We start from the raw sequence: 109616 nt of genomic DNA, 5'->3' as shown, positions 1-109616 counted from the left end.
CAGCAACTCCATCCAGCTCAGCTCAAAGATATGGTCGCCTCACCTGGCGGTACGACCATGGCGGCTCTGCGCAAACTGGAGAACGCTGGTGTTCGGACAGCCCTGATCGAAGCGGTGATTGCTGCAGCCGAACATGGACGGGCTCTGCGTTAAGCCGCCAGCGGAGCTCGACGCATCAGGTCGCCATACAACTGCTCGAGGGCGTCGATATTGCGGCTGATGGTGTAGCGCTCCAGCACTCTTGCGCGGGCCTGTCGTCCGAGTTCGCGCGTCAAAACGGGTTGATCACGCAGAACCGGCAGCAAGGTGCGCAGCTGGCTGGTCACGCCCAGGGTGCTCATCACGATCCCTGCCCCGCCGGCGAGCACTTCTCCGTCGGCTCCAGCATCAGTGGCCACACAGGCACAGCCACTGGCCATGGCTTCAAGCAAGGCGAGCGAGAGTCCCTCCACCAGTGAGGGAAGCACAAACACCTCGGCGCATTGCAGCAAGGCAACGCGCGTGGCGAGATCGGCTTCATAGCCCCACCAGAGCACATTGCCGTCGTCGTAACTGTTCTGCAGCGTGCTGCGCAAAGGCCCTTCGCCAACGATCACCAGACGACAGCCCTGCATGGTGACCAGACGCCAGGCCTGCAGCAGAGCCTCCAGGTTTTTCTCGGTGGCAACGCGTCCCATGTAGAGGAAAACGCGCTCCTGACCAAAACGGGAGCGCACCTGATGCATCGCGCTGTCAATGGGTCTGGTGATGCCCGGCTCTGGTTGTGGGTCTGAGGGACTCCACTGGTTGGTGTCAACCCCGTTGGGGATCACGGCCAAACGGTCTTCGCGTACGCCAAGACGCGCCAGGAATTCAGCTTGGAGATCGGAGAACACGATCACCCGGTCGTATTTGGAGAGTGCCGGTGCGTACAGCTGATAGGTGAGTTGCTGTGTCCCTGCCGTCAGGTTGCGGAGGCTGGCGTCGAAGGGAGGGTGGAAGGTCGCCACCAGGGGGACTCCCAACTGCTGACACAGTTCCGGCAGTCGGAAGTCCAGCGGAGACAGCGTGAGGCTTGCATGCACCAGATCGGGCTGCAGACGTTCCAGCGATTCCCTCAACTCACGCTGGGCACCCGGCGAGGGGATCGTGTAAACCTGCGATTTGACCAGATACGGAAGGCTGACATCGGGATCATTGGCGAGAAGCGATGTGCTGCTGCCAGGTGCCTTCGGATTATCGAAGTGAATGAAACTGGTCTGATGACCCCTTGCCCTCAGGGCCTGCGTTGTGCTGAGCCCATAGGTGACATTGCCGCAGAACGGAGTTTTTTTGCCCAGCCAGGCAATATGCGTCACCGCCACCATTCACAGGCCTTGGCCGACGCTAGCAGCGCTGCCAGGGTCGTTCCAGCAAGGCGGCAACAAGAGCCAGCAGGGCGAGCAACCACAACACCGGACTGAGTCCGATGCTGCTGACCAGAGTGCCTGCCAGCACTAGCGGCAGACTGAGGGCGATATTGATCAGGTTGTTCTGAAGACCGAAAACTCTGCCTCTCTGGGAGACCGGGGTTTCTTCCTGAATGGTGGTCTGTGCCGGAATGGCGACCAGTGCGGCTCCGATTCCAAGGATTCCGCAGAACGCCAGAGTGCTGTTGAGTGAGCCTTTGAACTGGCTGAGCAGCACCAGTGAAAAGGTGATCAGGCCGAGTCCAGCTGCGGTGAGTCGACGGCGACTGAAGTGATGGCCCAGCTGGGCCATCAACACAGCGCCGAGGGCCATGCCCAGTCCGCTCATCGCTAGCAGCATGCCGAAACCAGAGGGACCAAGACTGCGAATCAGGCCTGCCAGCTGAAGGGCCAGAACATAGAGAGCCGCGAGCAGGCTGTAGAGCAGCACCAGATGGACCATGGCGTTGCGAACCGTGGGGATGCGCTTCAGCACCTGCAGCCCTTCTCCAATTTCGTGCCAGACCGATCGACCATCGTTGTGGATCTCCCTCTCCCGGTGGCGGACCGCCAGCAGGCTCAGGGCCGCCATGCCGTAGCAGAACGGCAGCAGAATGAACTCACCACCGCGAACACCGACCGTGCTGAACAAGTGATTCAGTGCTCGCAGGATCGGCTCACCCAGAGCGAAGCCAACGATCGTGGCTCCCATGCTGGTGGTTTGGTAGAGCGAGTTCGCTGCCAGAAGGTGTTCGCCAGGCACGAGCAGAGTGATGGCTGCCTGTTCGGCCGGTGCGAAGAACTGCGTGAGGATCGATTCGACAAACGTCATGCCGATCAGACCCCAGTAGCCCCAGGGCAGTCCAAGGATCAGGGGGCCTGGAATCAGGAACAGAGGCGTCAGCATCACCATCAGTGCCCGCAATCCGTTCGAGGCCACCATCACCCGTCGTTTCGGCCAGCGGTCAACCCACACCCCCGCCACACTGCCCAGGACCATCGCCGGCAGCGTGTTCGCCACGAAGATTCCTGTGGCCAGAAGGGTGATGACTTTGGTGCGGGTACTGATATCGAGGCCGTAATCGGAGGCCACCTCCGCAAGAACGCCGTTCTGTTGAGTGGTCAGCAGCAAGTGCTGATCAATCAGAAAGACCATCAACACGATGTAGAACTTGTCCGCAAGCTGGGAGAAGATCTGGCCGATCCAGAGTTTGCGGAAGTCGCTCAGGCGCAGCACGGCCTGGAGCCCGCGGCCTCCCTCCGGATTGTTGCCGGTGGGTAGAACCGGCTCAGGGCTGTTCAGGGGGGATCCGCTCAAGGTTCCAGCAATGACGGGGTCATGATCGCTCACTGCGACGGCATGCAGTTGCCGACCATCTCCAGTGAGCGCACCGGGCGGGGCAAATGGGTGCGGCACCAGCATTCCAGGACAGCCAGGAGCTTCAGCCAGACCGGACGTGGACCCATCAGTTGGCCATCGCGTCTTCTGGGCAGTTCCGCCCTGGGTAACCGTTGCAACAGAGCCAGTTCGGATGGGTTGAACTGAAGCGTGGCGCCCGGTAGGGATCCGATCGCCAGTCCTTCCTCAGGCAGAAGGCTGCAGCGCCATTCCCACTGGCCGATCGGCGGAGCAAGTTCTGCTCCAGAGCGGCAGCAGATCTGCAGTGGAATTCCGTAGCCGCCGAGCGCCAGCAGATGCACTCCTGCCTGCACGAGCATGGCCAGGCAGAGATCCGCGTCTGGTTGGTCGGAGCGGCTCAGGGCTTCGAAGCTCTCGAGATGAATCAGCACCGCGTCCAGCATTCCGGGAACAGGGTCGCAGTCGCTCACAAGGGCAATGGCCAGTTCCGCCAGGGCTTGGGCGGCAGCCAGTGTTTCCAGTTGCTTGCCAACACCGCTGTAGTTATGAACGACCTGCAGTTGACGCACCCTCTTCAAACTGCGACGACCCACCACCTGCAGATCCAGCAGAGTGAGCGGTACTGCAGCGGCAAGGCTGCTGCGTGGTTTTCGTGCTCCGGGCACTGCCAGTCGCACTACGCCGGCTTCATCACTGAGCAGGGTGAGCAGGCGGTCATGTTCCCCCAGGGGGCCCACCTTGAGGGCCAGTCCTGACAGGCGCTTGTCTCCACTCATCGTGGATGCCGCAGGGCCTTCGCCAACGCTGGGCCGTGACCGGTGCCCAGAGCGATGGCTCCTGCCTCCACGAGATCAAGCGCCTGGTCAAGCTCGCGGATCCCCCCGGCGGCCTTGATGGCGCAACGGCCTCGGGTGAGCTGTCTGAGGTCTCTGATCTGATTGGCGGAGACCGCTGCTCCAAATCCATTGCCGGCCTGAAGGGATGCAGCACCTGCATCGATGGCGGCCTCCGCTGCCAGGGCGAGCTGCGCCTCATTCAGCTGGTTCACATCCATCACCACGGTCATTGGTAGATCCAGTGCTGCGATCGCTGCCAGCTCCTCGGCGAAGCTGTTGGCACGGCCGTTCACGAGAGCCGACCAGTCCGGTGTGACTTCGAGAGCTTCGGCTCCATGGGCAGCAGCCCATTCGGCCTGGGCCTGTTTCAGCTCGGTGGGCAGCGCTCCGAATGGGAAAGCAATGGTGGCGATCAACGTCACCGGTCCATGCCCCCCCAGGCGCCTGCGCACGGCTTCGAGGTGAATGAGGCTGACGCACACGCCGCCGAAACCCAGTTGCTTGGCGGCGTCGCAGAGCGTGAGCAGCTCCTCCTCTTGCAGGAGTGGATTGAGCAGGGCCTGGTGAATCAGAGGGGGGATGTCCGGCAGGTCCTGCCGGCGCGGTGACTTGGTCATCGCTGAGCAAACGACGGATCAAGCCGCCACGAAAGGTTCAGTTGCGTGCCTGGATCACTCCATAGCCGCCGTGGTTTCGCCGATAAATCACCTGCAGCTCGCCGCTTTCACTGTCACGGAACAGATAGAAGTCATGGTCGATGAGATCCAGCTGGGTGCGAGCGTTATCCAGCGTCATCGGCGGCATGGCGAAGTACTTGCGCCGTACACCGGGGCTGGGCAGCTGAGCCTCCTTCCCCTCGAGCAGTGAGCCGTCCACGGGGCTGTCATCGAGCACCGCTTCAGTGGTTGGGGTCTCGGTGGCCCGGTGGCCAGGGCTGTGGTGGTGGTCGCTGTGGCGTTCTTTGAAGCGTCGCAGCTGCCGTGCCAGCTTGCTTGCCACCAGGTCAATGCTGGCGTAGAGATTCTCACTGCGTTCCTGGGCACGGATCACTGTGCCGTTGGCGAAGACCGTCACCTCGGCCGTTTGCTGCGGCACTCGGGGATTGCGAGCCACCGACAGATGGACATCGGCTTCCTGAACCAGGTCATTGAAGTGATGGATCGCCCGATCAAGCTTCGTCTCGGTGTAATCCCGTAATGCGGGAGTCACATCCAGATTGCGACCATGGATCAAAAGCTTCATGCATCCCTCCGGTGCCTGCGCCTAACGGAAAGCTAGTGACGCCGTCGGATTCCGGAACCGGGTCTTCGGCATTTCTTTTTCAGCCTGAACAGCTGGTGCCGTTTCAGCAGGCCTGGGATCTGCAGCGCTGCTGGCAGGAACGGTTGCTCCTGGAGTCAGAAACCGCTTCTGAGGCTGAAGCGGTCTGGCTGCTGCAGCACCCCGGCTGTTACACCCTCGGCCGCGGCGCCAGTGAAGACCATCTGCTGTTTGATCCGGAGCATCCGCCGGCCCCACTGCACCGCATTGATCGTGGTGGGGAAGTGACGCATCACGCACCCGGTCAACTGGTGGCTTACCCGGTGCTGGATCTGCGCCGTCGTCGCACAGATTTGCACTGGTATCTCCGTCAGCTGGAACAGGTGGTGATTGATGTGTTGCAGCGTCTCGGCCTGCAGGGGGAACGGATCGAAGGACTCACCGGGGTCTGGCTCGATCAGCAGAAGGTGGCGGCCATCGGTGTCGGTTGCCGTCGCTGGATCACACAGCACGGTCTTGCTTTGAACGTGAGCTGCGATCTGGAGGGTTTCGAATCCGTGGTGCCCTGTGGACTCAAAGGACGAGCGGTCGGTCGACTTTGTGACTGGATCCCTGGTCTGGAGATCGAGAGCGTGCAACCCCTGCTGCGCGATGCCCTGGCGGCCCGTTTTGATCTGGTTTGGGAGCAGAGCGCTGGGGAGCAGCTGCGATTGCCGAAGCGGCGTTGAGGTGATAGGCCTGGGCGACTACAGACCGTTTCCGTGACAGCCGCCGCTCAATCCACCTGGCAACCAACGTCCCGCGAGCAGGCAGCATTGGCTCGCCAGGCTCATGTTCAAAGTCTCGGCAGGGTGGATCAGGTCTGGCCCTGGCTGAAATCGCATCACGCTGACGTGATGGCGGTTGATGCGCCCCATGCCGCTCACCCGGAACGGCTCAGCTATCGAGCGCTGGCTGAACGGATTGATCAGGCCGCTGCCGCATTCCGCAGTTTGCAGATCGGCAGCGGCGATGTGGTGGGTCTCTTCGCTGAGAACAGTCCCCGCTGGTTGGTGGCCGATCAGGGTCTGATGCGTGCCGGTGCCATCGATGCGGTGCGTGGGGCAGCAGCACCTGTGGAGGAGCTGCGCTACATCCTCGAGGATTGCTCGGCCGTCGCGCTGGTGGTGCAAACCGCTGATCTGCTGCAGCGTTTACAGCTGCCGGGGGAGCTGCAGGAGCGTTTGCGCTTTGTGCTCGTGCTCGAGGGGTCTGCGCCTGCGGGCGCGCTCGATTTCGACGCTTTTCTCGCCCTCGCTGATGGACAGGAGACACCGGATGCAATCACCGGGCGGGACCGCGCCTCTGCGCCAGCCACCACGGCCACGATCCTCTACACGAGTGGGACCACCGGCCGGCCCAAGGGCGTGCCGCTGACGCACGCCAACCTCCTGCATCAGATGCGCAGCCTTGCCTGCGTGACCCGCCCGGAACCCGGATCACCGGTGCTGAGCGTTCTGCCGATCTGGCATTCCTATGAACGCAGCGCTGAGTACTACTTCTTCTCCTGTGCCTGTTCGCAGAGTTACACCACGATCAAACAGCTCAAGAAGGATCTGCCTCGGGTCAAGCCGGTGATCATGGCCACGGTCCCCAGGTTGTGGGAAGCGGTTCAGGCTGGTTTCGAGGATGCTGTCAAGACGTTCCCCGCATCGCGTCAACGCCTGTTGAGGTCGGCCCTGGCCAACAGCACGGCCTATACCCTCGCCCGTCGCCGTAGCCGTGACCTGATGATTCAGCCGCTGCGCAAGCGTGAGCGTCTGAGGGCTGCTGCTGAGGCGAGCCGTCGCTGGCCAGCCCATGCGCTGGCCTCCAAGCTGATCTGGCCCAAGCTGAGGCAGCAGCTCAGTGGCGGAGCACTGCGCTATCCGATCAATGGAGGAGGTGCCATCGCTCCCCATGTGGATGCCTTCTTTGAAGCGGTGGGAATCGAGCTCCTGGTCGGATACGGCCTTACGGAAACCAGTCCGGTGGTGAGTTGCCGGCGGCCCTGGCGCAACATTCGCGGCAGCTCCGGTCTGCCCCTCCCGGACACCGAGTTCCGCATTGTTGATGCCGAGAGCAGGAAGCCGCTTGGGTTCCGTGAACGTGGGGTGGTGCTGGTGCGCGGCCCCCAGGTGATGGGTGGCTATCTCGGCAAACCCGAGGCCACCGCCAAGGTGCTGGATGCCGATGGCTGGTTTGATACCGGCGATCTGGGCATGCTTCTCCCGGATGGTTCTGTGGTTCTGACCGGACGTGCCAAGGACACGATCGTGCTCAGCAGCGGTGAGAACATCGAGCCGGGGCCGCTTGAGGAGGCTCTGGTCTCCAGCCCGCTGATTGAGCAGGTGATGCTGGTGGGGCAGGACGAACGTCAACTGGGGGCCCTGGTGGTTCCGCGCGCGGATGCGGTCAAGGCCTGGGCCAGCTCTCAGGGCTGCGATCCAGGTGAAGACCTGGGCGGTCATCCCGGTGATCAGCGCTTGCTCAAACTGCTGCGCGGGGAGTTGAACCGACTGTTGGCGGATCGTGCGGGGTCCAGGGCTGATGAGCGTCTTGCCGGTGTGGCTCTCGTCGAACCATTCTCGATCGAGAACGGCCTGCTCACCCAGACACTCAAGCAACGCCGAGACCGGATCTCAGAACGGGATCGCTCATTCATCGAGAGCGTGTATGGCCGTTGATCGCCCTCCTGTCAGGGTCGGGTTGACCATCCGCCGTGGGGCTGAGACGCTTGGCGCTGCATCCCCGCCCCAATGTCCGACGGCACCACTCTGTCGATCAAGCGTTCCATCACCATCCGTGCCGTCGTCACCCCGGCCTGGAAGGAAGAGGCCGAGCGTGAGTTGAGCGCTGGCATCTCAACAACCGATCAGCAAATGGCTCAGCTTGAGCAGGAGGGTCAGCAGGTTGTCGATGACGTTCGTCGTCAGAGCGCCAATCCTCTTGATCCGCGCGTGCAGGAGCAGGTTGCTCAGGTGCAGCAGCAGGTTGCTGCCAAGCGGGCTGAGCTTGAGGAGCAGAAGCGCAATTTGCTTCAGCAGCAGGCTCAGGTTCGCGAGCTTGAGATGGAACAGATCGTGGATCAGGGCCAGCTTGAGAGCTTCTGCGACATTCAGGTGGGCGACAACCTGGTGAGCAAGATGCAGGTTGCTGTAGTGGTGCGTGACGGTGTGATCGAGTCGATCGAGCAGGGCTGAGTGCTGATGAGGGCCGGTCTGCCGGCCCGTCGGATTTTCAAGTGAGCTCCCCTGGAGACGGTTTTGGCAACCAAAGACATTCCCTGACTTCAGTCATTGGAGGAGCTTTGCTGGTTGGACAAGAGTTGGACAAGGCAAAGTGCAGCTCCTAATCTCAGAGCTGACGGTGTTTGTCTTCATGTGGCTGGACAAGACGTTGGGCACTTCGCAGCGATCTGGAGATGGTGAGTTCGCTGGTGCTTCTGGTCCTTAGTGCCGCTATCCCTTCCTCGGTGCCGCAAGAGCATGTCCTTCCGGTCTTTGGGTGTGGAACAGGGTGCCGGGTGGAGACCGAGCAGTTGTCCCGTCCTCAGCGGATGTCTGATGGGTGGTGGAGGGTCCAAGTCAGGCAGCGGCGCTGGGTTCAGAACTGCAACTGGAAATCCACGCCAGTGACATGCGTTGATGAACCGGCATCGGGCCGAGCAGGTCCGCCGGTTCAAGACCTCTGGTTGTTTGCTGATTGCAAGGGAGAACGATTCGCCACCAGCAAGAACCCTGATCGGAGTGATGCCTGGGAACAGGACGTGTTCTATCGGGACGGAGCATCGGCAGGAGAACCCAAGGTCCAAACAGTTGTCGGTAATCCGTTTATGCGTTGGGCGAAGTTGTGTCCTTCTGAGGCGGAAGAGGGAAACCAAAAAATCCATGAGCGATTTCAACGCTGATGCCGAAAATCCAGTTCAAGGAAGAAACCCTGAATGGACGGGCATTCATCATCGGGTATGCAGACCGTGAATATTTAACGCTTCGTATTCCAAGAGGCGATAAAAAGTATTCCAACATTTCTCTTGGGACGACCGACATCAAGATTGCTCACGACAAGGCGCTTGATGTATATGCTGCTTCAATTAATCAGCCTCTGAGGTCAAGGAACAGAAAGTTTCTGTTTTCCACCGCTTGCAAGCATTTTTTAGCATGGAAAGAAGAGCAAGCACGTCTTGGAACAATCAAAGAGAGTGCAGTCAAGACATATGCCCAGCGAATTCATCAACGCATTATTCCGTTCGCAAAGTTAACTGGCATCAATAATATTGGAGATATTCGAAAGGAGAGTTTTGAGAGTTATGGTGTTCACTACAGGAATGTAGAGACCAAGGGAAGGTGGAAGACAGCGACGCCTGGGCTTTCAGTTGCGACAATTAATTCTGACCTGACAACACTCAACGATCTGATGATTTGGATGGTTGAGAGAGACGTACTTGATGCAAAGTCTGTCCCTAAAGTTGATAAACTGAGAAGTAGCAAAGAGCATAAGGACGATGCTAATCCGGCGTTCATGCCGGATGAATGGGATGCAGTTGAATCCCAGCTTATGGAATGGGTGCAGAAGAGGGACGATGACGATGAATTAGATTTATGGCGCAGGAGATGGATGTTTAATTGGATATTTTTTATGTACCACTTTGGAGGCAGATATCACGAAGCAATGCTACTGCATGTTGGAGATGTTAATACAAAGAGAATGCCGGATGGAAGCCTGCAAGGCATTGTTGAAGTCAGTTCAGCAACGAAAACGGGACGCCGAACCAGCGTGATGAATGGATATTGGATTGACTCCGTGAAATCACATCTTGAGAAAGGCGTGAAACTGCGTAATCAAATAATCGAAGAGCATAATCAATTAGTGGAAAGTGGCGAGATCAAGAAATATCGGTGGAGGTTTCAGGGGAGAATTCCCTTTTTGCCTGAACCAGAAAAAGATACTTTGCTTTTTTTGAATCCGATTTTTCATAGAATTAACAAAGAAGATAAGAGGAATATGAGGAGGTTTGAGGCGGAAGATAAATTAGATCAGGTCCGTTGGACGACGTCTCCGTATTCGTCAGAGCAAATACGTAAGAAGTATCAATCATTGGTTGAATCGGCAATGGTCTTCAAATTCCCCCGTCATGGCAGAACGCCGACTGACTTCAGGAGATTCACCTTGCACTCCTTGCGTTCAACTCACATCACGCATCAGCTCCTGAGCGGTGTTCGTATCCGGTTGATTGCTGACAATGTTGGAAGCTCTGAAGCAGACATTGAAAGGATTTACTGCAAGTTGAATCACTTGCTCAATGTTGAGGAGCTTGGCATGCACCGGAAAGTGGTTAAGCCTGAAGATCACTTGAATATGTTTTGAGGGTTTAATCCTTTGATTTCCCCATCCTGTATTGGACTGCCTTTTCCAGGTGTCCAACCCTCTTCTCAAGGTCTTTGCAGGTGACCTGATTTTCCAGTGATTCCACCCGATGGATCAACATCTCAAAAGCACTGACGAACTCCTGGTCGTTGGACTCAATATTCGTCAACCGATCCAGGACTTCCTCAATCGTGCTGCGTCTGGAGTTGATGCTGCTTGAGGCAGGTAACTCGTTGGTTCGATTTTCTGGGGAGGGAACAGGGCTATCCAGCACTGCGCCTCCTGTTTCCAGATAAACCTCTGCTAGTCGTTCCAGCACCTTCGTGTATTGCTTTCCCTGCTGCTTGCAGAGGTCTCTGAAGCGATTCAGAGTGCCTGGAGTGAAATTGGCAGCAAAGGCACCTGGTCTTGCCACAGGAGAACATCGGTATTGATACGACTATACCTGTGTTGTAGGCATCTGGAAATTGCGCGCCATCAACAAGACCTGGATGAGTCGAAAAGCGATCCTTCAGCGCCTTCGCAGGGTGGATGCGGAAGTTCCAGGTCTGGACCTGCTTGGGAAGGGGGTTCGGAGCGTTCCTGCGAAGTGGGGGCTTGACGCAGAACCATGAGGTTTCCTTTTGCGTCGATTCTTTGATTTGTATTGCTCAGAGGATTTGTCTCGGTTGGGTTCGTTTAGAAATCACTCAGACCCGAGGAACACCTGCCCTTCTGGAGAGGACAGAGTTCTCATGGGTAGGAGGGGGCAGAAATGCCCCTTTCTTTATGGGTGCAGATGGCAGAACCCTGAGGACATCCGCACCATTCCTGTCGGTTCTCCTGCTCCCTGCTCCGGCCATTCAGGAAGAGGGTGGTGCTGCCGAGTCATGAAAAGAGGTTTTCGGCCCCTGTGGAGTGGGAACTTCGGGGGTTTTTCTCTGTTCAGGGGCCAGGTACAGAACCCTGGGTTTTGTGACCTGCAGAACTGCTTTTCAGAACTGTTTTTCACAACGGTGTCTTTGACGACGTTGTGTCTCTCTGCGAAACACAACACTCCGTGAGTTCAGGTGAGGAGGGTGCTGACGGAAACGGGAACACACCGATCAGGGGGTGACGGGATGGAGCGAGAAACCATCCCGTTTTTTTGTGCTTCAGGACACCGACATTCAGGGGTGGAAATGCTGGTAGGTGCTGAATTACGGTTAAAGAGCAGTTGAACAACCGTTGGACATTCGGTTGGACAGCATCCTTAAAACCGTTGCGATTAGGACTAGATGGCGACTCACGACATCTTCATGCCTGCCCTCAGCTCCACGATGACGGAGGGGAAAATCGTCGAGTGGCTCAAAAACCCTGGTGACAAGGTGGGCCGCGGCGAGTCTGTGCTCGTGGTTGAGTCCGACAAGGCCGACATGGATGTCGAATCCTTCAATGAGGGTTACCTCGCAGCTGTGCTGATGCCCGCGGGCAGCACGGCTCCTGTGGGCGAGACCATTGGTTTGATCGTGGAGACCGAGGCTGAGCTTGCCGAGGCACAGGCCAAGGCACCGTCGGCTGGTGGGTCGGCTCCAGCAGCCACAGCGCCTGCAGCATCACCGCCAGCAGCCACAGCACCCGCGCCAGCACAGGCTGCTCCAACGGCACCTGCTCCAACGGCACCCGCTCCAACAGCCCCATCCCCAGCTGCAGCTCAACCTGCACCTGTCACACCTCCTGCTCCGGTGGCTGCGCCACCAAGCAATGGTCGATTGATCGCCAGTCCCAGGGCCAAGAAGCTGGCCTCTCAGATGGGCGTCGACCTCGCCGGGATTCGCGGCACTGGTCCTAACGGGCGAATTCAGGCTGAAGACGTGGAGCGCGCCGCGGGGCGTCCCATCAGTGTGCCCCTGGTCGGGGAAGGAACCGCCGCTGCCGTGAGCGCCGGAGCTGAGAGTGCCGCCAAGGCTCCGAGCTCCCCGGCCGGCAACAGCTTTGGTCGCCCTGGCGACACCGTGCCCTTCAACACGCTTCAGGGAGCGGTGAACCGCAATATGGAAGCCAGCCTCGCTGTCCCCTGTTTCCGGGTGGGTTACACGATCACCACTGATCGACTCGATGCCTTCTACAAACAGGTGAAGCCCAAGGGCGTCACGATGACGGCCCTGTTGGCGAAGGCCGTGGCCGTCATCCTGGCCCGGCATCCGCAGGTGAATGCTGCAACCACCGCTGCTGGGATGACCTATCCCGCTGATGTGAATGTGGCTGTTGCCGTGGCGATGGAAGACGGTGGTTTGATCACACCCGTGCTGCGTCAGGCCGATCGAACCGATCTGTATGAGCTCTCTCGTCAGTGGGGGGATCTGGTGAAGCGCTCGCGCAGCAAACAGCTGCAGCCCGAGGAGTACAGCACCGGAACCTTCACCCTCTCCAATCTCGGCATGTTCGGGGTGGATCGCTTCGATGCCATCCTTCCTCCCGGCACCGGTGCGATCCTCGCCGTGGCGGCTTCAAGACCTGCCGTTGTGGCTGGAAAGGATGGGTCCATCGCTGTGAAGCGGCAGATGCAGGTGAATCTCACGGCGGACCACCGTGTGATTTATGGCGCCGATGGTGCCGCCTTCCTCAAGGATCTGGCCGAATTGATTGAAACCCGTCCCGAGAGTTTGGCGATCTGAAATCAGGTCAGGGGAAGACACTCAGCTGCCGAGCTCAGGGAACCTTGCCACTCTTGACGTGGTGGTGGTCGCCCTGTGTCAGTTCCGTCCTTCTCACGACTGCTGGGTCGTCCCCTGCCGCGTTCCAGTGCCAAGGATGAGCGACTCCCCAATCTCCAGGCGCTGCCCATCCTCTCCTCGGATGCTCTGTCATCCGTGGCCTATGCCACGGAAGCGGCGCTTGGAATTCTGATTCTGGGAGGCAGCGCCGCTCTGCGGCTGTCGCTGCCCATCACCGTGGCGATCATCGCCTTGATCACGATCGTGGTGCTGTCGTACCGGCAGGCGATCTCGGCCTATCCCAAGGGTGGCGGTTCCTACGTCGTGGCTCGCGACAATCTCGGACGCAACGTGGGATTGGTGGCAGCCGCTGCGTTGCTGATCGACTACACCCTCACGGCAGCGGTCAGCCTGATGGCGGGCACCCAGGCGCTGTCGTCACTGGATCCATCGTTGTTGGCCTACGAGGTTCCGATCGCTCTGTTGATGCTCGTGCTCGTGGGCTGGGCCAACCTGCGCGGGGTGAAGGAAGCGGGGCGTGTGTTCTCGGTTCCCACCTATGCCTTCGTGGTGATGATTGTTCTGCTCACGGTTGCTGGGCTCAAGGACCTCACCTTCCATCACGGCTGGACTCCCGATGCCCCTCCGCTCACGGCTGCGCTGCAGCCGATCGGTTTGTTTCTGATGCTCCGGGCATTCAGCTCCGGCTGTTCAGCGATGACTGGAATCGAAGCCATCGCCAACGGTGTTCAGGTGTTCCAGGAGCCTGCTCCCGTGAATGCTCGCAAAACCCTTCTGGTGATGGGTGTTTTGCTGTCGGCGATGTTCCTTGCGGTCAGCACCATGGGCTTCATGTATGGAGTCGCACCCAATCCCGAGATCACCGTGTTGGCTCAGATCGGTCAGCGCGTGTTTGGCGATGGCAGCGTTCTGTACTGGACTCTGCAAATCTCAACACTGCTGATTCTGGTGTTGGCAGCGAACACGGCCTTCTCCGGATTCCCCCGTCTGGCGGCAATGCTGGCGGAAGACCAATGCTTGCCCGTGCAGATGAAGCTGCTGGGTGATCGGCTTGTTTACCAGAACGGGATCGGTGTGCTGGTCGTGATCACGGCGCTGATCATCGTGATTTGCCGGGGTGACACCACCGTGGCGGTCAATCTGTACGCCCTTGGGGTGTTCACAGCCTTCACGTTGTCGCAGCTGGGTCTGGTGTGTCGCTGGTGGAAGCGGCGTGGAGAGGGCTGGCGCGGGCGGATGGCCATGAATGCGCTCGGATCGCTCACCACCTTCGTGGTGCTGGTGGTGATCGTGGTGAGCAAATTTGATGAGGGGGCCTGGACTGTGGTGATCGCCATTCCTCTGCTGGTGTGGGGACTGGCCTTGATCCGTCGCCGCTACCGCGAGATCTTCGCTGCCCTCGCTCTCGACCCTGAAGGATCGTCACTGAAGCTGATTCCCCGTGATCCACCCACCGGGCACCATGCGATTGTCTGGGTTGCGAGCGTGATGCAACCGTCGTTTGAGGCGCTGCGCTACGCCTGTTCGTTCGCCGATTCGGTCACGGCGGTGATGGTGGTGCAGAAGGAAGAAGACGCCGGTCAGCTCAGCCAACTGTGGGATCGCTACGCGGGTACCGACACCGGCGCTCTTGAGCTGGTGCTGCTTGACAGCCCATACAGTTCATTGCTGGATCCCTTCTGTGACTTCGTGATGGAGCAGGAGCAACGGCATCCTGAGCGCACCACCACGGTGGTCATGCCTGTGGCCATTCCCAGGGACCGACTGGATGTGGCACTACTCAACCAGAGGGCTCGCAGCCTGTTCGAGGCGCTCTCCACCGACCAGAGCCGAGTGTTCTCGATTGTGCGCTATTTCATCCCCCGCTTGGCAACCAAAGGAAGGACGTTGCCCTCAGGCAGCATGGATTAATCACGTTCAAGCGTTGTGGTGGATCCAAGGGATCTTCAGCTCAGCTCCTACGACTACCGCCTGCCCGAAGAGCGCATCGCGCAGGCACCTGTGGAGCCACGCCATGCAGCACGACTGCTGATGGCCCCCCCCATGAAGCGACCCGTGACGGAACTCATGCATCGCCAGGTGTGGGATTGGCAGGATCAGCTCCGTTCTGGCGACCTGCTGGTGGTCAACGACACCCGGGTTCTGCGGGCGCGCCTGAGGGTTCGGCGTTCAGGTGGTGGACTTGCCGAGCTTCTGGTGTTGGAGCCTCGCGGCGAAGGCCGCTGGCTCTGTCTGGCAAGACCCGCCAAGAAATTGAAGCCTGGCGATCAGGTCTGGCTTGAAGCCCTTGAGCAGGAGCCCATTCCTCTGCAGGTGTTGACCGCTGATGGTGCCAGTGGCGGTCGCATCATCCAGTTCCCTGCCGCTTTCTTCGATGCTGCAGCGATCGAAACGCTGCTCGAGCGCTACGGCGAAGTGCCGTTACCGCCCTACATCACGCGTCACGACGAATCGGATCAGGAGCGTTATCAAACTCGCTACGCCTCCAGGCCAGGAGCGGTTGCTGCACCAACCGCGGGCTTGCACCTCAGTGATGAGCTCCTCAAGGCGATCCTCGGCCGCGGCGTTCAACTGGCCACGGTGACGTTGCACGTGGGGTTAGGCACATTCCGGCCTGTGGAGACTGAAGATCTCACGGATCTGAGTTTGCACAGCGAATGGGTGGAGGTCACTCCAGAGCTGGTGGCTGCTGTCGTTGCGTGCCGGCAGCGCGGAGGACGTGTGATTGCCGTGGGCACCACGAGTGTGCGGGCTCTGGAGGGAGCTGCGGCGGCAGGGGGCGGCAGCCTGCAACCTCTGCGGGGACCCGTTGATCTGGTGATCCAGCCCGGCTTTTGTTTCCAAGTGGTGCAAGGTCTGCTGACCAACTTTCATCTGCCCAAGAGCTCGCTGCTGCTTCTGGTCAGCGCTCTGATCGGACGCAGCAGGTTGCTTGCGCTTTATGGGATCGCCATTCAGGAGGCCTATCGCTTCTATTCCTACGGTGATGCGATGTGGATCGCTCCGGATGCTGTGATTCCTGGTGTGACGCCGCCAGTGGATGGCTGAGCGGCTCGGCATCAAAAAAGCCCCGGAGTTCCGGGGCTGAAGGCGATGTCAACGCTTTGGGTCAGGCTGTCACGGGTTGCTCGATGATCCCTGTGGGAACGTCGGCGAACATCACTGAAGACAGGTAGCGCTCAGCCAGATCGGGAAGAACCACCACGATGGTCTTGCCGGCGTAAGCATCTTGCTTGGCCAGACGAATGGCGGCGGCAGCTGCGGCCCCGCAGGAGATGCCCACCAGCAGGCCCTCTTCCTTGGCCAGACGAAGAGCCATCTCAACGGACTCGTCGTTGGTGACCTGTTCCACCTTGTCGACCACGGAGAGGTCGAGGTTCTTGGGAATGAAGCCGGCGCCGATGCCTTGGATCTTGTGGGGGCCTGGCTTGACTTCCTCGCCGTTCATGGTCTGGGTGATCACCGGGCTGTGGCTGGGCTCCACGGCAACCGACTCAATCGCCTTGCCTTTGCCGTTCTTGATGTAACGGGACACGCCAGTGATGGTGCCGCCGGTACCCACGCCGGCCACCAGAACGTCGATGGCGCCTTCGCAGTCGTTCCAGATCTCAGGACCAGTGGTCTTCTCGTGAATCTCCGGGTTGGCGGGATTTTCAAACTGCCCGGGCATGAAGTATTTGCCGGGGTCGCTGGCGGCGATCTCCTTGGCTTTGGCGATGGCGCCAGGCATGCCTTTGGCGGCTTCGGTGAGCACGATTTCAGCGCCGAGAACGGCCATCACGCGGCGACGTTCGATCGACATCGACTCGGGCATCGTGAGCACGAGCTTGTAACCGCGAGCGGCGGCTGTGAAGGCGAGAGCAACGCCGGTATTGCCTGATGTGGGCTCAACGATCACCTTGCCTTCGGTGAGTTCACCACGCTTTTCAGCGTCCCAGATCATGTTGGCGCCGATGCGGCACTTCACGCTGTAGGCGGGGTTGCGTCCTTCGATCTTGGCGAGAACGGTGGCTTTGCAGTCTTTGGTGACATGGTTCAGACGCACCAGGGGTGTATTACCGATGGCCTGGCTGTTATCGGCGTAAACGCGAGACATGAGTGAGTCGAAAAAATGGCCAATTTTTGCAATTTAGGGAGACTCTCACTCAGGTGCCTGGCTCTTAAGAGCTTGTTCAAACTCTGTCAATCCAGCAGGCAGCAACTTCGCCTTCATCAAGCCAGTTTTCCGCTCATGCCGAGTCCAGAGCCAGCAGGAATCGCTTCCAAAGATCCTGTTGCTCCTCAAGTCCCACGGAGACGCGCAGCAGATGGGATGGCACATCGCAGCCTTCCGCCCAGACCAGCTCGTCGTAATGAGCAAGAAGCACGTAGGGGCAGACCAGGGTGAAGGCGGTACCGAGACTTGGGCCCTTGCAGACCGCCAGTGCGTCGTAGACCTTCTGCGCCGAGCGAGTTCCTCCTTTCAGTTCAAAGGACAGCAGACAGCCATGGCCTGCACCCGGCCGCTGCAAAGCCTTGAAGTTCTCGCATTCACCCGGATGGAACACCTTCTCCACGGCGGGGTGGTCGCGGAGATGTTCAGCCAGGAACAGCGTGTTGCGATTGAGCCGATGCACCCGTTCGACCACGTCTTCACTGCCTTGGTCGAGGGCGATGACATCGCTGTCGGCAAGCTCCGCCAGTGGTTGCCGGCAGCGAGCTGATGCAGCGAGCTGATCTCTCCACGAGGAGTGGGGACTCAGCACCAGGCTTCCGGCCAGAACATCGCCACGGCCGGCGAAACTTTTGGTGAGTGAGCTGAAGACCAGATCGGCGTGGCGCAACGCGTCGATATTGACCCCAGATCCAATGGTGTCGTCGGCGATCACGGGGATGCCCTGCCGGTGGGCAAGACTGGCAATCGTTGGCAGATCAATGCAGCGCAGCAGGGGATTGCTAGGCAGCTCCACCACCACTGCCGACGGTTGCAGGCGCTCGAGAGCTGCGCCCACACTGGCTGCACTGTCCTCCAGCAGGAGTTCGGCTCCGTTGAACACCACCTGGGGCAGCTTGAGCACATCGACATAGGGGAAACCGATCTGCAACACGGGCCTGTTGGGCCGAATGGTCGAGATCAGTTGGAGTGCTCTGTGCAGAGCCGACATCCCTGAGGGGTGGAGGCTGATCGCATCTCGCTCGCAGCGATAAATCCGAGCCAGCCTCCCAATCACATTGCTGCGGGCATTCTCTGCTGCGGAACCGCAGTCGCTCTGCTCCTGACCAAGGGCGATGGCCGCCAGCCTGGAGGATGCTCCAAGGCCGGTGTGCTGCCAGAAAGCCTTCGCGGCAGGAGTGCTGGCTGGTTCGGCAATCAGGCAGGTCAGTTCACCGATTGCGCTGAGTTGCGTTTCTGCCGCAGGCCTTGTTCTGCGGCAGTGGGCGAGAGCGGCTTCTGCCGCCGAGCGGTTCGGATACGGCCAGCTGCTGGTTCCTTTGGAGAGGGTGAGGCCGGAGACCTGCAGCGAAAGCTTTGCCAACTGCGCCACAAGCGGATGTTGACCGAATCGCGGATAAACCGCCCGCAACGCTTCTCGGCAAGCGGGATCCTGCTCCTCATAAGCGATGACATCGCTCCATCGCGGCAGGGCGACCGAGACGGCATGGGTGGCATCAGGAAGAGGATGGCCGAGATCGCTGCCTTGCCAGCAGGGATCGTGCAGCAGGTCACGTGAACTCATCGGAGCAAGCAAAGTGCCTGTTCGAGATCCGCGAGCAGATCCGCGGCGTCTTCACAGCCCACGGACAGACGGATCAGGCCATCGCTGATGCCCAGTTTCTGCTTGACCTCTGTGGACACCGAAGCGTGCGTCATCGTGGCCGGGTGGCAGATCAGGCTTTCCACGCCTCCGAGGCTTTCGGCCATGGTGAACCACTGCAGCGCCTTGCACATGGCATAAGCCCGCTCGCGACTGGCTTCGACTCCAATCGTGACGATGGCGCCACCGCCACTCATCTGCTGCATCGCCAGCGAGTGTTGGGGGTGATCCGGGCGATGGGGATAGCGCACCCAATTCACCTGGGCATGGTGAGCGAGCTGATCAGCCAACGCGGCTGCGTTGGCCATCTGTTGTCTGAGCCGCAGAGGCAGGGTCTTGATGCCGCGTGTGATCAGCCAGCAATCAAACGGGGAAGGCTGCAGGCCCAAAGCTTTCTGGGCAAACACCATCTTTTGGTGCCAGGCCGGATCGTCGGTGCAGACCGCACCGCCGAGGGCATCGGAGTGTCCGTTGATGTATTTGGTCGTGCTGGTCAGTGAAAGGGTGGCCCCAAGCTGCAAGGGCCGTTGCACAAGGGCGGTGGCGAAGGTGTTATCCACCACCACGGGAACATCGACGGCCGCGGCTGCCGCGCAGACCTGTTTCAGGTTGATCACCTTGAGCAGCGGGTTGGTGGGACTCTCCAGCCAGACCATCGCGGGCTTTCGAGCCGCGATGCTGGAGACGGCCTCAGGTGATGTGAAATCCACCCACTCGGTGCGGACACCGAATTTGGCGAACACCTGTTCAAACAGCCGCACCGTGCAGCCGTAGAGGTTTTCCTCACAGAGCACCAGATCCCCTTGGCTGAGACCGGATGCAATCGCTGTGATCGCGCTCACTCCTGAGCCAAACACCGTGGCGTGGTTGCAGTGCTCAACCGAAGCGAGCACGCTCTCAAGGATGCGGAAGTTGGGATTGCCAGAGCGTGTGTAATCGAAACCACCGGAGTTGCCATGAGCAAACGTCGATGTGGAGTAAATCGGCGGCATCACCGTGCCCGTCCCATCCGCAAAGCTCTCACCGTGGTGAATCACCCGGGTGGCATCGGCTGGTGTTGGTGCTCGGCGCTGCAAGTGATGGCTGCGATCAGCTTTCAAAGCTAGGAAACTGGCTGTCCGTCGCCGCTAGCGTCGAGCCTGAAGTTGAGATCCGCAGCCTTGGCTGATACCTCAGTGCCACAGAGCCATAAGGATGAGTGGCGGGATCATGTGCTCAGCGAAATCGTTACCTTTCTGGGCGAAAATAAGCAGCAGATTCATGCTCGCTACCTGGAGCAGCGACAAGGGCAATTGTCCTGCGATGTGATCGAGCAGGAGGGACTGATGGATTTTGAGCTTGCCCTCACTTATCTGGAGGACAAACCGAAAGGTTTCGGATTGGGGCTTGGCTTTTTCAAGGCAAACCTGATCCGTTGAGATGGAATAGCAACCAATCTAGGTTGTTACGACTCAGTCGTGGAAAATCTTTTTTTCAATGCCACGTACAACGTGGGCACAATGAAGAGACTCGTTAACGATGCCATGAAATAACCACCAAACAGAACTGTTCCGATCGATCGTTGTGCCAATCCACCCGCACCAGTCGCCGACATCAAAGGCAAGAAGCCTGCCAGCGCGGCAATCGATGTCATCAAGATTGGGCGTAGACGTCTGGAGGCCGCCTGTTGAATGGCGTCGGCGAGCTGGAATCCTCTGTTTTTGTATTGATTAGCCAGGGCAATAATCAATATGCCATTTTTTGCGGCCAGGCTGATCAAAGCGATGAAGGCGAATTCCGCGAAAACATTTAGGTCTATTCTGTTTACGGCTAAAAACAGGAACGAGCTGGTGAAAGCAATTGGAATTGAAGAAATTAAAATAATTGGATCAATAAAACTGTTGAATTGTGTGCACAGGATGAGGTAGGCCATCACCAGTCCTGCAACTAAAGCATTCACAAGCAGTGATTTGGCTTGTACTTCTGTACGTGCCAATCCTGCCCAGTTTTGACTGATTTTTGCGAAGTCCAAACCTCTAAAGTTTGACCGCAATTGATTAATTGCCTGGCCGTTGCTGGTGAAGGGAGACGGTTGAGCCTGAATGGGGATAGCCCTTTTAAGATTAAAATGGTTAATCACATTGGGAGAATCAACTCTTTTGATCGCGATGACTTCTGATAAAGGAACGAAGTTACCTTCTCTAGAAGGAATATAAATTTCGTTCAGAGAGCTTTGGAGTTCTGTTTGATTACTTTGTGCCTGCACATAAATCTGACGATATTGGCCTCTCTCATATGTACTGTTAACAAAGTTACCTCCATAGAGAGCGCTGACTTCATTCATAGCAACTTTATAATCAACGCCAAGGGATGCCATTTTTCGTCTATCGGGCTCAAGGCGTAGAGCATTCGAATGGAGATCTGAAGGAGTGTCCACGGAGCTGAATTGACGATCCTCTTGACTTCGCTTGATGAATGAGTGTGCGATGGTTGATAAATCATTGAAGCTGTAGCCACGGTTGCTTTCATCAACGAGATAACTATGGATACCTCCTTCTACACTGAATCCAGGGACTGCCGGAGGCGGCACTGCCATAACCTCAGCATTCGGAATGGCCTTAAATTCTTGATTTAGATTTTTAAGAATCGTCGAGGCATTGTCTGAACTCTTTGTGCGTTCATTGAAAGGTTTCAGACCGAAGAAGAACACGCCTTGGTTGGGAGAAGAGCCATGGAAGCCTGTACCACCCACCAATGCTCCATCAACAATTTCAGGTTCACTCGCTAGTATTTTTTGAGCTTGATCTGCAACGTTCATCGTTGCCTGAAGGGAAGCATCACCTGATAATCGAATAGTTCCTAGTCCATACCCCTGATCTTGGTCGGGAATAAAACTTTTTGGGTAATATCCTACGAATATCATCATCACGATCAAGCTCAATGAAATGATCGCAAAAGTCAGGCGACTTTTCACCATAAACTTTCTAAGGGCTATGTTATAGGCGTGAGAGACTTTGGCAACGAAGCGATTAATTAAATCAAAGATTGACTGCTGGTACCATCCAATCAGAATGCCAATCGTCGTGTAGATCAAAACCGGAGCCAGTTGATACGAAAATAACCCTGCTATTAGGCCGATGACTCCACAAATCTGCGCAGCGCGCTGCCTTGAAAAAGTACTTTTTTCTTTTTTAAGTAGAATTGAACATTGCAAAGGTTTTCCCGTAATCGCATTGAATGTGCTTACAACAATGCAAAAAATAACTGTTATTGAAATCCCTCTGAAGATGACTCCTGTTGGCCCTGAAATCAAGATGGCGGGCAAAAATACAGCGATTAATGCAAAGGCCGTTGCAATAATAGGAGACTCTAATTCTGTCATTGCCTCCTTTGCAGCATTTTTAGGATCAGCTCCAGCATCAATTTTTGCTGAAATTGCTTCGACAACGATGATTGCGTCGTCAACGACCAATCCGGTTGCAAGGCTGAATCCGATTAACGTTAAGCTATCAATGGCAAACGAAAAAAGGTTCGTAAGTGCTACAGCACCTAGGAGTGATACTGGTAAGGCAATTAACGGTATCAGTGTAGATCGCCAGTCTTGCAGAAATATAAAAATGACAAGAATAACCAAAATGGCTGCATCTCTCAGATTTTTTTGCGCACCCTCGAGTGAGCTTTTTACAAAATCAGCCTGATCAAATATCTTTTGAATGACAATCCCTGGAGGAGGGGATGAGCTCACCTTGCTGATATATTCGTTGATTCTTTTTGAAGTATTGACTGTGTTGTAGCCGGGTTGCTTGATAATTCCAAATGATAATGATGGCGTGCCGTTGCTGCTGTCAATTGACTGCTCGCTAATGCTCTCAAGCGAATACTCAACATAGCCAACATCGCTTAAATAGACCATTTCGTCACCACTTGATGTGCTTTGCTGGTCAAATGACTGGTCACCGGCCTTCACAATGAGCTGATTTAATTCTTCAACTCCTTCAAGATTGCCATCAATTAATAATGGCATTGTCGTGTCGACTTCACTCGTAAATGGAGGCCCTCCGATCAATCCCCCTTTCAGAATTTGATTCTGATTTTCGAGTGATTGAATAACATCGGCGACCGCTAAGTCGTATCGTTTGAGTTTCTGCGGATCAAGCCAAAGCCTATAGGCTGGCTTTGAGCCGCCAAGTAAAATGACCTGACCAACACCCTTCAAGTTGGTCAAACTATCTGAGATTTCTAAATCATAAAATCCATTTAAGTAGTTTGTGTCATATGATTTATCTCTCATCTCAATGTTATAGACTTGCAAATAGCTCAATTCTGACTCTTTAACTGTGGCACCTTGAGCTGATACTTCTTCTGGTAGCTCTGCCATTGCAGTTTGCACACTATTTAAAACATTGACCTGATTTTTGGCGACATCAGTGTTGGACTCAAATACTGCGCGGATTGTGCTGACGCCGTTGCTGCTGCTGTTTGACAACAGGTAGTCCAACCCTGGAACGCTATTAATTTGCCTTTCCAAAGGAGTCGTTACTGATTTTTCAACAATCTCCGCCCTGGCACCTGGATAGACGGCTATCACCTCAATCGTTGGTGGTGCGATATTGGGGATGCTCTCGATCGGTAGATTTGAGACTGAAAATAACCCCGATAAAATTATAAACAGACTCAGTACTGCGCTTAGTACAGGGCGATCAATAAAGTAATTTGCAATTTTCATCGTACTAGTTAATGGGCGTTCCGTTGCCTAGTAAGTGCTGATTTTTTGCCACTATTTTGTCTCCAGCTTTGAGACCAGATAGAACTTCTGATTCACCTTTCCCGTGAGAAACAACTTTAATGGGTGTTTGTATGGCGATTAACCCTTTGAACCCTTGTCTCGTTTTGATTTGACGGTTCAAGAGTTTTTGAGCTTCTTCAACGCCCACTGCTTTGAACACAAAGGATTGTCCAGCACTGCGAAAGATAGAATAGGTTGGTATTAATAGGCCATTTCGAGATATACTCTCTATCTTGACTGTGACTTTTTCATGATGCTTCAATTTGCGTTCGTTGTTAGCAAACAATGCTTTGACAAGAAACGTTTGGGTGCCCTTGTTGATGGAGGGGCTGATGAAGCTAATGCGCCCTTCTCCAATTTTAAGACCTTTCTGGCTTGAGTAAAGATCAACGGACTTATTGATTTGTATGATGTTTGATAATGAAACTGGAATACTCACTCTCGCTTCCAATACTGAGTTGTCGATAATGTTAAAGATGGGTTCTCCAATGCTTGTGATGCTTCCTTGTTTGATATCTATTGATGTCACAGTTCCCTTGATTGGAGCGTTGATGATCTTGTACCCCTGCATTGCGTTGAATGATTCTTCCAATGCCTGACTGCTTTCAGCTCTAGTGATATATTCGTCTCTCATCTTTTCCGAAACAGCACCCTGTTGATTGAGGAATTCATATCTTCTGGCATTTTTAGCATCAAGCCTGGCTTTTGCTATTTGAGCTTCCTTTAATTTCTTCTCATTCATCTGCTCAAGTGTATAAAGGAGTTGTCCTTTTTGAACTAGAGCACCTTCTTTGACATCGATAGATCGTATTCTGCCAACAACTTGTGCGGCTAATCTGACGTTGTCTTTTGCTTCTAGTGTGCTTTGGAAGGAGTAGGTCTTGTTCGTCGGCTTCGTGAGGACTGTCGTGAGCCCAACATTGTTTATAACGGCTTCAGGGTTTCCAGGTGCGCATCCTGCGACAAGCGAGATCGATGTAATTACTAGAAAAGGCTTGCGAATTAAAGACCTCATTCGTGTGGCCTGATTGTTTAACTTTAACTTAGCAATATCATTTGGTTTGTCAATGTTGATTCGTCTTCGTGACGATGTCCTTCGGATTTTGATGGTTGTGTCTTGCACCTCATAGATTAATCGACCTTTAGTGGCATATGATCTGGTGATTTCTTGAGTAACTGATCAGTTACTGGCAATTCCATTCCGAGAGAATGCCCCAAACATCTTGCCCTTTTGCTGCCAGATATTGGTTGTAGGAGTACCCGGCCCTTGGGCTAAAAGGGGATAAAAGTTTTCCCTGAATATATTGTATTTGGCCCAATGTCTGCTCTTTGTTTTTCACGAGCTGCCATGCTGTGCCAATGCTGTTGCCAGGCCCCCAGCCCTTGGCAGGAGGACTGGTTGGGGACGGCTTCGCCAGGACTTTCGTGGAGCCATTATTGGGTGAGCAGATGACAGGCTTGCTGTGCGCCGGATGCAATGCGATGAATGTGGGCGAGAGTGCTAGCCACAGCACAAGCTGATTGATCGTTTTGTGCATGATATTCGGAGATTGAAGCATATTCTAATCGCTGCTTTGTTGGCTGCCAAAGTGACTGAAAACATCTGCTTAAACATCCTTTTTGCGGTCAATCATTGGCTTGTGTTTTTGCACCGTCACGACATTTTTGTCACAATGCCATCCGATCTCACTCATCGAGTGTTTTCTCGCTTGATTCAACGCATTGTTGGTCGCTTGGCCTCTCTGTGCTGCCTGAATCACAGCTTCAAGCTCTTCGTTCGTATGCCGTGACTACTGTCGATCAGGATATTCCGTTCCTCGGCTCAGCGTTTTTCATTGGCTTTGTTATCAAACATCCATTCCATCATTCCTTTGCTGTCGTTTTTCAGGGAGACAATCCCGAAGCTCACTAGAAATAACAGCGAGACAGCGATGAGAACAGCGGCGCTAATTTCGCTGATTTCGAGATTGCCGAGCGACAGAGTCAGCAGTACTGGGCAAGTCATTCAGTTGTTTCGCTTCTTCCTTCTCTCGGCACTGGACCAAGAACTAAGAGCATTTTTTCGTCTGGAAAAATCTGATCACCAGCTAGCAGCGACATCAACCAACTCAGCATTTTATTCGACCATGTTTTGCAAGGCTAGCTCTAGCTGTTGAGTCGGAGTTTGTCTGTTTTGACCGCTTATCAACACTCAATATCGTTGTATCCGATTTACTGATTCTCAGACACTTTTGCGATCCGCTGTTCTCGATTGCCACGGTTCGATCTTCGACTCTGATGCTTGGAGCGCACAGAGGGGATCTCTTGGATGAACCTCGATCCACAGCAAAAGGGGCCGGATAAATCCGACCCCAACCACCTGCATCGTTCTGATAATGGCAATGACCATGCTCTTCGCAGGCAGCTCTTAACGTCTTGAGACCAATTCGGTCATGAGCGTCAGGACTGAGTTTCGGCGTCCTGCTTCTGCTCTGTGATCAGGGCATCCGCCGAGCTCTGGCTGCGCTGGCAGCCGCCCGAGCCTGCGAATGCAGGAGCTGTGATCAGAAGTGTTGCGTAGAGAAGGGTTGAGAGACGAAGCATCGCCGAGACAGCATTTCCGGGATCCTGGCGAAGGCCCGATGCGATCGTGAGCCAACTTCAATGGCATCACGACGTCAATTCAACATTGAGGCACAAGAATTGTGTTCAATTCATCGCCAAGCTCTGGGTGATCCCAAAGCTCGTCTGTTGCTTACTGGCTTAAAAATGCTGGCTGACGCACAGTGCATTCATCACAGGGTGCGACCGTGTTTTGTATTCAACGGCTTTCTGACAAAGGCTGGGCCTGCATTGCAGAAAACCTCAATTTGTTGGAAGCCAGGGCGAAAGCAACACTTTGGTCTCAAGAGCATGGCGCTGCGTTTCGGGTGCTGAGTGATGATCAATCCGACATGCAGTTCCTCTGCCGCGATGGAGTGATTCTGGTTGATCTGTCTGAACCGGCGGATCTGGCTGCCGCCCTTGAGGGTCAGCCTTCTGTCTTGATGGAGGACATCTCCTGGAAAATTCTCGCGGAGGCCAACTGAAGCCTCACGTTGTGCCTGCCCTTCTGGGCTGGCCGCGTGAACGCATCGCCGACCCGTTGGTTTCGACATGAAAAACCCCGCTCCGGAAAGACCGTGCGGGGACTGCACAACTGCAATGCGGTGAGATTAGAGGCAGGCCTCAGACCTTGCGGGAGTAGTACTCCACCACCAGTAGTTCATTGATCTCCAGAGCGACCCATTCGCGTTCGCACTTGTTGATCACTTTGGCGCTGAGTTTTGCTTTGTCGAGCTCCAGGTGAGGCGGCACGTTGGCGAGGCCCGGGAATTCCAGGTTGCCTTCAGCCAGTTTCTTGCTGCCCTTGCGCTCGCGCACGGCGATCACATCACCGGCCTTGCACTGGTAGCTGGCGATGTCGGTGACGCGGCCGTTCACAGTGACATGGCCATGGTTCACCAGCTGGCGGGCGCCAGGCACTGTGGGGCCAAATCCGAGACGGAAGCAGACGTTGTCGAGACGGTTCTCGAGAAGTTTGAGCAGGTTGGTTCCTGTGGAACCGTCCTGAGCGCGCGCTTTTTTCACGTAGCGCACGAGTTGACGTTCTGAGACGCCGTAGTTGAAGCGAAGCTTTTGCTTCTCCTCAAGGCGGATCGCGTATTCAGAGCGCTTGCGACGGGCTTGGCCGTGCTGACCGGGTGGATAGGACCGCTTTGCGGCCTTCCGGGTGAGACCAGGGAGGTCTCCCAAGCGCCGCGTGATCCTCAGGCGAGGGCCGCGGTAACGAGACATAGATGTAGAAGGTGTTGGACCATTCACGCGTGCGAAACGCCATGCTGGACTTGAAGTCAGCCTTGCGTTGTTGCATGCGCGAACCACGCATCCTATCTGTCGGCTTCCTGGCCAGTGTTGGGGAGGCTTTCAGTCGGGCCGTGGCTCAGCTGATGATCGCGGTGATCGGTTTTTATCGAAGCTGGTTTTCGCCCTTCCTCGGCCCTCGTTGTCGCTTCATCCCCAGCTGCAGTGCCTATGGCCTGGAAGCGATTCAGCGCCATGGACCCTGGCGCGGTGGCTGGCTCACTCTGCGCCGGATCTGTCGCTGTCATCCCTTTACCCCCTGTGGCTGTGATCCAGTCCCCGATTGAGCCCCTGCGGCTGACCTTGTTCAGTCGACAGGGCTGCTGTCTTTGCGAAGGGTTGGAGCAACGTCTGCACGATCTTGATCTCAGTCGTTTGGAGCCACCGCTGAGCTTGGAGGTCATTGATATCGATGCTGCGGGGATTGAGCCAGAGCTTCGGACTCGGTACGACCTTGAAGTGCCTGTTTTGGCGCTGCAGGGGAAACCCCTGCCACGGGTGTCTCCTCGCCTGAGCGGAGAGGGACTGTTCAATTGGTTGCAACGGCTCTGCTCCACCATCGCCGTATCGGACTAGAACGGCCTCAGCTTTAGGGGCTGGTGATGACGCAGATGCTCCATTCGCTGCTGAACGCAGTGCTGCTGCCTGTGCCGGCTGAACTGCCCAACCCGGCGGTCACGTCCATCACTTGTGATTCCCGCAGTGTCGGCCAGGGTTGCGTCTTCATCGGTCTCCCCGGTGAGCGGGTGGATGGGGGCTGTTTTTGGCCGCAGGCTCTGAAGGACGGCGCCGTGGCCGCGCTGATCGGGGAGCAAGCAGCGCAGTCGCATCCGCCCTCCGCCCAGGATCCCGTTCTGGTGATTCCTGAGCCCGTGTCTCATTGGGCGGGTGAGCTGGCTGCCGCGTTCTGGCAACAGCCCTCTTTGCGCATGCAGTTGATCGGTGTGACTGGCACCAATGGCAAAACCACCACAACCCATTTGATCGAACATCTCAGCCTGGAGTGCGGTCGCCAGTCCGCACTGTTCGGAACACTGGTCAACCGTTGGCCCGGACACAGCCTCACGTCCACCCACACCACGGCGGTTGCGGATCGGCTGCAGGCCCAGCTCGCAGAAGCGTTGAATCAGGGCACCCAGGTGGCGGCCATGGAGGTCAGTTCCCATGCTCTGGATCAACAACGGGTCGCCGGTTGTCGTTTTTCCTCCGCTGTGTTCACCAACCTCACGCAGGATCATCTCGACTACCACGCATCAATGGAGGCCTATTTCGAAGCGAAAGCGCGCCTGTTTGCCAATCCCTTCCTGACTGGTGAAGGCCCTCGAGCGGTGGTGAATGTTGACGATGCTTGGGGACGTCGACTGGCTGATCGTCTTGGTGATCGTTGCTGGCGCTGCAGTCTCGACGAGGCGGCCGATCTCAGCATGCGTGATCTTGTGATGACATCGAACGGTGTGCAGGGAATGCTGCTCACTCCCCGTGGCGAAGGACGTTTCCATTCGCCTCTGGTGGGTCGCTTCAATCTGATGAATGTGATGCAGGCCGTCGGCTCCCTGCTCCAGCAGGACTTACCACTGCCTCCGTTGTTGGAGGCCCTTCCGAAGTTCCGTGGAGTGCCTGGTCGCATGGAGCGAGTTCTGCCCTCCAGCTCTCCCACGGATCAGCTCCCCGCCGTCGTTGTGGATTACGCCCATACCCCGGATGGCCTGCGAAGCGCACTCCAGGCCAGCCGCCCCTTTGTGAATGGACGCCTGGTGTGCGTGTTTGGCTGCGGTGGAGACCGCGACCGGGGCAAGCGTCCTCAGATGGCCTCGATCGCTGCAGAACTGGCTGATCGCGTTGTGGTCACATCCGACAATCCTCGGACTGAGGATCCACAGCGCATTCTCGACGATGTGGTGGCTGGCCTTTCTTCAGGCATCGACTACCAGGTGGAAGCCGACCGAGCGCTCGCGATCGCTCAGGCCGTTGCTCAGGCAGGTCCCGGCGATCTTGTCTTGATCGCCGGCAAAGGGCATGAGGATTACCAGATTGTCGGCACTGAAAAGCTGCACTTCGATGACCGAGAAGAAGCAGAGCGAGCGCTCAATCAACGCTTCGATGCCTGAAAAGGGTTGTCGTTCAGGATCATCTTTTGATCAGAAATCTGTTCGATGATGACCAGTCAAAATATGACGATGATGATTGGTTTTGATGCTTGGTCTTTCTCAAAATCTATCGATCTTCTTTTGATCACTGTGATGCTATTTTCACGAGCTTGTCCACTTGATTGCAGATGAGTTTGGGATGCTCAATCTGTATGAAGTGACCGCCATCAGCTTTGACTATGGCGCTGTTGGGATTCTGGTTTAGCCATTGCTTTTGCAGGCTGTGCCAATCCCCCTTGATTGGAGCACTGGTGTTCATTTCAGCCGATGAAATGATGGTGACTGGAAATGTGCTACTCATCGGAGGCAGCTCTGCCACTTGCTTCATGGTCTTCTGAAATCCTTTCTGTTGGTAAAACCCATCGGCTGTTATTCCATTGTTTTGGCTTTGTATTGAAACGCCGTATAGCTTGTAGGCTGCTCTGCTTGGCATTTCTCCAATGGTTGTGAGGGCGACGTTGAATTGTTTTTGAATCCTGTCTGAATACAGGAAATTGCTCGGCACCGGATCAATCATCAGCATGCCAGCGACTAAGTCAGGATATTTGCGTGCAAAATATCCTGCATAGAGTCCGCCGTAGGAGTGTGAAACAAGAATGTAGGGTGATTTGATCCGATTCCTTTCGAGAAGTTGGGTGAGTTTCGAGTTAACGAGCTCCGCTGTGATCGGATTCGCGGTAGAGACGCTGAAATCTGGTGAGCTTTTGCCAAGCCCACTTCTGTCATACATGAACAGATTGCCCAGTTGTTTGATGCAATCAAAGAGCGTTTGATTCGCAGACCATGCTTCCAATGATGACCCTGTTCCATTCTGAAAGATAATGGTCCCTTTGAATTTTGAACGGGGATTTGGGTAGTGCTGAAAATGTAAAAGACTGCCGTCAATTTCTGTGAAATTGACCTGCGCAGAAGCCTGAAAGGCCCAGAAATAAAACGTTAGAACGATGAGAGCTTGGAGTGTCTTTTTCATGCCTTTTCAGGGCTCGTTTTCGGGCGCTTTTGCTTAGCTGCCCATCGCTGACAGCATCCGAATCTGATTGGTGAGTTGTGCGATGTCGGTCTGACTGGTGCAGACATGGGTGCAGGCGCGCAGGCAGATCGGATCTGCCAAATCACGGATCCAAAGTTGTTGTCCGCCGAGGGCCTTCACCAGCTCGGCTGGTGTGGCACTCGTTGCCTCAGGGTGCATCTGAAAACTCACGAGACCGGCCGGTGGTGGGCCGGCGAGCAGCGGTGAAACTCCAGGGATCGACTGCAGATCTCTCCAGAGCTGTTCGCTCAGAGATCGGATGCGTTTGATTCGTTCTTCGCTGGAACCTTCCTGCTCCAGCAGGTCAAGAGAGCAGCGCAGGCCAGCCATCAGTGGCACGCAGCTGGTGGCCACCTCGAAGCGACGGCTGTCGTGATGGAAGGGGTCTGGATCATCAGCCACAGCTCGCGTTTCATCCTGAAGGCTGCGCCAGCCGATCACGGTGGGATGGGCCTCCGAGAGCACACGCTCTGAGATCGCGACCCCGCCCAGCCCTTCCGGACCGCAGGCCCATTTGTGCCCAGTAAAGGCATAGATATCGGCTGCTGCTGCCGCCTCTGCAACAGGGATCTGGCCGACGCTCTGTGCAGCATCCACAAGCAGGAACGGCTGTGCCGGGTGCTGCTGCAGTTGTGCCGCCACTGCTGCAATCGGCATCTGCTGACCGGTGTTCCAGAGCAGATGCGACAGCACCACGATGCGGGTCCTGCTGGTGAGATGCTCTGCCAGAGCTGCCAGCACCTCGTAATCGGTGCTGGCCTGATCCTCGCGGCCGAGTCTGCATTGCTTCACCGGCAGCGTGTGGACCTGAAGCTGGCGGCGACGAGCCAGCTCGTGACAGGCCGCGACGACGCCGGGGTGCTCGCAGTCGCTGATCAGAATGTGGTCGCCATCGTCGAGGGGCAGGCCCCAGAGTGGCAACACACACCCCGTGGTCACGTTCTCGCTGAGAGCGAGCCGATGCGCTGGCACATTGCACAACCGGGCCAGGCGGCCTCGGGTGTTGTTCACTTCGGCGCTGATGTAGGGCCAGATGTCCGTGGTGAAGGGGCCGAGCTCCTGGATGCGTTTCCAGCTGGTGGTGATGGCATCCAGCGAGGGTGTTGGCAGCGGCCCCTGCCCGCCGTAGTTGAAGTAGGTCTTATTGGCCAGTGCGGGGCAGAGTTCTCTCAGCATTGGGGATCGCAACCTGATCTCATGATCGCCCCTCAGTTCGTGCATTGCTGCGTTCCCAGGCGGCTTCTGGTGAGGTTGCACTGAGTGCTCCACCAGGCAGCTTCGAACGGGTTCGTGTCGAAGTTCAAGACATGGCTCTGCTGAGGAGTGTTCAGCCAAGCCATGGCTACGTTGCGTTTGCTCGTTGGGTTGGTATCACCGATGGCGCTGGTGGACTGGCTCTGGATCCTCCACCCGGTGTTGGCGGTGGTGTTGATCTATCCCCTCACCGGGATCGTGGTGCGACTGGCGATGCAGACACGATCTCGGCGATTGAAGACCGCAAAACCGCCTCCGACGGTGGGGCGCGACCACAGTGATCTCGGTCGCTGGCTGGCCGCAGCTGTCGTCGGTCTCGTGATCGTTGCACTCACCGTGGTTATCGCAACGCATGGGCCGCTGAATCAGTTCCAAGGAGGCTTCGCTCGTGCCGGCACGCTGCTGCTGGTTCTGATCGGAACCCTGCTCAGCCTGGGCGCGCTGTGGATTGCGAAGGCAGCTCGCCTGCGGCTGGCGTTTGCTCTGATCACCTGGGCTGGTGTTCTTGGTCTGGGTGCTCAGCCGGAGATTTTGCGCGATCTGCGCCTGCGCCGACTGCATGTCACCGCCAATCTGCTTGCGGCAGTGTTGTTCGTGGCGCAGGGCATCACCGGCACCCGCGATCTGTTGGAGATTCCACTGAGCTGGCAGAAGTCAACCATCTATGCCTGCAATTTCGAGCTCCGCACCTGTCCGCCGCCGGCACAGTGACAGCGAGAAGTGAAGAGATTGGCTGTGAATTGAGCTTGTCGACGGCTCAGTCGAAATCAGAGCACCTGAACCACTTCACTCACTTCAGGAATGCATTCGCGCATCTTGCGCTCGATTCCCATTTTCAGCGTCATGGTGCTGCTGGGGCAGCTGCCGCAAGCACCCTGCAACCGCACTTTGACCACCGGGCCGTCGATTTCCACCACTTCCACGTTGCCGCCATCGGCCATCAGGAATGGGCGCAGCTCATCGAGCACTTTTTCCACGTTTTCAGTGGTGAGCGGCATCGTTTCGGTGCTCATGGCCGGATGGGGGTGAGTGCTTCCGCTCAGCGTAGGCAGGCATGTGTCCAGATTGGTTCATACCCTTGAGAAGCAGGATCACCCGACGCGATGGATCGTTACGACGCCGTGCTGGTGGGTGCGGGAATGATGAGTTCCACCCTGGCTGCGTTGCTGCATGCTCTCGATCCGGAGATGCGCCTGCTGCTGGTAGAGCGTCTCGAGGCGCCGGCTCTGGAGAGCAGTGCTGCGGTCAACAACGCCGGCACAGGCCATGCCGCCAATTGTGAGCTCAATTACACCCCTCAGCAGGCTGATGGAACGGTGTCGACCGCGAAGGCCGTGGCCATCAATGCCGGGTTCGAAACCAGCTTGGAGTTCTGGGCCTCCCTCACAGCACAGGGGATTCTTGATCCAGGCAGCTTTCTTCACCAGGTGCCCCACCTCAGTTTTGTCTGGGGACAGGAGGATGTGGCGTTTCTTCAGCAGCGGCATCGTCAGTTGAGTGCCCTGCCGGCCTTCGCCGCCATGCAGTGGAGCACGGATGCCGGGCAGATCGGCGACTGGATGCCTCTGGTGATGGGAGGGCGTCGCCCTGATCAACTGATTGCAGCCACCCGCATCGAGCGTGGACTCGATCTTGACTTCGGCGCTCTGACCAGAGCACTGCTGCTGCCGTTGCAGACAGCGGGTGCTCTTGAGGTGATGTACGGCACGTCGGTGCAGGGACTCAAGCGTCTGCTGACGGAGTCGATGAGCTGCTGCGACTGGCAGCTTGAGCTGCGCGGGCCGTCGGGCCGTCGCAAGGTGCAGGCGCCGTTCGTGTTTCTCGGCGCTGGTGGTGGTGCCCTGCCACTGCTGCAGAGCAGTGGCATTCCTGAGGCCGCCGACTATGCCGGCTTCCCTGTGAGTGGTCAGTGGCTGGTGTGCGGTGAGCCCGCTTTGGTGGAACGACACCACGCCAAGGTGTACGGCAAGGCGAAGGTGGGCGCGCCGCCGATGTCGGTGCCCCATCTCGACACCCGCTGGATCGACGGCAAGCGTTCTCTGCTGTTCGGTCCTTATGCAGGATTCAGCAGCAAATTTCTCAAGACCGGTTCGTTGTTGGATCTGCCGCTGTCGGTACGTCCCACCAACCTGCTGCCGATGCTGCAGGTGGGAGTTCACAATCTGCCTCTCGTGAAATATCTGATCAATCAGCTGCGCCAGAGCGAAGCCGATCGGATGGAGGCTTTGCGCGCTTTCCTACCAGAGGCTGATGCAGATCACTGGCGCCTGTCGGTGGCCGGGCAGCGGGTCCAGATCATCAAACGCACGTCTGATGGCGGTCGCCTGCAGATGGGAACGGAAGTGGTGAGTGCAGCGGATGGATCCCTGGCCGCGCTGCTTGGAGCGTCTCCTGGGGCCAGCACCTCCGTGCAGATCATGGTGGAGGTGCTGGAGCGTTGCTTTGCCTCAAAACTGGCCACGCAGGCCTGGCAAGAGCGCCTGCAGCAACTGATTCCCAGCTATGGCCGGGATCTCAACAGCGATGCAGAGCTCTTGACGCGGACCAGGGAACGCAGTGACGCGTTGCTGGGCTTAGCTGCCTGAGCCTGCCTGCTGGCGCGTGCGTTTCTTGACCCAGCCTGCGATGACAGCCAGGCCAAACACTCCAAAGACAGCCGCGCCGATCAGCAGTTTGCTGTTGTTGTCGCTGAAGATTCCGGCGCCAAGAGCCACGATTGGAGCGTCACTCAGAATCACGCTGAACAGCAACGGCAGGATGAAGGCTCGCCAGCGAGTCCCTCCCAGCCCGACTGCGTAGCAGACGAAATCAAACAGCCCTGTCATCAGCAGCCCACTGAGAAGAAAGGGATTGCCTTCCAGTTGATTGCGATTGAATCCTTCGATGATGCCCATTGCCCGATCTCCCACAAGCTTCCGGACAGGGTCTCGCCCGTAGTTACGCGCCAGGAGAAAGGCTGCCTGGCAGAAGATCAGATCGGCCACCACGATTGTGATGAAGCCTGTGCGAAAGCCAAGAACGGCTCCGGCGACCAGTGAAAAAACCGTACTGGGCAGAGCTGGCAGCACGATGCTGACGCCACGCAGCGCAAACAGCGCCAGGGGCCCCCAGATCCCGAGGGTCTTCACCTGAAGTTCGATTTCCTCCCGGGTTGGCCAGAGGCCATTCGCCCGGATGATCTGAAACAGCACGGCAAGCCCTGCAATCACAGCTGCAATCAGCAGGAATCGGCGAAAGCGAGGCACAGGCAGGGAGGTTCAGCGTGCTGACGACCTTCCCATATCGATGTGATCTCCTGCGACTACTGGTATCAGTTGATATGGGCAGGCTGTTGTAGATCAGAGGCCCGGATGGCATCCGCCACCGCTGCGCCGGTGGATGCGAAGGGTTGGTTGTGGCTGGTCTTGCTTGAGCTAACGCTGGAGTTTCGAGCTCAGCTAGGCGTGCCCGGCGCTACCGCTGAGATTCACGGTGATGACACCGGCTGTAATCAGGGCCATGCCAACAAGCTGCCCATGGGTGGGCACTTGTCGGTAAAGCAGCAGGCCGATCAGCACGATGGCCACGATGCCGATTCCACTCCAGAGGGCATAGGTGAGGCCCATCGGCAGCACCTGCACCACCCGTGACATCAACGTCATCGAAATGGCATAAGCCGACAGCACAATCAACGTGGGGACAGGTCTGCTGAAGCCCTGCGACAGCTTGAGGCAGGAGGTGCCGATCACTTCAGCGGCGATCGCCAGCAACAGCAGGACCCAGGGCGAATTCATCGGTGTACAAACCAGAGGGTTGATCCATTCAACAAAACGTTGGTTTCTGCAGCCTCTGATTGACAGAAATCAGTCCATGTCTACGGTTTAGTCGTCGATTCGGCATCATTACATCCTCTGTGTTGTGGTCATCTCTCAGCAATGATCAGCGCCGAGTTGCTCGCTTGATCGGCTTCGAAGAGGAGTCGTTCGGTGCCGATCAGCTGCAGCTTGTGCAGGATCTCCTGAGTGGTGCCAAGGATCTGGGTATTCGGCGGCTCGACAAGCTTGCCGAAGTGGCAGAGATCCTCGACGTTCTGACTCCACAGACTTCGCAAGACGATGTGCTGGGTTTGAAACCCAGCAACCGCGAACGGAATGTCGCTGAGTTGGCCGGATTCAGTCTTGATCAGCTGAGTGATCAGCAGCTGATGCTGACCAGGGATTACCTGAGCGTTGCTGATCAGAGCGGATTGGAGGGAATAAAGAACTCAGAGCAACTGGATCAGGTGCGCAAGAGCATCAGTGATTCCGATGCCTCCACGGAACGACCACCGAATCTGGTTGTGTTCATCCGGGATCAGGTCAAGCCAGAGGATCTGTGGCTGCCCCGCGACTGGGCGAAGGAGAATCTGCCGACGCGTCAGTGGCTGCTCGATAACGGACTTTCATTCGAGAACTCCTTCACGAACACGGCGATGTGCTCCTCTGCACGTGCCACGTTCTTCACAGGTAAGTTCCCGGCTCAGCATGAGCTCGACCTGCTCCTCAGCGACATTGAGAATCCAATCCTCGATTCTCAGGTGCAGCTCAATCCCGATCTGCCCACGCTTGGCAATGTTCTGCTGGATCAGGGATATGACGTGTCGTTTTTCGGTAAGACCCACCTGAGCAAGACCATCACCCTTGAAGACGGCGAGGAGGTTTACCAGGACATGCTGCCCTATGAGTTCAGCGACTGGCAGGGGCCGGATGCCGGACAGGATATGAACCCTGCCAATGCGGGTGGTGGCTATGCCGATAACGACTCCCGTTTTGTGGCTGAGGCCACCAGTTGGCTCAATCGGCGCGTTCTGTCGGGGAATGATCGACCGTTCGCCATGGTCGTGTCCCTGGTGAACCCCCACGATGTGTTGTCGTATCCCCAGTCCTGGGGGAAGGGCGATTCTCAGACGAAGTTCGGCTACAGCCGGGACATGATCAAAGGCGACATCGACATTCTGCCGAAGACGGTGAATGAACCGATCGCATCACCCACGGCGATTCAGAAAGGGTTTGATTTAGCCGGTAATTACAAACCTCAGATTCAGCGCGAGTGGCTGGTTGCGCAGGCCAGCGCTCAACCGCTGCCGACCGATGAGATGAAGCTCAACTATCTCAATTTCTACGGCAATCTCATGGAGATCGCCGATACCCAGATGGGTCAAGTGATCCTGGCGTTGCGTCGTCATGGGATGGTCGACGACACCATGTTTGTGAGCACCGCTGATCATGGAGAGATGGGCATGACCCATGGCGGCATGGTTCAGAAGATGTTCAACGCCTATGAAGGGTCGATCCAGGTGCCGATGATCTGGTCGAATCCTCGTTATTTCAAGGGCGGCCAGACGTCTGATGCCCTGGTCTCGCTTGTCGACTTTCTGCCCACAGTGGCTGGGCTTTATGGCTCCAGTCGACAGCAACTGGAGAGTTACGACCTGCGCGGCGTTGACTATTCCTCGATCATTCGCAGAGCTGCGAAGGGTTCGCCGTTCTCGATTGATGATCTCGATGTGCAGTCGTCGTTGCTGTACACCTATGACGACATCTATGCAGGGATGGATCCTGCGAATTCAATCCCAGAGGGTGCCTGGGATCATGGAATACTCCCAGGCCCCAATCGTCTTCAGGCAGTACGCACGAAGGATTACAAATACGTTCGCTACTTCTCGGGTGATGAGGCGTACGACCCGGCGAATTGGCAGGGTGAGTTCTATGACCTCCGACCCGGAGGCGGCGACTATTACCCCAATGTTGATCCCATCACCGGCCAGTTGAATCCGTTCAAGGCTGCTCCTCTGGAACTGCGCAATCTGGATCCCAAGGCGGAGGCTCTGAGAGTGATGCACGGAGACGAGTCGTTGGCCACCGATCAGCAACGGCTGGCCTACGCGCAGATGTCGCAGTTGCTGGATGATCAGATCGACAGTCGACTGACGTCTCTGTTGCCTTTCCCGTCGCGCCAACCCACGGTGACCATCTATCGAGGCGGTTCCGCTGGAGACGCATCCGCTTATGACTACGGCGATCCGATCGTCAGGCTGATGCCGACCGACAACGGCAGCAATGCTCTTGAGGTGGCCTTCAACACCCGGGCTGGGCAGAGCTACAACATCGTGACGCTTCAAAGTCAGATCGAAGAAGGGGAGCTGGTGATCAGCAGGGACGATGTTCTGGTCTCGAACATCATTGGGACCAATGGCCCCACCTATCAGTACATCACCGGCCTCTCGGCTGGTCTGGAACTCTCGGATCTGGCGGTGGAATGGATCGGTGGATTTGTGCCGCTTGGCTTGTGGGGATGAGCGGAGCCGAGCAGCTCACGGCCTTTCTCACGAGGGTGCGCTCGGATGCCGAGCTGCAAGAGAAGCTGGCGGCATTTCATGTGGAGCTTTGGGGCGATGCCCATCTGCCCCTGGATATTGATCTCGAGGCCGTGATCGCCCTGGCTTCAGACATCGGCTTTCACTTCGATCGTGCTGACGTGGTGGCCAGTCAGTGCAGCCACCTGGAGCGATTTGCCTCTTTTGAGATGGAAAACGCGGTCGTGGCTCGCCGCTACCTGGCCAGGATCCAGTTGCAGGTTGATCGGGGCGGCAAACCTGAGCAGCCGCTGAACTATTACAGAATTTAGGTTTTCTGCCTTCGAAGATTGCTAAAAATGCATGTGATCAGAATATTCGCTTCAAAATTGGTAATAACTGAGCATTACTTAGTTGACGAGCTCAGCACATATGCTTTGTCAATATGCAGGTAGTCTCCTGTTGTTTTCCCTGCAAGCGATTGCATCCATTTGGATTGAAGACCAAGCGCAATCGTATTGACTTTGAGTGCAATTTCTCTGTTGTTGTTCAGTCCTGCATAATGACCAGAAGTTGATACGTGATCGGCTTTCGTCCATCGCCCGCGATTGCGATCATAATTAGGCTCGCCGTCTGAAAGGAAGTAAAGCGTATCGGTGTTGTTATCGGCGAATGCTTCATTAAGCCCCTGCCATGGATCTGTTCCACCCCAGCGGTAGGGGTAACCATCATCCAGAGTATTCACGAATGCAATGGCTGAATCACGTGCACCTTCATGCCCAATCTTGACCAGTGACTTCGCAGAAGTCTGCCAAATTCTATGATTTTGATAGCCTGGAGAACTGAAAGAGCGAAGACTGATATGTGAGTCGTTCGGAAGCTCTTGGAGAAGCGAAATTAATTCATGCTGGAGTGACTCCATTCGCGTAAGTGCACAACTTCTTCGGCTCCAGAAGTAATAACGGCCACTCCAGAATATCTTTCTGTTGCCAAACCCACTGCCCCACAAAATGCATGCACTCATTGAGCCAGAGCCGTCCACCAGAAACCGCAAACGTTTGCTGCTGACATTTCGAAAGAAGAGACCGTCCAGCATTTCACTGTCGTCCGGTCCTTTCTCAATGCGTTTGTCAGCGCGGGAGTAGGCAACGAAATAGAAGGGGTGTGTTGTGATCTCTTTATTGACCGATTCAATTTTCAGGAAGCTTGTTTGGATATTGTCTTTATCTGTGGTGGGGTCAATAAAGCGAATCAGCTTTCTGTTTTCGTCTGTCATCAGTCGAATGGCTGGCTCTCGCGAAGAGCGTTCGGGAGTTTTGTCTTCGTTGAAGACGAAATCTGTAGCAGCGGCTAGCTCACTCAGGGGTGCTGTTTCCTTGGTTGGATCAATGATGCATTCGGGCTGATCTGAGGAGCATCGAATCACGCCAATATCATCAATCACCATGGCGAGCGATTGTTTATCTTTTTCGTTGTATCTGCCATCGAGTTGCATCGAGTTTCCACAGCGCTGTAATGCATAGCCCTTGCCAACGCTGCTGACTGATAAGCCGTAATACACAGGATTATTGAGTTCAGCCATCTTGATGCCGAACACTGGATTGAATACCTGTTTGGATTGTTTCGCCAATGATTGACATTGGCTAAGAGAAGCTTGGTAATCAGTGTGAGTGATATCCGTATGAGCAAGCTGATCTGCAGGTTTTTGTTTGGTCTTGACCAGCAAGTGCAAACCCCTCTCGATTTCTGAACGCATCATGCGTTTTCCGCTGATGGTGTTTTGTTGTAAGCCTGCTTTAAGATCCATTTTGTCGATCAGGCTCCCAGTGGTTCGTAGGGCCAAGGTCGATGCTCCAATCAGTGCAACTCCTGCACTTGCCGCAATCAATGTTTCCGTGAGACCAAAGCCACGTTGATCATGAGAGCCTATCCGTTGTTTGATCTGGATCATGGTCTTATTGGTTGGGGGATTCATCGATGAAAAGAGCGGCTGATTAGAGAGGGAAAGAGGGTGAATAAATTCTCATTGATTTCATCGGCGTCGACATCTCAGGTTGTCCCATGTTCCGCTGTGGAGGTGACCGGAAGTTGATAACTTGATGCAGCGAATGGGTAGAGGTCGTTGTGGATCTCGATTCCAGTTGATCGAGCGTACTAAAAAGACCAATGCATTCCCGTCAGTGCTCGTTCCCGGCGGGGAGAGAGAGTATGTCGTTTGGGAAGCCTTGATTTCTACATTTTTGGAGATTGCTGTTTGTTCCATGCTAATCAAGCGATACGGGGGGTCCCACTCACATTGAGTTGTGTCGCAGCACTGAAGTCTGTGAGCACGATCTTCCTTGGAGAGGTGGCCTAATTCGATAACATTTTCAACTGTTCCAAAGCCGCCGGTGATGTTGTCGGTGCCAACATAACTGGTAGCAAAATTCATTTCGCAACTTGTTCCCTCTGCTGATTGGCGAGCGCGCAGGCTGAACAATCCAGATTCAATTTTTTGTGTGTATTGATCCAGACGGTTTAGTGCCATTTGACGCTGATACTGAGGGAGCGCCCATGATGCACTGATCATTACGATCACTGACGCAATGAGTATTTCCAGAAGACTGAATCCTGCAGTTGATGAGAGTTGAATTGGCTTCATTATTCTAGAATGCATCGCGTTTGGAAATTTGGATTGAGTTCGACGGTTCTTCGTTCATTTGTGATCGAATGCTCTGGCGCTGAAAATTGATAGGTGACAACGGCGATGCCCGGATGTTGTCCGACTGTGATGGATCGTTTGATCAGGTTGTTATTGCTCATACCTGATATGACTGGTGCAGGAACGGCGATTGATCCACCTTGCTGGGACAGCTGATTTTTCAGGTAAGCGGCTGGATTAAGGCAGGCTGCTCTTTGGTCTTTGTTGGGCATAGATTCCAGAGTAAGCTTTGAATCAGCCTGTTGAATTAATTGAATATTGTTATGAATTGCAGCTTCGATTCTGTCTCGCTCGATTCGATGTCGACCACTTGTTATGGATTGGATTGAAACTCTCGCCGTTCCCACCATCACAATCAACATAATGACTCCCGCGATGAGCACCTCCACCATTGTGAAGCCCTCATTGCTCTGGCAAAGGGGAGATAACGGTTTCATTAGCGGGTTCTTGGACATGTTTAGAAACGCTGGAATTGATCGAGACCGGTTCCCCTAATGCCTCGGGTGATCCGGCGTCCATATCCAGAGAATCCCTTAGTATTCCAGTCCCAAAGAGTGGATGCCTGTTTCATCAGCGATGAGGATCCGACTCCGCTTGTTTGCGCATTCAGACTAAGGCGGTGACCATTGGAGCAGTAGCTGTGGGTCCAGATCACGCCTTGAAGCTGTACATCTTCTTGTAGTGAGACTGTTCCTTTGCGCATCAGAATCCATGCCGCTGGCAGGCTTCTGCCTGCCAGATTGATTCTGTTGTTTTCCTCTCCACATTGTTCAGGCTCCCGTGTGGCATCAGTCACGATCACCAGTCGTTCGGGGCGCTGATTGCAGGTATTGGAGTTGGTATCGACTCCACAGATCAGGGCCTGACGACCAAGATTGATCGCAGCTTTGTCGCCGTTTTTGCCAATGGATTGGCCTTGCATAGGTCCAAGCAGGTGAAGCACAACTGGTCTGTTGCTGTTTTCAATCAGTAGTCGTGAACGGCTAAGGTTGATGCGGTCAAAGTAGACATGACAATCACCACTCCTTCCAGTGCAGATATCTTTTTCACGTAATCGAATGGTTGCTGTGGTCTGCCATTGCCCGTTCCTACGACGCCATCGCCGTCTACTGTCGATATTGACTGGCTTGCTGTAAGAGTTCGACTGATTTCTTCGCTGGCAAAGCACACGCCACCAGCAGTTGCCTGAAGGGTTGTACTGATCATCATCAACCCTCCAGACACGGATCGTGGAGGGCTCTCCCGGGAAGTTATCCCTGGATCCACTTATTTTGAAAATGCCCGCAGCGGGTTGCTTTTGATTGATAACCGGCCAGATCCGAGAAGCCAAATTTGCTGTGTAGTTACCGATTCCTTTCATCTGTTTGACTATCTCTGATTGATTGCATTGGCTTGCAATTGCTCCGGCGTTATTCTCCGATCTATGCCAGAGAATTTGGCCAGGGCTATCTAGTTGAATTGGGCCTAGATCCATGTGATGGGCAGCCAAAATGGCCCAATCATTTGATCGATTCACATCAACCCAGGATTGAATGTAGAGCGATCGTTCCAGCCGACTTCGTGCGAGATAGGAGTCAGGAGATGCATCTTTGCGACGTACAATGCCTTCAATAATAAATTTCGCTTCACCGTTATCTGTGCTTCCCGATGTTCCCGGACTGCTATATCCTCTCAGTCGATAAAACGTTTTTATTTTGGAAATTCCGTCTTCACGCAGTGATAGATCATTTGCGCCTTCGAGCGCAACTTCCTTCGTGGGCCAGAATTCACCAGGTTGACTTTGACCCTGTTTTGGCAAGCCGATTGATGTATCGATGCACATCTCTGAAAATTGTGGTGATTGATTGCTGTTCAATCGTTCCCAATGGAATCCGTTATTGATTTCGTTGAGGTTTTCGCGGTTATCAAGTGTGAACAGAAATCCTCTGTTTTGACCAGGATTGGGATTATTGAGTTCACCAAGAATGCGATTTAATCCATTGTTAGCAGCTGCTTCAGCCAGTTGCTGGTAGCTTTCTTTCGCACTCAGTCGTCGCGACATCAACTGCCTTGCCAGCAGCCCGCTGACTCCAGCCGTAATGATCAGCCCTAGCATTAATGTTGAGATTAACGCGAGTCCGTCTTCGTGGCATCCTCTCCTGATTGTTGATTGATTACAGTGCCTTTTTCTGATACTGGTAAATATTCGCGTCATTGTCCATTCCTCACGCATTGTAAATCTGCGATGGAGGCAGCTGCGTTGTGAGTTCCTTTCCTTAGATCACTGGATCCATTGCGCAGATCAAGACAGGCCACAACGTTGTAGTTGCTTGCATTTGGATTCTTTGATCGTGTTTTTAAGGTGAAAATTTGATCATCTTCTTTGATGAAAGCCTCATAACAATTACTCTCGTCTTTTGTGCTTGCATCACTTGTTTTTTTCTCGGACCCGTTTGCCCTGCTGTTGGATTTGCTTGTTACTGTTTTGCCACAGGTGGCGCTTGCCAACGTGATCCATTGAAAGTCCTGTTGAAGAGCTGGCCCGCTAGTTGTCATCAGTGGGGTGATTTTGTTTAAATCAGCCCAACTTTTAGGGAGTATGCCCATCTCATCGACAAATGCTGCAATCGTGACTTGTAGTTGCAATAAACTTGCTGCGGTTTCGTTTTGCCTCGTCTTCTGGACCTGATAAAAATATTGGGGTAAGGCAACGGCCCCTAAAATGCCAATGATGGCAACAGTGACCAGCATTTCAGCTAATGAAAAGCCATCCAAGTTTTTATTGCTGAAAGACATGATCGTTACGGCTCGGAAGAACTACTAGTGGTTGCCACTGGCCTACGCCGCTATAAGGACAGGCTCTTCGAATGTTGCCTCGGGGAGACCTATGGTCTTTATTATTTTGGCTCTGTCGATGTTGATGCTTTTTGGCTTGCCGTTATAGATCACAAAAAAGCCATCACTTGTATTAACGAGTTCATTTGTGATGTTTGTGTTGATGGTCCCGAATGGTTCAATGTATTCTTGCAAGCCTGAGTGGTCATGATTGCTTGATTTTATGTCATCATTCAAGTTGTAAACGCTGGCTTTCCTTATAGCCTCTGATGCTTTTCGTTTTGTTTCCCTCGTCTCTGCTTTTGTGGTTTGATTGATGAATTGGGGTAGCGAAACGCCGCTGAAAATTTCAGTTATAACCATCTCTATTAGGAGCTTAAGCAGGTTGAAGTCAACGTTTGTTGTGGGCTTCAGCCTGCTTGAGCAGGCACCCGGTACGCGCAGCAGCTGGTTTTTGATCGTTGTCATGGCTTTCGGAATGCGAGTGAAATGCCTTGATGGCGATGATTGGCAGCAGCGACAGCCAAAAATGAGTTATTTCGTTGATTTTTGATCGACTATCACAGATTTTAATTTCTGCAGATCATTTGGCTGAAAATTGCATGAGTTCTTCTTGAGCGGTGTGTGACCAGTTGTGACTGAATTTGTGTTTTCAGCAAGCATTGGGTTCGCTGCTCAGCCCCGGTGTTGGCTTGAGCACCTTGTGATTCAGCTCTGGCAACCCGATTTCTTCCGTCCTTCAACTCACGGATTTTGTGCCTGCTTTTTGTGAGGCTGGTTTGTGGGTTCAGCCCTGCCCTCTGCAGCCGCAACAAGAAGCCTCATGCTCTTGGCCGGTCAGTCCGTTGCGACACCGCCTTGACTCACCGGGGAGATCCAGTTGTCGATTGGATGCTGTTGTTGGCGCCTCACCTGGCACTGAGCTGTTGACCATTGTTTGATCGTGACCAGCCAGTGCACCGATGACTTCGCGAGATTGTTTGTGAACTGAAGAGAGACGACCAGGCTTCAAGCTTCAAATCGCCATTCAGGCTCTTGGGGCTGATGGCTGCTCCCTAGGATTAAAAAACGCCTCGACCAGCCCTAGACGGGAGCCCGCCAACCGCATGACCGACGCCCCCGTCTCACGGATCCGCAATTTCTGCATCATTGCCCACATCGACCATGGCAAGTCGACGCTGGCCGACCGTTTGCTGCAGGACACGGGCACGGTGGCGAACCGGGACATGCAGGAGCAGTTCCTGGACAACATGGACCTGGAGCGTGAGCGTGGCATCACGATCAAGCTGCAGGCGGCGCGGATGAACTACACCGCTGCTGATGGTGAGATCTACACCCTCAATCTGATCGACACACCAGGCCATGTGGACTTCTCCTATGAGGTGAGCCGCAGCCTGCAGGCCTGTGAGGGAGCTCTGTTGGTGGTGGATGCCAGCCAGGGCGTGGAAGCTCAGACCCTGGCCAACGTGTATCTGGCCCTGGAAAACGATCTGGAGATCATTCCAGTGCTCAATAAGATCGATCTGCCGGGTGCGGATCCGGATCGGATTAAGGAGGAGATCGAAGCGATCATCGGGTTGGATTGCAGCAATGCCATTCCCTGTTCCGCCAAGACAGGCCTTGGTGTCCCTGAGATTCTTCAGGAAGTGGTGGACAAGGTGCCGCCGCCAGCGGATGCGCTGGATGAACCCACCAAGGCTCTGATCTTTGACTCCTACTACGACCCCTACCGGGGTGTGATTGTGTATTTCCGGGTGATGAGCGGCCGCATCAACTGCAAGGACAAGGTCTTGCTGATGGAAAGCAAAAAGATCTATGAGCTCGATGAAGTGGGTGTGATGGCGCCCGACCAGCGCAAGGTGGATGAGCTGCATGCCGGCGAAGTTGGTTATCTGGCTGCATCGATCAAGGCCGTAGCCGATGCCCGTGTGGGTGACACGATCACGCTGCTGAATGCACCGGCGGATGAGCCACTGCCCGGTTACACCGAGGCCAAGCCGATGGTGTTCTGCGGACTGTTCCCAACAGAAGCCGATCAATACCCCGATCTGCGTGAAGCGCTCGACAAGTTGCAGCTCTCTGATGCGGCATTGAAGTTCGAGCCTGAAACCAGCAGCGCCATGGGTTTTGGGTTCCGTTGCGGTTTCCTTGGTTTGCTGCACATGGAAATCGTGCAGGAGCGTCTGGAGCGCGAATACGACCTTGATCTGATCGTCACTGCACCGTCGGTGATCTATCAGGTGAACATGATTGATGGCAGCGAGGAGATGGTGGACAACCCCGCAACGCTTCCGGATCCGCAGAAACGTGAATCGATCGAAGAGCCCTATGTGCGCATGGAGATCTATGCGCCCAACGACTACAACGGTGCGTTGATGGGGCTCTGCCAGGAGCGCCGTGGTGAGTACATCGATATGAAGTACATCACCACCGACAGGGTGACGTTGATCTATGAATTACCACTGGCTGAAGTGGTGACCGACTTCTTCGATCAGATGAAAACGCGCACCCAGGGCTATGCCTCGATGGAATATCACCTGATTGGTTACCGCAAAAATGAACTGGTGCGCCTGGATGTGCTGATCAACGGTGAACGGGCTGACCCCCTCACCACGATTGTGCATCGCGACAAGGCATACAACGTGGGCAAGGGCCTGGTGGAAAAACTCAAGGAGCTGATTCCCCGCCAGCAGTTCAAGATCCCTCTGCAGGCTTCGATTGGAAGTCGAATCATCGCTTCGACAAGCATCAGTGCCATGCGCAAAGATGTGCTTGCTAAGTGCTACGGCGGTGATATTTCGCGCAAGAAAAAGCTGCTGAAGAAACAGGCCAAAGGCAAGAAACGCATGAAGGCGATGGGCAAGGTGGATGTGCCGCAGGAAGCTTTCATGGCGGTTCTGAAACTGAATCAGGCCAATTAATCAGTCAGCTGCACCAATTCATCGCCTGAGGGATGATTGAGGCACTTGTGCTGAAGGTTTTACCTCTGGCTTGCCCGCTGTAGGTAATATCCAGCTGTTTCATATTCAGCTCAACATTTCGGGTGAGTTGAATTTTGTTGTTCCCACTACTCAGGACTTCCGTTTGTACTGGAAATTCAGTCAGTGGGATGTTGCTTGTGCAATGAGTGTTGCGGTAGCGAGCCTCATTGTCTTTGTCCTCATATCGTCCGCTGCATGCGGTGCCCAGCTCACATTGCCATTTGAGTGCTTCTTCACGAATGTGTGCAAGATCAACGCGAACCATATTTTGGATTTGATTGAAATCGCCTGTTTGTTCAACACGCCGAGTACTGGCAAAGCGTGACTCAAAGACGGTCGCTAACACGATGGCCAGTATTGAAAACGCAACCAGCACTTCTACAAGGCTGAAACCTGTTTTGACATCGATACGAAGTTTCAATGACATTAAGCTACGACTTTTCATGGCTCTAGATTCTCTACCTGATCGTTGTAAATCACCATCTCGACGTTGGTGAGGTACAGCGTTCCTGCAGCGCTTGATCGTATATTACAGCTGCTTATTGTGCATGTATTGAGTGAATAGGACGATTTTCTGCCGTTCAAATACACGCGATCGTAACCTTCGCCGCCGTCAATATCGACGTCATCATTTTGTGTTGATGTCGATGGCCATGGTACAAAATTATCATTACCGTTGCCACCAAAAAGAAAATCTCGGCCACCTCTTCCGATTAATCCGTCGTTGGACTCCCCTCCCTTCAATGTATCATCGTTGGATGTGCCAAGCAGGATATTTCTGCCGGTGATTCCGCCTTCGAGGACCACCCCAGAGTTGCCGCTTCGATTGGGGGTCGGCTCGCCATCCATAACATAGTTTCTATTGCCTCCCCGCATCCCATCGCCTAAACGTACGGATCGATTGGTGCAAATTGTTGTGGTTCCAAAAACCGATCCTCCGTAATGGTCTACGTAAAAGCGTTCACTGGTATTGAGCAGAGTGATCGTTCCATGTCCGCAATTGATATCTTTGGTCGTGCAAATCGTTTGGCATACAGAAGTTTCTGATGGGATATGTTGAATGTCATTGATCTTTGAGACTGCGCTACTGCCAAATGTTTTTGTTCGGATCGATTGAGATGAGCTCTCTCTCATTTCTTCATTCATGCTGAGGGTGAATTGCACAAGTTTTTGACCTTCTTGCGCTTGAATGATTTCAAGTCCATCTCCAGACGAAAGATTTAAGTTGTCTAAGATAACTGATTCCTGATAGGTACCATTTCTGTATTGGGCTTTGCCATCGGGTCCAATCTCTCTTTCAGGGCCGCAGCGAATGAGGATTCCGTCATTAGGGCTACCCATCCACTTGTTTCTGTGATTGTCTGGAAGGCTTCCGATGGTGCGTGTTCCATAGATGATTTTTGGCAGCGCGCCAACCAAGTGCATTTGTAATTTCAATCTTGAATTGGAGTCTTTCAGAAGCTCACATTTTCCTTCGGGAATGTCGCTGTTAGACACATTCGTTGAATTAATCCAGTCGCTCATTGCAATTTCAGACTGTAATAACGATGTTGCTTGGTTCCAGTCTTGATGGAGGCGACGTCTGAATTCTGAACGCATATTTCCCTTGGTGTTCTCAATCAGAATTGACCAAGTGACCGCCGCTAAGAGAGCTGCTATGGCTGATGCAACAAGTAACTCCGCTAGTGTGAAGCCTGTCTTTCGCTCTTTTAATCTCATGAACGTTATCTTGGTTTGATTAGTTGGTTTTGTCATATCGGCAATCTGATTGGCTTTGATCTTTGCGTCCGTCACGAATCATTCCAATGGGTGAAATGATTCTGATGCACCGCACAGTCTGCAAATCTGGGTGGACCAGCCTCAATTCAAGTTCTCCATCAGATTCTCCCTGTGAGACCAGTTGATGATTCTGGCTTAAGCCTTGGAGCGAGAAAAGGATTCCTCCTTGATTGTGAGAGGGATCGATCGGTGGTTCCATTTCCAGTCTCAGTTTCTGACCATCTTGGCCAAACTCTTCGGAGATGTCGAACGCATTAATTGTTGATCCTTTTGACGAAGGAATACATGGCTCCATCGTGCCACTTGCATACTTTGTGCTTGATACTTGCCTGTTGATTGGATCGATGCTGATGAAGCATGTGAGATTATGAGTTTTTGCATAACTACGTTGTTGATTCAGCCAATTCTCGAATTTTCGAGTAGTTGATAATAATCTGGAGTTCGCCCACGATGATGAGAGGTTGACCAAAGCTATGGAACTTAGTATGCCCAGCACTGAAATGGTGATGGTGAGCTCAATCAAGCTAAAGCCTGTTTGATGATGTAATTTCTGCGTTACCTTGAGCATTTCAATTCATTTGAATTGGAGACCAGCGTTTTGTTCCCAGCGCAGCAAATTCGTCGCTGCTTCCGGATCTGCAGATCCCATAGGTGTTGCAAACCGTTGCCCCTGCTTTGTCTGGAACGACTAGTCGTGCATAATCTCCTGTCGAATTCCACTGCTCAGAGATCACAGCTCCAACGATTTTGATCGGATTGGTTTGATTGCCTCCGCTTAGGTTTATATTAAAGCAAGGCATATGAATGAAAGCATGGATCTCGCTACCACCAGAAATATTTAATTGCTTGCTGCCACATTGATAGAGGTTGTAGGGATATCTTGTTGCTTCCCCGCCAAAAATAGAGAATTGTCCAAACTTGCCTGTATTGGCCAATGTTCTGCCTGCGAGGTTGATTTGTTGACCTTCGATATAAAAGCGAATATCACCTTCAATACCATGTTCATCATTTGGCCTCAGATCAATTTCATTGTCGCCTGAAAGATTAATTGAACCAATACGGCAATGTGTTATTTTCTTCCCTTTGATTGATTCCGTATTGATTGATTCAGTAAAACATCCTTTGACTGGGTGCTTGGATTCGTTATCTCTTTGATGGCGAAAGACTGGATTATTTGCAGTAGTGATGTTGATTGGATCTGGGTCTCCCCATCCCGCGATGTCCCAAGTTGGCGCTTCTGGAAGATCGAGGGGGCCACTGGAACGTTCTCCGCTTATGAGTCCGCTCCCGATCTCTGAGCAAGTTGCGCTGATGATCTGCCCCGCACTGGTCCAGGGATTGCACTGATTCTCAGGAGGTGGATCACAGGTGACGCAGTGCACATTGGCATTACTGGATAATGCCATTGCATTCTCGTCGATGACATCTCCCAGTTGCAGCTGCACCCTGTTGGTGGCTAGACCGTATTTCCAGCATCCCGGATAAGGTGCCACGTTGCAGCATTTGGGTACAACAGTGATTTCCTGTTCAATAATGGCTGAGGCAGCAATGTCAGACGACTCGTTCGTGCCTCTGAAACGCTGGCCTTGAACCTGAATGATCGCAGTGCCCCCCTGGATCTGGTCGCCGAGAAACTCGTAATTCCTCAGGCGATAGGATCCGTTTTTGCTGTCAACAGCTTGATATAACAGGTCCATGATCTCCGATGGATTGGATGATCTGCCTGGACACGCTTTTTTCGGCCCTCCGTACAGACCGAATTTAAAATTTTTCCAGCCCGTGCATTGTGGATCCTGAAGTTGTTCGGTGCTCGAATTGTTATTGACCTGGCAATTGACTGTAAGCAGATATGGAAATTGAGTATTTAATTCGTTGATTAAAATTGATGCACCTGCTTCTGCAATCTCCGTTGCTTCGTCACCTTGCTTTTGCCTTGTTAACCGCATTAATCCACTGAAACTGCGCTCTGAAACGAGGAGTGCTCCGGCCACCAGAATCATCCCCGTGATGATAACCAGTGGCAAGACGTAGCCATCTTGATAATTTGTTTTGATCTTTCTTGTCGGCATTGGAGGATCTTTGCCTATTCCCGACCTTCAGTCGAGTGATGCATGATCAGGTTGTATCTTTATATCTTTTATTGTTAGCAGCGATTGTGGTGCTTGTCAATGATTCTCCAGGCTGGCAGTTGCTGCCTTTTCCACACTGATAGGCTCTGATATCTGCAGAGATTTGTTGATTGTTTCCTGCTCAAGCGAGTCGTCTTCGGATTGTTGATCATGTGGATTTCTAAATAATACTTGCTTCAATCTTTTCTGGGTTTTTTGTTCGTGGCGATCGTCATGGAATGATTGCCTTTCGCTAGGTTTTCATCTCGTTTTACCGACTTCATCGGCACCTAAAAGCTGAAGATGATTGATTGCATAGCTGCACTGGTGATCGTGCTTAATAACTATTTTGTTCTTCAGCCGTATGAATCCATTGAAACTCCGATTGTGGACCTTGGCGTGTTGATCGATGTGATTTTGCAGATCATCCCAGCAGACCTTGTGACGCGATCTGGGAGTCAATCCGGGTTAAGGTAAGGTTGAGAATCCCTAGCTGATAAATCTCCTTCTGTATTTCAGGATCGTCTGGAGGTCTTGATTGACAGTCGCATGACGGCTGCTATCAGCATCAGGTCAATGGATAATGAGGTGCCTGCTAAGGGCTCTGGCAGCAACCTTCTCTTCAAGCAAACTCTTTCACAATCAGGCTATGGGAGCGGCCTATGCCGTAGCTGGCTCTCCTGGTGCTGTAGATATTGAATCAGTGTCGTTCAAGCTCAAGCGCACCAGCTTGCTGCTTGAGGAATGATCGATGTTGTGGTGTCGAGCTCTCTCGTAGACCCGGAGGTTGTGTACCTCACCTCAACCCCGTTTCCGTTTGCTTTGATCTCACGGGTGACTTGAACCTTTTGTGCTTCTGAGGGGGCATCACTTTGCCAAGTCAAGACTGAGACCGCTGGAAACAGGGCCGGTTTGTCGGAGATCATCGCACCACCCATGGTTTGAGCACTGCAGGCAGCTTTCAGTGCTGCATGGGTTGTGTTGTAGCGCATTGGGATGTCTTCAAACTGCACCTTGCCAGTGCAGGATGTTCCGTTTGTGCACTGCCAACGAAATGCTTCTCGCTTCAGTGCATCAAGATCTTCTGAAATTCGTGCTTGGACGGCGTTTTGTTCGCCTGCGTCAACGGTGTGGATCACAGAGTTGAGTTGGCTTTGTGCAGTGCCAGCAACTACCAGCATCAGGATTGATGATGAAACCAGGACCTCTGGCATGCTGAAGCCATTTTTCCTGGCTTTTTGCTGAACTCGTTTGATGCCTGCCTGTCTGTTGTGGTTAAGGCTGAGTTCGGTGTTGGCCATGGATGGAGCAGCAGTGGAGAGTCAGTCCCTCCGATGCGCTTACCATCTCTGGTTTGGGCTGTTGACATGATGATCTGCCTCAACCGCAGCTGTGATGTTGCTCACAGCGATCAGTAAAGGCCGACTTCCCAATTCAGGCCTATGCTTGAATACTTCAAATTGAGCCGCATTTTGGCGAGTAATTAGTTCCTTATCCTGAATTCTGCTTTATCAGAGTTAAGTCCTGGGCGAGCTATTATGGTTTCTGGCCTACTCCGAGTTGGATTGATTTTGGCGCGCTGTATTATTTGATTGCTTTTGATTCGGCGTAATCTTTCAATTCAAGCGCACCAGCTTGCTGCTTGAGGAATGATCGATGTTGTGGTGTCGAGCTCTCTCGTAGACCCGGAGGTTGTGTACCTCACCTCAACCTCGTTTCCGTTTGCTTTGATCTCACGGGTGACTTGAACCTTTTGTGCTTCTGAGGGGGCATCACTTTGCCAAGTCAAGACTGAGACTGCTGGAAACAGGGCCGGTTTGTCGGAGATCATCGCACCACCCATGGTTTGAGCACTGCAGGCAGCTTTCAGTGCTGCATGGGTTGTGTTGTAGCGCATTGGGATGTCTTCAAACTGCACCTTGCCAGTGCAGGATGTTCCGTTTGTGCACTGCCAACGAAATGCTTCTCGCTTCAGTGCATCAAGATCTTCTGAAATTCGTGCTTGGACGGCGTTTTGTTCGCCTGCGTCAACGGTGTGGATCACAGAGTTGAGTTGGCTTTGTGCAGTGCCAGCAACTACCAGCATCAGGATTGATGATGAAACCAGGACCTCTGGCATGCTGAAGCCATTTTTCCTGGCTTTTTGCTGAACTCGTTTGATGCCTGCCTGTCTGATGTGGTTAAGGCTGAGTTCGGTGTTGGCCATGGATGGAGCAGCAGTGGAGAGTCAGTCCCTCCGATGCGCTTACCATCTCTGGTTTGGGCTGTTGACATGATGATCTGCCTCAACCGCAGCTGTGATGTTGCTCACAGCGATCAGTAAAGGCTGACTTCCCAATTCAGGCCTATGCTTGAATACTTCAAATTGAGCCGCATTTTGGCGAGTAATTAGTTCCTTATCCTGAATTCTGCTTTATCAGAGTTAAGCTCTGGGCGAGCTATTATGGCTTGTGGCCTACTCCGGGTTGGACAGATTTTGGCGCGCTGTGTTATTTGATTGCTTTTGACTGGGTGTAATCTTTTAATTCAAGCGTTTAGTTGTGTCTTCGAAGATTAGTAGTTCGATGTTTTTTAATACAGCTTTTCCTCCCTGGTGAATGCTTTTTATCGTGCATTGGGAGCTTTGGCATGCACTCAATCCGGCGAACGACCCGGCGACTCCGTTGAAGTAGACACGATCTAATCCAAGTCCGCCATCGACCCTGATATTTGAAGAGGAATCCGATATGTCTTGCATTGAGCCCCATGGGAGGAAGCTGTCATCACCGTCATTTCCGCTGAACGTATCGTTTCCGCCTCTGCCCACTAAGACATCGTCATAGGGGCCACCATTGATGAAATCGGCCAATTTCGTGCCAAACAGAAAATTCCGGCCATCATTTCCTCCAATAATTTTGACTCCGCCGGAGACAACCTGTGTTGGTGTTGGGCTGGCATCGATCACGTAGTTAGCGTCTTTGCCTACAATTGCATTCCCGATGGATACCGCACGATTCGTGCAAATAGTGGTTGTTTTTGCACCTAATGTTGTGCTTGATGGAACGATATATGTTTTTGGAGAAGTAGGTAGAAGTGTAATGACGCTGCTGTTTTTCACTGTGTCGCAAGGCTGGCCAGGGTTTTTGCAGATAATGCTGCAGACGCTTTGCATTTGAGGGACGATGGGCAGCTCATTGACACGCGAAAAAGCGCCACTACCTAATTGGTATCGATTTTTATTGGTTGATTTCAAATTCACATTATCGCCTTTCATGATAATTTCAAAGTTCAGTAATTTGCCGTCTCCAGATGCCTCTAATCCCGTGTCTGTTGCAACGTTCAGGTCGTCGAGAATAATGGACTGTTGGTAAGGAGTTGTCTCCAGATAATCCCCGCTGCCTGTAGCTGTAATCGTGAGTTGCGGGCCACATCGGATTAAGACTCCCCCTTCCTGTCCTCCAATCCATTGATCAACTTGGTCAGGTGGCAAATTTTTGATTGCTTCAACACCATAAAGAATATTAGGGATGTTGCCTGGTAGTCGCACGCGAATTCTTAATTGCCCGCTACTTGTTAAAAATGGGCAGTCAAGCTTTTCTTGCTTGCTAAGTGTGAGATTTGTAGATTCAGTCGACCGACTTAGTGCAATCTCAGACTCAATTAATGCTGTTGCTCTTTTCCAGTCTTCTCTGAGCCTCTGACTAGCCTCAGCACGAGCGTTTGATTTGGCATTTTCTAAAATTACTATTCCTGTTGTTGCTGCGATCACAATTCCGATAACGGAGGCAACAATCAATTCAGTAAGAGTAAATCCTGCATCTTTTTGCCTCGATGGTGTGATCAGTAAGGATTTTTTCAATTTAAGATGCTCCATCAAATTTACAGTTTGAAGTTGCATTGACTGCATAGCCGTCACGGATCAGGCCAATTGGAGATACCACTTTGATACATCTCTGTGCCGTGACCCCCGTGTAGTTCAGTCGCAGAATAAGTTCTTCATTGGATGCGAGATTTAAATTTTCGCTGAATCCTCGATATGAAAAAGTCACGCCACTCTTCGCGCTTGCCAGAGACGGAGATGGCGTGACTGTGACCGTTAGTTTGTTAAAATCGGCACCATATATTTCCTCAAAATCAAATGTCGATGGCATCTGAGTTAGGGAAGCGCACCCTGTTGGAGATGACGAAAAGGCCCTCTGGCTTGTAATTTCTGTTGTGCTTGGATTAATTAAAACACTGCAGCTATGACCGGTTTGCATGGCGATGTTGCGTTGATCATTAATCCAGTTTTCAAGTGATCTTGTTGTTGTCTTCAGTTTTTCACTCTTGGTCGTACGATTCAGATTGACAAGGCTTAATGAACCTAAGATTCCTATGATTAAAATGGAAACAAGGACTTCAATCAGGCTAAAACCCAGTTGCTTGTGAAACTCCTTGGTATCCATGGCTTAATCCTTCAGCTGAATGAGATTCCATTTGTTTGTTCCAATGGCAGCAAACTCTCGAATGGAAGCCTGTTTCTCTTTTTCACAGCTCTCACGATCGGAGTCTTTATTGGTACCAGACTGCTTGTCGCCATCTGAGTCCTTTTCACTGTCGCGGCCACGATTACTACTGTCGGAGTACTTTTCATTGTCAGTTTCTTGATTACTGTTGTCAGAGTATGTTTGATTGCCGGGCCCTGAATAACTTCCGCCCGAGTATGTTTGATTGCCGGGTCCTGAATAACTTCCGCCCGAGTACGTTTGACTGTCGGAACCTTGATAACTGCCGCCCGAGTACGTTTGACTGTCTGGCCCTGGATAACTGCCACCTGAGTAAGTTTGATTGTCTGGACCTTGATAATCAATGTCGGGGTACTTCTGGCTATCTGGGCCTTGATCGCTACTCCCGGATTTCTTTTCACGCTCCGATTGCCCTTTTCTGCCGGAGCGCTCACTATCGGAGTACTTATCACACTCAGTGGTGGAACCTTTACGACTCGCACCGCATCGTTCCAAATTTGCATAGGGTGCATCATCGCAGCACTTTGGTGCAATAGTGACCTCCTTCTCAATCATTGCGGAAGCTGTGATTGTTGGAGTACCTCCATCTTTCGATATTCTTTGACCCTGAACTTTGATTGTTGCTACGCCACCTTGATAAGAATCGCCAATAAATTGATAATCTATCAGCCTGTATTTTCCTATCACGTCTGACGTAGCTGTGTATCCTGAATCAAGTGCATACAAACTACTCATAATTGAGGACGCAGGTAGCTTCACTCCAGAGCAGACAGATCCGCGTTGTTCGAACGTTCCTTTAACAGCAACTCCGCTTCCAGCTTCTTGCCAACCGCTGCATTCTGGAGAATCCAAAAGCTGTGATGGGGAATTGTTGACCACTTCGCAATTCTCAATCAGTAGGTATGAATAGTTCTTGTTGAGATTGTCGAGGATTTTGGCCATGCCGCTCTCGGCGATTTTACGTGCCTCTCTGCTTTGTCCAAGTCTGATCGATCCCGCCAGATTCTTGAAACTTCTTGCAGAAAGAACCATGGCACCGATTGTGAGAACTAACCCTGCCGCTACAACCAATGCCAAGGTGATCCCCGCTTCATTTGCGGAAAGGTTTGACCTGAGATTGGTCATTCCGAGTCTAAGTTTTTTTGATTCTTTCGTCATTTCGCTTGACTGAGATTGTTTGATATAGGTTTTATAAGTGTTTGGATTTTCTGCTCTTTAAAGAGTTTTGATACTTTAATTCCGAGAAATGCGTATCTTATTTTAACTCATGCGGAGCTTACGATTGCGATGTTATTGCCTGCTTTGTGAAAAGTTTATTGTTTATTGTCTGAATGAATGGCGGCCATTTAAGGCCGCCATGCAATGATTCGATGCTCGATTATGCGCAGGTTGGTGCTGTGGGTGGAGTGCCAGTATTCGTGGTCGCTTGGCCTTTTTTGCCTGTTTTGTAATCTACACAAAAAGCACCGTCGTATTCACCCTCCAGATCACTTCCTGTTTTTCCTTCTACGGTTAATTTATAAACATCTCCAACAAGTCCGCCAGAAGTGAAGGTACAAAGATCTGAATTCGTATTCTCTTGAGTCACAAGAGCAGTGAGGGTGGCAGTCCCTTTTGCAGTGCTATCCAAAGCATCTGCGGCAACCAAGCCCATGATGGTTCCGCCTTTCGAGGTGCATTCTGTGGCTTTCGCTTTCGACGTTTGATTCAGAAAGTTGGGCAGCGCAACAGCCGACAGGATGCCAACGATCACGATCACGATCATCAGCTCCACAAGGGTGAAGCCTTTTTCAAGGGCGTTGCGTCCTTTCTTGCGGTTGAGCATGGCCAGCTGCAGCCGGCTGTTGAGAGTGGTCATGGCTGGTCTGATGGTGGATGGTTGTGTCGCACCGGTGGCGCTTACCATCTCACCATCACTCTTTTTGCCCGGTATGGGGGAAAGAAAGGCTTAAGTTTTGGTCCCAATTCTCAATGTACCGCGGAGTGAGGGTGCCTCTGTGAAGTTATCTGTTGGATATCTGTCGCCACTTCTGTCCTGATATTTTAATATCTTGATACGTTGCAGGCTTTTGTCCGGAAGGCATGGCGAATATAAATGTGGAACCTCTCCCGTTTTGATCTGTTGAGATTGGATGGCTGCCGATCTTCTGGTAATTAGCAATTTACCGCTGATGCTTTTGTTGGGTTTTGTACTTGTTGTTTGTTACTGTAATTTCCTTTTGCGAACCTTTTTGTTGCTGTAGTTTTGAAGATTTAATTTTTGCTGATGGTCTTTTTATGTTCGCTTTTCTTGCATGAATTTCTATTTCAATGAAAAGCCTGGCTGTTAGGCCAGGCTTTTGAGTGTCAGTAGTTGGGGTGGTCCCCCCAGCCATTATGATTGTTGATGTCATAAAGCCAGCTGTCAGGGTTGCTGGCTAAGTATGCAGTTCTACTCCTTATTTCGGGAGGTACACAGCTTTTGCCGACCCAGGTTTGCGTGCTTTGATTATAAGCATTTGTTCCAGTTCCCCATTCTTGCCAGGTATGGCATTCATGGCCACTGAAATTAATAGGAGATGGGAATTGATAATTCCTTCCTCCACTTCCACCGTCGTCAATCTCAGGAAGAATGCGGAAAGCGCGAGTGGCTTTCATGTCGTATTCACCATTGCCAGTAAGGCAAGAGATTTTATAGACGCTGTTCTCTGGTTCAGAGACAGAGCAGCTATAATTATCAGGTATGTTGGGTAGAGACTGATTGGCTTCTGCCTCTGCTGCGTAGGTAACCACGACAGCTTCGACTTCAGCAAAGTTTTGAGCTCTTTTTTGTGCTTGTAAAGGTGCAAGCGACATCTGCATCACAGAGGGAGCAGCAGCTCCCATGATTGTGATGCCTACTACTGTAGATATGATATTCATCTCATCCTCACAGTACTGGGCCTGGTGTTGAGCCTGTCAACTTAACTGAAAATGTATTACCAGTTGTAGATGTTCCAGTGAGAGTTTCATTTAAGGCACAATCTCCAGACACTCCTTCTGTAGCCCATCCTGACCCCGCCTTCGCTCCGGCTGCTGCTACTGAATTGTAATCAGTATCGTCGCCATTGAGTATCAATGACAAGCTGCACTCTTTTGCTGCGCTTGAGAGGGAGGCTTTAGCTGCAGCGTCTTTTGCTTCGTCTTGGGCTTTTGTTAGCTGGGGTAGGCCGACAGCTGTCAGTATCCCAACAATGGCCACAACAACCATTAGCTCAATCAGTGTGAAACCGTTTTGCTTTTTACCCTTCTTATTGAGAAGCTTTCGAGCAAGCATGGAGTTGAGAGAAGTCATCGTTGTTTAAAGGTGAATGTTGAATCGGCACCTGTGGTGCTCACTCATTCACCATCTCTTGTTTTGATGGTCAGCGACGGTGAGATCCGCTAGAGCTCTCTAAGAACGTTCTTAGGGTTTCTCTCACTCGTTGAAACGCCAGTCGCTGCCTTCTCTGCAGGTGTGGTTGCAGACCACATCCGTATTCAGCGTGATTGCCGGCTACATCGTGTTGCTGGTGATTCATGCTGATTTCGCGGATCTGCAGCGCAAGCAGGGTCACCGGCAGCTGGTTACAGCTTTGACGCAGCGTGTTGCGACAGCGAAACCACAGCTTTTTTCAGCTCCCTGGCAAGGCCGGGGTCTGCAGGTTTCACTCATGGCTTCCGGTCCGCAGCAGGAACCCCAGCTCCAGGCTGGCCCAGCAGGGCAGCAATGGCTGGTGAGCCGGTCACCGCTGGTGTTATCGACAGGCGAACGTCGATTGCTGCTGGTTCGTCAGAACGTTGCGCAATCGCTCGCCAAGCAGCGCTCCAGCCAGCGGCTTCTGATCGCAGCAGCCTTGGTGTCGATCCTGTTCACCTCACTGCTGCTGCGGTTGGTGTTGCGGCGGGGCCTGGTGCAGCCCCTGCAGGATCTCGATCGTCAGCTGCAGGGTCTTAACACCAGCAACCTTGGCGCCGACCTTGTGGATCCGGGGTCGCAGCCCAGGGAGTTGCGTTCGATCGCACAGGCCTTCAACAGCCTTCAGCTGCGCCTGGCAGAGGCCTGGGAGCATGAACGCGCTTTTGCCAATGCTGTGTCGCATGAATTGCGCACCCCAATCACGGTGATCTTTGGCCATTCACAGCGGCTTCGGCGCCAGAGCCTTCCGCCAGCGGCTGAGCGTTCAGCCGCCTCGATCCGTCTGGAGGCCAAGCGCATGGATCAGCTGCTGAAGGTGCTGCGTGATCTGGCCCGCAGTGATTCCGCGCGGCTGGATCTACAGCTGATGCCTGTGGATCCCGATCAGCAGTTGCTGTTGGCCTATGAACGGCTACTGCCGATAGCAACGGATCGCCTGCTCATACCTCAACCCCCCAGTCAGCCCCACCCAAAGATCACTGCCGACCGTGTGCGACTGCAGGAGTGCCTGGATGTGCTGCTGGAGAACGCTCTGCTCTACAGCCAGGGCTCTGTGCGGATGACCTCAGAGCAGGTCGGCGACCAGATGGTGTTGCATGTGATCGACCAGGGGGCAGGGATCCCCGTTGATGAACGGGATCTTGTGTTGCGACGCTTCCAGCGGGGTTCCACAGCCGTTGGCAGCCAGGGATCCGGCATTGGCCTGGCGCTTGCTGATCAGCTGATGCATGCCATGCAGGGAGATCTGGTGATTGCTGATGCCGATGGAGGCGGCGCCGACCTTCAGCTCCGTTTCAGGATTGCCCCTGATCAGGACCTTCGGTCGCAAGCCGAGCCATGAAGCCCACGCCGCGAACGGTGTGTAACAGAGCTGGCTGGTCGGGGCTCTCAATTTTGCGGCGTATGTAGCCCATGTAGACATCCAGCGTGTTCGGGTCGCCCACGAATGGCTGCCCCCAAATGGCTTCCAGAATCTGCTGCCGGGGCTGCACTTCCCCTTGGTGCTTGATCAGGTAGACGAGCAGATCGAATTCCCGCTGCGAGAGAGACACCGCACGATCGCCTCGTCGGACTTGGTGTTGGACCAGGTCAATGTGCAGATCTCCAAGACTGAGGCTGTCCTGGATGCGTTCAGAGTTTGCGAACTGGCTTCGGCGCAAGCGAGCCCGCACGTGGGCGTGTAGTTCCTTCAGCTCGAAGGGTTTGGTGAGGTAATCGTCGACACCCAGATCCAGCGCTTGCACTCGATCGTCCACGTCGTCGTGGGCTGTGAGCATCAGCACCGGTGTGGTGTCGTTGCTGCTGCGTAAACGCCGGCAGATCTCGGTGCCATCGAAATCCGGCAGGTTCCAATCGAGCAGGACCAGATCAAAGCTCTCCTGCCTCAGCATCAGCAGAGCATCACTGCCGCAATTGGCACTGCTGCAGTTCAGCCCCTGCTCGGTGAGCTCGTCCTTCAGCAGCAAGAGCAGTTCAGGATCGTCATCAACAACCAGCAAGCGGCTGCTGCTGGTCTTCACGCTTGAGCTGCGCATATCTGCTGCTCCCTCTCTTCTGTATCTGCATCATTTCCGAATCATCTGGACTCCACATCACCCATCCGGGGGAATGCTCGCTGCAGTCGTGAAACACCGCTGTGTTATTCCCGGGATCTCGACAGCGTCTCCCAGCAACACGGAGGCTGCGCGCGACAGGGTTTGTTCTTCCCTTGGCTTTGTCTGCATCTGCGCTGTTGTTGCTCAGCAGTGCTTCGATTCACACCCTCAGCCTGCAGGGACGCCTGCGCTTGCAGGCTGCCATTCAGCGTGAAAAGGTGGCCGATCAGTTGCGCTCAGCGGCCCAGGCGTTCACGACCGCGGCCCGCGGCGCAGAGGCCTGTTTGCTGCTGTGGCCGTCTGTTGACTGGGCCTCGCGACAGAACAGCTGCTCCGGCGCTGAGCCCAGCTTTCTGTTCGAGGGAATGGTGGCTGATCAGCCCTGGCGGCTGCTGTCTTGGCAACCCGCTCCCGGGTTGGGGGATTTGCGCTTGCAGCTGGCGGATGGTCGTCGCGCCAGGTTCAGGGTTGAGCTTGCTGCCGATGGGGTTCAGATCCTGGGAATCAGTGAGGTTCAGCTGATCGGACGTGATGCAGCGGAGCCCCTCTCATGAGCCTGGCGGAGGTGCTGATCTCATCACTCCTTTTGGTCAGCAGCAGCAGTGCTGCCGTTGGAGCCTGGAATCGGGCGACGGTGATCTGGCAACAGAGCAATCAGCTGGAGGAGCAGGCTGATGAGCTGGCGCTCGTGCAGCTGGCCAGCCATCGCTGGCTGAAGCTGCAGGGCTCCAAGCTCAGTCTGTTGAAGTCTGGTTTGCATCCATGCCTGCTGGATGTTCGGGCTCTCGCTGCTGCGTCGGATCAGGCTTTGCCATTGCCTCAGGGCATCAAGCGGCGATGGGTCGTGGATTCTGATCAGCTCGGCATCTGGCAGGAGCTGTCTGTTCTGGATGGGGATGCGGAGGTGCTGTTGCAGCGCCGACAGCTGTTCAGTCCAGCGGCCTATGGGCTCTGCAACTCATGAGGCGTTTGAGTGCGGGGTTCAGCCTGGTGGAGCTGATGGTCACGGTTGCTGTGGTGGGGATCATCGCCTCATTGACCTTGCCGAACAGTGCATCTCATCGTGATCAGCTGCAGCTGGATGCGGCGGCCCGGCGCTTGCAGTTCGGTCTGGAACGGGCCCGTCTGGCCGCGAGACGGACCCAGCAGGCCTGCGGGATCAGCCTTGGCAGCGAGGCCTGGATGGAACCAGAACAACAGGCTTTGCCGGGTGAGCTGGCTCCTTGCTCAGGGGTTGGCCTGGCCTTGCAGGAAGCTTTTCATCAGGGGCTGATTCGTGTGCAGACCAATCTGCCGGATGTGATTCGCGTGTCGGCCAATGGCTTGCTGCTGGATGGAGGCACCACCGTGCTCAGCCATGAGCGCGTGGGCCGAAGTCTCTGCCTGGTGGTGAGTTTGCCATTGGGTGTGAGCAGGGTTGGCACCTACCGGGCAGGTCCTCCCCCTCTGGGTGAGGCCCCCCGCAGCACTCTCTGCCGTCCGAGGATTCAGGAGGGGTGAGATGAAGCGAGGGCGATGTCAAGCAAGAAACGCTCCTGGATTCACGCTGTTGGAGCTCCTGCTGGCTCTGAGCCTGGGCACGCTGTTTTGTGCGCTGGTGCTGCGCTTGGTCGGCGCTGATCTTCGGCTGGGTCGGGCAATGGCCGTGCGTCTCAGTGAAACGTCTCGTCAGCGCCGCAGTCTGAAGTTGATTCGCGAGGAACTGGGACTGGCCTTTGGCTGGATGGTGAATCCATCCATCTCCAATCGTTGGCCCTGCCGGATGAGCGGCCGCCGCCCGATTCTGGCCATTGCAACGCAGCCAGATGACTCACAGGCGCGCGGTGAGGGCGCGATCGTCTATTCGGTGGGTTCTGCTCCGGATGCGATCTGGCGCGGGCAGGTGTTGATGCGTTGTGGTCCGGCCTACAGCCTGGATGGCGTGCCGAATGTTCGGGGCGCTTTCCAGAATCGTGTCCTGCTGGATGCGCTCCCCCTTGGTAGGGGATCTGGATTTACGGCAAGCCCGCACCCGCAGTTGCCTGTTCTGCAGTTGGAGATCGAACAGCAATTGCCGTCAGGGTCCGGTGAACCACGAACACTGCGTAGTCGACTGGCGGCTTGACGTCTTGAGGACGTTGTCGATCTCTTCAGGTTGTGGCGTGAATGAATAGCGAGTGCTGGTTAAAACCTGATTGGCTTTGGCATCAGGTGTGGTTCAGATGTTTGCCGGCCGTCGTGAAGATGTTGTTGTTCAGGAGGTGCGCGTCTCCTGTTCAGGGAGCTCATCTTCCGTATCACTAAGCAGATAGAAGGCCAGCACGGCCAGGCAGGCGATCGCCAGAAACAGGTGATCAATCCAGCCGAAGCGAACACCCATGCCGACGGCGGCGATGTGGGTGTTGACCACGATCAGCACCAGGGAAAAGCTGGCCAGCAGCAGGGCGGGTAGCCGTTGAATCTGCCGGCGTTGACGCCACATGCTGAACAGGGGAGGCAGCAACACCACGGTTGAAACGCCGTGCAACAAGCGCATGCTCAGATCGCTGTGTAGATGCGGTGTGATCGACGCCCAGAGATTGGCCGGCACCAGCAGTGAGATCAGGATCAGGTAGGGAATCAAGGGGCTCGCCTCAATTGAATGCGAAAGCAGCTGCCCATGCCGGGTTCACTCCTCACCCTGATGCTGCCACCCATCGCCTCCAGCAGCAGTTTCACCACCGACAGCCCAACTCCGCTGCCGCTTTGTCCGGTGGTGTTGGCACCTCGGTGGAAGCGATCGAACACGTAGGCCTGGTCTTGCAGGGGAATGCCGATGCCTCGATCTTCCACCTCAAGCATCAGGTCGTTGAGGCCCGATTGCAGGCGCAGCTGGATCGGCTGCTCAGTGGGTGAGTACTTGTGAGCGTTCTCGATCAGGTTGAGCACCACCTGGCGGAGTCTTGCGGCATCGCCGAGCGCTGTGGTGGAGCTGCCTTCTGCTGGCAGCTCCAGGCTGAGTTCACGCTCCAGGGCTGTTCCCTGGGCGCGAACCACTTCTTCAAGTAGGGGCCGTAGATCCACGGGCTCCTGTTTCACCTGCAATCGCCCGGAATCGCTGCGTGAGAGGTCGAGCAGGTCATTGAGCAGTTGCTGCATGCCGATCGTCTCCTCTTCGGCGTCATGGAGGCGCTGAACCAGTGGTGCCTCCAGCTCCGGTGCCTTACGGATTACGCGTTTGAGAGAGCCCGTCACCACGGTCAGCGGCGCTTGCAATTCATGACTCACCGCGCTCACGAACTGACGCTGCTGGCTCCAGGACTGGGCCAGTCGCTCTGTGAGGTCGTTGTAGGTGCGGGTGAGCTGGCTGAGTTCCTGCGGTCCCTTGGGCACTGGCAAGGCGGCAGTCTGCAGGCCTTCGGCAGTGAGCTCGGCGCTGCGACTGCTGAGTTCCTGCAACGGTTTGGTGATCCGCTTGACCAGCAAGCTGACAAGCAGCAATGAGGCGCTGAGAGAGCTGCCCCAGATCAAGATCATCCAGGCCAGAAACTCGCTCTGAGCGGGGCCCAGGCCTGAGATTTCCGTGCTGCTCCAGAGCAGATCACCGGATGCCAGCTGGCGGTCCAGCAGGGTGAGGTATTCCCGCTCCTGCAGCACGATCAGATGCGATTGGCCTTGCTTCCGCAGTGGGTTCGCTTCAACCGCGGCCTGCAGCAGTGCCGCCGGGATCGGGCGATAGGCCCGACCGGGTGTGATCACCTGCCCATCGGGCTGTTCCAGCCAGAGGTTGGTGCGCACGCTGGAGTGATCCTGAAGTTCCTGCAGGATCAACGTTTCGCTTTGATCGCCCTCAACGGCTTGGCTCTCCAGGCGATCAGCGAGTGACGCCGATGCGGCGAGCAGCTCTGCTTCTCCTCCGCGCAGCCTGCTGCGTTCGCTCAGCAACAGACCAGTGCTGGTGGCACCGGTGAAGCCGAGCAGCACCGCGGCATAGGTGGCCAGTTGCAGCTGGCCGAGCATGGTGCCCGTCAGGCGCGAGCGCCAGTGGCCGGAACGGTTCATGCTCCAATCCTGCTCTCGGTCGGGGAGTCGGGCAAGAATGCGCTTGATCAGCATTGCGCTCCTCTGTGAGTTTTGCCGCCTCCCCTCTGGGCACTCCCCGTCCCAGCCTTTCGGCTCGCATGGCCCGCTGGGGCCTGGTGATCGTGGCGATCTATGGCCTCGTGGCGCTGCTTACACCTGTGTTGTTGGCGGCTGGCCTGCTGCCGGATCCCAATGCTGGCTTGGACAATCCCATCTACGCGCCTCCCTCGATGGCGCATTGGTGCGGCACCGATCGTCTGGGACGTGACGTTTGCGTGCGCACCTTGCAGGGCAGCGGTGTGGCCCTGCAGGTTGTGCTCCTGGCCGTGACCTTCGCGCTGGTGATCGGTGTGCCCCTGGGCATGGTGAGCGGCTATCTGGGGGGAGCCGTGGATCGCGTGCTCGTGCTGCTGATGGACACGCTCTACACCTTGCCGGTGTTGTTGTTGTCGGTGGTGTTGGCGTTTCTGTTGGGGCGTGGGGTTCCCAACGCCGCTGCGGCGTTGTGCGTGGTGTACATCCCCCAGTACTTCAGGGTGGTGCGCAACCAGACAGCCCAGGTGAAAGCCGAGTTGTTTGTGGAGGCAGCGCGCACGCTCGGTGCCGGCCCGGTCTGGATCCTGCGCCGTTACCTGCTGCGCAACGTGATCACCTCGGTGCCGGTGCTGCTCACGCTCAACGCGGCCGATGCGGTGCTGGTGCTGGGTGGCCTTGGCTTTCTCGGCTTGGGTCTGCCGGAAACGGTGCCGGAATGGGGCAGTGATCTCAATCTCGCGCTTGCGGCTGTGCCCACCGGTGTGTGGTGGACGGCCCTCTATCCAGGTCTGGCGATGTTCGTGCTGGTGCTGGGTCTGTCGTTTCTGGGTGAGGGTCTTGAAGCCTGGGTGAGCAGCACGGGGCGGGACGCGGCAAAATAAACCAACGGAACCGATCAGACCATGCCGTTCTGGGCCACGCTCGCTCTGCTGACGCTGATGGTGACGCTGTGGGTATCGGGCCGCAGTAACCCCGATGATGTGATCGGTCTGCTGGAACAGATGTTGGCGATCGCCCTTGGGCTTGTGGTTCTGTTCATCGGCCGCAGCCTGCCGCTGGAGCTGCTGGCTCTGGTGTTTGCCCTGAGACTGCCTGCAGCGCGTCGCAACCATCCCGTGATGGAGCGCAGGCAAGGCAGCAAGGATGTGTTGATGCCGTTCTGAATCAGGTCTTAGAGACCTGGATTCGGTTCAGCAGCGCAGCTTGGCTGTGCGCGGCATCTCCTCGAGGATTTCACCGTCGTCTGAGAGGGCCGGATAGCTGCGGCCTTGCTCTCGGCACCAGCTCGCCACCTCCGGGTAGCACCACTCAAACAGCAGGGCGGCGTATTGATGTGCAGGAATTCCTTCACCTTCAAGGGGGGCGAGCCCAGCTGCCTGGCGTTGTCTGAGCGCCTCAAACAGAAGTGTGGCCGTGGCCACTGACACATTCAGCGACTGCACCATGCCACGCATTGGAATGAAGACCGCCTGATCCATCAATGCCGTGGCGTCTTCGGTCAGCCCCCATTTCTCCGCTCCGAGAACGAAGGCGCTGGGGCCTGTGAAGTCGCAGTCGCGGTAGTCGCGCGCATTCACGCCCAGGTTGGTTCCATACAGCCGGAAACCTTGCTCTTTGAGCTGGCGTACGGCGCTGCCGATGTCCGCATGGTCATGCAGCGGCACCCAGCGCTGGCTGCCCTGGGCAGTGCTGTTGAAGGTGCGGGGCCGTCCGCTGAAACTGACGGCATGGGCTTCCAGAACCCCCACGGCATCACAGCTGCGCAGGATGGCCGAGAGGTTGTGGGGCTTTTCCACGTGCTCCACCAGAACGGTGAGATCCGCCATCCGGCAGTTCAGAACCTGCTTCAGACGCTGAAATCTGCGGGGAAGGATCGGCATCACTGAGAGAGCTGCAGGCGCGGAGGCTTGCTGGCAGCCACGGGGGCATTGCTCAGATTTGCATGCAAGCCGCATTGGCATCCTGCTGACACCTCGTTGCATTTGCTACAAAAGCCCATGTCATGGCCGGCGGCTGAAGGCGGCTTCAGCTGGTAGCACTAATCAGAGTGAGGGATCTGGGATGGGCACGATCTTGACGTCGAATGCGGCTCTGGAGCTCATGCGTCAATCCGCTGTTGCCGGCAGCCCCGGTGAAATGCACGCCGAAGTGGTGTCTGGAGGCTGTTCGGATTACGCGATTGTGTTCAAGGCAGGCCGCCATTCAGGCGAGCCAATCTCCAGGGAATCTGGAGTGACGCTCTACTCCAAGGCGGAGCAAGTCCGGTTGTTTTCTGAAATGGTGATCGACTATCAGGAGTCACTGTCTGGAGGAGGATTTTTTCTGGCTGGGAAGACGATTGATGTGTCGTCTTGTGGAAATTGCTTCTCGTTCAAGGCCGAATAAAATCGTTGCCAATGGTTGAACTCTTGTTGAAAGAGCTCAACCCTGAACCGCCTGATTGGGTCGGTTGAGATGATGGATTTATCCGCAGCAACTGCTTTGTTGGAGTGGAGTGACGGTGACGCCGCTCACCACTTGCGGATCCATCAAGATGCGTACTTTGATCCCGCCTTCTGGGTCATCAGAGAGTTCAACGCCAAGACCCAAAAGTTCCTTTCCAGCGTCGTTTTTGTAGTTAATCAACTCGACACGTTGGATATTGCTTGGTTCTGGCATTGTTGAGACCGGTGTTGTCATCCACCATTATGCCGATGTGATGCTGAAACGATCTCGACTGATCCGATCAGAGCTGTTCATCAATACTCTGATTTGCACTGCAAAGGCGCTTGGCTGCGCAGGCGTAGCGCTGCCTGAAGCTGTCACTCATGGCCTGCTCTCCTGATCGCCATGCTTTGTTCTGAACCTCTCGCCAGACAGGCCTGTCGTTGAGATACGACTCCAGGTGCTGACTTGCTTCCGAGTCGCTGCCGAGAGGTGGCAGTCGCTCGCCCAGGGCGACTCGGCCCACCAGATTCCACTCCTGAGTGATGCCGTGGGTGTTCACAACCGGTACAGCTTCAAGCTTGCAGGATTCCTGGCTGCGCCCCCTGTGTTCAGTGCCATGGCGTCCTGCACGCAGCCAGAGCTCGCTCTCCTGATTGCGGACTTGCAGGTAACGCAGCTCAGCGGCTCGGAGGCCGTAGGTGGCCATCAACTGGAAGGCGAAGCCATAGCGGCGCCCCATCGTTGATTGAGGCAAGCCAGCAAGCAGCTCCAGAATTTCCGAATCCTGCAACGCATAGGTGCTGGGTTGGTGTTGGCTGCTTTTGGGTTGGTTGCTCAATTCCCCTGTTGTCGTTGCCTGGCGCAAGCTGTTGGCCTTGATTGGAGCGCTGTTTGGAGCAGCTGGCTGAGCCCAGTCATATCTGGATGCAGGGTCGCCGATGGTCAGTCACCTCTTCAGAGGTGGGCCTCAACAGGATGGCTATGCCCATGCATGAAGTCACCATGAATCAGCCTGTTCCGGTGAGACTGTCGGCGATGCTGACGCTGGCTGCCCTGTTGCCGATCACGGCAACTCCTTTATTGGCGCATGAGTATCGCGGTGATCACGCTCGAGGCTTCTATAGCCGCGACGACTACGGCCGCTACAACGGCCGCTACAACGGCCGCTACGACCATGGCCATCGCGCTTACAACAGCCAGCGTGTCTACAACGACGGCCGTGTCTACGACAACAGCCGTGAGTATCTGTATCGACCGAATGGCCTGGCTCGGCGCGCTGCATGGCAGGAACCCAACGCAGACACCAACAGTTGCGTTGAGGGCAGCGTGATCGGTGGTCTGCTCGGAGCTGGTCTCGGAGCTGCCCTGTCGCGTGGCAACGGGCGTTGGTTCGGTGTGCCTGTCGGGGGTGCCGCTGGTGCTCTGATTGGTTGTCAGGTCGACGGCGGGTGATGACGTCTCCACAGCGACGCGCGTTTGATCAGCGGGTGAGCGTTGTGGTTGCCTTCATCCCTGAGGGCCGCCTGTCCACGTATGGCCAGGTTGCGGACTGGATTGGTGCCTATGGCTGTGCCCGCCAGGTGGGTTGGGCTCTGCGCCGTTTGAGTCTGCCGTCGTGCATTCCCTGGCAGCGTGTGGTCAATGCCCAAGGCCGTATCTCGATGAGCCTGAGTCGCGAGGGATCCGACTGGATACAGCGGGAGCTTCTGATCGCTGAGGGGATTCCTGTGGATCAAGAAGGCCGTTTGCCCCTCAAAAGGTTTCTGTGGTCACCTGATGAAGGGCAGCTCGCCGAGATGGGTCAGTTGCTCAGGGCGCTGTAGGCCACGGTGACCACCAAACGCGTGACTTCGATCACGCCTGCGATCACGAACACCGTTGCGACGCGGGTGGCCCAGCGTGGTGGCTGATTGCCTCTCCAGCTGCTGGAGATCCGCATCAACTGGAGCCTGGCGGAGGCAGGAAACGCGATTCTGCTGGCGCGCCCAGTCGCCAGTTGATTGCCAAGCCTGGAGCCTGTTCCCATGGCTTTATCGCTGAAGGCGTAACCCAGAGAGACTGCGGCAGTGCGGTTGAAGGCCGACTGGGCTGATCCAGGTTGGTTTTGCCAGGAGCGCACGAAGGGCACGCCATGCGCTCCGAAGGATTGGCTGTATTCCTCGGAGTCAATCAGAGAGTCCACAAGCGCATCGTGTCCTTTTGCAGCCTGAATCTGAATGGATTCGGACACTTCGCTTTGATCATGAGGTGGCCTGCCCAGCAGATGTTTGAAATCCAGTTCGATGGTTCTCTGGGGAGAGCAGGAGTCGTAAAAGTTTTTGCGATAGAAGTCAGATTTGGCGAGGCCCCGGATGAACTCCTGCACGGTGATCCGTCCATCGCGCAATTCAGCTTCAAGGGAGATTGAGCGCTCACAATCCATGACATGTGCATTGCCATACACATGCTTGTAGGCCTCTTGAATCGCCATGTCGACATCGGCTGCTTCTGCTGAGCCTGCATATCCGGACCGCAGTTTCACGGGTTGCTTGGTTGCACGTTCACCGCCGAATTGTGTCGCGACAGAGGTGGACGAAAGCATGGCAATTTTTGGACGTGACCTTGGTATCAAAGAGAGTCTTGAGCCGAACTAAGATTGAAATGTGTGATTCTTATGCTTTCGCAAATAAACAAGATCTTTTTTCAAATTGATCGACGTTTTTAGTGAAGTTGGGTTTCTTTTTTGAAGCGATTTTCAATATTTCTGCTATTCGCGCTGATTTTTATTGAAGGGTTGGGGGGTTGTCTTTGAAGCCTGTTGTCTCAGGCTGAATCCTGTCCTGCTGCTGGCGCCTTGGCCCTGCCTCTGCAGGTTGCTGGCAGATGATTGAAGCCAGCGATGCCCATCTATGGCTCAACCTGCTGAATCGTCTTCCCGAGATGCTCTGCTCTCCCGTCGTGTTGCCTGGGACGTTCTTGAGGCGGTTGCGGCAGGGGCTTACGCGGATGTGGCTCTGGAGCGGGCTCTGCGTCGCCGGCCTCTGACGACTCTCGATCGTGGATTTGTCACGGAGCTGTCCTACGGGGCGATTCGCTGGCGTCAGTGGCTTGATGGCTGGCTGGATCGCTTGGGCAAAGTGCCTGCCCGCAAGCAGCCGCCGCGTTTGCGCTGGCTGCTGCACATCGGCCTCTACCAGTTGCTGCGGATGGAGCGCGTTCCTGCCTCCGCTGCCGTGAACACCACGGTGGAGCTGGCCAAGCAGGGCAAGTTGGCGCGTCTGGCACCGGTGGTGAATGGACTGTTGCGTTCAGCATTGCGAGCCCGCGAGGCTGGCGAAGTGTTGGCTCTGCCTGCGGAGCCGGCGGCTGCTCTGGCCCAGGAGCAGTCGCTGCCGTTATGGCTCAGCCGTGGGCTGTTCCAGTGGTGTGGCCCAGAACAGGCTGAGCGCGTTGCCAGAGCCTTCAATCAGGTTCCGCCCCTCGATCTGCGCGTGAACCGCCTGCGTTCAACGCCCGATCGTGCAGCAGCACTCTTTGCCGAACGCGGCATTGCAACAGCTCCGATCGCAGGCTGCCCGGATGGGCTTCAGGTGCTGGAGCCATCCGGTGATCTGCGCAGGTGGCCCGGTTTCAGCGAAGGCTATTGGTGCGTCCAGGATCGTGCGGCTCAGTGGGTGACTCCGTTGCTCGATCCCTGCCCTGGTCAGCGCGTTCTGGACGCCTGTGCTGCTCCGGGTGGCAAAGCCACCCATCTGGCTGAGTTGATGGGTGATGGGGGAGAGATCTGGGCTGTGGATCGTTCGCCCGGTCGCTTGCAGCGCGTGGCCGCGAATGCGGCGCGGCTGGGCTGCAGCAGTATTCAGGCACTGGCCTGCGATGCGTCGCGGCTGGCGCAGGAGCGACCGGAGTGGAGGGGCCGATTTGACCGGATTCTTGTGGATGCACCCTGTTCAGGCCTGGGCACGTTGGCGCGCCATCCCGATGCTCGCTGGAGAGTCACCGAAGAGTCGGTGGCTGAATTGCTGAAGCTGCAGATCGAGCTTCTGGATGGACTTCGATCTTTGCTGACACCGGGTGGACGTCTGGTTTATGCAACCTGCACCATCCACCCTTCAGAGAACACCGAACAGATCCACGGCTGGCTGCAGGCCCATCCTGATCTCGTGCTCAACTCAGAACAGCAGCGCTGGCCTGATCCCAGTGGAGGCGATGGCTTTTATGCCGCTGTGATCACTGCACCGGCAGCGGCCTGAAGTTTTCATCCACAGGCGGGCCACCCGCCGGAGCGATGTAGCGCCTTCGCGGTGTGGCTGGTTTGTCGGTTGTCGGTGCTTCGCCGCTGCTGAATGGCTGGTCCCCATTGTCATCGGTGGCTGTGGCTCCCGTTGTGGTGCGGTTCTGCTTTTTCGGCCCTGTGAAGGGGCGGTTGAGCACCGGTTTGGGAGGGAAGTTCTGCACGTTGTAGCTGCCTTTCACTTGGGTCATGAATTGTTTCCAGGCCCACGCGGCCTCGCCGCTGCTGCTGTTGGTTTCGGCGTTGTTGTCGTAGCCGAACCAGACCGCGGTGGTGAGCTGTGGGATTGAACCGATGAACCACAGGTCCCGGGCTCCTTCCGAGGTGCCGGTTTTGCCAGCCACAGGGCGATCATCGAGCCGGGCTGCAGCACCCGTTCCCCCCGTCACCACCCGTTGCAGCATCCAGTTCATGGCATCGGCCACTTCGCTGTCGAGGGCCCGACGCCCTTTCTCACCATCGATGCGTCTGCTCCAGAGCACGTTGCCCTCAGGCCCGCGGATTTCTTCGAAGGCCATCGGTTTCACGTAAACCCCGCGATTGGCCACGGCGGCATAGGCGGCAGTCATGTCGAGCACGGTCTGCTCATAGGCACCGATGGCCATCGGGTAGTACTTGCCCAGAGGGCGCTCATTGCCAATGCCCAGCTTGTTTGCGGTGCCGATGATCGAGTCGAAGCCGACTTTGTCCTGAAGCTGCACGGCCACCGTGTTCAGCGAATTCTTGAGGGCGTCGGCCAGTGAGATGTTGCCGAAGTATTTGTTTTTGAAATTCTTGGGGCAGTAGCCCGACCAGCAGCGAGGAGCATCCACAAAGATGTCTTCCGGTTTCACTCCCGAACTCAGGGCGGCGGCATAAGGAAAGAGCTTGAAGGTGGATCCCGGCGAGCGCAGGCCCTGGGTTGCTCTGTTGAATTGACTGCTGCTGAAGTTCTTGCCACCCACCATCACGCGCACCAGGCCTGTGCCTGGTTCCATCGACACGATCACCCCCTCGGTGTTGAACGGGGCAAACTTCCTCACCACTTGCTGGGCTTTCTTCTGCCAGTTGAGATTGAGGCTGGTGCGGATCTTCAGACCTCCAACCTCAATTTGCTCAGGGGTCAGCAGCTCAGGCAATTGCTGGGCCACCCAGCTGGTGAAGTAAGGCGCTGAGCTGTTGAAATATTTGGGAATGGCTGGTTCGAGATCGAGTGGGCTGGTGCGTGCCCGCTCGGCTTCGCCTGCGGTGATGAAGCCAGCCTGTTGCATCCTGTTCAGCACGATGCTTCGCCGCTCCAGGGCCAGATCAGGATTCACCAGCGGTGAATACACCGATGGAGCTGGGGGCAGGCCGGCAATCAGTGCCGCTTCCTGCAGGTTGAGTTGATTGGGTGTCTTGGAGAAATACACCCAGGCGGCATCGGACAGCCCGTAGGCGCTGGCGCCGAGATACACATAGTTCAGGTATTGCTCAAGGATCTGCTCCTTGCTGAGCTGGCGTTCGAGCTTGTAGGCCAGGGCAGCTTCCTTGATCTTGCGCGTGATCGTGCGGTCCTGGCTGAGGAACACTGTTCGTGCCAGTTGCTGGGTGATCGTGCTGGCGCCTTCACGCACGGCTCCCTGGCGCACGTTGCGCACCAGAGCCCGGCCGATTCCCCAGATATCAACGCCGTTGTGCTCGTAGAAGCGTCGATCTTCGGCGGCGATGAACGCCTGCTTCACCAGCAGGGGCATCTCCCCGGGTTTGATTTTTTCTCTGGTTGCAGGCCCCAGCTTCTGGATCACCGCCCCATCACTGGCCAGCAGGGTAATCGTGCCGGGCCTGTTGAAACGGCTGATGCCACGCGCATCGGGGAGCGTGGCGTCGAATGCACTCACAACGGCAGATTGCGCCAGAGCCACACCACTGCCGATCACAATGGCTGAACCGCCGATCAGAATCCAATGACGACGGGTGCGGATCACATGCCTTGGGTCAGAGGGCTGTGACCAATCGCTAAAGCGGTGACCAGCATTCCGAGCACCAGAAAAGGCTGCGCGCTCGCCTGATACTTCACGTCGTAGGCCACGGGATCGCGCAGCAGCCAGATGTCCTGGAAGGTGATCTGGGGCACGATCAGCAGCACAAGCAGAACAGCAGCGAAATGCTGCCCGATCGCGATCAGCACCGCAACCATCAGCAGCTGAAACAGATCAATCATTCCAGCGCTGATCCAGCTTGCGGGGCCAATTCCGAATGCAACCGGAAGTGACTGAAGCCCGAGGGCACGATCTCCTTCCACGCTTTTGAAGTCGTTCACAACGGCGATTCCCAACCCAGCGAGGCTGTAAGCCAGGGTGAGCAGAGCGGTCGCCCAGGTGAGCTGACCGAAGAGTGCCTGGCCTGCCCACCAGGGAAGCGCGATGTAACTCGCACCGAGGGCGTAGTTGCCGAGCCAGCCGTTCTGCTTGAGCTTGAGGGGAGGAGCGGAATAGATGTAGCTGACCAAAGATCCGCCCACAGCCAGCAGAAAGAGCACTGGGATTTCATGATTCGCCCATTGGTCGAGACCCCAGGCCACAGCTATTCCGCTCAGCAGCAACACCCAGATCTGCAGCCTGACCTGTCCCAGTGAGATCGCGCCGGATGGGATCGGCCGGTAAGGCTCATTGATCGCGTCGATTTCGCGGTCGTAGTAGTCGTTGATGGTCTGGGTGTAACCCGCCAACAGGGGGCCACTCATCACCATGCAGGCGATTGCGGCGAGCACGTGATCAAGACGCCATTCGTAGTTCCCACTCGCAGCAGCGCCGCAGACAACCCCCCAGATCAAGGGAATCCAGGTGACCGGCTTCATCAGCTGCAGACGCAGCTTCCAGATGTTGGTGGTGCCACTGGCACCTTTCATGCCGAGCAGCTGTCGGGCGTCACTCACGGATTCAGGCCTCAGGCAGCAACGATCTCGTCTTCAAAGAACCAGGAGCTGGACCCATCACTCAGCTCCACGACCACTCCAATGCCTTTGCCATCGACCGTGCGGAATTCGGTGACGGTGCCGAAGGCATCACTTTTCAACAGGTCAACCATGTCCTGGGGAATGCGATCACGAACCCGGGTGACGCGAACTTTGCTTCCAACCTCAATCGACTCGAGTTTCGGAGTTGGAAGAGGTTCTGAGCCGGTTAATCGCTTGATCAGATTGAGAACATTTCCCAGCATGACCTGCAAGGCTTGGAAAGACGTTGCACCTTAACAGCCGTGTATCGAATGCCATGGTCGCCCTGCGCCTGATTCCCTGCCTTGATGTCGCCAAGGGGCGCGTGGTGAAGGGGGTGAATTTCGTCGGACTACGCGATGCGGGAGATCCGGTTGAGCTGGCCTGCCGTTACAGCCAGGCCGGTGCTGATGAACTGGTGTTTCTCGATATCGCGGCCAGTCATGAGGGCCGAGCCACCCTGGTGGAGATGGTCCGCAGAACATCAGAAGAGGTCACCATTCCGTTCACGGTTGGTGGTGGCATCACTTCCGTGGAGGGCATCACCGAGCTGTTGCGGGCGGGAGCTGACAAGGTCAGTCTCAATTCCTCAGCAGTGCGAAGGCCGGAGCTCGTGAAGGAAGGAGCGGATCGCTTCGGTTGTCAGTGCATCGTTGTGGCGATTGATGCTCGTCGCCGGGAGGCAGGTGGCTGGGATGTCTATGTGAAGGGTGGTCGTGAGAACACCGGCCTGGATGTGATCGCCTGGGCGCGCCGAGTGGCTGAACTCGGAGCCGGTGAAATCCTGCTCACATCCATGGATGGTGATGGCACCCAGGCGGGGTATGACCTCGAGCTCACGCGGGCGGTCGCTCAGGCTGTGCCTGTGCCTGTGATCGCTTCCGGAGGCGCTGGTTGTCTTGATCACATCGCTGCAGCGCTCGACGATGGACCGGATGGCGGCCAGGCATCCGCTGCACTGTTGGCATCCCTCCTTCATGACGGAATCCTCACCGTTGAGGCGATCAAGGCCGATTTGCTCAGCCGAGGCCTGATGATCCGGCCTCTTGAGGCCTGACTTCTTTTAATGTGTAAAGAACTGTTCTGCGCGGCTGGATTTCCTTAGTGCATCTCCTGCTTTCCACGTTTGAGGCACTGACGGTTTTTTCTGTTCAGCCCTTGATCCCAACGAGTTGGGTGCTGCCACTTGGCATCTTGCTGGTGTTTGTGGTGGTCGCTCTTGTCGGCTGGGCGCTTCAGTTGATGCAAGCCGCCATGGATCAGGGCGAGTTCTCGCTCATGCTGGCCGGCTGCATGGTGTGTTCAGCCGCCGTCGGACTCGCCACGGTGATGGTCATGACGCTCAGTGGCCTGACGCTTTGAAGCCCGGCGATGCTGAAGCCGTTGAACAGTTGTTCAATGATGCTGCGCCCAGCTACGACAAGCTGAACGACTGGCTCAGTCTCGGGCTGCATCGGCTGTGGAAGCGAGAGATGCTGCTGCAGCTCTCACCACAGCCTGGAGAGCAATGGTTGGATCTTTGTTGCGGAACGGGTGACTTAGCCCTCTCTTTGGCACGCCGTTTGCGACCTGGAGGCAGCGTGGTTGGTGTGGATGCGGCTGCTGCACCTCTGGCGATTGCGGCCCAACGATCAGCGCGCGAACCCTGGCTGCCGGTGCATTGGCAACAGGGTGATGCTCTGAATCTGGAGATGTCGGATGCCTGCGCCGATGGGGTTTTGATGGCCTATGGATTACGAAATCTTGCCGACCCAGCCGCGGGCCTGCGGGAGCTTCGGCGCGTGCTGCGTGATGGAGGCCGGGCCGGTCTGCTGGATTTCAACCGACTGCCATCTGGCACCGCTGCGGCTGTGTTCCAACGCACTTACCTGCGCAGAGTGGTGGTTCCTGTTGCATCTCGGGCTGGTCTTGCCGAGCACTACGCCTATCTGGAGGAGAGCCTGAAGCGTTTCCCCGATGGTGCTGTTCAGCAACAGCTGGCTCTCGATGCCGGTTTCCGCGAAGCCTGCCATCGCCCAGTGGCAGGAGGCCTGATGGGCCTTCTCACCGTTTGGGCCTGAACCCTTCATCCCCCGACGCACCTCGCTTGCGACAGGTGAGACCGATGAACTATGAAGGAATGATTAAGAAGCGGGGGAGAAACGCATGGCCTTTCCATTGCCGTCTCTGCTGTCCTCCATTGAGGATTTGCTGGATGAAGTCCAGTGGCTGGACGGGATGATCCTGGTCACCGACTCACAGAAGGCCACCTTCGTTTCGTTCTCTCAGGTGGATCCGGTTCTGCGCCGTCTGCGCTCTCGCCCCAGGGGGGCAGAGGTGGCCGAAAAGCTGTGCATGTCGCTGCTGGAAACCCACGGCAAAGGAGCCAGCAAACCCGTTCTGGTCTTTCAGGGTGATGGCAGTTTCTGGCTGGGCACCATGGGCCCGGGGCGCAGTCATCCCCATCGCCATCACGCGATCGCCCATCTGCGTCGCTGCCTTTCCCTGAGCTGAGCTGCCCAGGCGGCTCTGACGCGAGAATGCATCGGATTGGCTCCAGCGCACGGATGCATTTTCAGGACATCATCAGCACTCTCAACCGGTTCTGGTCCGAGCAGGGGTGTCTGCTGTTGCAGCCCTACGACACGGAAAAGGGCGCAGGAACCATGAGTCCGCACACGGTGTTGCGAGCGATCGGACCGGAGCCATGGGCCGTGGCTTATCCCGAGCCTTGTCGTCGCCCCACCGATGGTCGCTATGGCGACAATCCCAATCGAGCACAGCATTATTTCCAGTACCAGGTTCTGATCAAGCCTTCTCCGGATGGCATTCAGGAGACCTACCTCGCCTCGTTGGAAGCGATGGGGATCCGTGCTGCTGATCACGACATCCGCTTCGTGGAAGACAACTGGGAGTCGCCAACACTGGGTGCCTGGGGGGTGGGCTGGGAGGTGTGGCTCGATGGCATGGAGGTGACTCAGTTCACCTATTTCCAGCAGTGCGGCGGCATCGATTGCAAGCCGGTGTCGATTGAGATCACCTATGGGCTTGAGCGTTTGGCCATGTACCTGCAGGACGTGGAAAGCATCTGGGATCTGAGCTGGAATGCCGAGCGCAGTTACGGCGACATCTGGCTTCCTTTTGAGAAAGGACAGTGTCATTTCAACTTTGAGGCCTCCAACCCTGAGCGCCTCAAGCAGTTGTTCGCGATCTATGAGGCGGAAGCGGCGGACCTGATCGACAACAACCTGCCTGCTCCTGCACTGGATTTCGTTCTCAAGTGCAGCCACACTTTCAATCTGCTCGAGGCTCGAGGCGTGATCTCGGTGACGGAGCGCACGGCCACCATCGGCCGCATCCGCAACCTGGCGCGCAAGGTTGCCGAGGCCTGGCTGGCTGAGCGGGAGGCGCTGGGATTCCCGTTGCTGAAGCAACCCGCTGCCGCTGCCACTCCCGCCGCCGCAGCAGCAGTCTGATCGCGGGGGAGTGGGGGAACTCTCGCAACAACTTCGATCGGGCTGAATGAAGCCGGTGCTCAGTGCCGGGTTGTTGCTGTTCATGGCCTGCATGGGGGCGGCCTGTGTTCGCTCCTCAGCGCAGTGGCTGAGCCTGGTGGCGCTGCTGGTCGGCGGACTGGTCGCCTGGGGGCGAGCCAGTCATCGGCCGAAAAAGGCCATGGCGGCTCTCGCTTTGATGCTCTGTCTGGTGAGTACTCGCTGCGGAACTGGGGCCGTGCCTCAGCCTCAGCCAGGCGATCCCAGCCTCTTCATTGCTCGTGATGGCACCCCACTTGCGGTGCGCCTGGTGGGCCGTATCCACGCTGACGGGGCTGTGACCAACGGTCGCTGCCGTTCTCTTCTGGAGGTCAGCAGCCTCAATGGCCAGTTCAGTCGAGGCCGAACGGAGCTCACCCTCGATCCGTGCAGCACTCCCTTGCTGACTGGGACTTGGCTCAAGGTTGAGGGAGAGCTGCGCCGCCCTCAACCTGGCTCACACCCGCTGTTGGCCCGTGGTGATGAGCGACTGGCTCTGCAACGAACGTGGAGTCGTCTACGCACCCATGAACTCCACGTGTTGCGGCAGGAGTGGACCCCCCTGGCCGATGCACGCCGCACCATTGCTCAGCGTTTCACTGAGGCTGCCGGCGAACAGCAGGGTGGATTGCTCGCCGCTCTGGTGCTCGGAGGTGCTCAGGTGTCCTTGCCGCAAAGTCTGCGTGATGGCTTCAGGGTGGCCGGCCTGTCGCATGCCTTGGCCGCTTCCGGATTTCATCTCTCTGTATTGCTGGGAACCACACTCGCTTGCACCAGGACCTTGCTCCCTGCCTTGAGGATTGCTGCGGGGAGCGGCGCCATGGCGCTGTTTCTTGCCCTTGCGGGCGCGCAGCCATCCGTGGTGCGCGCGGTGTTGATGGGTGCTGCGGCACTGCTGATTCGTGAGAGTGGACATCGCAGTCGCCAGCTGGGTGTGCTGTTGCTCACGCTGGTGTTGATGCTGCTGGTGCACCCCAGCTGGGGGCGCTCCATCGGCTTTCAGCTCAGTGCAGCGGCGACGGCTGGCCTGGTGATTTCGGCCGGTCCCCTGGAGCAGTGGATCGTGCAGCGTTGCCCCCAGCCATTGCAGCGACTGGCTCCGGCGCTTTCGATTCCCCTTGCAGCGCTTTTCTGGACCCTGCCGCTGCAATTGCATCATTTCGGAGCAGCGCCGCTCTATGCATTACTCAGCAACCTGCTTGTTGCTCCGTTGCTGGCTCCGCTCACCCTGGCCGCCATGGCTCTGGCTGTGATGGTGCTGCTGCTGCCAACTGCTCTGACCGCTGCTCTGTTGCCCTGGTTGATCTGGCCTGCGCAGCAGTTGAGTGGGTTGCTGATCAGCCTGGTGCAGTGGATCAGTGAGTGGCCAGGGGCTCAGCTGCTCACTGGGCCGGTGCATCCTTTGCTGGTGCTGCTGTTGTTGCTGGGTCTGCTGCCTTGGCTGTTGCCTGCTCAGCAGCGCTGGCGCGGCCTGTCGCTGTTGTGGCTTCTCTTGGCGGTGTGCCTGCAGGTTCGGGTGCAGCTTCGAGATGACTTGATTCGCGTGGAGCAGTGGGGACGTCAGTGGTTGGTGCTGCGCCATCGAGGTCGGGCGGCCATGTTGAGCAGCCATGGCGATGACTTCAGTTGCCGAATCGCAACACGTCTGGGTCATGGGCTCGGTCATCAGCGACTGGACTGGATAGCGGTTCTTGATCCAGTGAGAACCGATCAAGAACCGTGTTGGAAGGCATTGGCGCACACCCTTCAAGCGGAACAGAGAGGAGGCTTCCCTCTCGCGCCAGGACAGCGTCTGCAGAGTGATGGACTGAGTGTTGGCGTCGCTGATCAGAGTGGCCGCACCTTGAACGTCCGCTTGGGAACTCGAGTTCAGCGACTGCGTCGCAGCAATTTTCGCCCCTCATCGGGCTGAGTGCGCAGGGTGTATGAAGGCCGCCTACTAAAGTGATATTGCGCTCTAAGCGCTTGGAGAGGTGGCAGAGCCCGGTTGAATGCGCACGACTCGAAATCGTGTAGGGGTAACACCCTCGTGGGTTCGAATCCCACCCTCTCCGTTCTTACAGCATCCTGACTTGTTCAGGGTTGTCCAGAATCCGTTGCAGCACAATCGGTTTGGGCATTTTTATTGTCTGGCGTTGTTCTGCGTTGTGCGTGAGTGTTTTCAGCGGTGGTATGTAAAGTGGTAGGTACTGACAGAGGAGTGGTAGGTAGAATTTTGCGTGGTAGGTATTCCTTCAGATGCCTTTCACTGACAGCGATTTAAGGGCATTAAAACCGCAAGCGAAGCAATTTCGCGTTGCGGTAGGAGATGGTCTGTTTGTAGTTGTATACCCGGACGGCGGCAAGTATTTCGTTTGGAAGTACCGCTTCCCACCTGGTCGTAGTGGTCAGCAGAGGTGGCACCACATCGGTGCGTATGGACGTGGTTCAGCGCAATGGACTCTCAAGGCAGCACGGGATGAGAAGGATCGTCTGGACCTGCAGAGGAAGGAAGGGCAAGACCCCAGGGCAGTGAAGTCAGATGCCAAGAGAGCGGTAGAGAAGCAAGCAGTTGTTCCCAACCTCAAGGCAGTCGCTGAGGAATACCTGGAGCGTTCACGGAATCGCCAATCAACCGTGAACGACTACCGCAACATGCTGTTCAACCAGGTGTTGCCTGCTCTGGGTGAGGAGTCATCTGTGAACCGCTTTGAGTGGGACAAAGGCGGCAGGCAGAAAGTCCTGGACCTGAAGAAGGGGATAGAGGCAAGAGGGTCGCTCTATCAGTCCGACAAGTGCCTTATGGTGATGAGGCCGATGTTTGAGCACGCCATCGACAACGGGTAGATGCAACCACCGAACCCAGCCCTGGGGTCCAAGGGTGCCAAGTCGAAGCACGAACCCAAGCACCACCCAACGCTGTAGTGGAACCACTTGCCTGACTTCTTTGACGCTCTGCAGAGGAACGATCCAAAGGGTTCGTTCGTTGTGGTGTCAGCGGTCAAGGTCTTGTTCCTCACTTTCCTGAGAGTGAACTCCTTGGTAGGTTTGAGATGGGATGAATTGGATGAGAAGAAAGGGATCGGGACTGTTCCTGTTTCACGGATGAAGAACAACAAGGACCATCACGTCCCACTGACCAATCAGATCCTTGATGTCCTCGAGGACCTCAGGACGCTGAACGGTCATCAAGACTATGCGTTCTTCACAGGCAGAACGGGGAAGCACCCCTACATGAACCCTTCATCGATCAATGCCTGGGATACAAGAGAATCCTTGTTGGGCATGGAGTGCGAGCAATCCCACTGACGGCAGGTCAGGAGTTGCTGGGATTTGCTCCTGAAGTCATTCAGAGGCAGATGGCGCACAGCATTGGCGACAAGGTTCGACAGGCATATGACCGATCGAAAATGATGGAAGAGAGAAAGGCATTCATGGTTGCTTGGTGCGATGCGCTTTCAGATCAAGGGTTAATCACATAAACCAGTTGTTATTTCGTTATTTTATTATCAACCCTTTGGGGTCAATTTTTCTGGAGGAAATTTTTTCTGGGGAAGGAATCGAAAAGTGCATTTGACAATACTCTCCGATGGCCCCCTCTTTGGAGACTATGATATCGACCTTTCTTAATATCGGGGGTGCCTAAAATGACAGAATGCACCTATCTCTGGGGCAGGAAAAGGTGTATTGAGGTATGGTCAACTTCAAGACATGAATCACATCATATAGAGATATTTATCAATCGGGCTCTTTAGTGTCAAATATTTGTTTTTCGTCTCTGCACCAGCGCGACGCATGTATGGATCAGCGCGAATAAATGCCTTGTAATCTAGTGCTTCTTTCCCGTTGGGAATGAGCCCCTGGTGGAGGGAGCAAACGGTTAGAGGAAGACACAGGACAGGTGGGTGGTGGTCGTAATACACGCAGTAGAGGCAGGCGCGATCACCTTCACCTGCCCTTTGGAGATGTCCGTAGGGGAGGTACTCCCATTCCTCTGGGTTGGAAATGCACTATCCATGCTTTGACACCCATTAATAGAACACCTGTGCCAATGACAGGCGAATCCCAGAGACGTCGTCCACTTGTGTCATTTCTCGTCTCAAAAAGTTTTGGCAACCAACAATCCGGTCCAGTGCTGGAGAGGGAGGTTGGTGTTTCCCGAAAAGACCAACCAATCTCTCTTCATGACTTTCTCTGTGCGGAGACGCAGTGTTATCGGGTAGATAGTCAGCAAATTCCATGACCGTCTTCCACAAGGTCAATCGATCTGGCAAAGCAAAAGTCCCCTCTCAGGACGAGCGGGACGTCATCAAGTCCCACCTGCCAGAGAAATACCGAAAACTTTGAACGCTTTTACTTATTACAATAAAAACATCTGGCAAATACATTTACCATGCACATGGAAGTCAATCAAAAAATCTCAAGATTATGTTCCGGAACTTTTAGGGCAAATCCCGGGCATACTTGAGCTGGCAAAACATATCCTCCTAATTCCGGAAGCAGACCATGGCTTTTCATAGAGTCCGTTAACTATGTTAAAATAAGTGGTATTCCTTAAAAAATTGAAACTTGTGAATAATATATTAATTGTTGGGCTTGGAAATATAGGTAGCAGGCATCTTCAGTCAATGACTGGATTATATGAGAGCACAAATATATATCTGCTTGACCCGAACGAGGAGAATCTCAGCAAGGCAGAGAAGTTATTTGAAAGTACTTCAGAAAAGCTAAATATTGACTTTTCGAAGCCTTATATCAATCTTTTTCGGATAAGTACATTAGAGGAGCTGCCTAATAGCCTGAATTTTGTAATTGTTTCTACAAGCTCGCGCATAAGAGCAGATCTTGTAATAGAATTACTATCTATTCCTAAATTGCACATTGATTGCATTTTATTAGAAAAGTTTTTATTTTCTCGAAAAGAAGACTATCAAAGAATTCAAGATAAACTCGCTGGCAGGGAAATTAGTGCATACTGCAATGAATGGATCTCCTCAAACTACACATTTTCAAAAGTAAAGAATTGGCTTAGCGAGAACAGCAATAATTCTAAAATTGAAATGACTGTAACAGGCAATAGATGGGGACTAGCATCTAACATTGTTCATTTCATTGCCTACTTTCATGAACTTGCTGGTTGCAATAATTTATTTTGTGCTTCCAGCGAAATAACCAGACATACTGAGTCGAAAAGAAATGGTTACTTAGAGCTTTTTGGGCGTGTTTGTGTTGAGTCCGATGATCACGATAGGTTGATGGTTGAATGTTCAGACTCTGAACGCAATCCAGGCGATATTCTTGTGCAAATTTCAAACAAAGTTAACTCAGCCGAAATTCTTTTGGAGTCAAACAATTTAATGAAGATTAAGCTCAAAGATGGTGAAAACTTCCTCGAAGAAACTCATTATCGCCCCTACCAAAGCCAACTTACTTCTACAGTAATAAATACCTATTTTTGCAGCAAAGAAATTTATCTGCCAGGCTTATCAAAAGCTATGCATCATCATGCAATTGCTTTTGATGCATTTTGGGAATACTGTGAAGGTCACGAATTGCTGAATGGCGTTCACCTCCCAATTACATAATTATGAAACTCGCCATACTTGGTTGCGGCAAAATTGCACACTTTCATGTCCCAGCAATGAAGTCAGCGGGATTCACTATTATTGAATGTGCATCCTCAAAAAATTCTAATAATATTGAAAAGTTTTCTTCTGCACATAAAATTCCGAAATTTTATTTTGACCCTCTAGACCTCCTAACCTCGAGTCATTGGGATGCACTATTAGTTTGCCTTCCTACATGCATAGTTAGCAATTATTTGCCTTTATTGGCACACGAAGAAAGACCGATCCTATTTGAAAAGCCCGTGTCTCATGATGCTCAGCTTATTGAAATATATTCTAAAAGATCAAATTTTTCTGTTGCATACAACAGAAGATTTTACAATTATACCGAATATGTGAAAAAATTTTTATCGATACATCCCGAATCTGTCATCAAAGTTTCTATCCCAGAAACATCAAAGCTTCCACTTGATTCACCTAAAAATACTATATTGCCTTTTTATGTCTACGATAATTCTGTTCATGTTCTTGATTACATTCAACATCTAGCGGGAACAATTGAATGGAAGAATGTAGTTGGGAATATGAATGACGATAGCACGCAATTCTTGTTTGCACATGGCAAAACCATGGACGGATTTTATATTAATTTAGATATGTGCTTTGATGCTGCTCAAAATTTCTCCATAGATATTATTTCTCAAGATTCTAGAATCAGCATCTGTCCACTTGAAGTCATGAGACATTATGTAGGTATGAAAGTAGTTGAGCCAACTAAAGACAATCCTCTGCGAGCTTATACGCCATGTCAAGAATATTTTATGACCGAAAATGGATCTTCTTTGATTAAGCCTGGTTTATTGAAGCAGGCACTCGAATTCTTTAACCATTCCTCGGGGTTAACCTCTGAGAATTTGGCGTCTTTTGAGGATGCTAAAAATGCGATTAATGCTGTTCATTCTTTGGAAAATTTACTTTAAAATCAAACAGTAATTCTTCACAGCCAGATTACATTTTAAGAACTCGAATACTTACTCCAGCTTATCACCTATTATATGGGGATGTTACGGTCAATCTTCATGCGCTCTCTGAAATCGGCTCTTCTACGAAAATTCCCTAGATTGTTTTCTATCGTAGATATTACTCGTAAACTGCTTGCTTTAAAGTTTGCCCAGTTGCTAAGTGCTAATAACTCGTATTTAATTGCTGACGATTTGATTAAAATTAAGACTAGAAAAAATGCAGATTCTGTTTATATTTTTGGGAGCGGTGCGTCGGTTGATGAGCTAACTGACGAGTATTATAATATTGCCTCAAATCAAATTAGTTTTGCTTGCGGAAGGTGGTATGTACGTGATTTTGTTCCTGATATCTTGTACATAGAATTTGATAATAGAGAAAAAAAGATTTGGATTGACATATTCGCCAAAGGACTTAGCTCTCGTGCTCTTGATTACTCTTCTTCCTTAATAGTTGTAGAGGTCCCCCCGAGAGACCTTCGTGTTCTTTCTGAAGAATTTCTTGGCAAAATTAATCCCATATTGAGAAATAATATAAGATTCGTATCTTCGACTACAGCTATTGGATGTCGTCACTACTTTGGCTACATTCACAGATCCGCAATGGTTAGATTTTTCATCAGAAAATTTGCTATTCTTCCCCACTGCAGATCAAGCTCTTCTATAGGTCTATCGATAGCAAGCATTCTCAAAATCAGCAGGGTCTTTGTTGCAGGAGTTGATGGCTATAACGGTTATTTTGCAAATAAAAATAGTACTGATTTTGACGATGCATTATCAGATCCAAAGAATTCTGGAGAACTTCATGGAACAGCGAATCCAATTTACGGAATACCAACTATTATAGATTGTTTTTGCTCTTGTTCGGATATATTTGATATACAAGTATCGTCTGAATGGACACTTCTTTCTGAAATGCTCGTCAAAGAAAAATAAATATATTAATTTTTCCCGCGCCTTTGACTAATAAGCATACTGGAAATGCACTTCCAAGAGGCTTGGAAGTAGCCTCCTGAGAACAAGTGACTTCAAAAAGCGGCTTATTGCTTTTCTTGACCAGAATAAACTTCTTTTTGTGGCGAATTTTAATTTCGCATTATGAACCCATGGCCTCTATGTTCCAATCAGAGCTTTCAGATGCTTTAGCATTTATTGTCTTCCCGCTCGGATCCATGCAAGCATATCTCTACTCGTAAGTCTTTAGCAGAACCCTCTCAGTCCTTAAGCAATAGACGGTATATTGCATTTCTGGTTTTACGCATCAACCCTGACCGTGAAGACAATCGTTGTTTGAAGTGCGTCAACGGGGAGAACAAGGACTTCTATCAAGTCGTTCCCAAGTGGGCGGTCAAAGGTGTCCTGAGCACTGACGCAGAAGAAGCAGCACCAGAACCACCAGCACCTCCTTTGGTGGAGAACGGTCGCTTCTCAGGGTTCTTCTTCGGAGACGACCTGTGTGACGACGACAAATGACCCATACCTATATGACCAAACTATTAAGCAGCAACCCGAAACTGGCGGACTTGGTTCCGTCAGAGCAGCAAATTCAGATTATTACTGCTGCCCGCGAACTCTTGGACCTCGTTCCTGAGCAAGAGGGAGACAGCACTAATGCGTTCACGATCAACGCCCTGAACGTTCAGTCCCATCTTCACCCTGAGGTGACGGACCGTCAGCAGTTGGTGGACGACACCTTCGAGTTCATCATTCAGACCGCCTCCTACCCCTCCCGTTCTAAACGTAAGGGAAGTAACTGATGGCACGACTGACCACAGCATCTCGCTTCCTGCGCGTCAGGGAGGTCCTGGAGATGACGGGGATGTCCCATTCATTCATCTACGCCCAGATGGCAGAGGTCGCCTTCCCCAAGCAGATCCACCTGGGTCCTCGCACCATCGTCTGGAACGAGCGTGAGGTGGTCCAGTGGATGGAAGACCGCATGGCATCCAGATGACCCCGACGGGTGAGGACCTGACGCAGAACCTTGAATTTTGTGCCCCTTGTCCTTTGGTTGAGTCCATTTTGAGTTCCTACTCTTTAGTGGCAAGAGGGGATTTGCTCCGATGAGTCTTCGTGTCGCTTTCGTTCTTGCGGGGGCGATCTCAGTGATGGGAATGCCTACTTCCTCAAACCAGATGTTTGGTGCTGGAGGCAGTAGTGGGACTGCTTGCCCGTCCGGGTCGCAATACAAGGGCGGTGGGTTCTGTAAGGCGAATAACCCTGGTGATCAGTTTTTCCCTGCTGGAGGAAGCAGTGGAACTGCTTGTCCTTCTGGGTCGCAATACAAGGGCAGCAGGTTCTGTAAAGCGAATAACCCTGGTGATCAGTTCTTTCCTGCTGGTGGGAGCGTCAGGACCTCTTGTCCTGGTGGATCCCAATACAAGGGCAGTGGATTTTGCCTGGCGAAGTGATCGCTTCAAACCAGTCGATACCTGCCTCGGGTGGGTTCGAACCTCATCCCATGCACGCGCTTGATCGCGTCAGGACTCAGGTTTCGCATTCGCATCCTTTCTTTTCTTTCTATTGCTCAGATGATTTGTCTTGGTTGGGTCTGCTTAGAAATCAGGAAGACCCGAGGAACACCTGCCCTTTGGAGAGGACAGAGTTCTCATGCGTAGGAGGGGGCAGAAATGCCCCTTTATTTATGGGATCTGACGCCTAGCAGTTGCTGGCAACAGCACCCGCCGCCTGGTTTTTTCTACTTCTCGTCATCAGTCAACAGCAGCAAAACAAATGAGCCATTGCCGATATGACCAAACCATTCAGCACCAACCCAAAACTGGCGGATTGGGTTCCGTCTCCTCAGCAGATCAAGACCATCGAGGAAGCACGTCTTCTCCTTGATCTCGTCCCAGAAGAAGAGGGTGACGCCACTAACGGATTGAGGATCAACACCCTCAATGTCTATGCCTACCTCCATCCAGAAGTGACTGACCCTTATCAGTTGGTTGACGACGCTTGTGAGTTCATGGCGCAGCAAGTCATTCGCCGCCGTCGCTCTAAAGGGCAGGAGAAAGGTGAATGAGTCGCGTGATGAATGAAAGAGCGCGCACTTATAGGAGTGAGAACCTCGTTGGGTCTTTCTTTTGAGCGCACGACCCGAAATCGTTTCGGGTCCGAAACCTCGTGAAATCGATTCCTGTCGGGGGTTCGGGAGGTCTTGAGAATAGTGTTGGGGGAATAACTGTCTAAGGTCAGAACTTCGTCCCAACAGGTTTCATAGAGTCCTATTGGGACCTCAACTAGAAGAACACCCTCTCCGTTTTTAGATCAACCCCGAACAGGGATTCTGTTGTTGAGGTCAAATGAAGTTTTCGGGCTGAAGCAAATGGCTCTTGACTGAAGTTCTTTCGGTCAATCGACAGTGGATCCACGACTAGAGATTGACTCTGGGGCGATCGAGAGTGCATTTATGAGTGAAACAGCAGCACCAGTCCATTGCTGACCTGATGAAACTCCCGTTCCTCTCGACTCAGATCCAGGCCGACTTCCAGGCCCTCGGTGACGGCTTGATCGAAAGGTGGAGTACTTGGGGGTGCGTCTCCCTGCCAAAGCGCTGCAATCCCAACGGCAGTGGCATGCCAGCGGAAGTGAGTGGTTTCTCCGATGGAGGCTTCCTGGAGAGCCTCTTCGAGGAGGCCGTTGAGAGCAGTGCTTGTGGATGCCATCCCATAAGCTTCGGGACAGGGGCGGGGGACGGCAATCGCATGAGAAACTTCTTGATCAATCAGTCGCGTGATGAGACACGTTTGGATCTTGGGCCTCAGGCGTAGCTGGCTCTGTGCCTTTGCGGTTACTGGCCTGTTCATGCTGACGAATGCATGGCCTTGCGTTTGATTGGGATGAGACGCGAGGGACAACGTTTGGTGAGTGCTCCCCGTCGTGCCGTGCTTTCTGCATCGCCCTCCAAGCTGCGGCGTCGCGCATCACGCCGACATCTTGAATTGGTGGCAGCTCCGCCTTCGAGCCTCCCCGCGCTGACGCTTGTTGGACGCCAGAGCAGGCTTGGGCGATCGCTCAAGCGCAGTGGTGATGTTGTTTTTGCAGCCGCGGTGCTGGGATTGGGCTCGCCGCTCTTTCTACTTTTAGCCGTGTTGGTGAGGCTCAGCTCGCCTGGTCCAGTGTTCTATGTGCAGAAGCGGGTCGGGCGCGGCTATCGACCGTTTGGATGCATCAAATTCCGCACAATGCGTCCTGACGCTGATGCCGTTCTGGCCCAGGTGCTGGAGCGATCTCCCGAGTTGAGAGCTGAATTTGATCGTGATTTCAAACTGAAAAACGATCCCCGAATCACACCGATCGGACGGTTTTTGCGTCGTTCAAGCCTTGATGAACTCCCGCAGTTCCTCAATGTTTTGCGCGGTGAGATGAGCGTGGTCGGCCCACGCCCAATCATTAACAAGGAGATCAGTCGTTACGGCGATTACATGGATGAGGTCCTGGCGGTCCGGCCTGGTCTGACCGGTCTCTGGCAGGTGAGCGGCAGAAACAACCTCAGCTACCCCAAGCGGGTAAGGCTTGATCTGGCTTATGCCCGCGGTCGTTCGTTATTGCTCGATCTGGCCATCATCCTGCGCACCTTCGGTGTGTTGCTGCTGCCGATGGATCGTGGTGCTTACTGAACACGTGCCTGCAGGCTCCAGCTCAACAAGGCCGCGATCAGGATCCAAAGCAGTTCAAGCCGTCCTGTCAGCGCCAGGATTCTGCTGATCCCTTGCGGATTTGCTTTGGGCTGATCAGCTCCAAGCAGTGGTTTGTCCACCCAGCGATCGCTATAACGGTTCCTGCCGCCGAGTTGCACGCCCGCACAGTGCGCATAGATCGCTTCTGAGCGTCCCGCATTCGGGGAAGCATCGTGCCGACCCTCCGATTCGGCTGAGCTGACCAGCGCTGGCCACTGCAGCCACGACCTGCTCACCAAAGGCAGGGTCAGCATGACCAAGCGGCAGGGAAGCCAGGTCAGGATGTCATCCAACCGTGCGCCTGCCGTGCCCAGCCAGCGCAGCGTTCCTCTGCGGTATCCCAGCATGGAATCCAGGGTGCTGGCCGCCTTGAATCCCCAGGCCAGGGCCAGTGGACCGGGAGCGTCGGTCCATCCCAGGCTCCAGAGAGCTGCACCCACCAACATCCAGAACAGCGGTGCGAACAGCCCGTCCACCGCATTCTCACTAGCGGTTTCAGCGCTGGCGCGCAGGATCTCGTCTCCATTGAGTGAGGCCGTGTCGCGGCCCACGATCCAGCTGAGCTTTTCTCGTGCTGCTGAGAGATCGTCGCCGCCTTTGCAGGGAAGGGCTGCAATCACGTTCAGCACACTTTGTTCAAGACTTCTGGCTGCCAGTGCACTGGCAAGGCCTGCGACCAGCGCAACCACCGCGATGCTCTGGAGTGCGCCCTGCGTGTGCAGTGCGATCCGTTCGATCAGCCAACCGATGCTGGCGCTGCCAAGGGTGAGCACCAGTGTGATCGCCAGTCCACCCAGACGCAGCCACTGGGGGTGATCACCGCTCCAATGTTCAACGGCACGCCGCAGTGTGCTGATACAACGACCCATCCACACCACAGGGTGAGGCGACCAGAGGGGATCGCCGATCAGCCGGTCGAGACCGGCCGCGGCTATCACCAGGAGAAAGGGCTGAATGATGCCCTGTTCAGGACGCTTTCAGCCAGCTGAACATCGAACGCAGACCCTTGCCCACTTCCTCGATCTTGTGTTCGCCGTCGCGCTTGCGGATCTTGTTCATTTCGGGCTTGCCGGCTTCGCACTCAGCCACGAAGTTCTTGGCGAAGGTGCCGTCCTGGATGTCCGCGAGGATGCGCTTCATCTCCGCTTTGGTGTCGTCGGTGATCAGCCGAGGACCACTCACGTAATCGCCGTACTCGGCGGTGTTGGAGATCGAGTCGCGCATGGCTGACAGACCACCCTTCACCATCAGATCCACGATCAGCTTCACTTCGTGCAGGCACTCGAAGTACGCCAGCTCAGGCTGGTAACCCGCTTCGACCAGGGTCTCGAAGCCTGCTTTCACCAGTTCGGACAGGCCGCCACAGAGCACCGCCTGTTCGCCGAACAGGTCGGTTTCGGTTTCTTCCTTGAAGTTGGTCTCCAGGATTCCGGCGCGGGTGCCGCCTATTCCCTTGGCGTAGGCCATGGCCAGGCCACGGGCATTGCCGGAGGCGTCTTTTTCAATCGCGAACAGTGCGGGGACGCCCTGACCGTTCTGATACTCCCAACGCACGGTGTGACCAGGCCCCTTGGGGGCGATCATCACCACGTCCACATCGGCCGGAGGCTGGATCAGGCCAAAACGGATATTGAAACCGTGGGCAAAGCTGAGAACCTTGCCAGCGCTGAGATGTTGCGCGATTTCCTTGTCATAGACCTCTTTCTGGAACTCATCGGGCAGCAGCACCATGATCCAGTCCGCCTTGGCGGCAGCATCCGAGACGCTCAGAACCTCCAGTCCATCGGCCTTGGCTTTGTCAGCGGAGCGGCTTCCTTCATAGAGGCCCACCACCACGTTCACGCCGCTGTCCTTGAGGTTCAGGGCGTGGGCATGGCCCTGGGAGCCATAGCCGATGATGGCAACTGTCTTGCCGCTGAGCAGCGAGAGATCGGCATCGGAGTCGTAAAAAAGCTGAGCCATCCGGACGATGAACGTGGAGCTTGGTAACGACCGAGCTTACGCAAGTGCCGGATCGATCAGGCCTCGTTGGGGTGGGCGATCACCCGGTCGATCAGTCCGTAGTCCTTGGCCTCCTCGCTGCTGAGGAAGTAATCACGATCGGTGTCCTTCTCGATTTTCTCGAAGCTCTGACCGCTCATCTCAGCCATCGAGCGGTTGAGCATCTCCTTCATGCGCAGGATCTCACGCGCTTCAATTTCGATGTCGCTGGCCTGTCTTTGGGCCGTTCCGCCCAGGGGCTGGTGAATCATGATCCTGCTGTGGGGCAGGGCCAGACGCTTGCCTTTGGTCCCTGCCGCCAGCAGGAAGGCTCCCATCGACGCCGCGAGGCCCACGCAGATGGTGACCACGTCGCTCTTGACGTATTGCATGGTGTCGTAAATCGCCAGGCCAGCCGTGACAGATCCTCCCGGAGAGTTGATGTACAGGTAGATCGGCTTGCTGCTGTCCTCGGAGTCGAGATACAGCATCTGGGCAACCAGGCTGTTGGCGACCGCGTCATTGACCTCGGAACCGAGAAAAAGGATTCGCTCCACTCCCAGTCGGGTGTAGATGTCCACCCAGCGCTCCATCTGGCTGCCGGGGAGGCGGTAGGGAACGCTTGGGGTACCGATCGGCATGAGTCCTGGTGGGGTGAAGAGAAAGCAGTAAACGTGAGACGGGAGGCCTGGATCAGCCAGCAGGAACGGGAGCTGGAAGCTCCTTACGGCTTGAGAGCACTCGATCAATCAACCCGTAGTCCTTGGCCTGGTCAGGGGTGAGATAACTCATGCGATCGGAATCCTTCGAGAGTTCCTCCACGCTGCGGCCGGTGTTCGTCGAAAGGATTTCGAGCATGGCTCGCTTGTTGTGCAGCACCTCCTTGGCACGGATCTGAATGTCCGTTGCCTGGCCTTGGGCTCCGCTGCGGGGCTGATGCAGGACGATTGAGGCGTGGGGCAGGGCAGCGCGGTGGCCCTTGGTTCCGGCAGACAAAATCACTGCCGCTGTGCCCATTGCCTGGCCGATGCAGATGGTGTGGACCGGCGGCTTCACATACCGGAGGGTGTCACAGATCGCGAAGGCCTCCGTTTCAAAGCCGATGGCATCTCCGGTGTACCAGCTGGTGCCGGTTGAATTGATATAGAAGTAAATCGGCTTGTCGGGATTATCAAATTCCAGGAAAAGAAGCTGAGCGATAATCAGTTCAGTGACATCGAGTCCGACCTGACGTTTGGTGTCGTCGTCGGAAAAGAGCGGTAGTCCCAGATAAACAATGCGCTCCTTGAGAAGCAAGGACGGCAGATCCGGGGGCGGGGTCCGCATCACCGACGAATCGCCGTAATAAGGAGCTGATGTGGTCATCCGCGTCGGGCTGCCGTGGTCGGTGGAGCCTAGCGGGACTCTGGGGTTGGACGCTCATTCCGCCGGTTTTTGCGGGGAGGTTTTGCTCCAGGACTGCTCTTGCTGGTGGCGGTTGTTTCACCATCTTTGTCGAGCCGACCGAACACCATCCGACCGCTTGGATTTTGTAAGGCTCCCGTGATCACCACGGCCCGTCGTTCACCAATTGCAGCTCGTGCGTTTTCAATCACCACCATCGTGCCGTCTTCCAAGTAAGCCACGCCCTGGTGTTCTTCCTTGCCTTCGCGAACGATTTTCAGGTTGAGTTCATCCCCAGGCTGCACTTCAGGGCGCAGGGCGATCACCAGTTCGCTGAGGTTCATCACCTTGAGCTCCTTCACCCGAGCCACCTGAGCAAGGTTGAAGTCAGCCGTCACCAGCGTGCCGCCCGTGTCTTCCGTGAGCTGCAGCAGACGATCATCGGTGCCAGCACCGTCGTAGCGGGTCGTGTTGATCACCAGACGTTTGTCGTAGGTCTCGCGCAGCGCATTGAGCAGCTTCAGACCACGTCGACCCTTGCCGCGTTTCTCGATGTTGTTGGAATCGGCCAGTTGCTGCATTTCGTTGATCACCGTCTGGGCCACGATCACCTTCCCCTCCAGCAGTCCGCAGCCGATCATTCCCTGAATACGGCCGTCGATGATCACGCTGGTGTCGAGGATTTTGGCGGTGGCCGGTGTGAGCACACCATCCGCCACCAGCAGGGCTTCCGTGGAGGTTGGGTTGAAGAGCCTCAGCAGCGTTCGTCCATGCACCTCGGCGAGGTTGTACCCCAGCACGCCGAAAAACACATTGCTGAGAATCGCTGCCAGGGGTTTCACCAGAGAGCTGGCGCCGGCCAGAGGCAGCAACAGAATCGGGGCCAGCAACAGGTTGGCCACCAACAGGCCGAGGATCAGTCCAACTGCCCGGCTCACCAGTAGATCGGTGGGCATGGTGCGCACCTGGTTCATCAGTCGCTGCCGCAGCCGGCGGAACACCAGGCCGGCCACAAGGCCGATGACCGCACCGCCGGCGCTCAGGCCCAAACGGACCTGCTGGGCGTTGGTGTTATCCAGCAATTCCTGCGGGAGCAGATGCACGCCCATCCAGCCGGTGGCCGTCCCGGAGATCAGGAACAGGATGATGATGAGCGCTTCGACCATGAGGTTGGGTTCTCACTGCCCAGTCCATTGCAGGCAGCATGCACCATTCTCACTCTCCTGGCTCGGGCTGATGACCGCACCCGCGCCCCGCAGCGCTTACATCCATATTCCGTTTTGCCATCGGCGCTGCTTCTACTGCGATTTCGCGGTGGTGCCGCTGGGAGACAAGGCGGATGCTCAGGGTGGGCCTGGGAGTCGCTCGATCGAGACCTATCTCGGCCAGCTGCTGCAGGAAATCGAGTGTTCTCCAACGGGGCCGCCTTTGGCCACGGTGTACATCGGAGGAGGCACGCCCTCGTTACTGACCCCTGAACAAGTGGGGCGTGTGCTCAATGCCCTGAGGGCGCGTTTCGGCTTGCAGAGCGGATCTGAAATCACTCTGGAAATGGACCCCGCCAGCTTTGAGCGGATGGATCTCGAGGCCTTGCTGCGCTGCGGTGTGAACCGGGTGAGTCTGGGTGGTCAGAGTTTTGACGACCAGGTTTTGCAAGCCCTCGGTCGCCGTCATCGCCGCTCGGATCTGGTGGAAGCCTGTGAATGGCTCCATGGAGCCGTTGAGAGCGGAGCTCTGCGCAGCTGGAGCCTTGACCTGATTCGCAATTTGCCTGATCAGAGCGACGACGCCTGGGCTGTGCAACTGGAGCGTGCTGTCGCGATGGGTGCTCCCCATCTCTCCATTTATGACCTCAGCGTGGAACCCGGGACGGTGTTCTCGAAGCTGGAGCAACGCGGTGAGCTGGAGTTGCCCGATGAGGACGGCGCTGCCGATCGGATTGCAGCCACCAGTGATCGCCTGGCCAGGGCTGGCTACTGCCGCTATGAAATCTCCAATTTCTCCAGGCCAGGCCATGCCTCCCGACATAACCGTGTGTACTGGAGCGGAGCCGGTTGGTGGGCCTTTGGTTTGGGCGCCACCAGTGCTCCCTGGGGTGAGCGCTTCGCCAGGCCCCGCATTCGAGAGGCCTATGGGCAATGGCTCGACCAGCAGCGGAGGGACGGTCCGCATTCGTCTCTGCTGCAGGCGCTGGCCCTGCCGATGAGTCTGGAGGATCGTCTGCTCGTGGGGCTCAGGCGACATGAAGGCGTTGACCTGCTGGAGCAAGCCCTCAGTTGCGGCTGGTCGTTGGAAGCTTGCAGCCGTTGGCTGCCTCAACTGGAGAATCGCTGGGCAGGATTTCTCACCACAGAGCTGATGCGCAGGCGTGGCGCTCGCTGGCAGCTCACCGATCCTCGCGGGATGGCTGTGAGCAATGCGGTTCTGGTGGAGCTGGTGGAGTGGTGGGAGGAGCTGACTGCTGACGCTGATCATCCAGCCAGTTGCTCAAAGCCTTAACGCTGAGGCCTCGACCATCCATCCTGGCTTGGCTGAAGGGTGGTTGTGATCGGGTGAGCCCAAGCAGATCAGCGGTGACGCTCACCTGCCCATCACAGTCATCTCCTGCACCGATTCCGATCACCGGGATGGCCAGACGCCGCCTGACCCGGCCTGCGAGTTCGGAGGGAACGTGCTCAAGCACCATGGCGAAGCATCCTGCCGATTCCAGTGCCGAAGCCTGCTGCAACAGGCGTTCCTGGCTGCGTGGATCCCTGGCCTGACGGCGGTAGCCAAGGCTGTGAACCGCTTGAGGCAACAATCCCAGGTGACCCATCACAGGGATTCCCGTGCGAACCAGGCGTTCGATGACCGCCAACACCTCGGGTTCGGCGCCCTCAAGCTTCACCCCAGCCGCATCGGACTGTTTGATCAGGGTGCCTGCAGCGGCCACCGCGCGATCCAAGCCGCACTGGTAGCTGAGGAAGGGAAGGTCGGTGATCACCAGCGGTTGTTGGGCCAACGGCTTGCTCAAACCTCGGCAAACCGCCTGGGTGTGCAGCAGCATCTGCTCCAGCGTGACGGGAAGGGTTGTGCTGTGCCCGAGACTGACCATGGCGAGTGAATCGCCCACCAGCACCACATCAGCGCCGGCGTCCTCCACCAGGGAGGCGCTCAGAGCATCCCAGGCGGTGAGCATGGTGATCGGTTGGCCGGTCTGCTTAAACCGGATCAGGTCAGAGGCGCGCAACCGCTTTCTCAACTCAGCGGACTTCCATTGCTAACATCGCAGACGACTCGGACCTATGCGGTTCAGACGCCCAAACTTGGTCAGAACCGGAAGGCAGCAGCCACACGGGATGCTCTGGACAGGCGTGGACTCCGGGTCACCACAATGAACAAGCCGACTCCGGAAAGCCAGAGTCGGGAACTGAAATCGGTTGACTGATTGCTGAATCAGTTGTTCTGACCGCCATCCTGGCGTTGCTGACGCTGTCTCAGGAATTCGGGAATGCGAGCACCGGAATCCTGAGATTCAGCGGGGCTGAACGCTGACGTGGCAGAGCGCGGAACGTTTCTCTCGGTGCGATAGGGCTGACCATTTTCAAATCCTGTGGCGATCACGGTCACGTGAATCTCTCCTTCGAGACGTTCATCCACCACGGCTCCAACAATGATGTTGGCCTCGGGATCCACCACGTCGTAAATCACTTCGGAGGCACTGGTCATGTCCTCAAGTGTCATGTCGCGGCCACCGCTGATGTTGATCACACAACCTTTGGCTCCATCGATGCGGGCAGCCTCCAGGAGAGGGCTGTTGATCGCGGTCTGGGCAGCTTCGATCGCACGGGATCGGCCGGATCCGACGCCAATGCCAAGCAGAGCAGTGCCGGCTTCCGTCATCACCGAGCGCACATCAGCGAAGTCAACATTCACCAGGCCTGGACAGGTGATGATGTCGGTGATGCCTTTCACACCCATGCGCAGAACATCATCCGCGCTGCGGAAGGCTTCCTGAAGGGGAGCGCTGCCAATCGCATCGCGTAGACGGTCGTTGGGAATCACGATGAGCGTGTCCACATGGTCAGCCAGCCGGGCGATGCCCTCATCGGCCTGACGCATGCGACGACGGCCCTCAAAGCCGAAGGGCTTGGTCACGATGCCAACGGTGAGGGCGCCACTTTCCTTGGCGACTTCAGCGACCACGGGAGCCGCTCCGGTTCCCGTGCCCCCACCCATTCCGGCAGCAATGAAAACAAGATCAGCACCTTGAAGCGCCTGCTGCAGGTCAGCGCGAGATTCTTCCGCTGCTTTCTGACCGATGCTGGGATTGCCGCCTGCTCCGAGGCCACGTGTCAGGGTCTGACCGAGCTGAACGCGATGCTCTGAAGACGATTGCAGCAACGCCTGGGCATCGGTGTTCAGAACTCTGTAGGCAACACCTTCGAGGTCACTCTGAATCATGCGGTTCACCGCATTGCTGCCACCGCCACCAACGCCGATGACTTCAATTCGGGCGGATTGAGAGGGAAGAATTCCTGCTGAGTCAGGAGAAGGGGACATCTGACCGCTCACCATCTCCATCGCCGTCGTCGAACCATTGAGGTGCGTGTGCATTATGTCCCTGCGAGCCACGATCGCCGAATTCAAATAACACTCGTTGTGGTTTCAGCACGCTGCAACCTCCGGTCAGGGTTTGCTCGTTTTCTGTTTCGGATCCGCTTTCAACTGCAATTCGGGTTTGGAGGGGTCTGATAGATCGATGCCGCTGCTGGCTTTGCCTCGCAGGGTTTCGGGAAGACTTTTCGACAGCAGGGCGATGGTGCTGAGCTGTTGATCCAGCAGCCGTTCATTGGAGCCCAGTCGCACCAGACCCAACGTTTGCGTGCGCAGGCTGAGATCACCATCGGGGGCGATATGAATCAGCGTCAACGGGCTGCCCAAGAGATCTCGTTTGTCCAGCACCGTCGCGATCATCGAACGCCGGCTGGGAATCCACCCCTCCACGCGCACCGCACTAGCGGGAGCTTCCCCCTGGCGCGCAACGGTGAGCGGCATCCAGTGGCCTTCAAGGTCGACCATGCCCTGTTCCTTGCCCCGCGCTCCCATCCGGCTTGCCGCGGCGATTGGACGACGATCCTTGAGTTCGATCTCCAGCCTGGGCGGGACAAGACGGCGCTGCACTGAGACGGATTGCACCGGGAGTTCTGCCAGTAATCGACGCTCAAGGCGACCTGGTTCCAAGGTGATCAAGGGCCTTGGGAAGCGCAGGCCGGCCGCTTTGACCACCGCGTCACTGCCGAGGCGATCGCTGCCTCGGACCGTGAGCTGCTGCTGCGAGCGCAAGCTCCAGCCGGCGCTGAGCAGAACCCAGATCAGTCCGATTGAGACTCCGCCAAACAGCAGGATGCGCCAGCTCTGAATCAACCGCTCCTGGCGTTTTTCCTGGCGAAGCCTGCGCCGGCGTTCAACCCCCGGAGGAAGCTGAGAGCTGCCGTTGCTGTCCTGTTTGTTGACTTTGGAGCGGGCCATCACAGGTCGCAACGCGCCTTCGCCATCAACTCATTCATCCAGCGTCGGGCCCGTTCCGCATCCGAGAAGGGCACGTCCATCTGTTGGCCTTCCCCGATCAGCCTCAGGCGGCAGCGACCCTGCGATTCATGGGCCAGCGGTGCATCACCCGAGGAGAGCGACATCAACTCCACCAGTTCCAGGGTCTTGATCACAAAGCGGCCTTCATCCTTAAAGCTGCCGGCATGGAAACTGCTCCAGCACAGCTCACCGTTCTTCAGTCGTGCTGCGCCGCAGCCATCGAGTTTGGCCAGCTCGGATGATTCGCTCCAGAGCCGAAACAGATTCTGCCGACGTCGCTCGAGCCAGCCCAAGGACGCCAGCAGCACAAACACCAGCAGCAGCGGGAACCAGAGCAAACCGTGCATCATTGCGGCAGCAGCAGAGGCAGTCGGCTCATTCTTGCGCTGTTGCCACCAGCTCCGCCACCAGCTGTGGCAAAGGAATACCAGAGGCTTCCCAGAGAGTGGGATACATGCTCTGAGAGGTGAAGCCCGGCAGTGTGTTGATTTCATTCAGCAAGATCTGCCCATTCGATTCGTCGTAGAAGACATCCACACGTGCCTGTCCGTAGGCGTGAACGGCGCGGCAGGCATCAATGGCTATGGCCTGAACCTGCTGACTGATGGCATCGGGCAGGGGTGCCGGGATCAGCGTTTGACTGCGTCCTTCGGTGTATTTGGTTTCGTAGTCGTACCAATCGGCGTCGAACCGCACTTCACCCACCACGGAGGCTTTCAGATGCGCACGCCCCAGAACGGCACATTCCAGTTCACGAGCCTCGACGCCCTGTTCCACCACCAGGCGCGGATCGAGTTCCGCTGCCAGTCGCAGGCCTGCCAGGAGTTGATCGCGATTGCGCACCTTGCTGATGCCTACGGATGAGCCGAGGTTGGCGGGCTTCACGAAGCAGGGATATCCGAGCTCCGTCTCCAGCCTGATCAGCACACGCTCCAGCAGCTCTGGATCGTTGAGGTCAGCTGCGTTGACTCCGATGTGAGCAACCTGGGAGATGCCGGCGTCGGCAAAGGCTGCTTTCATGACCAGCTTGTCCATGCCCACGGCTGATCCAAGTACGCCCGAACCCACAAAGGGTTGTTGCATCAGCGTGAACAGACCCTGAACCGTGCCGTCCTCTCCGTTGGGTCCGTGTAAAACGGGATACCACACATCGATTTGATCGGGATCCACCGGCAACTGGCGCAGACCTCGCGCAGGCAGTGGTTGAGGCAGCTGGTCATCGGGCAGTGCCGCCATCTGTTGCAGCACGCTGTTGGCGATGGTGTCCGGCCACCAGCGCCCCTCACGGTCGATGTAGACGGGAGTCACTTGGAACCTCTCCCGATTGCTGGGGTCGGCCAGGGCTTTGATCACCGTTGAGGCCGACCGGATTGAAACGTCGTGTTCCCCGGAAGCACCTCCGAACACCACGCCAACGCGGAGAGGGGAAGTCGGCATGGGGGGAAGAACTGTGAGAAGGTCTGCGCCGCAAACGTATCAGCCGTGCACCGGAGTGCCACTCAGAGAGAACGAACGCACCGCATTGATCCGAACCTGAACCAGGTCGCCCGGCTGATAGCTGCGGCCATCGGCGCTCTCCGCACTGAAAAACGTCAAGCGGTTCGTGCGCGTTCGTCCCATCAGCTGGGTGGGGTCCTTGGGATTGATGCCCTCGGCCAGCACCTCTTCGATCTGGCCGGCATAGCGGTCATTGCGCTCCTTGGCGCAGCGCTCCACCAGGGCATTGATCTCCTGAAGACGAGCCACCTTCACCTCCTCGGGAAGCTGGTTCTCCCAGTTCGCAGCTGGGGTGTTGGGACGTGGTGAATAGGCAGCCGTGTTCACCAGGTCAAAGCAGATCTCCTCAATCAGCTGCAGGGTTCGTCTGAACTGGGCGTCGGTTTCACCAGGGAACGCAACGATCACATCGGCGCTGAGTGAGGCCTCAGGCATGCGTTCACGGATGTAGTTGATGATCTTGCGGTAACGCTCGATGGTGTATCCGCGCGCCATGGCCTGCAGCACGTCGTTATCTCCGCTCTGAAAGGGGATGTGGAAGTGTTCGCAGAGCTTGGGCAGATCGGCGCAGGCATCGATCAAACGCCGTGTGAAGTAACGGGGATGGCTGGTGGCGAAACGGATCCGTTCAATTCCCTCAACGTCATGAACGTGATACAGCAGATCGGTGAGTGTGTTCTTGCGACGCCCTTCGACGGTGATGCCAGGTAGATCGCGTCCATAGGCGTCGATGTTTTGGCCAAGCAGGGTGATTTCCCGGTACCCCTGCGCGGCCAGTCCTTCCATTTCCAGCTTGATCGCATCCGGTAGGCGCGACTGTTCCTTGCCGCGCACAGAGGGCACAACGCAGTAGGTGCAGCGTTCGTTGCAGCCATAAATCACATTGACCCAGCCGCAGATGCTGCTGTCGCGGCGCGCGGTGGTGATGTCTTCAAGAATGTGATGCTCTTCAGTCGCCACCACCTGCTGACCGCTGTCAACTTGCTGCAAAAGGGTTTCCAGCCGATTGGCGTGTTGCGGGCCCATCACCAGATCCAGTTCGGGCACGCGCCGCAGTAGTGATTCACCTTCCTGCTGGGCAACGCAGCCCGCGACCACGAGTTTGAGATGGGGGTTGATGCGTTTCCGACGTGCCTGGCGCCCGAGGTAGCTGTAGACCTTTTGCTCGGCGTTGTCGCGGATCGTGCAGGTGTTGTAGAGCACCAGATCGGCATCGAGCTCGGCCGTGGCTTCCCGATAACCCATCGACTCCAGGATTCCGGCCATTCGCTCGGAATCAGCCTTGTTCATCTGGCAGCCGAAGGTGGTGATCCAGTAACTGCCCCGCTCCAGGCCTGGCACTTGAGCGGTTGAGGGAGACGCGGTAACGGTCAAGGCGGAGGGCCGTCCGATGGACCGCCGACGAGGGAACCTTCCTTCAGTGTGGTTCACAAACGTCTTGTGTCACCTTGAGGTTCGGTGTGCACGTTGCATAGGCTGGTCTCTGCGTCGGTTTCCGCTCACGAAGGCGGTTCCTTCGACGATCAGCAGAGGCACCCCACCGGCTGTGGAACGGACTGAACTGTGCCTCAGCCATGAGGGGATTACCGGTCTGTGAAACCGGTGGCCTAGACACCGGTCACCGCTCTTACGGATTGGAGGGCATCGAAGCAGAATTCCAGTGTGTGCTGCCTGTCCTCAACAGGCTTGATCCTGCCGATCGAAGCGTTGTTGATCCGCAGGCCAGGCCTCGAGAGTCATTTCGATGTGGTTGACGATCCTGATTTCAGGCTTCCGCTGGATCTAGACAGACTGTTGAATCCGTCAGCCACTGGTTTGGGAATCAGCTGCGAAGCCAAGGATTCAGGCTGATTGGCTGGCCTCCTGTTCGGCCAGTTCACGCAGGTAACGACGTCTCTGAGGGGACTCGTATCCAGTGATCTGGTAGGCCTTGACAGGTTTGCCAGACCTTCTCCACTCCCGATGGGGAGCAATCTCTCTTCGATTCATTTGAGTTCGACTTATCGGTTCTCGCGCAGTGGACCCTTCTGGGCTCTTCGGCGTTTCATGATTATTGCATGGTTTTCAAAAACATGCATCGAAGTCTGTTCAGCACAGAGTGATGGACCGTTGATTCGGCTCGACGTTTCCTGGAAGTTGTGGCGCATTTCTTGGCTCAATTTTGGTCTTCAATCAGCTTTTCGCCCCCATGAACTGCATGCGGAGCGCTCTGCAACTTGTTCCTGATGCTGTTTCTGTGATGCTGTTCCTGTGATGGTTGAGAAGTGCGGCTGAGTGGGACATGGCTTGGGTCGCTGATTGTCTGCAGCACCGTCGCCTTGATTTTTCAGTCGAGGTTGAATTGCCGCAATCTCAAATGGATCGCCACGTTGAAATCGTGTGCTTCCCAGAGCACTCACTGTCCCACTCGCGCGGGCGACATCTGGCTTCAAAAAGGCTGTTCAGAAGCCAGCTAAGTGAAGCAGTGTCTCCAATGCGGCCAGGCCCAGCAGGAATGTGGCCCCGAGAAAACTTGCCTCTTTCAGTCCTTTGGACATGAGCAGTGCCCCCAGAAAAACGCAGCCTTCTGAAGAGAACATTAATCAGCGGCGCTGCCCGAGATTGCTCAAAACACAAAAATATTTTTTGCCTATCAATGACAATCAAGTTTCTACAGTGTTCTGTGTCATTGGTCTCCAAAAGCCTGCTTTTGCAGCTGTTGGCGACACAAAAAATCGTGACTTTTCGTTGAGTTGATGATTTTTTGTTGCATGACTGCGTTGTGCATCAGGCCAGTGATCGGGGTCCCTGGCCGTTGATTCATGCTTCAGCGTCGGTCTGCGCTTGCTCAGCGCGCTTGGTTGTGGGCATTGCTAGATCCATGGTCACTGCTGTGGCCGCGATCGAGTGAGTTTTGAATCCATCACTCAGTGCCCTTCAGGCGTTGCTGCCATGCCTCTGCTGCTGATGCAGCCCGGCTGGATGATCAGCAGGCGTTGACGGTTGTCCAGCAGTTGGGCGCACGTCTCGGGATTGTTTGCAGGGATCCCATCCGGCATAGAGGGGATGATCTGCTCCAGGCATTGATCAGCACTGAAACAGGAAACCTGCTCAAAAGGTGAAAGGGCGAGCGAGGGGATTCGAACCCCCGAATAGCGGCGCCACAAGCCGCTGCCTTAACCACTTGGCGACGCCCGCCGCGTCAGTAAGAATCTATCAATTCGACCTGCAGTCACACTCACATGTCTTCGCCTCGTTGGCGCTGGCCTTCAGCAACGGCGGCAGCAGCTGTGCTGGTGGTGGCAGGAAGCAGTGCTGCGCTGTTCGTGACCAATCCCACCAGGGACGATTACCAGGACTTTGCAGGCAAAACATTGGTGAAGCTGGCCACCAAGGAGATCTGTGAGCGTCAGACCTTGCCGATGGTGCTGCAGCTTTGGATCAGTGACTGTCCTCGCTTGATCGCCGATCAAGAGCCGGCGCTGGCCTTGCTGGCCGACCAGTTCACCCGTCGCTGGAACCTCGGGTTGGCCAGTGTTTATGTCATGACTGTGGGTGGTCAGAACCTCTTGCCCGCCCTGAGATTGCCGCGCTACTCAGTAACCAGCCTCGGACTTGCAGGCCAGTTCTTGGTGCTCAACGCCCATTCGGATGCCGGCAAGCTCGAATGAGCACCACGTGGGTTTCGCTGGCATCCGGTGAGCTGACAGCACGCTGTCCTCGCTCTCTGCTCGATCTGGGCTCTGATCCGTGGCCAACGGCTGGTGTGGATGGACTGATTCCCGTGGTCCTGACCTGGTCTGGAAGCAGGATCGAGTCGGTGCGAGCCACGTCTGAGGCCACGGGGCTGGTGCTACCCCGACTGGTTGAACCCCATGCCCATCTGGACAAGGCCTTCTCCTGGAACGAGTACCCCAATCCGGCTGGCACCTATTCAGGAGCATTGGCGGCCAACTTCAGGGAGCACGAGACCCGCACGGCGGCGAAGGTTGAGCTGCGTGGAGAGCGCTGTTTACAGCTGGCCTGGCAACACGGTCTGCGGGCGGTGCGCAGTCATATCGACAGCCTCGGACCTGGCGCGAACTGCAGCTGGGAGGTGCTCTCCGATTTGCGCAACCACTGGAGTGAACGCATTGAGCTGCAGCTGGTCGCTCTGGTACCGATTGAGTACTGGTCCACTCCTGAGGGGGAACACCTGGCGGCTGTTGTCGCCAAGGTGAATGGACTGATCGGTGGTGTTCTGGCACCTCCCTGCAGAGGTCGGGCCACGCGCCGTGCTCTGCGTCGTTTGCTGGAGCTTGCGGATCGACACGGTTGCCCTGTGGATCTGCATATCGATGAAGCAGCCTCCCAACCTGCACAGGGCGTCCGCCAGCTGTTGCGTGTGCTTGAGAGCATGACCGTTTCGGTACCTGTCACCTGCAGCCATGCCAGCAGCCTGTCGCTGCTGTCAACCGGGGCACTGCAGCGGCTGGGATCGCGCATGGCGCGTCAGAACCTGCAGGTGGTGGCACTTCCGCTCACCAATGGCTGGTTGCTTGGTCATCGCGACAACGAAACTCCGCTGTGCAGGCCGCTGGCGCCGATCCGTCAGCTGCAACGCGCGGGGATTCCTGTGGCTGTTGGAGGTGACAACGTTCAGGACCCCTGGTACCCAGGCGGACAGCTTGACCCACTGGCACTCATGGCCATGAGCCTGCCACTGGCTCAGCTCGCCCCATGGGATGACCATGGCCTGAAGCCATTCGGCACCGATGCGACGGGTCTGATGGGGTTGGAGTGGGACGGACGGTTGCGTGCCGGAGCACCGGCGGACCTGATTCATCTGCCAGGTGGGGGCTGGCCTGAGTTGCTGTCGATGGCATCCCGACGTCGGGTTCTTGCCGGTGGACAGTGGGTGCAGGATTAGGCGTAACGCCCTTCAGACCGACCAATGCTTCCTGATGCCCTGCGAACTGAGCTGGCAGCAGTCCCTGGCCTCAGGTTGTTGACGCAGCCTGAGGAACTGGAACGGTTGTCTCGTGATGCCTACGACTACTCGCCGGTGCTGTCGAAGCGGTTGGCTGATTGCCGAGCAGAGCTGGTGGTGCGGCCGGACAGCGTGGAGGCGGTTGTTCGCGTGGCGGCAGCCTGCCGGCGTCATGCGGTGCCTCTGACCCTGCGTGGATCAGGCACGGGCAATTACGGCCAGTCCGTGCCGCTGGAATCTGGGGTGGTGATGGTGATGACCCAGCTGAGGTCCGTGCGCTCCATTGATCAGTCCAGCGGCGTTGCCGAGGTTGAGTGCGGATGCCTGATGAAGGATCTCAACAGGGAGCTGGCCGGTTTTGGCCGGCAGTTGCGTCTGATGCCGAGCACCTGGCGCAGCGCCACGATCGGTGGATTCATCGCCGGTGGTTCCGGTGGAATCGGCTCCGTGCGCTGGGGGTTTCTTCGCGATCCGGGGCACCTGCTCGGACTGGAAGTGGTGACCATGGAACAGGAACCGCGCGTCTTGCAGCTCGAGGCCAGCGATGCCGAGGCGTTGAACCATGCCTACGGAACCAATGGCATCATCACGGCCCTGCGGCTGGCCACGGCACTGCATGTTGATTGGCAGGAAGTGGTGGTGGACTGTCCGGACTGGGCGACGGCAGTGGAACTGGCAAGGCGTTGCAGTTCAGCAGCGATTGACCTGCATCTCTGCACCGTTCTGGAGGCAGCCGTTGTCGAATTGCTGCCGAAGTGGGATCTGCCTGAGCACCGTTGTGATCGCCTGTTGCTGCTGGTGGCTCCTGATGCGGTTAGCACGGTGCAGCGCCTGTCGGCAGCTGTGAGTGCTGATCTGACGCATCTGGGAGCGGAGTCCAACCGCCAAGGCAATGGTCTGAGGGAGCTGAGCTGGAATCACACCACCTTGCATCTGCGTCAGCGGGACCCTGACTGGACCTACCTGCAGATGCTGTTGCCCCAACCGGAGATCCACTGCCTGGAAACCCTCAAGCAGACCTGGGGTGATGATCTGCTCTGGCATCTCGAGGCTGTCCGGCAGCAGGGAGCTCAGCGGATTGCAGCCCTCCCTCTGGTGCGCTGGCGAGGCGTTGAAGCGCTCGAACAGTTAATGCAGCAATGCAGGGATCTCGGTGCTCTGATCTTCAACCCGCATGTGCTCACCGTGGAGGGTGGCGGCCTCGGTGTGGTGGATGGTGATCAGGTGGCCACCAAGCACCGTTACGACCCCGCCGGTCTGCTCAACCCAGGAAAACTGGGGGGCTTCAGCAATTGAGGCTGTCGCGAGTTGAGACACCCGTGCTGGGATTGATGCCTTCGGCGACCTGGCAGAGCCGGCGCTGATCATCCCGATCCAGCAGGGCGTCGCTGAAGTCAGCACCCTCCACATCGGCTCCGGCAAAGCTGCTGCCAGCGGCGATCACGCCGATCAGGAGGGCATCGCGTAAATCCGTACGCGTGAAATCGGCCCGGTCCATCAGCGAATCGCTGAGATCGGCTCCATGAAAATCAGCTTCGGCAAAGGCTCCCTGCGTGAAGATCGCCCCATGCAGATTGGCGCCGCTGAAATCAGCGCCGCGTCCCACGGCGCCGGCGAAGGAGGTATTGGTCAATTGCTGGTCGTGAAAGTCAGCATCGCTCTGATTGGTGAGTGTGTAGTCCACCCGGTCCTGAAACAGCGCCCTGTCTTGAAGGCCCACCCCAGCGGAGGTATCGAGGGCCAGAACAGTGAGCGGCGTCAGCCAGGTCATCACCAGGGTGAGTGCAGCAAACATCTTCAGCAGCGATCTCATGGTTCCAGCGAGTGGCTTGACGTTCACTCTGCCTCCAATGTGCCGTTTTCCATCAACTGGCCGATCAGATAGAGAGATCCGGCGATCACCGGGGCGGATGCGGGCCAGCCCTGATCCATCAGTTGGTTGAGTGCATCCAGGGCAGTCTCTGCTGACTTCAGTTGATGGGCCTGCAGCGGCAGCGCTGACTTCAGTTGTTCCAAGCTCCAGCAGCGATGCCCAGGCACCGGCACAATCCAGGCCTCATCCAGAGGGGCGAGCAGCTGTTGAAGCATCTCCGGTGCCTGTTTCTGCGCCTGGATCGCCAGGATCCAGATCTGCCGGCTGCCAGCTGATGGCCAACCGCAGCGTTCTCGTGCCAGCTCGATGGCGGCAGGTGGATTGTGGGCTCCGTCCACCCGCAGCCTCAAGCCCCTCCAGCGCATCCACTGCAAGCGCCCGGGCCAGCGTGCCGCTGTGAAGCCTTCTCGGATGGCCCCGCCTGAGATCACCTCACTGCGTGCACTCATCCACTGCAGTGCGGCTGCAGCCACGGCCCCATTGCGTTTCTGCACGGCCCCTGAAAGACCCAGGGTCCAGCTTTCATCCAGTGCATCGACCCACTGCAGGCTGCCTTGCACCTCGTTGATTCGTTGCTCGAGCACCGCAGACACCTCGGGTTCCTGGACTGCACTGATCACATGCGCACCCTCCCCGATAGCCGCAGCTTTTTCTGCAGCAATGGCCTGGAGGCTGGGACCCAGATGCTCGCGATGATCCATGCCGATCGATGCCACAGCGATCAGAGGCCGCCAACTGTGGGCTGTGGTGGCATCCAGTCGGCCTCCCAGACCTGCCTCCAGCACCAGCCAGTCGGGCCTCTGGGCTTCGAAGTGGATCATCGCGCTGCAGATCAGTTGCTCGAATGGAGTGAGGCGGCACTGTTCCGTCAGTGGTTGCAACCGCTCGAGCGTCTGTCGCAAGGTCGTGAGCGAGATCAACCGGTCGTTGACTCGGATGCGTTCACACCAACTCACCAGATGGGGCGACGTGGTCAGGCCTGAGATCAAACCGGCCGCCATCAGGCCATGGTGGATAAGGCAGGCAATGGACCCCTTGCCATTGGTGCCGATGACCTGAACCGCAGGAATCGACTGAGCTGGTTGGTGCAGCCGCTCCAGAGCGATCGTCATCCTGTCCAGCGACAGGTCCATGCCACGCACGTCAAAGCGCGGCAGCAGATCACTTAGTTCATGAGGGGGATGGCTAGGCCGCGTCACTCAGCTCACGTGGTTCAGTGCGCGTTCCAGGCGTGTGAGTAGGGCCTGGATCTCTCGGGCATTGATCACCAGAGCGGGCACCATGCGCACCACCTGAGCACCGGCGGGCACCACCAGCAACTGTTCTTCCAGGGCTGCTTTCACCACGTCCATCGCAGTGATTCCGCAATCCTGCTTGAGGACCAGGCCCTGAAGCAGCCCCCAACCACGCGATCCCTCCAGATAATCAGGGAAATGGTCCACAAGCCTGTTGAGGCCCGTACGCAGCTGGTCGCCCCGCTCACGCACATTGCGGAGCAGATTGCGCTTTTCGATTTCGCTGGCGACCGTCAGACAGGCCTGACAAGCGAAAGGGTTACCGCCAAAGGTGCTTGCGTGGTCGCCGGGTTCAAAGACATCGGCGTTGTGGCGCACCATCAGCGCGCCGACGGCGTGTCCGCCTCCCAGGCCTTTGGCCAGGGTGAGGGCATCGGGACGAACACCGAGCTGCTCATAACCCCAAAGCGTGCCGGTTCGGCCCATCCCCACCTGCACTTCATCGAAGATCAGCAGCATGTTGCGTTGATCGCAGTGCTCTCGGATTGCCTGCATCACCTCGGGATCACCGGGATTCACGCCTCCTTCGCCCTGAAGAGGCTCGATCAGCACCGCAGCCACGCGCGGACCGTTCTGTTCCAGGCGCTCGAGCAGCTGTTCGAAATCCGCGAGATCGTTGTAACGGAAGAACTCGAAGCCTTCCACCATGGGTTCAAACCCCTGGTGGTATCTGGGTTGCCCGGTGGCGCTGACCGCGGCCAGTGTGCGCCCATGAAAGCTGGCCGCAGCAGTGATGATCACCGGCCGTTCAATGCCCCGGCGCAGATGACCATGTTTCCGGGCCAGTTTGATCGCCGCTTCGTTGGCCTCAGCCCCTGAATTGCAGAAAAACACACTGTCTGCGCAGCTGTTGTTCACCAGCCACTTGGCCAGCGCTTCCTGCTCTGGAATTCGATAGAGATTGGAGACGTGCTGCAGCTTGCGCAGCTGCCCGGTCAGAGCCTTGCGCATCGCTCTGTTGCTGTGCCCCAGCGTGCAGGTGGCGATACCGGCAACGGCATCAAGATGGCGACGGCTTTTGTCATCCCAGACCCAACACCCCTTGCCGCGCTGGAGGGAGAGCGCAAAGCGGTTGTAGGTGCCCATCACCGCATCGGAAGGGGGCACTGGTGCTGGCTCCACCATGGATCGTTCAGGGCTGTTGCCCGGAGGACATCAATGACCAGCTCATTGTCTCGCAGTGTTCTGCCGCGTCAGCAGTGATCAGCTCAATCCTGTGGAGACCTTGAAGATCAATAGGAGCGGTCGGACTTGAACCGACAAACCCGAAGGCGGCGCATTTTGAGTGCGCTGCGTCTACCAATTCCGCCACGCTCCCGCATTGCGACTTTAGGTGATGCAGTTCAGAGCAGCGTCTCAGGAACAGTGACGTTCCAACTTCGCTCCGCTGGCCGTGAGTTTCGCTTCAATTCCGGCGTAGCCCCGGTCGAGGTGGTTCAGGCCGCTCACCTGTGTTCTGCCCTGGGCGACCAGGCCTGCCAGCACCATGGCAGCTGAGGCGCGCAGATCAGTCCCATTCACAGGCGCTCCACTGAGGGAGGGAACACCTTCGACGACAGCCGCATTGCCTTGAACACGGATGGCTGCACCCATGCGCTGCAGCTCAGCCACATGCTGCATACGGTTTTCGTAGATCTTTTCGGTGATCACGCTGGTGCCTTGGGCTGTCGCCAGCAAGGCCATGAACGGTGCCTGCAGATCGGTTGGGAAACCGGGGAAAGGCTGGGTGGTGATGTCAATCCCTTTGATGGTGCCCGGTGTGATCACGATGCCATCTCCATCGACCTCCAGATGGCAACCACAGTCGCGCAATTTCTGAAGCACGGAGCTCAGGTGATCAGGAACCACTGGGGCGACGCGCAGCGTTGAACGCGTAATTGCGGCAGCCAGCAGGAAGGTGCCTGCTTCGATCCTGTCGGGAATCACGGTGTAGTCGCAACCGTGCAGCCGCTCCACACCTTCAACGGTGATGGATGGACCGCCCGCTCCGCTGATGCGAGCTCCCATGGCATTCAGCAGGTTGGCGAGGTCCTGTACCTCAGGCTCCTG

General features: G+C 55.6%; 119 protein-coding genes, 3 tRNA genes and 1 other RNA gene (2 of these 123 running past the window's edge). 55 read left to right on the top strand and 68 right to left on the bottom strand.

What is annotated here, in order from left to right:
• Positions 1-153 carry the end of a pyrroline-5-carboxylate reductase gene (gene proC / locus AC6EI9_RS07325; RefSeq protein WP_498469963.1) on the top strand. It extends 630 nt beyond the left edge of the window, so 153 of the gene's 783 nt are visible here — the last part of the coding sequence; its start codon lies off the left edge, out of view; it ends in the stop codon at positions 151-153.
• On the opposite strand, the gene AC6EI9_RS07320 is transcribed toward proC, so the two are convergent.
• The 5 genes from AC6EI9_RS07320 to hpf are packed head-to-tail and all read right to left on the bottom strand — an operon-like array spanning position 150 to position 4865.
• The gene (locus AC6EI9_RS07320) at positions 150-1337 is read right to left on the bottom strand and encodes a glycosyltransferase family 4 protein (protein ID WP_498469962.1); all 1188 of its coding nucleotides are present in this window, start codon (positions 1335-1337) and stop codon (positions 150-152) included. The genes proC and AC6EI9_RS07320 overlap by 4 nt on opposite strands.
• Before the next feature lie 28 nt (positions 1338-1365).
• The gene (locus AC6EI9_RS07315) at positions 1366-2745 is read right to left on the bottom strand and encodes an MFS transporter (RefSeq protein WP_498469823.1); all 1380 of its coding nucleotides are present in this window, start codon (positions 2743-2745) and stop codon (positions 1366-1368) included.
• A gap of 29 nt (positions 2746-2774) precedes the next feature.
• Entirely contained in the window at positions 2775-3563 is a 789-nt protein-coding gene (gene recO, locus AC6EI9_RS07310) for a DNA repair protein RecO (RefSeq protein WP_498469822.1), read from the bottom strand.
• Entirely contained in the window at positions 3560-4240 is a 681-nt protein-coding gene (locus tag AC6EI9_RS07305; protein ID WP_498469821.1) for a beta/alpha barrel domain-containing protein, read from the bottom strand. Before AC6EI9_RS07305 ends, recO begins: the two co-directional genes overlap by 4 nt.
• Positions 4241-4277: 37 nt before the next feature.
• Complete coding sequence (gene hpf, locus AC6EI9_RS07300) at positions 4278-4865, bottom strand: ribosome hibernation-promoting factor, HPF/YfiA family (RefSeq protein ID WP_498469820.1); 588 nt, start codon at positions 4863-4865, stop codon at positions 4278-4280.
• A gap of 11 nt (positions 4866-4876) precedes the next feature.
• Between hpf and lipB the strand changes: the two genes are divergently transcribed.
• The 5 genes from lipB (at position 4877) to AC6EI9_RS07275 (ending at position 10268) form a co-directional block, all read left to right on the top strand.
• Positions 4877-5611: a lipoyl(octanoyl) transferase LipB gene (gene lipB, locus AC6EI9_RS07295; protein WP_498469819.1), complete on the top strand. Its 735-nt coding sequence runs from the start codon at positions 4877-4879 to the stop codon at positions 5609-5611.
• 33 nt (positions 5612-5644) lie between these two features.
• Positions 5645-7588 (top strand): AMP-binding protein, encoded by a 1944-nt coding sequence (locus AC6EI9_RS07290; RefSeq protein ID WP_498469818.1) that lies wholly within the window; start codon positions 5645-5647, stop codon positions 7586-7588.
• A 72-nt stretch (positions 7589-7660) separates the two neighbouring features.
• Positions 7661-8104, top strand: a complete 444-nt coding sequence (locus tag AC6EI9_RS07285; RefSeq protein ID WP_498469817.1) for a YlqD family protein — start codon at positions 7661-7663, stop codon at positions 8102-8104.
• Positions 8105-8325: 221 nt separating this feature from the next.
• Positions 8326-8811 carry a mannose-6-phosphate gene (locus AC6EI9_RS07280; RefSeq protein ID WP_498469816.1) on the top strand — a complete coding sequence of 162 codons (486 nt, stop codon included), beginning with the start codon at positions 8326-8328 and terminating at the stop codon, positions 8809-8811.
• The gene (locus AC6EI9_RS07275) at positions 8811-10268 is read left to right on the top strand and encodes a site-specific integrase (RefSeq protein WP_498469815.1); all 1458 of its coding nucleotides are present in this window, start codon (positions 8811-8813) and stop codon (positions 10266-10268) included. The genes AC6EI9_RS07280 and AC6EI9_RS07275 overlap by 1 nt, the downstream gene beginning before the upstream one ends.
• 4 nt (positions 10269-10272) lie before the next feature.
• Here AC6EI9_RS07275 and AC6EI9_RS07270 read toward each other — a convergent pair whose 3' ends face one another.
• Positions 10273-10683 carry a hypothetical protein gene (locus AC6EI9_RS07270; RefSeq protein ID WP_498469814.1) on the bottom strand — a complete coding sequence of 137 codons (411 nt, stop codon included), beginning with the start codon at positions 10681-10683 and terminating at the stop codon, positions 10273-10275.
• Between the two features lie 841 nt (positions 10684-11524).
• Here AC6EI9_RS07270 and AC6EI9_RS07265 point away from each other — a divergent pair.
• The 3 genes from AC6EI9_RS07265 to queA all read left to right on the top strand — a co-directional run bounded on the left by AC6EI9_RS07265 (position 11525) and on the right by queA (position 16012).
• Positions 11525-12904 (top strand): dihydrolipoamide acetyltransferase family protein, encoded by a 1380-nt coding sequence (locus AC6EI9_RS07265; RefSeq protein ID WP_498469813.1) that lies wholly within the window; start codon positions 11525-11527, stop codon positions 12902-12904.
• Between the two features lie 75 nt (positions 12905-12979).
• On the top strand, positions 12980-14875 hold the full coding sequence (locus AC6EI9_RS07260) for an APC family permease (RefSeq protein WP_498469812.1): 1896 nt from the start codon (positions 12980-12982) through the stop codon (positions 14873-14875).
• A 15-nt stretch (positions 14876-14890) separates the two neighbouring features.
• Positions 14891-16012: a tRNA preQ1(34) S-adenosylmethionine ribosyltransferase-isomerase QueA gene (gene queA, locus AC6EI9_RS07255; RefSeq protein WP_498469811.1), complete on the top strand. Its 1122-nt coding sequence runs from the start codon at positions 14891-14893 to the stop codon at positions 16010-16012.
• Positions 16013-16073: 61 nt separating this feature from the next.
• Here the strand turns inward: queA and cysK are convergent, their stop codons facing one another.
• The 3 genes from cysK to AC6EI9_RS07240 form a co-directional block, all read right to left on the bottom strand.
• On the bottom strand, positions 16074-17060 hold the full coding sequence (gene cysK / locus AC6EI9_RS07250) for a cysteine synthase A (protein WP_498469810.1): 987 nt from the start codon (positions 17058-17060) through the stop codon (positions 16074-16076).
• A 133-nt stretch (positions 17061-17193) separates the two neighbouring features.
• A complete protein-coding gene (locus tag AC6EI9_RS07245; protein WP_498469809.1) occupies positions 17194-18681 on the bottom strand; it encodes a PLP-dependent transferase in 1488 nt (495 codons plus the stop codon).
• The gene (locus tag AC6EI9_RS07240) at positions 18678-19835 is read right to left on the bottom strand and encodes a trans-sulfuration enzyme family protein (protein ID WP_498469808.1); all 1158 of its coding nucleotides are present in this window, start codon (positions 19833-19835) and stop codon (positions 18678-18680) included. The genes AC6EI9_RS07245 and AC6EI9_RS07240 overlap by 4 nt, the downstream gene beginning before the upstream one ends.
• A 135-nt stretch (positions 19836-19970) precedes the next feature.
• Here AC6EI9_RS07240 and AC6EI9_RS07235 point away from each other — a divergent pair, with 135 nt between their 5' ends.
• On the top strand, positions 19971-20177 hold the full coding sequence (locus tag AC6EI9_RS07235; protein WP_498469807.1) for a hypothetical protein: 207 nt from the start codon (positions 19971-19973) through the stop codon (positions 20175-20177).
• A gap of 26 nt (positions 20178-20203) precedes the next feature.
• Here AC6EI9_RS07235 and AC6EI9_RS07230 read toward each other — a convergent pair whose 3' ends face one another.
• The 5 genes from AC6EI9_RS07230 to AC6EI9_RS07210 form a co-directional block, all read right to left on the bottom strand.
• Positions 20204-23464, bottom strand: a complete 3261-nt coding sequence (locus tag AC6EI9_RS07230; protein WP_498469806.1) for an efflux RND transporter permease subunit — start codon at positions 23462-23464, stop codon at positions 20204-20206.
• A gap of 4 nt (positions 23465-23468) precedes the next feature.
• Positions 23469-24647: an efflux RND transporter periplasmic adaptor subunit gene (locus tag AC6EI9_RS07225; RefSeq protein WP_498469805.1), complete on the bottom strand. Its 1179-nt coding sequence runs from the start codon at positions 24645-24647 to the stop codon at positions 23469-23471.
• A 61-nt stretch (positions 24648-24708) separates the two neighbouring features.
• A complete protein-coding gene (locus tag AC6EI9_RS07220; protein WP_498469804.1) occupies positions 24709-25062 on the bottom strand; it encodes a hypothetical protein in 354 nt (117 codons plus the stop codon).
• Between the two features lie 284 nt (positions 25063-25346).
• Positions 25347-25529, bottom strand: coding sequence for a hypothetical protein (locus AC6EI9_RS07215; RefSeq protein ID WP_498469803.1), 183 nt, complete (start codon positions 25527-25529; stop codon positions 25347-25349).
• A gap of 434 nt (positions 25530-25963) precedes the next feature.
• Positions 25964-26107 (bottom strand): hypothetical protein, encoded by a 144-nt coding sequence (locus tag AC6EI9_RS07210; RefSeq protein ID WP_498469802.1) that lies wholly within the window; start codon positions 26105-26107, stop codon positions 25964-25966.
• Between the two features lie 182 nt (positions 26108-26289).
• Here AC6EI9_RS07210 and AC6EI9_RS07205 point away from each other — a divergent pair, with 182 nt between their 5' ends.
• A complete protein-coding gene (locus AC6EI9_RS07205; RefSeq protein WP_498469801.1) occupies positions 26290-26592 on the top strand; it encodes a hypothetical protein in 303 nt (100 codons plus the stop codon).
• A 139-nt stretch (positions 26593-26731) separates the two neighbouring features.
• Here the strand turns inward: AC6EI9_RS07205 and rpsD are convergent, their stop codons facing one another.
• Positions 26732-27340 carry a 30S ribosomal protein S4 gene (rpsD, locus tag AC6EI9_RS07200; RefSeq protein WP_498469800.1) on the bottom strand — a complete coding sequence of 203 codons (609 nt, stop codon included), beginning with the start codon at positions 27338-27340 and terminating at the stop codon, positions 26732-26734.
• A 74-nt stretch (positions 27341-27414) separates the two neighbouring features.
• On the opposite strand from rpsD, the gene yidD reads away from it, so the two are divergent.
• From yidD to AC6EI9_RS07185, 3 genes are read left to right on the top strand one after another with little or no spacing between them, the layout of a single operon-like run.
• Positions 27415-27693 carry a membrane protein insertion efficiency factor YidD gene (gene yidD / locus AC6EI9_RS07195; protein WP_498469799.1) on the top strand — a complete coding sequence of 93 codons (279 nt, stop codon included), beginning with the start codon at positions 27415-27417 and terminating at the stop codon, positions 27691-27693.
• On the top strand, positions 27674-27982 hold the full coding sequence (locus tag AC6EI9_RS07190; protein WP_498469798.1) for a glutaredoxin family protein: 309 nt from the start codon (positions 27674-27676) through the stop codon (positions 27980-27982). The genes yidD and AC6EI9_RS07190 overlap by 20 nt, the downstream gene beginning before the upstream one ends.
• Before the next feature lie 26 nt (positions 27983-28008).
• Entirely contained in the window at positions 28009-29514 is a 1506-nt protein-coding gene (locus tag AC6EI9_RS07185; RefSeq protein ID WP_498469797.1) for a UDP-N-acetylmuramoyl-L-alanyl-D-glutamate--2,6-diaminopimelate ligase, read from the top strand.
• 124 nt (positions 29515-29638) lie between these two features.
• Here AC6EI9_RS07185 and AC6EI9_RS07180 read toward each other — a convergent pair whose 3' ends face one another.
• Together AC6EI9_RS07180 and AC6EI9_RS07175 are read right to left on the bottom strand one after the other, a co-directional pair.
• Entirely contained in the window at positions 29639-30523 is an 885-nt protein-coding gene (locus AC6EI9_RS07180; RefSeq protein WP_498469796.1) for an alpha/beta fold hydrolase, read from the bottom strand.
• A gap of 33 nt (positions 30524-30556) precedes the next feature.
• Positions 30557-31759 (bottom strand): aminotransferase class V-fold PLP-dependent enzyme, encoded by a 1203-nt coding sequence (locus AC6EI9_RS07175; protein ID WP_498469795.1) that lies wholly within the window; start codon positions 31757-31759, stop codon positions 30557-30559.
• A gap of 201 nt (positions 31760-31960) precedes the next feature.
• Between AC6EI9_RS07175 and AC6EI9_RS07170 the strand changes: the two genes are divergently transcribed.
• On the top strand, positions 31961-32548 hold the full coding sequence (locus AC6EI9_RS07170; protein WP_498469961.1) for a DUF4079 domain-containing protein: 588 nt from the start codon (positions 31961-31963) through the stop codon (positions 32546-32548).
• A gap of 56 nt (positions 32549-32604) precedes the next feature.
• On the opposite strand, the gene AC6EI9_RS07165 is transcribed toward AC6EI9_RS07170, so the two are convergent.
• Positions 32605-32850: a NifU family protein gene (locus AC6EI9_RS07165; protein WP_498469794.1), complete on the bottom strand. Its 246-nt coding sequence runs from the start codon at positions 32848-32850 to the stop codon at positions 32605-32607.
• A gap of 90 nt (positions 32851-32940) precedes the next feature.
• On the opposite strand from AC6EI9_RS07165, the gene AC6EI9_RS07160 reads away from it, so the two are divergent.
• Positions 32941-34422, top strand: coding sequence for a malate:quinone oxidoreductase (locus tag AC6EI9_RS07160; protein ID WP_498469793.1), 1482 nt, complete (start codon positions 32941-32943; stop codon positions 34420-34422).
• Here the strand turns inward: AC6EI9_RS07160 and AC6EI9_RS07155 are convergent.
• The gene (locus tag AC6EI9_RS07155) at positions 34411-35082 is read right to left on the bottom strand and encodes a TVP38/TMEM64 family protein (protein ID WP_498469792.1); all 672 of its coding nucleotides are present in this window, start codon (positions 35080-35082) and stop codon (positions 34411-34413) included. The two genes, AC6EI9_RS07160 and AC6EI9_RS07155, sit on opposite strands and share 12 nt — an antisense overlap.
• A 192-nt stretch (positions 35083-35274) precedes the next feature.
• Entirely contained in the window at positions 35275-35610 is a 336-nt protein-coding gene (locus AC6EI9_RS07150; protein ID WP_498469791.1) for a DMT family transporter, read from the bottom strand.
• Positions 35611-35732: 122 nt separating this feature from the next.
• Between AC6EI9_RS07150 and AC6EI9_RS07145 the strand changes: the two genes are divergently transcribed.
• On the top strand, positions 35733-38153 hold the full coding sequence (locus AC6EI9_RS07145; protein ID WP_498469790.1) for a sulfatase-like hydrolase/transferase: 2421 nt from the start codon (positions 35733-35735) through the stop codon (positions 38151-38153).
• Complete coding sequence (locus AC6EI9_RS07140; protein WP_498469789.1) at positions 38150-38482, top strand: Nif11-like leader peptide family natural product precursor; 333 nt, start codon at positions 38150-38152, stop codon at positions 38480-38482. Before AC6EI9_RS07145 ends, AC6EI9_RS07140 begins: the two co-directional genes overlap by 4 nt.
• A gap of 74 nt (positions 38483-38556) precedes the next feature.
• On the opposite strand, the gene AC6EI9_RS07135 is transcribed toward AC6EI9_RS07140, so the two are convergent.
• The 6 genes from AC6EI9_RS07135 to AC6EI9_RS07110 form a co-directional block, all read right to left on the bottom strand.
• Entirely contained in the window at positions 38557-40125 is a 1569-nt protein-coding gene (locus AC6EI9_RS07135; RefSeq protein WP_498469788.1) for a hypothetical protein, read from the bottom strand.
• 57 nt (positions 40126-40182) lie between these two features.
• The gene (locus tag AC6EI9_RS07130) at positions 40183-40791 is read right to left on the bottom strand and encodes a pilus assembly FimT family protein (protein WP_498469787.1); all 609 of its coding nucleotides are present in this window, start codon (positions 40789-40791) and stop codon (positions 40183-40185) included.
• Complete coding sequence (locus AC6EI9_RS07125) at positions 40791-41306, bottom strand: type IV pilus modification PilV family protein (protein WP_498469786.1); 516 nt, start codon at positions 41304-41306, stop codon at positions 40791-40793. Before AC6EI9_RS07125 ends, AC6EI9_RS07130 begins: the two co-directional genes overlap by 1 nt.
• 2 nt (positions 41307-41308) lie before the next feature.
• Complete coding sequence (locus tag AC6EI9_RS07120) at positions 41309-42892, bottom strand: hypothetical protein (RefSeq protein ID WP_498469785.1); 1584 nt, start codon at positions 42890-42892, stop codon at positions 41309-41311.
• Positions 42893-43041: 149 nt separating this feature from the next.
• Entirely contained in the window at positions 43042-43626 is a 585-nt protein-coding gene (locus tag AC6EI9_RS07115) for a type IV pilin protein (protein WP_498469783.1), read from the bottom strand.
• A gap of 42 nt (positions 43627-43668) precedes the next feature.
• Positions 43669-44133 (bottom strand): hypothetical protein, encoded by a 465-nt coding sequence (locus AC6EI9_RS07110; RefSeq protein WP_498469782.1) that lies wholly within the window; start codon positions 44131-44133, stop codon positions 43669-43671.
• Positions 44134-44771: 638 nt separating this feature from the next.
• Between AC6EI9_RS07110 and lepA the strand changes: the two genes are divergently transcribed.
• Complete coding sequence (gene lepA, locus AC6EI9_RS07105; RefSeq protein WP_498469781.1) at positions 44772-46586, top strand: translation elongation factor 4; 1815 nt, start codon at positions 44772-44774, stop codon at positions 46584-46586.
• Positions 46587-46590: 4 nt separating this feature from the next.
• On the opposite strand, the gene AC6EI9_RS07100 is transcribed toward lepA, so the two are convergent.
• The 13 genes from AC6EI9_RS07100 to AC6EI9_RS07040 all read right to left on the bottom strand — a co-directional run bounded on the left by AC6EI9_RS07100 (position 46591) and on the right by AC6EI9_RS07040 (position 58330).
• Positions 46591-47091: a type II secretion system protein gene (locus AC6EI9_RS07100; RefSeq protein ID WP_498469780.1), complete on the bottom strand. Its 501-nt coding sequence runs from the start codon at positions 47089-47091 to the stop codon at positions 46591-46593.
• The gene (locus AC6EI9_RS07095) at positions 47088-48440 is read right to left on the bottom strand and encodes a prepilin-type N-terminal cleavage/methylation domain-containing protein (protein WP_498469778.1); all 1353 of its coding nucleotides are present in this window, start codon (positions 48438-48440) and stop codon (positions 47088-47090) included. The genes AC6EI9_RS07100 and AC6EI9_RS07095 overlap by 4 nt, the downstream gene beginning before the upstream one ends.
• The gene (locus tag AC6EI9_RS07090; RefSeq protein ID WP_498469777.1) at positions 48385-48993 is read right to left on the bottom strand and encodes a pilus assembly FimT family protein; all 609 of its coding nucleotides are present in this window, start codon (positions 48991-48993) and stop codon (positions 48385-48387) included. The genes AC6EI9_RS07095 and AC6EI9_RS07090 overlap by 56 nt, the downstream gene beginning before the upstream one ends.
• Position 48994: 1 nt before the next feature.
• A complete protein-coding gene (locus tag AC6EI9_RS07085) occupies positions 48995-50494 on the bottom strand; it encodes a hypothetical protein (RefSeq protein ID WP_498469776.1) in 1500 nt (499 codons plus the stop codon).
• Between the two features lie 755 nt (positions 50495-51249).
• A complete protein-coding gene (locus tag AC6EI9_RS07080) occupies positions 51250-51834 on the bottom strand; it encodes a type IV pilus modification PilV family protein (RefSeq protein WP_498469775.1) in 585 nt (194 codons plus the stop codon).
• A 320-nt stretch (positions 51835-52154) separates the two neighbouring features.
• Positions 52155-52739, bottom strand: coding sequence for a type IV pilus modification PilV family protein (locus AC6EI9_RS07075; RefSeq protein ID WP_498469774.1), 585 nt, complete (start codon positions 52737-52739; stop codon positions 52155-52157).
• Between the two features lie 315 nt (positions 52740-53054).
• Positions 53055-54419 (bottom strand): prepilin-type N-terminal cleavage/methylation domain-containing protein, encoded by a 1365-nt coding sequence (locus AC6EI9_RS07070; protein WP_498469960.1) that lies wholly within the window; start codon positions 54417-54419, stop codon positions 53055-53057.
• Positions 54373-54957 carry a pilus assembly FimT family protein gene (locus tag AC6EI9_RS07065; RefSeq protein WP_498469773.1) on the bottom strand — a complete coding sequence of 195 codons (585 nt, stop codon included), beginning with the start codon at positions 54955-54957 and terminating at the stop codon, positions 54373-54375. The genes AC6EI9_RS07070 and AC6EI9_RS07065 overlap by 47 nt, the downstream gene beginning before the upstream one ends.
• Positions 54958-54960: 3 nt before the next feature.
• Positions 54961-56175, bottom strand: a complete 1215-nt coding sequence (locus tag AC6EI9_RS07060) for a hypothetical protein (protein ID WP_498469772.1) — start codon at positions 56173-56175, stop codon at positions 54961-54963.
• A gap of 220 nt (positions 56176-56395) precedes the next feature.
• Positions 56396-56875: a type IV pilin protein gene (locus AC6EI9_RS07055; protein ID WP_498469771.1), complete on the bottom strand. Its 480-nt coding sequence runs from the start codon at positions 56873-56875 to the stop codon at positions 56396-56398.
• Between the two features lie 304 nt (positions 56876-57179).
• Positions 57180-57392 (bottom strand): hypothetical protein, encoded by a 213-nt coding sequence (locus tag AC6EI9_RS07050; protein ID WP_498469770.1) that lies wholly within the window; start codon positions 57390-57392, stop codon positions 57180-57182.
• Complete coding sequence (locus AC6EI9_RS07045) at positions 57364-57918, bottom strand: hypothetical protein (RefSeq protein WP_498469768.1); 555 nt, start codon at positions 57916-57918, stop codon at positions 57364-57366. Before AC6EI9_RS07045 ends, AC6EI9_RS07050 begins: the two co-directional genes overlap by 29 nt.
• A 7-nt stretch (positions 57919-57925) precedes the next feature.
• Positions 57926-58330: a type IV pilin protein gene (locus tag AC6EI9_RS07040; RefSeq protein WP_498469767.1), complete on the bottom strand. Its 405-nt coding sequence runs from the start codon at positions 58328-58330 to the stop codon at positions 57926-57928.
• A 130-nt stretch (positions 58331-58460) separates the two neighbouring features.
• Between AC6EI9_RS07040 and AC6EI9_RS07035 the strand changes: the two genes are divergently transcribed.
• Positions 58461-59774 carry a sensor histidine kinase gene (locus AC6EI9_RS07035; RefSeq protein WP_498469766.1) on the top strand — a complete coding sequence of 438 codons (1314 nt, stop codon included), beginning with the start codon at positions 58461-58463 and terminating at the stop codon, positions 59772-59774.
• On the opposite strand, the gene AC6EI9_RS07030 is transcribed toward AC6EI9_RS07035, so the two are convergent.
• The gene (locus AC6EI9_RS07030) at positions 59728-60468 is read right to left on the bottom strand and encodes a response regulator transcription factor (protein WP_498469765.1); all 741 of its coding nucleotides are present in this window, start codon (positions 60466-60468) and stop codon (positions 59728-59730) included. The genes AC6EI9_RS07035 and AC6EI9_RS07030 overlap by 47 nt on opposite strands.
• A gap of 173 nt (positions 60469-60641) precedes the next feature.
• Here AC6EI9_RS07030 and AC6EI9_RS07025 point away from each other — a divergent pair, with 173 nt between their 5' ends.
• From AC6EI9_RS07025 to AC6EI9_RS07010, 4 genes are read left to right on the top strand one after another with little or no spacing between them, the layout of a single operon-like run.
• The gene (locus AC6EI9_RS07025) at positions 60642-61082 is read left to right on the top strand and encodes a hypothetical protein (protein WP_498469764.1); all 441 of its coding nucleotides are present in this window, start codon (positions 60642-60644) and stop codon (positions 61080-61082) included.
• Positions 61079-61492, top strand: a complete 414-nt coding sequence (locus AC6EI9_RS07020) for a hypothetical protein (RefSeq protein ID WP_498469763.1) — start codon at positions 61079-61081, stop codon at positions 61490-61492. The genes AC6EI9_RS07025 and AC6EI9_RS07020 overlap by 4 nt, the downstream gene beginning before the upstream one ends.
• Complete coding sequence (locus AC6EI9_RS07015; protein ID WP_498469762.1) at positions 61489-62028, top strand: GspH/FimT family pseudopilin; 540 nt, start codon at positions 61489-61491, stop codon at positions 62026-62028. Before AC6EI9_RS07020 ends, AC6EI9_RS07015 begins: the two co-directional genes overlap by 4 nt.
• A gap of 49 nt (positions 62029-62077) precedes the next feature.
• The gene (locus AC6EI9_RS07010; protein WP_498469761.1) at positions 62078-62632 is read left to right on the top strand and encodes a prepilin-type cleavage/methylation domain-containing protein; all 555 of its coding nucleotides are present in this window, start codon (positions 62078-62080) and stop codon (positions 62630-62632) included.
• Positions 62633-62761: 129 nt separating this feature from the next.
• On the opposite strand, the gene AC6EI9_RS07005 is transcribed toward AC6EI9_RS07010, so the two are convergent.
• Positions 62762-63130, bottom strand: a complete 369-nt coding sequence (locus AC6EI9_RS07005; RefSeq protein WP_498469760.1) for a hypothetical protein — start codon at positions 63128-63130, stop codon at positions 62762-62764.
• Positions 63127-64602: a sensor histidine kinase gene (locus AC6EI9_RS07000; protein ID WP_498469759.1), complete on the bottom strand. Its 1476-nt coding sequence runs from the start codon at positions 64600-64602 to the stop codon at positions 63127-63129. The genes AC6EI9_RS07005 and AC6EI9_RS07000 overlap by 4 nt, the downstream gene beginning before the upstream one ends.
• Before the next feature lie 65 nt (positions 64603-64667).
• Here AC6EI9_RS07000 and AC6EI9_RS06995 point away from each other — a divergent pair, with 65 nt between their 5' ends.
• Together AC6EI9_RS06995 and AC6EI9_RS06990 are read left to right on the top strand one after the other, a co-directional pair.
• On the top strand, positions 64668-65486 hold the full coding sequence (locus AC6EI9_RS06995; RefSeq protein ID WP_498469959.1) for an ABC transporter permease: 819 nt from the start codon (positions 64668-64670) through the stop codon (positions 65484-65486).
• Between the two features lie 21 nt (positions 65487-65507).
• Positions 65508-65768: a hypothetical protein gene (locus tag AC6EI9_RS06990; RefSeq protein WP_498469758.1), complete on the top strand. Its 261-nt coding sequence runs from the start codon at positions 65508-65510 to the stop codon at positions 65766-65768.
• Between the two features lie 27 nt (positions 65769-65795).
• Here the strand turns inward: AC6EI9_RS06990 and trmH are convergent, their stop codons facing one another.
• Positions 65796-66485 carry a tRNA (guanosine(18)-2'-O)-methyltransferase TrmH gene (trmH, locus tag AC6EI9_RS06985; protein ID WP_498469757.1) on the bottom strand — a complete coding sequence of 230 codons (690 nt, stop codon included), beginning with the start codon at positions 66483-66485 and terminating at the stop codon, positions 65796-65798.
• A 181-nt stretch (positions 66486-66666) separates the two neighbouring features.
• Here trmH and AC6EI9_RS06980 point away from each other — a divergent pair, with 181 nt between their 5' ends.
• Both AC6EI9_RS06980 and AC6EI9_RS06975 read left to right on the top strand, forming a co-directional pair.
• Positions 66667-66990: an AIR synthase gene (locus AC6EI9_RS06980; RefSeq protein ID WP_498469756.1), complete on the top strand. Its 324-nt coding sequence runs from the start codon at positions 66667-66669 to the stop codon at positions 66988-66990.
• 69 nt (positions 66991-67059) lie between these two features.
• Positions 67060-67269, top strand: coding sequence for a hypothetical protein (locus AC6EI9_RS06975; protein WP_498469755.1), 210 nt, complete (start codon positions 67060-67062; stop codon positions 67267-67269).
• Between the two features lie 61 nt (positions 67270-67330).
• On the opposite strand, the gene AC6EI9_RS06970 is transcribed toward AC6EI9_RS06975, so the two are convergent.
• Positions 67331-67897, bottom strand: a complete 567-nt coding sequence (locus AC6EI9_RS06970) for a hypothetical protein (protein ID WP_498469754.1) — start codon at positions 67895-67897, stop codon at positions 67331-67333.
• Positions 67898-68034: 137 nt separating this feature from the next.
• Here AC6EI9_RS06970 and AC6EI9_RS06965 point away from each other — a divergent pair, with 137 nt between their 5' ends.
• Both AC6EI9_RS06965 and AC6EI9_RS06960 read left to right on the top strand, forming a co-directional pair.
• Entirely contained in the window at positions 68035-68484 is a 450-nt protein-coding gene (locus AC6EI9_RS06965; protein WP_498469753.1) for a glycine zipper 2TM domain-containing protein, read from the top strand.
• Positions 68484-68855 (top strand): MGMT family protein, encoded by a 372-nt coding sequence (locus AC6EI9_RS06960; RefSeq protein WP_498469752.1) that lies wholly within the window; start codon positions 68484-68486, stop codon positions 68853-68855. The genes AC6EI9_RS06965 and AC6EI9_RS06960 overlap by 1 nt, the downstream gene beginning before the upstream one ends.
• Here the strand turns inward: AC6EI9_RS06960 and AC6EI9_RS06955 are convergent.
• Positions 68834-69553, bottom strand: coding sequence for a phycobilisome rod-core linker polypeptide (locus AC6EI9_RS06955; RefSeq protein WP_498469751.1), 720 nt, complete (start codon positions 69551-69553; stop codon positions 68834-68836). The two genes, AC6EI9_RS06960 and AC6EI9_RS06955, sit on opposite strands and share 22 nt — an antisense overlap.
• A gap of 367 nt (positions 69554-69920) precedes the next feature.
• Here AC6EI9_RS06955 and AC6EI9_RS06950 point away from each other — a divergent pair, with 367 nt between their 5' ends.
• The gene (locus tag AC6EI9_RS06950; RefSeq protein WP_498469750.1) at positions 69921-71264 is read left to right on the top strand and encodes a 16S rRNA (cytosine(967)-C(5))-methyltransferase; all 1344 of its coding nucleotides are present in this window, start codon (positions 69921-69923) and stop codon (positions 71262-71264) included.
• Here AC6EI9_RS06950 and AC6EI9_RS06945 read toward each other — a convergent pair.
• The 3 genes from AC6EI9_RS06945 to petP are packed head-to-tail and all read right to left on the bottom strand — an operon-like array spanning position 71242 to position 74461.
• Positions 71242-73251 carry a transglycosylase domain-containing protein gene (locus tag AC6EI9_RS06945; RefSeq protein WP_498469749.1) on the bottom strand — a complete coding sequence of 670 codons (2010 nt, stop codon included), beginning with the start codon at positions 73249-73251 and terminating at the stop codon, positions 71242-71244. The two genes, AC6EI9_RS06950 and AC6EI9_RS06945, sit on opposite strands and share 23 nt — an antisense overlap.
• Positions 73248-74201, bottom strand: a complete 954-nt coding sequence (gene chlG / locus AC6EI9_RS06940; RefSeq protein WP_498469748.1) for a chlorophyll synthase ChlG — start codon at positions 74199-74201, stop codon at positions 73248-73250. The genes AC6EI9_RS06945 and chlG overlap by 4 nt, the downstream gene beginning before the upstream one ends.
• Positions 74202-74212: 11 nt before the next feature.
• The gene (gene petP / locus AC6EI9_RS06935) at positions 74213-74461 is read right to left on the bottom strand and encodes a cytochrome b6f subunit PetP (RefSeq protein WP_066907168.1); all 249 of its coding nucleotides are present in this window, start codon (positions 74459-74461) and stop codon (positions 74213-74215) included.
• Between the two features lie 77 nt (positions 74462-74538).
• Here petP and hisF point away from each other — a divergent pair, with 77 nt between their 5' ends.
• The 16 genes from hisF (at position 74539) to AC6EI9_RS06855 (ending at position 87363) form a co-directional block, all read left to right on the top strand.
• The gene (gene hisF, locus AC6EI9_RS06930) at positions 74539-75318 is read left to right on the top strand and encodes an imidazole glycerol phosphate synthase subunit HisF (protein WP_498469747.1); all 780 of its coding nucleotides are present in this window, start codon (positions 74539-74541) and stop codon (positions 75316-75318) included.
• A gap of 101 nt (positions 75319-75419) precedes the next feature.
• A complete protein-coding gene (locus tag AC6EI9_RS06925; protein WP_498469746.1) occupies positions 75420-75623 on the top strand; it encodes a hypothetical protein in 204 nt (67 codons plus the stop codon).
• Complete coding sequence (gene ubiE, locus AC6EI9_RS06920) at positions 75620-76321, top strand: bifunctional demethylmenaquinone methyltransferase/2-methoxy-6-polyprenyl-1,4-benzoquinol methylase UbiE (protein WP_498469745.1); 702 nt, start codon at positions 75620-75622, stop codon at positions 76319-76321. Before AC6EI9_RS06925 ends, ubiE begins: the two co-directional genes overlap by 4 nt.
• Positions 76322-76406: 85 nt before the next feature.
• Complete coding sequence (locus tag AC6EI9_RS06915; protein ID WP_067094159.1) at positions 76407-76754, top strand: hypothetical protein; 348 nt, start codon at positions 76407-76409, stop codon at positions 76752-76754.
• Positions 76755-76807: 53 nt separating this feature from the next.
• On the top strand, positions 76808-77716 hold the full coding sequence (glyQ, locus tag AC6EI9_RS06910) for a glycine--tRNA ligase subunit alpha (RefSeq protein ID WP_498469744.1): 909 nt from the start codon (positions 76808-76810) through the stop codon (positions 77714-77716).
• 46 nt (positions 77717-77762) lie between these two features.
• Complete coding sequence (locus AC6EI9_RS06905) at positions 77763-79685, top strand: ComEC/Rec2 family competence protein (RefSeq protein WP_498469743.1); 1923 nt, start codon at positions 77763-77765, stop codon at positions 79683-79685.
• A 55-nt stretch (positions 79686-79740) separates the two neighbouring features.
• Positions 79741-79827: transfer RNA gene (locus tag AC6EI9_RS06900), tRNA-Ser, on the top strand.
• A 184-nt stretch (positions 79828-80011) separates the two neighbouring features.
• Positions 80012-80599, top strand: a complete 588-nt coding sequence (locus tag AC6EI9_RS06895; RefSeq protein WP_498469742.1) for an Arm DNA-binding domain-containing protein — start codon at positions 80012-80014, stop codon at positions 80597-80599.
• A gap of 141 nt (positions 80600-80740) precedes the next feature.
• Positions 80741-81061 (top strand): tyrosine-type recombinase/integrase, encoded by a 321-nt coding sequence (locus AC6EI9_RS06890; protein ID WP_498469958.1) that lies wholly within the window; start codon positions 80741-80743, stop codon positions 81059-81061.
• Positions 81062-82380: 1319 nt separating this feature from the next.
• On the top strand, positions 82381-83337 hold the full coding sequence (locus AC6EI9_RS06885; RefSeq protein WP_498469741.1) for a hypothetical protein: 957 nt from the start codon (positions 82381-82383) through the stop codon (positions 83335-83337).
• Between the two features lie 56 nt (positions 83338-83393).
• Positions 83394-84299, top strand: coding sequence for a Gfo/Idh/MocA family oxidoreductase (locus AC6EI9_RS06880; RefSeq protein WP_498469740.1), 906 nt, complete (start codon positions 83394-83396; stop codon positions 84297-84299).
• A 99-nt stretch (positions 84300-84398) separates the two neighbouring features.
• A complete protein-coding gene (locus tag AC6EI9_RS06875) occupies positions 84399-85274 on the top strand; it encodes a hypothetical protein (protein ID WP_498469739.1) in 876 nt (291 codons plus the stop codon).
• A gap of 533 nt (positions 85275-85807) precedes the next feature.
• Positions 85808-86095 (top strand): hypothetical protein, encoded by a 288-nt coding sequence (locus AC6EI9_RS06870; protein ID WP_498469738.1) that lies wholly within the window; start codon positions 85808-85810, stop codon positions 86093-86095.
• Positions 86095-86292, top strand: coding sequence for a helix-turn-helix transcriptional regulator (locus tag AC6EI9_RS06865; RefSeq protein WP_498469737.1), 198 nt, complete (start codon positions 86095-86097; stop codon positions 86290-86292). The genes AC6EI9_RS06870 and AC6EI9_RS06865 overlap by 1 nt, the downstream gene beginning before the upstream one ends.
• A 188-nt stretch (positions 86293-86480) precedes the next feature.
• Positions 86481-86813 (top strand): hypothetical protein, encoded by a 333-nt coding sequence (locus tag AC6EI9_RS06860; RefSeq protein ID WP_498469736.1) that lies wholly within the window; start codon positions 86481-86483, stop codon positions 86811-86813.
• A 274-nt stretch (positions 86814-87087) separates the two neighbouring features.
• Positions 87088-87363 (top strand): hypothetical protein, encoded by a 276-nt coding sequence (locus tag AC6EI9_RS06855; protein WP_498469735.1) that lies wholly within the window; start codon positions 87088-87090, stop codon positions 87361-87363.
• Positions 87364-87748: 385 nt separating this feature from the next.
• Here AC6EI9_RS06855 and AC6EI9_RS06850 read toward each other — a convergent pair whose 3' ends face one another.
• On the bottom strand, positions 87749-88006 hold the full coding sequence (locus tag AC6EI9_RS06850) for a DUF8674 family protein (protein ID WP_498469734.1): 258 nt from the start codon (positions 88004-88006) through the stop codon (positions 87749-87751).
• Between the two features lie 195 nt (positions 88007-88201).
• Between AC6EI9_RS06850 and AC6EI9_RS06845 the strand changes: the two genes are divergently transcribed.
• Positions 88202-88960: an undecaprenyl-phosphate galactose phosphotransferase family protein gene (locus AC6EI9_RS06845; protein WP_498469957.1), complete on the top strand. Its 759-nt coding sequence runs from the start codon at positions 88202-88204 to the stop codon at positions 88958-88960.
• On the opposite strand, the gene cbiB is transcribed toward AC6EI9_RS06845, so the two are convergent.
• The 5 genes from cbiB to AC6EI9_RS06820 are packed head-to-tail and all read right to left on the bottom strand — an operon-like array spanning position 88954 to position 93549.
• The gene (gene cbiB / locus AC6EI9_RS06840) at positions 88954-89958 is read right to left on the bottom strand and encodes an adenosylcobinamide-phosphate synthase CbiB (protein WP_498469733.1); all 1005 of its coding nucleotides are present in this window, start codon (positions 89956-89958) and stop codon (positions 88954-88956) included. The genes AC6EI9_RS06845 and cbiB overlap by 7 nt on opposite strands.
• Before the next feature lie 28 nt (positions 89959-89986).
• Positions 89987-90982: a ketol-acid reductoisomerase gene (gene ilvC, locus AC6EI9_RS06835; protein ID WP_498469732.1), complete on the bottom strand. Its 996-nt coding sequence runs from the start codon at positions 90980-90982 to the stop codon at positions 89987-89989.
• Positions 90983-91038: 56 nt separating this feature from the next.
• Positions 91039-91641, bottom strand: a complete 603-nt coding sequence (locus AC6EI9_RS06830) for an ATP-dependent Clp protease proteolytic subunit (protein ID WP_066906823.1) — start codon at positions 91639-91641, stop codon at positions 91039-91041.
• A 52-nt stretch (positions 91642-91693) separates the two neighbouring features.
• Entirely contained in the window at positions 91694-92365 is a 672-nt protein-coding gene (locus tag AC6EI9_RS06825; protein ID WP_067094175.1) for an ATP-dependent Clp protease proteolytic subunit, read from the bottom strand.
• A 29-nt stretch (positions 92366-92394) separates the two neighbouring features.
• On the bottom strand, positions 92395-93549 hold the full coding sequence (locus tag AC6EI9_RS06820; protein WP_498469731.1) for a PIN/TRAM domain-containing protein: 1155 nt from the start codon (positions 93547-93549) through the stop codon (positions 92395-92397).
• Between the two features lie 70 nt (positions 93550-93619).
• Between AC6EI9_RS06820 and hemW the strand changes: the two genes are divergently transcribed.
• Entirely contained in the window at positions 93620-94882 is a 1263-nt protein-coding gene (gene hemW / locus AC6EI9_RS06815) for a radical SAM family heme chaperone HemW (RefSeq protein WP_498469730.1), read from the top strand.
• On the opposite strand, the gene panB is transcribed toward hemW, so the two are convergent.
• Entirely contained in the window at positions 94770-95612 is an 843-nt protein-coding gene (gene panB / locus AC6EI9_RS06810; protein WP_498469729.1) for a 3-methyl-2-oxobutanoate hydroxymethyltransferase, read from the bottom strand. The genes hemW and panB overlap by 113 nt on opposite strands.
• 44 nt (positions 95613-95656) lie before the next feature.
• Between panB and ffs the strand changes: the two genes are divergently transcribed.
• Positions 95657-95753: signal recognition particle sRNA small type (gene ffs, locus AC6EI9_RS06805), an RNA gene on the top strand.
• Between the two features lie 65 nt (positions 95754-95818).
• Here the strand turns inward: ffs and ftsZ are convergent.
• The 5 genes from ftsZ to miaB all read right to left on the bottom strand — a co-directional run bounded on the left by ftsZ (position 95819) and on the right by miaB (position 100741).
• Entirely contained in the window at positions 95819-96979 is a 1161-nt protein-coding gene (ftsZ, locus tag AC6EI9_RS06800; RefSeq protein ID WP_498469728.1) for a cell division protein FtsZ, read from the bottom strand.
• A 72-nt stretch (positions 96980-97051) separates the two neighbouring features.
• Positions 97052-97894, bottom strand: a complete 843-nt coding sequence (locus tag AC6EI9_RS06795; RefSeq protein ID WP_498469726.1) for a cell division protein FtsQ/DivIB — start codon at positions 97892-97894, stop codon at positions 97052-97054.
• Positions 97894-98304 carry a hypothetical protein gene (locus tag AC6EI9_RS06790; RefSeq protein WP_498469725.1) on the bottom strand — a complete coding sequence of 137 codons (411 nt, stop codon included), beginning with the start codon at positions 98302-98304 and terminating at the stop codon, positions 97894-97896. Before AC6EI9_RS06790 ends, AC6EI9_RS06795 begins: the two co-directional genes overlap by 1 nt.
• Before the next feature lie 25 nt (positions 98305-98329).
• Positions 98330-99391, bottom strand: coding sequence for a D-alanine--D-alanine ligase family protein (locus tag AC6EI9_RS06785; protein WP_498469724.1), 1062 nt, complete (start codon positions 99389-99391; stop codon positions 98330-98332).
• A gap of 39 nt (positions 99392-99430) precedes the next feature.
• Positions 99431-100741 (bottom strand): tRNA (N6-isopentenyl adenosine(37)-C2)-methylthiotransferase MiaB, encoded by a 1311-nt coding sequence (miaB, locus tag AC6EI9_RS06780; protein WP_498469956.1) that lies wholly within the window; start codon positions 100739-100741, stop codon positions 99431-99433.
• Positions 100742-101137: 396 nt separating this feature from the next.
• Between miaB and AC6EI9_RS06775 the strand changes: the two genes are divergently transcribed.
• Positions 101138-101302, top strand: coding sequence for a hypothetical protein (locus tag AC6EI9_RS06775; RefSeq protein ID WP_498469723.1), 165 nt, complete (start codon positions 101138-101140; stop codon positions 101300-101302).
• Here the strand turns inward: AC6EI9_RS06775 and AC6EI9_RS06770 are convergent.
• Positions 101294-101440 carry a hypothetical protein gene (locus tag AC6EI9_RS06770; RefSeq protein WP_498469722.1) on the bottom strand — a complete coding sequence of 49 codons (147 nt, stop codon included), beginning with the start codon at positions 101438-101440 and terminating at the stop codon, positions 101294-101296. The genes AC6EI9_RS06775 and AC6EI9_RS06770 overlap by 9 nt on opposite strands.
• Positions 101441-101986: 546 nt before the next feature.
• On the opposite strand from AC6EI9_RS06770, the gene AC6EI9_RS06765 reads away from it, so the two are divergent.
• Positions 101987-102187, top strand: a complete 201-nt coding sequence (locus AC6EI9_RS06765; RefSeq protein ID WP_498469721.1) for a hypothetical protein — start codon at positions 101987-101989, stop codon at positions 102185-102187.
• 180 nt (positions 102188-102367) lie between these two features.
• Here AC6EI9_RS06765 and AC6EI9_RS06760 read toward each other — a convergent pair whose 3' ends face one another.
• Positions 102368-102514: a hypothetical protein gene (locus tag AC6EI9_RS06760; protein WP_498469720.1), complete on the bottom strand. Its 147-nt coding sequence runs from the start codon at positions 102512-102514 to the stop codon at positions 102368-102370.
• 41 nt (positions 102515-102555) lie between these two features.
• Positions 102556-102628: transfer RNA gene (locus AC6EI9_RS06755), tRNA-His, on the bottom strand.
• A gap of 44 nt (positions 102629-102672) precedes the next feature.
• Between AC6EI9_RS06755 and AC6EI9_RS06750 the strand changes: the two genes are divergently transcribed.
• The 3 genes from AC6EI9_RS06750 to AC6EI9_RS06740 are packed head-to-tail and all read left to right on the top strand — an operon-like array spanning position 102673 to position 105695.
• Positions 102673-103101: a DUF4359 domain-containing protein gene (locus AC6EI9_RS06750; protein WP_498469719.1), complete on the top strand. Its 429-nt coding sequence runs from the start codon at positions 102673-102675 to the stop codon at positions 103099-103101.
• On the top strand, positions 103098-104339 hold the full coding sequence (locus AC6EI9_RS06745) for an amidohydrolase family protein (RefSeq protein ID WP_498469718.1): 1242 nt from the start codon (positions 103098-103100) through the stop codon (positions 104337-104339). The genes AC6EI9_RS06750 and AC6EI9_RS06745 overlap by 4 nt, the downstream gene beginning before the upstream one ends.
• A 24-nt stretch (positions 104340-104363) precedes the next feature.
• On the top strand, positions 104364-105695 hold the full coding sequence (locus AC6EI9_RS06740; protein ID WP_498469717.1) for an FAD-binding oxidoreductase: 1332 nt from the start codon (positions 104364-104366) through the stop codon (positions 105693-105695).
• Here the strand turns inward: AC6EI9_RS06740 and AC6EI9_RS06735 are convergent.
• The 5 genes from AC6EI9_RS06735 to murA all read right to left on the bottom strand — a co-directional run.
• Positions 105685-106194: a pentapeptide repeat-containing protein gene (locus AC6EI9_RS06735; RefSeq protein ID WP_498469955.1), complete on the bottom strand. Its 510-nt coding sequence runs from the start codon at positions 106192-106194 to the stop codon at positions 105685-105687. The two genes, AC6EI9_RS06740 and AC6EI9_RS06735, sit on opposite strands and share 11 nt — an antisense overlap.
• Before the next feature lie 41 nt (positions 106195-106235).
• Entirely contained in the window at positions 106236-107405 is a 1170-nt protein-coding gene (locus AC6EI9_RS06730) for a bifunctional folylpolyglutamate synthase/dihydrofolate synthase (RefSeq protein WP_498469715.1), read from the bottom strand.
• A gap of 66 nt (positions 107406-107471) precedes the next feature.
• Positions 107472-108692: an aspartate aminotransferase family protein gene (locus AC6EI9_RS06725; RefSeq protein ID WP_498469714.1), complete on the bottom strand. Its 1221-nt coding sequence runs from the start codon at positions 108690-108692 to the stop codon at positions 107472-107474.
• Positions 108693-108803: 111 nt separating this feature from the next.
• Positions 108804-108885, bottom strand: a tRNA-Leu gene (locus AC6EI9_RS06720).
• A 38-nt stretch (positions 108886-108923) separates the two neighbouring features.
• A protein-coding gene (gene murA / locus AC6EI9_RS06715) for a UDP-N-acetylglucosamine 1-carboxyvinyltransferase (protein ID WP_498469713.1) crosses the window boundary here: on the bottom strand, positions 108924-109616 show its 3' portion. The gene runs 606 nt beyond the window's last position; 693 of the gene's 1299 nt are visible here — the last part of the coding sequence; its start codon lies beyond the right edge, outside the window; its stop codon occupies positions 108924-108926.

Source organism: Synechococcus sp. MIT2312, assembly GCF_059772315.1.
The sequence above is the reverse complement of the archived record's forward strand: the minus strand, read 5'-3'. Positions and strand labels throughout refer to the sequence as shown.

Excerpts from the sequence above, each read along its gene's own strand:
- AC6EI9_RS06965 (WP_498469753.1), top strand. The coding sequence starts at position 68,035 with ATGAATCAGCCTGTTCCGGTGAGACTGTCGGCGATGCTGACGCTGGCT.
- recO (WP_498469822.1), bottom strand. The coding sequence starts at position 3,563 with ATGAGTGGAGACAAGCGCCTGTCAGGACTGGCCCTCAAGGTGGGCCCC.
- AC6EI9_RS06760 (WP_498469720.1), bottom strand. The coding sequence starts at position 102,514 with ATGCCTGGAGCAGATCATCCCCTCTATGCCGGATGGGATCCCTGCAAA.
- AC6EI9_RS07070 (WP_498469960.1), bottom strand. The coding sequence starts at position 54,419 with ATGCAGTCAATGCAACTTCAAACTGTAAATTTGATGGAGCATCTTAAA.
- lepA (WP_498469781.1), top strand. The coding sequence starts at position 44,772 with ATGACCGACGCCCCCGTCTCACGGATCCGCAATTTCTGCATCATTGCC.
- AC6EI9_RS06785 (WP_498469724.1), bottom strand. The coding sequence starts at position 99,391 with ATGCCGACTTCCCCTCTCCGCGTTGGCGTGGTGTTCGGAGGTGCTTCC.
- AC6EI9_RS07280 (WP_498469816.1), top strand. The coding sequence starts at position 8,326 with ATGGTGAGTTCGCTGGTGCTTCTGGTCCTTAGTGCCGCTATCCCTTCC.
- AC6EI9_RS07170 (WP_498469961.1), top strand. The coding sequence starts at position 31,961 with ATGGCGCTGGTGGACTGGCTCTGGATCCTCCACCCGGTGTTGGCGGTG.
- AC6EI9_RS07265 (WP_498469813.1), top strand. The coding sequence starts at position 11,525 with ATGGCGACTCACGACATCTTCATGCCTGCCCTCAGCTCCACGATGACG.
- AC6EI9_RS06740 (WP_498469717.1), top strand. The coding sequence starts at position 104,364 with ATGCTTCCTGATGCCCTGCGAACTGAGCTGGCAGCAGTCCCTGGCCTC.
- AC6EI9_RS07160 (WP_498469793.1), top strand. The coding sequence starts at position 32,941 with ATGGATCGTTACGACGCCGTGCTGGTGGGTGCGGGAATGATGAGTTCC.
- AC6EI9_RS07075 (WP_498469774.1), bottom strand. The coding sequence starts at position 52,739 with ATGGCCAACACCGAACTCAGCCTTAACCACATCAGACAGGCAGGCATC.
- hisF (WP_498469747.1), top strand. The coding sequence starts at position 74,539 with ATGGTCGCCCTGCGCCTGATTCCCTGCCTTGATGTCGCCAAGGGGCGC.
- AC6EI9_RS07015 (WP_498469762.1), top strand. The coding sequence starts at position 61,489 with ATGAGGCGTTTGAGTGCGGGGTTCAGCCTGGTGGAGCTGATGGTCACG.
- AC6EI9_RS07055 (WP_498469771.1), bottom strand. The coding sequence starts at position 56,875 with ATGACCACTCTCAACAGCCGGCTGCAGCTGGCCATGCTCAACCGCAAG.
- AC6EI9_RS07185 (WP_498469797.1), top strand. The coding sequence starts at position 28,009 with ATGACGCAGATGCTCCATTCGCTGCTGAACGCAGTGCTGCTGCCTGTG.
- AC6EI9_RS07140 (WP_498469789.1), top strand. The coding sequence starts at position 38,150 with ATGAGCGGAGCCGAGCAGCTCACGGCCTTTCTCACGAGGGTGCGCTCG.
- AC6EI9_RS07125 (WP_498469786.1), bottom strand. The coding sequence starts at position 41,306 with ATGTCCAAGAACCCGCTAATGAAACCGTTATCTCCCCTTTGCCAGAGC.
- AC6EI9_RS06765 (WP_498469721.1), top strand. The coding sequence starts at position 101,987 with ATGAGCAGTGCCCCCAGAAAAACGCAGCCTTCTGAAGAGAACATTAAT.
- ftsZ (WP_498469728.1), bottom strand. The coding sequence starts at position 96,979 with ATGCACACGCACCTCAATGGTTCGACGACGGCGATGGAGATGGTGAGC.
- AC6EI9_RS07050 (WP_498469770.1), bottom strand. The coding sequence starts at position 57,392 with ATGGCTGGGGGGACCACCCCAACTACTGACACTCAAAAGCCTGGCCTA.
- AC6EI9_RS07180 (WP_498469796.1), bottom strand. The coding sequence starts at position 30,523 with ATGAAAAAGACACTCCAAGCTCTCATCGTTCTAACGTTTTATTTCTGG.
- AC6EI9_RS06770 (WP_498469722.1), bottom strand. The coding sequence starts at position 101,440 with ATGAATCGAAGAGAGATTGCTCCCCATCGGGAGTGGAGAAGGTCTGGC.
- AC6EI9_RS06870 (WP_498469738.1), top strand. The coding sequence starts at position 85,808 with ATGACCCATACCTATATGACCAAACTATTAAGCAGCAACCCGAAACTG.
- AC6EI9_RS06795 (WP_498469726.1), bottom strand. The coding sequence starts at position 97,894 with ATGGCCCGCTCCAAAGTCAACAAACAGGACAGCAACGGCAGCTCTCAG.
- AC6EI9_RS07165 (WP_498469794.1), bottom strand. The coding sequence starts at position 32,850 with ATGAGCACCGAAACGATGCCGCTCACCACTGAAAACGTGGAAAAAGTG.
- AC6EI9_RS07060 (WP_498469772.1), bottom strand. The coding sequence starts at position 56,175 with ATGACGAAAGAATCAAAAAAACTTAGACTCGGAATGACCAATCTCAGG.
- AC6EI9_RS07220 (WP_498469804.1), bottom strand. The coding sequence starts at position 25,062 with ATGCACAAAACGATCAATCAGCTTGTGCTGTGGCTAGCACTCTCGCCC.
- AC6EI9_RS06995 (WP_498469959.1), top strand. The coding sequence starts at position 64,668 with ATGGCCCGCTGGGGCCTGGTGATCGTGGCGATCTATGGCCTCGTGGCG.
- cysK (WP_498469810.1), bottom strand. The coding sequence starts at position 17,060 with ATGTCTCGCGTTTACGCCGATAACAGCCAGGCCATCGGTAATACACCC.
- AC6EI9_RS07230 (WP_498469806.1), bottom strand. The coding sequence starts at position 23,464 with ATGAAAATTGCAAATTACTTTATTGATCGCCCTGTACTAAGCGCAGTA.
- AC6EI9_RS07065 (WP_498469773.1), bottom strand. The coding sequence starts at position 54,957 with ATGGATACCAAGGAGTTTCACAAGCAACTGGGTTTTAGCCTGATTGAA.
- miaB (WP_498469956.1), bottom strand. The coding sequence starts at position 100,741 with ATGAACAAGGCTGATTCCGAGCGAATGGCCGGAATCCTGGAGTCGATG.
- AC6EI9_RS06790 (WP_498469725.1), bottom strand. The coding sequence starts at position 98,304 with ATGATGCACGGTTTGCTCTGGTTCCCGCTGCTGCTGGTGTTTGTGCTG.
- AC6EI9_RS07110 (WP_498469782.1), bottom strand. The coding sequence starts at position 44,133 with ATGACAACGATCAAAAACCAGCTGCTGCGCGTACCGGGTGCCTGCTCA.
- AC6EI9_RS06980 (WP_498469756.1), top strand. The coding sequence starts at position 66,667 with ATGGGCACGATCTTGACGTCGAATGCGGCTCTGGAGCTCATGCGTCAA.
- AC6EI9_RS07080 (WP_498469775.1), bottom strand. The coding sequence starts at position 51,834 with ATGGCCAACACCGAACTCAGCCTTAACCACAACAGACAGGCAGGCATC.
- AC6EI9_RS06915 (WP_067094159.1), top strand. The coding sequence starts at position 76,407 with ATGGCCTTTCCATTGCCGTCTCTGCTGTCCTCCATTGAGGATTTGCTG.
- AC6EI9_RS07245 (WP_498469809.1), bottom strand. The coding sequence starts at position 18,681 with ATGAGTTCACGTGACCTGCTGCACGATCCCTGCTGGCAAGGCAGCGAT.
- AC6EI9_RS06825 (WP_067094175.1), bottom strand. The coding sequence starts at position 92,365 with ATGACCACATCAGCTCCTTATTACGGCGATTCGTCGGTGATGCGGACC.
- AC6EI9_RS07120 (WP_498469785.1), bottom strand. The coding sequence starts at position 42,892 with ATGTCGCGACGACTGAGTGCGAAAGAAAGCTACCAGCAACTGGCTGAA.
- AC6EI9_RS07040 (WP_498469767.1), bottom strand. The coding sequence starts at position 58,330 with ATGACTTCTCTCAACTCCATGCTTGCTCGAAAGCTTCTCAATAAGAAG.
- AC6EI9_RS07030 (WP_498469765.1), bottom strand. The coding sequence starts at position 60,468 with ATGCGCAGCTCAAGCGTGAAGACCAGCAGCAGCCGCTTGCTGGTTGTT.
- AC6EI9_RS07130 (WP_498469787.1), bottom strand. The coding sequence starts at position 40,791 with ATGAAGCCAATTCAACTCTCATCAACTGCAGGATTCAGTCTTCTGGAA.
- AC6EI9_RS07275 (WP_498469815.1), top strand. The coding sequence starts at position 8,811 with ATGCCGAAAATCCAGTTCAAGGAAGAAACCCTGAATGGACGGGCATTC.
- AC6EI9_RS07285 (WP_498469817.1), top strand. The coding sequence starts at position 7,661 with ATGTCCGACGGCACCACTCTGTCGATCAAGCGTTCCATCACCATCCGT.
- AC6EI9_RS07100 (WP_498469780.1), bottom strand. The coding sequence starts at position 47,091 with ATGAAAAGTCGTAGCTTAATGTCATTGAAACTTCGTATCGATGTCAAA.
- trmH (WP_498469757.1), bottom strand. The coding sequence starts at position 66,485 with ATGCCGATCCTTCCCCGCAGATTTCAGCGTCTGAAGCAGGTTCTGAAC.
- AC6EI9_RS07000 (WP_498469759.1), bottom strand. The coding sequence starts at position 64,602 with ATGCTGATCAAGCGCATTCTTGCCCGACTCCCCGACCGAGAGCAGGAT.
- glyQ (WP_498469744.1), top strand. The coding sequence starts at position 76,808 with ATGCATTTTCAGGACATCATCAGCACTCTCAACCGGTTCTGGTCCGAG.
- AC6EI9_RS06850 (WP_498469734.1), bottom strand. The coding sequence starts at position 88,006 with ATGGCATCCACAAGCACTGCTCTCAACGGCCTCCTCGAAGAGGCTCTC.
- AC6EI9_RS07090 (WP_498469777.1), bottom strand. The coding sequence starts at position 48,993 with ATGCTCAAGGTAACGCAGAAATTACATCATCAAACAGGCTTTAGCTTG.
- AC6EI9_RS07210 (WP_498469802.1), bottom strand. The coding sequence starts at position 26,107 with ATGCTTCGTCTCTCAACCCTTCTCTACGCAACACTTCTGATCACAGCT.
- AC6EI9_RS06820 (WP_498469731.1), bottom strand. The coding sequence starts at position 93,549 with ATGGTCGAAGCGCTCATCATCATCCTGTTCCTGATCTCCGGGACGGCC.
- AC6EI9_RS06830 (WP_066906823.1), bottom strand. The coding sequence starts at position 91,641 with ATGCCGATCGGTACCCCAAGCGTTCCCTACCGCCTCCCCGGCAGCCAG.
- rpsD (WP_498469800.1), bottom strand. The coding sequence starts at position 27,340 with ATGTCTCGTTACCGCGGCCCTCGCCTGAGGATCACGCGGCGCTTGGGA.
- AC6EI9_RS06875 (WP_498469739.1), top strand. The coding sequence starts at position 84,399 with ATGCGCTCTCTGAAATCGGCTCTTCTACGAAAATTCCCTAGATTGTTT.
- AC6EI9_RS06865 (WP_498469737.1), top strand. The coding sequence starts at position 86,095 with ATGGCACGACTGACCACAGCATCTCGCTTCCTGCGCGTCAGGGAGGTC.
- AC6EI9_RS06855 (WP_498469735.1), top strand. The coding sequence starts at position 87,088 with ATGACCAAACCATTCAGCACCAACCCAAAACTGGCGGATTGGGTTCCG.
- AC6EI9_RS07150 (WP_498469791.1), bottom strand. The coding sequence starts at position 35,610 with ATGAATTCGCCCTGGGTCCTGCTGTTGCTGGCGATCGCCGCTGAAGTG.
- AC6EI9_RS07115 (WP_498469783.1), bottom strand. The coding sequence starts at position 43,626 with ATGTCTTTCAGCAATAAAAACTTGGATGGCTTTTCATTAGCTGAAATG.
- AC6EI9_RS06975 (WP_498469755.1), top strand. The coding sequence starts at position 67,060 with ATGATGGATTTATCCGCAGCAACTGCTTTGTTGGAGTGGAGTGACGGT.
- AC6EI9_RS06745 (WP_498469718.1), top strand. The coding sequence starts at position 103,098 with ATGAGCACCACGTGGGTTTCGCTGGCATCCGGTGAGCTGACAGCACGC.
- hpf (WP_498469820.1), bottom strand. The coding sequence starts at position 4,865 with ATGAAGCTTTTGATCCATGGTCGCAATCTGGATGTGACTCCCGCATTA.
- AC6EI9_RS06905 (WP_498469743.1), top strand. The coding sequence starts at position 77,763 with ATGAAGCCGGTGCTCAGTGCCGGGTTGTTGCTGTTCATGGCCTGCATG.
- AC6EI9_RS07135 (WP_498469788.1), bottom strand. The coding sequence starts at position 40,125 with ATGAATCCCCCAACCAATAAGACCATGATCCAGATCAAACAACGGATA.
- ilvC (WP_498469732.1), bottom strand. The coding sequence starts at position 90,982 with ATGGCTCAGCTTTTTTACGACTCCGATGCCGATCTCTCGCTGCTCAGC.
- AC6EI9_RS07215 (WP_498469803.1), bottom strand. The coding sequence starts at position 25,529 with ATGACTTGCCCAGTACTGCTGACTCTGTCGCTCGGCAATCTCGAAATC.
- hemW (WP_498469730.1), top strand. The coding sequence starts at position 93,620 with ATGACCGCACCCGCGCCCCGCAGCGCTTACATCCATATTCCGTTTTGC.
- yidD (WP_498469799.1), top strand. The coding sequence starts at position 27,415 with ATGCGCGAACCACGCATCCTATCTGTCGGCTTCCTGGCCAGTGTTGGG.
- AC6EI9_RS06895 (WP_498469742.1), top strand. The coding sequence starts at position 80,012 with ATGCCTTTCACTGACAGCGATTTAAGGGCATTAAAACCGCAAGCGAAG.
- AC6EI9_RS06885 (WP_498469741.1), top strand. The coding sequence starts at position 82,381 with ATGACTGGATTATATGAGAGCACAAATATATATCTGCTTGACCCGAAC.
- AC6EI9_RS07175 (WP_498469795.1), bottom strand. The coding sequence starts at position 31,759 with ATGCTGAGAGAACTCTGCCCCGCACTGGCCAATAAGACCTACTTCAAC.
- AC6EI9_RS06730 (WP_498469715.1), bottom strand. The coding sequence starts at position 107,405 with ATGGACCTGTCGCTGGACAGGATGACGATCGCTCTGGAGCGGCTGCAC.
- AC6EI9_RS06735 (WP_498469955.1), bottom strand. The coding sequence starts at position 106,194 with ATGTTTGCTGCACTCACCCTGGTGATGACCTGGCTGACGCCGCTCACT.
- AC6EI9_RS07305 (WP_498469821.1), bottom strand. The coding sequence starts at position 4,240 with ATGACCAAGTCACCGCGCCGGCAGGACCTGCCGGACATCCCCCCTCTG.
- AC6EI9_RS06960 (WP_498469752.1), top strand. The coding sequence starts at position 68,484 with ATGACGTCTCCACAGCGACGCGCGTTTGATCAGCGGGTGAGCGTTGTG.
- AC6EI9_RS06725 (WP_498469714.1), bottom strand. The coding sequence starts at position 108,692 with ATGGTGGAGCCAGCACCAGTGCCCCCTTCCGATGCGGTGATGGGCACC.
- AC6EI9_RS07085 (WP_498469776.1), bottom strand. The coding sequence starts at position 50,494 with ATGCCGACAAGAAAGATCAAAACAAATTATCAAGATGGCTACGTCTTG.
- AC6EI9_RS06990 (WP_498469758.1), top strand. The coding sequence starts at position 65,508 with ATGCCGTTCTGGGCCACGCTCGCTCTGCTGACGCTGATGGTGACGCTG.
- AC6EI9_RS06750 (WP_498469719.1), top strand. The coding sequence starts at position 102,673 with ATGTCTTCGCCTCGTTGGCGCTGGCCTTCAGCAACGGCGGCAGCAGCT.
- AC6EI9_RS06950 (WP_498469750.1), top strand. The coding sequence starts at position 69,921 with ATGGCTCAACCTGCTGAATCGTCTTCCCGAGATGCTCTGCTCTCCCGT.
- AC6EI9_RS07020 (WP_498469763.1), top strand. The coding sequence starts at position 61,079 with ATGAGCCTGGCGGAGGTGCTGATCTCATCACTCCTTTTGGTCAGCAGC.
- AC6EI9_RS06880 (WP_498469740.1), top strand. The coding sequence starts at position 83,394 with ATGAAGTCAGCGGGATTCACTATTATTGAATGTGCATCCTCAAAAAAT.
- AC6EI9_RS07045 (WP_498469768.1), bottom strand. The coding sequence starts at position 57,918 with ATGAATATCATATCTACAGTAGTAGGCATCACAATCATGGGAGCTGCT.